Here is an 86293-nt window from a genome sequence, read left to right as displayed (position 1 = left end):
GCGTCGGCTGCGCCTCCTCGCAGTGACGGGGGTGGGTAAGCCCGGCGCGTCCACACAGCCGTCATCGCGAGCCGAGCGAAGCGATCTCCCAACGCTGGCACCGACGTTGGGGCTGACTCGGCAGGCTGCCGCGTCGGCTGCGCCTCCTCGCAGTGACGGGGGATCGCGGACGACGCGATGGTGGTACTTGAGGGAACCTCGGCCCCTGTGTTCCAGTCTTCCGGGACACCCCCCTTTAGCCGATACAAGGACGCACCATGAGCGACAATCCCACCGCAGGCTTTCGCTTGAACCACACCATGCTGCGCGTGAAGGATCCGCAGAAGGCGCTGGACTTCTACCAGCGGGTGTTCGGCATGCAGCTGATCAAGACGCTGGACTTCCCGGAGTTCGAGTTCACGCTCTACTTCCTGGCGCAAATCGGCGAGGACGAGCCGCACCCGCCCAAGGATGGCGGGGAGGCCACCCGCTGGATGTTCAGCCAGCGCGGCATCCTGGAGCTGACCTACAACTACGGCACCGAAAAGGACGCCGACTTCCACTACCACGACGGCAACGAGGAGCCGCAGGGCTTCGGCCACATCTGCTTCTCGGTACCCGACCTGGACGCGGCCGTGCACTGGTTCGACGAGAACGATGTCGAGTTCGTGAAGCGCCCGGACGAAGGCGGGCTGAAGGACATCGCCTTCGTGAAGGACGTGGACGGCTACTGGATCGAGATCCTGGAGCCGGCGCGACTGACCGGGCTGGGGAAGTAGCAGACCCCAAGCCCTCGTAATGCCCGCGTTTGTTCGCGGGCAAGAGTTTTATTGCATATGCGCAGACGTATTTCGTTTCGCAATTCGTGTATGATGCGCGCTGAGTAGATTCATCCGATTTTCGCCGGGCCTTGTTCCGGCCCGCCCGAGTACCCCCTGAAATGTCCGAATCCCCCTCCTTCGCCGAACTCGGCCTTTCCGAGTCGTTGGCCCGTGCCCTGTTGCAACTGGGCTTTACCACCCCGACCCCGGTCCAGGCCGCGTGTATCCCGGCCCTGCTGGCCGGCGACGACGTGCTGGGCGAGGCCCAGACCGGCACCGGCAAGACCGGCGCCTTCGGCCTGCCGCTGATCGACTCGATCGATCCCGCGCAGCGTCGCGTGCAGGCGCTGATCCTGGCGCCGACCCGCGAGCTGGCCGGCCAGGTCGCCACCGCCCTGGAGGGCTTCGCGGCCAGTATCGACGGGCTCGAGATCCTGCCGGTCTACGGCGGCCAGCCCATGGGCGTGCAGATCCGCGCCCTGCGCGATGGTGCGCAGGTCGTGGTCGGAACGCCCGGCCGCGTGGTCGACCACATCAAGCGCGGCACGCTGACACTGGATGCGCTGCGCATGGTGGTGCTGGACGAGGCCGACGAGATGCTGCGCATGGGCTTTGTCGAGGAGATCGAATGGATCCTCGAACAGACCCCGGCCGAACGCCAGACCACGCTGTTCTCCGCGACCATGCCGGCGCCGATTCGCCGCATCGCGCACCGCCACATGCGCGAGCCGCAGGAGATCCGCATTGGCGCGGGCAACGAGGCCGGCACCGACATCGATCAGAGCTACTGCCTGGTGGACCAGCGCCACAAGACCGAGGCCCTGGGCCGGATGATCGAGGTGGAGCCGGAACTGGACGCGGCGATCGTATTCGCCCGTACCAAGGCCGCCACCGCCGAGATCGCCGAGGCCCTGAACGCACAGGGCGTGCAGTCCTCCCCGCTCAATGGCGACATGGAACAGGGCGAACGCGAGCGCGTGGTCGCCGACCTGCGCGATGGTCATCTGGACGTGATCGTTGCCACCGACGTGGCCGCCCGCGGCATCGACGTCCCGCGCATCACCCATGTCTTCAACTACGACGCCCCGGGCGATGCCGAGGTGTACGTGCACCGCATCGGCCGTACCGGCCGCGCCGGGCGCAAGGGCCGCGCGATCCTGTTCCTGGAGCCGCGCAAGCGGCGCATGCTGCGCGATATCGAGCGCCTGACCGGCAAGCCCGTGCGCGAGCAGAAGGTCCCGGATCGCGCCGCCGCGATCGCCCGCCGCGAGGAGCGCCTGGCCGAGCGTCTGCAGGCCGAGCTGGCCGGCGAAGCGTCGCCGCAGCTCGACGCCCTGCTGGACCGGCTGCTGGCCAACGGCCAGATGGGCGAACGCGATCTCGCCCGCGCCCTGCTCGCCCTGGCGACCCAGGGCACGCCGCTGGATGGCACGCCCAACGCGCACGATCCCGTGACGGCGGCCGCCAGCCGCCCCGAACGCGACAGTCATCGTGCGGATCGCAACCGTGACCGCGCCCCCCGCCCCAGCCGCGGCAAGGACCGCGGGCCGGAAGCGGACATGGTGCGCTACTACATGCCGGTCGGGCGTAACCACGGCATCGCCCCCGGCGCCATTGTCGGGGCGCTGGCCAACGAGGGTGGCCTGAACGGCCGCGACATCGGCCGGATCGGCCTGCAGGACGACCACAGCCATGTGGACCTGCCGGCCGCGCTGGACGAGGCCGCGGTGCGCCGCCTGGGCAATATCCATATCGCCAACCGTCGCCTGGAAATGGCGCGCTCTGTCCCGACTCGCGACTCGCGTGCGACCGAGCGCCACGCCCCGGCTGCGCGCAAGCCCCACGGCCCGGGCAAGACGGCCGCCAAGCGGCGTGGCCCGGCTCCGGCCAACGGCAAGCGCCCGGCCTATGCGGCCGCCGGAAAGCCGCGCAAGGCGCCGGGCCGCAAGGCCAACGCCAGCCGCGGTGACGGCACCCTGTCGGTCAAGCGCCGCTCCGCCTGATCAAGGCCAGGACCCGCGCGCCGGTCATTGACGGCCGGCGCGCGGTTACCTCAACCCAATAAAGCATCCACGATGTCGGCCAGGCGATCCGCCAGGCCGGCACCGCGGTGTTGTGCCCGCTGTTCGTCGCCGTCCTGATACTTGCCGGTGCGCACCAGACAGGCGGTCAGACCCGCGGCGCGTGCGCCGTCCACATCCCCCGACACATCGTCGCCCACCATCAGCACCTGCTCCGGTGGCAGATCCAGATCCGCAATCGCCGCATGGAACAGCCGGGCATCCGGCTTGCCGAAGTTCTCGGCCTTCAGATCGGCGGCGTACTCCAGCGCACGCACGAACGGGCCGATATCCAGCGACAGGCCATCCGCCTCGCGAAAATAGCGGTTGGTCCCCATCACCCACAGCGGTGCTCCCTCCATCAACACGCGAAACGCGCGGTTGAGCACGGCGTAGTCGAACGCGGCGCCCATGTCGCCCAGTACGACCACATCCGGCTCGCCCGTGGGCACGCCCTCGAACTCGGGTTCCAGCGCCGGGTGTACCAGGAGCAGCGGGGTGCGGGACTCGGACGCGAGCCGCTCGCGGATCGCGGAGGGGGCCGTCGTCAACTGCGCGGACTCGAACGCGAAGCCAAGGCCGGCCAGCTTGTCGATGATGGCCGCGCGTGGCTCGCGTGTCGTGTTGGTGATCAGACGGACCGGGAGCCCGGCGGCCTGTGCCCGCTGCACGGCCTCGATGGCGCCCGGGAGGGCCTCGCCGCCCACGTACAGCACACCGGAGAGGTCCAGCAACAGCGCGCGAACCTGCTCCATTCCCTCCGGCATAGAGTTAAGCATGAGTATCCCCCTTGCCGCGGCACTTCACGCGGTATCCGGCCGGAACCCATGGGTCCCGACTCGGGGCACGGGTGTGCCCTTTACCCGATTCAACGCCGAATCAGGCGATGAAGCAACTCGAACTTGCCATTGGTGTGTTCGGTCCGCCCGGCGTCGTTGCGCCACTCCCAGCGACTGTCCGGGAACAACGCCCGCATGTCCGCCATCTCGCAGTGAAACGGCGGCCCGCCCTCGCGCCCGGTCTGCATGAAGCACGCGAACAGCTCGCCGTCCGGACGCAGCCAGGCATGCAGCTGCTGCTCGTAGGCGGGCCACTGCTCGGGCGGGATCGCGCACAGGGAGGTCTGCTCGTAGACGCCATCCACCGGCGTCTCCGGCTGCCATGCCAGCATGTCGGCCTGGACGACCTCCGCCTCCAGCCCCTCCCGCTCCAGCTGTTCGCGCAGATGCCGCACTGGCGTGGGCGCCACATCCAGACCGATCGGGTAATATCCGTGGCGGGCCAGGGCCGGGACCTCGTGCCCGAAACCGCAGCCCGGCACCACGATCCGCGCGCCTTTCGCCAGGTCAGTGATCGCCAGCCAGGCCTCCAGCGACGGGCTTGGGCCACCCCGATCCCAGCGCGTGGAGCCTTCCTGATAGCGGGACTCCCAGTCGGCCTCCGCATCCAGGGCGGCATTAACGGCCGACGACTCTTCGGAATTTTGCATCTCTCTCCTTCCCTGCGGACGATGGAACCAGTAATGAACGGACCCTACCAAACTGGAAACGACTCAATGGAGGCCGCAATGGACCGCAACGACCTGCCCTACCGCATCCACCGCCAGGAACTCGGGCCGATGGAGAACTTCGTCTACCTGATCGAGGACATGGCGAGCCGCCGCGCGGCGGTGGTGGACCCGGCCTGGGAGCCGGACGCGATCCTCAACCAGGCGCGCGAGCAGGACGTGACCATCTCCGACATCCTGCTGACCCACAGCCACCACGACCACATCAACGGCGTCGAGGCGATCCTGGAGCAGTACCCCAATGCCCGACTGCATATCCTCAAGCCCGAGGCCGAGTTCTGGGGCAAGGAGCTGGAGCGCCCGGAACTCCACCACGGCGGCGACACGATGAAGCTGGGCGACACCGAGATCCGCTTCCTGCACACGCCCGGCCACACCCCCGGCTCCGCCTGCTTCCACATGCCGGCCGGCGACGACCTGATTACCGGTGACACGCTCTTCGTGTTCGGTTGCGGCCGCTGCGACCTGTCCGGGGGCGACCCGGAGCAGATGTTCCATACGCTGAACGGCCTGCGCGACGGGCTCCCGGCGCATACCTGCATCCACCCGGGACACAACTACGCGGAGAAAGTCGAATCTACGCTGGCGGAACAGGACGAGGGCAACCCGTTCCTGCACTTCCACGACAAGGACGAATTCGTCCACTACCGCATGCACGAACACGACCGGGTGCGCTCCACGCCCTACCATCCCATCCCGCGCGGCTGAGGCAAATCGCTCATGGCGCTTGCATCCCTCGGGACCAATCGCGATAATGCGCGCCTTCAGTCGATGCGCCCGTAGCTCAGCTGGATAGAGTACCTGGCTACGAACCAGGTGGTCGGAGGTTCGAATCCTTCCGGGCGCGCCATATTCCAGAGAAAGGGATCAGTGACTTACAGTCGCTGGTCCCTTTTTTCGTTTGTGGCTTCGGAAGTCCTGTGACCAATTCTGTGACCAACCTGTGCCGCTACGCGCCATGGGTCCCTCGGACGAGGCAACGGGATGACCTCCTGGCGCTGTGTCCAACTCCCTACCCTACTCCGGCGCCTCGCCACCCTCAGGTACATGCTCAAAGAGGTCACCCACCTGGCAGTTGAAGTAGGTGCAGAGGGCATCTACAGCTGGGAGCTCCACTCGTGTCGCCGTTTCCTGATAGAGCAGCGTAACCGTGTTGCGGTTTAGTCCAGTAGCTCGAGCGACATCGGCGATCTTCAGCTTCTGCTCGCCCATCATCCTCGATAGATGGCAACGAATCATATTCTCCCCGCCGTAATTCGATCCTGAATCATATTTTTAGTTGACGAACGACATTCTGCGTCCTAGGATTTCATTCAGGATGGCAAAAACAGCTACTGCGCGCTGTTACGCGATCCTGAAAACAACATTGTCCACTAGGAGCAGAAGATGGCACAAGAACGTACATACCTCACCACCGAAGGGCTCGCCGAACGGATTCACTACGACGCGCGAACCATCCGCGAGCGCCTCAAAGACAGCGTCCTGATTGAAGGCATTCACTATTTCCGGCCCTTCGGCGGCCGCAAGATCCTGTTCATCTGGGAAACAATCGAACGGGACATGCTCGGCTCCACCGATGACGAAATCGCCATCCCCATGGCGTCGGGGGGCACCTGCCATGGTTAACGTTCGACGTAGAAGGGAAACCGGAAAACTCGTCTTTGATTTTCGCTATCGAGGACAGCGGTGTCGTGAAACAACGAAGCTGGATGACACCCCGGCCAACCGGCGAAGCATGGAGAAAGTCGCGAAGAAGATCGAGGCCGAGATCACTCTTGGCACCTTCGAGTACAGCCGGTACTTCCCGAAGAGCAGCCGAGTAGCCAAGTTCGCTACGGAGGCGGCAGAACCCACTACCACCGACGCAATCGACCAACCAAGCATCACTCCCATGTTCCGTGATTTCGCGGAACAGTGGCTGCAAGAAAACGAGGTCGCCTGGCGCTTCAAGACGCTGGAGACCAACCGCGGCTCCCTGCGACGGCACCTGCTGCCCTACTTCGGTGATCAAAGGGTCAGCGACATCAGCAAAGCGGACATTCTTGCCTTCCGGTCCGAGCTCGCCAAAGTTCCAGGCCGGAAAGGCAACGCGACCCTGTCCCCAAAGACCATCAACCACACCCTCGGGGTGCTCTCGATGATCCTGGCCGAAGCCGCTGACCGCTTCCAGTTTACGTTCCCGATGAACAATCTGAAACGGCTCAAGCAACCACGTAAGGAGATCATGCCGTTCACGTGGGAGGAAACGCAGAAGATCATCAATACCGTTCGAGCCGACTACCGCGACTACTTCATCGTGCGACTTTTCACCGGGCTGAGAACCGGGGAAGTGCACGGCTTGAAATGGAAGTACGTGGACTTCGAGAAGGGCCAGATTCTGATTCGCGAGACATACAACCAGGGCCGAACGGAATACACCAAGAACGACGGCTCACAACGCGAGGTGGCCATGTCTTCCGTGGTCGCTGATGCCCTGCAGCGACAGTTCCGAGCCACTGGCAAACAGGAATACGTCTTCGTCACGAAGTTCGGCCGGCCACTGGACACCAAGAACGTCACTCAGCGGGTCTGGTACCCATTACTCCGCCATCTCGGGCTTGAGCCTCGCCAGCCCTACCAGTGCCGGCATACCGCCGCCACACTTTGGTTGGCGTCTGGAGAGAACCCGGAGTGGATCGCCAGGCAGCTGGGCCATACCACGACCGAGATGTTGTTCCGCGTGTATTCGCGGTACGTCCCGAACCTGACACGCCAGGATGGTTCCGCGATGGATCGTCTCCTGCGTTCTCTCCAAGGGAACGCCGAAGAGCATACGGAGGTGCGCAATGAAGGCTAAGGACGTTCAAGAACTGCAGCGAATGGTCGGGATGGATGACATCGCATGCTATGAGCCCGTCATTTTCGCCGCACGGGTCGAAATCCAGTGCGAAGGCCGAGCTCCTAGCGGAGAACCCTACTACCGACTTCGGGTCTACGATTCGACCGGTTATTTCACGGCCTTCGCAAGAATTCGAGACTGGGAGGGCCATCCCTTGGGAGGAGGTCAGTTCCAATCCCTGGCCCTCCACACCATCGAAACAGAGCGTGGACAGCGACACGTTGTGGCTTATCCAGAAGTCGGGTCGGCACTGCCCGAGAAGGGGCCGCTGGATCTTCTCCCCGTCCACCGCGCACCCGACCCTGGCAGCCTGCAGCGCCTGGTCAATGTGGTGCAGAACCTTTCCGTTGAGCCCTACCGAGAATTCGTCAGTGAGACCTTCTCGGATCAGGAATTCGCCATCCAGTACCTCACGCTCCCGGCCTCCAAGCGATGCCACCATGCCAAGACTGGCGGGCTGATCGCCCACAGCCTCGAACTGGCAGAAGCGGTACATGCGGTGGGTCGGGCCATGGCATTGCCAACGCTGCAAACGGAAGCCGGCATGCTCCTGGCCCTGATGCATGACATCGGCAAGATCGTCCTTGCTTCGGAATTTGCCGAACGGGTACCCACTCGCTCGCATGAAGAGCTCATCGAATACGCTCTCCAGCAACCGCTGCTTTCCCTAAAACAGATGGACTCAGACGCCTATCACACGCTGTGGGCGCTCATCGTGGCCTACCGCAACGGCGACAGCTATTCAGCACCAATGGCAACGGTTGTGCGTGGCCTGGATGGCTGCAGCGCACAAACGGATGCGACCTTGCAGAGCTCATCACAAACGCCGATGCACCGGTACTGGCAATCCCCTTGCGGAGGTCGAAAAGTCTGGATTCCGCCCCTCTTCAGCCAGGACACCCGTCGCCGCGCCGAATAACGTTCACAACTGGCCCCCGGAGACCCCTGCTCCATCTATGCGGGGATCTGGGGCCTCTCCTGGCCCCCATCCAGCTGGTTGGCCTGCAAAACGGGAAGACAGCCACCACATACCGGCCGATTACTAACCATGTCGGTGATTCGAGCGGATCCCGGGGGCCTAATAATCCACGACGTAGGCCAACCTCTCGGTTGGCCTATTTCGTTTGTGTACCCAGATTTGTTTGTACCACTCGGTGTTATTGTGGCCCTTAACCCCGTTCTGGGCGTTTCAGATGCCCTCCACCTCGATCCCGTGCTCCGCCAACCAGCGCTTGCGCTGTTCGTAGTCGGGCATAGCGCGTTCGAGGCGGCGCCAGAACTCGGGGGTGTGGTGGGGCTCGTGCAGGTGAATCAGCTCGTGGACCGCGACGTATTCGGCGATGTTGCGGGGCAGCAGGATGGTCTTCCAGTGGAAGTAGAGCCAGTCGCCCCGACCGCAGGAGCCCCAGCGGAAACCAAGATCCTGCACCTTGACGCCCGCGGGCGACAGGCCGAGGCGCTGCGCGTGGGCATCCACCTGGTGGCCCAGCCAATCGTTCGCGCGTGCGGTGTACCACTGGATGAAATGCTGCCGGGCGTCGTTCAGGGCATCCTGGCGGATGTGGAAACGCCCACCATCGAGCTTCAGTGGAACGGCCTGCTCAGTCGTGTGGACCGTCTTCAGGCGATGGCTGCGCCCGAGGTACAGGAACCCTTCGCCGTCCACGTATTTTTTCTTCGGTAGTGGCCGGTGGCGCCGGGCCTTTTCTGCCAGTTTGCGGTAGATCCAGCCGCGTTTCTCGACCACGAAGGTTCGCATTTGCTCGGGGTCGGTGCCCGCGGGGGCCGCGATGGCCAGTTCGCCCTCTCGGTCCACGGTGATCTCCAGCGTCTTGCGGCGCCGGCTCTCGCGCACCTGGAAGGTCAGGTCTTCTACTCGCAGCTCTGTCATGCGTTGACCAGGCGGTCGTGGTTGGCCCGCGCCAGATCGAACAGGCGTTCCACCAGCGGCTCGACTTCGTCCACCGGCACCACGTCCCGCTGCACCAGGTGCTGGAAGAGCTGGCCCTTCAGCCGCTCCTGATCCGGAATGTGGGAAGGCTTCCAGAAATCAGGCACGTCGATCTCGTCCTGGATCACCCCGAGCAGCTCTTCGGTGACTTCGATCAGGCGGCCCGCTTCGGTCTCCCCGGTCGGCTCGTCGTCCGCAGCGGTGCTCTGCACCAGTTCACGCCAGAACGGGACGGCGTGTGCCGGCAGGTCGGGCAGCGCCTCGCCGTCCACGGGCTCATCGTCTCGCAGCTGCTGGATCAGCCCTTCCAGCGCATCGACCTGCTCTGCCCACTGGCCATCCAGTTGCTGCAGTAGTTCCTCCAGCCGCTCGCTCAGCCGCTCGTACTTTACCGGGTCTTCGTCGAGGTGCTTGCGGATGTGGGAACGGACGGCGTGTTCCATCTCGGAGGCTTTGGCGCGATCGCCCACCTGCCGGTTCAGGTGCCGCTCGAATTCGGCATCGGTGAGCTGCACCGGCGGAATACGCGGGTCCACGCCGAGCGAGATCACATAATCGTCGATCAGCTTGCGCACCTTGTTGCCCACGTCCTTCCCCAGCGACGGCACGTCTTTGTAGCGGTTGCGGGCCAGGGCGTGGATGTGGGCCAGCTGCTTGGCATCGTTGACGAACTCCAGTCCTTCCGGTCGTGGCAGCACGTCATCCAGGCTCTGGCTGAACTCCTTGAGCTTGACCGTAAACTCGGCCCGCACCCGCTCGTCCGCCAGGGCCTGCACGGCCTCTTCCACGTCCTCCAGGCGCTCCACGCCCTGCTGGCGCAGCACGTCCACCGCGCGCAGATGACGATCGCGCAGCAACGGGATCTCGTCCTTCAGGCTCTGCAGGGCGCCCTCGATGTCCTCCTCGCTGTAGGCCGCCAGGGCCTCCTTGAGGTGATTGGCGACGCCGAAGTAGTCCACCACGATGCCGTGGGTCTTGCGGTGGCCGGTACGGTTCACGCGGGCGATGGCCTGCAGCAGCTCCGCCTCGCGGATCGAGCGATCCAGGTACATCACCCCCTCGATGGGCGCATCGAAGCCGGTGAGCAGCATGGATTTGACGATCAGGAAGGCCAGCGGATCGGCCTTCTCGGGGTCGTCGTGCGTCAGCGGCTTCTTGAAGCGCTGGATATGGTTCTCCACCGCGCCGCGGTCGGTCCAGCGCGCCCAGGCCGCATCGTCGTTGTTGCCGCCGCTGATCACCACGGCAAACTCCAGACGCCGGAGAAGATCCCGATAGCGCCAGGCCTGGATCGCCGCCTTCACTCGCTCGGGCCGGGCTACCAGCTGCGCATCGTCGAGCTGCTTGTCCTCGACCGACAGCGCCTTCGCCTCCTGCAGCAGCTCGTCCCGGGCCTCGTTCAGTGCCTCGAAATAGCGCACGGCCGCGCGCCGGCTGTAGGCGACCAGCTGGGCCTTGTAGCCATTCGGCAGGATATGGGTCACGTAGTGGCGCAGCATGTCCGCGGCCTTCTCGCGGATCAGCTGCGGCGCCTCGAAGATCTGCCCCTTGGTGGCGTATTTCTTCTTGATCGCCTCCAGCTCTTCCTTGCTGTAACTGCGGAACAGGTCCTCGAACAGGCCGTCCAGGCTGGCCCCGTCCTTGATCGCGCCCTTCACCGTGCGCCCCTCGTACAGGATCGGCACGGTGGCGCCGTCCTGCTCTGCCTCCTTGATGGTGTAGCGGTCGATGTAGTCGCCGAAGATGTCGTGCGTGCGCTTCTTCTCGCCCATGATGATGGGCGTACCGGTGAAGCCGATGCGGGCCGCGTTGGGCAGCGCGCGCATCATGTTCGCGTGCAGGTCGCCGGCCTGGGTCCGGTGCGCCTCGTCCACCAGCACCAGGATGTCCTCGCTGGTGTTCAGCACCTCGAAGGGCTCGCTGCGCTTCGGGGCCGCCGGGGTCGCGTACGAGCCGGGCGGATCCGCCACCTCGCGCAGGTCGTCCTGCGCCGCGTCCCCCGGCGCCTCGCCAGCGCCGCCCTCCCCCTCCGTGTCGGGGTCGCGATATTTCTGGATGGTGCCGAACACCAGCCCCGGCCCCTCCCGGGCCAGCAGCTGTTTCAGGCGCGTGGTATTCGGCGCGGTCGCCACCGTCTCACCGGTCAGCGCGGCCGTCTCCGAGAGCTGGGCCTGGAGATCCTTTCGGTCGGTGATCACCACCACCTTGAAGCGGCGCAGTTCCGGGTCGGTGCGCAGCTTGCGCACCAGAAACACCATCGACAGGCTCTTGCCGCTGCCCTGGGTGTGCCAGATGATCCCGCCGCGCCGGTCCACCTCGCCGTCTTCGCGCCGGGTCGCCCCGGTCTTCAGCCGTTCGATCGCGCGGGTCACCCCGCGATACTGCTGGTAGCGACAGACCAGCTTGATGGTCTGCCCGCCCGCGTTCATGAACAGCGTGTAATGGCGCACAATATCCAGCAGCGTATCCGGCGCCAGCATCCCTGCCGCCAGGCGCTGCTGGGCGGAGAGCTCCGCCACGCCCAGCGCCTCGGCCACCTCCGACTCGCGCCGCGGCACCACCGTCTTCCAGCTCAGGTAATGGGCAAACGCGGCCCCCACGGTGCCCGCGCGCGCCTCGTCGAAGTTGCTGGCAACCAGCAGCTGACTGGTCGCGAACAGCGCCGGCGCGCCCTCGTGCTCCTCGACCTCGAAATCCTGGAAGCGCTGGTCGTGATACCGCCGCAGCTGGTCCACCGCCTGGCTGATGCCCTCCGGCACCGTGCGGCTCTTGCACTCCACCACCACCAGCGGAATGCCGTTCACGAACAGCACCAGATCCGGGATGATGTGCCCCTTGCCGACATCGAACCCGGGCGGGCACTTCACCTTGAACTGGTTCACCACCACAAAGTGGTTGTTCGCCGGCTCCTCCCAGTCGATCAACCGGATGGTCTGGCCCCGGCCTCCGTCCCAGTCCGGCAGGCCCTCCACGGTCAGGCCACCCAGCAACAGCTCGGTCGCCTGCCGGTTCGCCTCCATCACCTTGCTGGCCGGGATGCGCGTAACCGCCGACACCGCCTGGTCCAGGCGTTTATCGTCCAGCCAGGGCTCGCCCGCGCGCAGGTTGATCGCCCGCACCCGGTCGCGCAGCACCGGCTCCATTACCACCTGCGCGAAGCTCTCGCGGTGGGCGACGCCCGGATCTTCGACCGAGCCGGCCAGGTGCGTCCACCCTAGCCCGACCAGCTGATCGATCAGCGGCTTCTCAACGTCCGTGTATTCCGGCGCGGCCATACCACGCTCCAGCGATCTGTGGGGTCAGGATAGCAATTCTCCCGGTCGGCCTAGCGCGAACACAGCAGCGAGGGCGCGTTGAGCGCATAATGGAGGGCGAACGGCAGGAGCGCATGATGAAACCACCGTCCTACAAGAAGAGCCGCAAGCCCGTAAGCCGCGAAGCCATCATCCGGGCGGTCGCAACGTCCACGGCCCTGGAAACCGTAGAATCCAGCAAGGCCATCGAGGCACGCCTGCGCACACCCAGCCGCCGCCTCCGCTCGCTAACACTCGGCTGAACTCCTCGATCATTGGACGGTAATCGCCGCCCACACCGCCGTGGACCGTTTTAATCTACCCAGCGCAAAGGCGACTATCCCCGTCACTCCCATGGATTCCTTCCGTAGAAGTGCCCTTTTCTCGACAAAATGGCCCGAATCAGCCCGAATTACGCGTAGATTTGCCGAACTTTTAGTTATTTCCGATAGTTACCGTCGCCCGACCCCGTTACCCCCATAAAACTTTCATATATCGATTTGATGCCTATCACCGGCTTGATTGGCTCATCAGGCGACTCCAAACAACTAAAAAGTCGTTGATGTCCTCTCCCCTCGGATATCGGCAGCAAGTAGCGCTGCTCTATTCGGTTTGTGTCAAAGCGCGCCGTCCGCATCTATCTCGCATGCCATAGTTAACGATATAGCTCAGCCGACGCGAAACCGAGAAGCGGTTTAGAGGCCGGTTGGAGCACCTGGTTGGGCGAGCTCAGCATGACCTTATGAAAACAACGAGTCAAGCTGCTTTTGAAGGTCCCCAGGACTATCCTGCCAAGCTAGGCTGATGTCTTGGCTACCCAACCGCCGCCGCACTCCGCTTGACATAATTTCTCGAGCAAAACCCGATTGGGATCGTGAGGTTACGCGTTGATTTCTCCGCTTCGCCGGGTTCATACGCAGAGACAATCTCCTCGTTCGGTCTCCCGGTAGGACATTGAAAGTATTCAAATAGTCTTCTCCCCTCAGGTCCCCACGGCAGTACAAAAATGATGTCTTGCCCGTTGCAGACTGATTGAAGGCTCGCAGTAGCGATACCAGGTACAGGCGGAATTCTTCCCACTTGCTGGATGGCCGCAGGTCTTGTACTAGGTCGATGAGATAAATGCAGAACTGCGCCACACAAAGAAGCTGGCCATCCAGTTTTCCCGAGGGCAGCTCAAAATTCAGTAGTTGTCTAGAAGCTTCTGCGCTGCTATACAAATCATCATCATCCTCGAGGGATTTGACAAATTGAAAAAAATCAACATCACGGATCTCACGAGATTCGGCTAAACTCAGAACCTTTGAGCCGATTAACTGCTGTCCTTCCGTCTGGAGCGGGAAGGACGCGGCGTATAGATTGCCTTTGAGCGGTATTCTCGCCTTATTATTCGCAAAAAATCGTAGATTCGCGATCTTTGAAAGTGCTCGCTCATCAGCGACATGCTGCTCGAGGTGCGTCGATGCGGCAAAAAAATGCATTAGACGCCAGATTGTACTCAGCTCTTTAGACGGGTTAAACGGTTCGTCCTGTTTTCTTTCCAGCTCGCCATCGAGCTGAAGCTCTCGGCGCCGGACGATTATGTCGAAAAGCCTCGCAATCAATTCATCAGCGGCATTAATTACGGGCATCCCGACTCGCTGCCAAGTCTGCTCCTCATCACGGATTCGCTCTAGCCTGCGGTTATAGTAGTACCCTCCCAATAGGAACAGGCCGGCGACAAACGCAGCAACAAAGGCGGAAAGAATTACCTGTTCAGCCATTCCCATCTTCATTCTCCATCAAACAGCAGATGCATTGTTCCATTTGGCCACTACACTCCCTTATGACGCCCAATGCTGCCGCTGAACCGCGCGCCGTCGGTTCCAGGGGGTGGTTGGGCTACTGCTTACGACAGTTACCGTGGTCCCACCACGTTATCCGTCTGGTCGCATCGCTGTGATCCACCCAGCGAAAAAGGCGACTATCCCCGTCACTCCCGTGGATTCCTTCCGTAGAAATCCCCTTTTCTCGACAAAATGGCCCCATTAAGCCCGCATTATCCGACCTTTTTCCGAATTTCTATCGATCTTTCCGCGAGTCACCGTGGTACGACCCCTTTATCCATCTATCAATATTGCCGATAGCTACTACGGTCAAGCGCTATCCGTTCACCGTTCTCCCTTTCAATCCAGGCCTTCCAGAACACGCCATACGTTACGATAAACAACTGCGTCAGCACCTCCACAAACCGCCTTCCATTCCTCCTCCCCTAGCCTTGCGAGCCGCGAGCGGACGATGGTGATCGGCCCTGACGCTAGATCCGGTTTATTACGCGCGATGCTCAAGGCAGCCCTACGGGGGATACCAAGGAGTCGGAGGGTGATAGCCTCATCACTATTCACTCCATAGAAAACCTGGGACGGTAGATTGCGGGCCTCATGCAGGCGATCTTCTGGCAATTCACTTCCGGTGATCGCGAGGAGTGCGCCGAGCCCCCAAGAAGTGGTTTGCGTCAGCTTGCTGGACAGGTTCTGTCCGCACTGGGTCACCGCGTCTACATAGTCATTCCCATCCATGAAATACCTTCGCGCAATTGATTCCACGGATGCGCCACTGACCCAGTCCTTGAGTATACGCGCAAGCTTATCCCCATCCGTCCTCTTCTTCCCAAGCACATCTTTGAGGTTCTCTCTCAATTCAGGTACGCGTAGGAGCACCCCCATCATTGCCTGCAGGCTAGTATCGCCTTCGACGAACAACGTCGCGCGGTTCCAAGAGTCTGCACTGATCCCAGATTCTCGTGATTGGGCCATTGCTCTCCGTATGCTTTGTAACGAGAAGCCAGTACTGTCAACCAAGCCAAGCGGTTGATTTGGTTCGCGAAGGTACTCAGCGTAGGCACGGACACCAACGAGGAGCGAACGAGCCTGTTCGGGTTTATGAGCACGCAACTTTGCAAAGCCGTAGGTATTGCGGAGAACCTGTTCAATTTCGTCGATAAACGTGGAAGGTTTACCCATCTGTTGGTAGGTGTGCGCCAGATATTGCACGAATGACGACCATTCCGGATGGTGGTAAACGATACCTTCCAGATCTGAAAGCCAATCTTCTGCCTCCGCAGCCATCTGAATAAGTGCAGAATTCAGATCACCTGTCTTCCGGTTTATAAAAGTCCGGAGATCATTCGCGCGTTCCTCTGATGCCGAGGCTAACGCCACCACGCCGAGGTCGCCTTGCCCAACACGACCGGCACGCCCGGCAATGTTCCAAAAGTCCTCGGCCGACATGTCGACCATGCCGTTTTTCCCGTAATATTTCGTGCTGGCCATCACCACGCCAGAGACCGGAAAGTTGACCCCTTGAGCGATCGTGGTTGTAGCAACCAGGAAGCGCAATTCTTGGTTTTCGAAGAGCCACTCCATGAGCGCACGCACGTCGTCGGACAAGCCAGAGTGATGCACACCGACACCATAATTGATCATATTGATCAGCGGAAATTCCTCGCCATACTCGAGCCGAAGGAAGTCTTGCACCAGCCGAATGCGATCACTTGCACGGCGATGATTGGCTTCCAACACGAGCGTCTCAGCTAAACTCCAAACCCAACGGGGCTGGGCATGCATTACAATGACGGGACCTCGATGCTGCATTCCTTGGGCGGCAATAGCCGCAACCATCTTCGGGGTCGACGCCTGGCGGTAGGTACTAGCAATATCATGATTACTGCCTAAGTGGACCGGTTCATCCACCGCCACGGTCCGGCGTGTAGTGTGGACGGATTCCAATTCCACCGTATAGTCGCTGCTTCGCGCATTGATAGCCTCCCCCTTTTTGAGGTTGGCAATACCAATGAGACGATCATTCGGCTGCCATTCCACACTGAAGCTGATGTCATCCGAGTTTTGGTCGCCAAGCCAGCGGGCGACTTCGCTAGCGTTGTTAATAAACGGAGTGAGCAGCAAGAACTGTGCATTCTCACATTCACTGTTAATGGTAGCTAACAGAAGCTCGAGCTTGAGCCCTCGGTCTGAGCTTTGAAGGTTATGCGCTTCATCAACGACGACGAGCGTCAATGGACGTTCAATTTTCGTTTCCCAGCCTTGGCGAAGCATGAGATCCAGCTTCTCGGGCGTCGTCACGAGCACCCGAAACTCCTTATCATCATCACGCTGCGTGAGCAGTTCCACTTCCACGTTGTCGACTTCGAGGGCCGGGCTAACTTGTTCAACGACGACACCGAGAGGCTCGAAGTCGCGTCGAAGTTGGCGTGCCACCTGACTAACCAGCGTGCGCGTGGGAGCGAGGTACGCGACCCAACCCCTCTCGTGGTCAAATTGATTGATGGCTTGCAACATGCGGAATTGAGCAATCAATGTTTTTCCGCTGGAGGTGGGCAGACTGACAACCACCGCACGACGACTGGATCCCAAAAGGCCTTCTTCCGCCAAAGCTCTACGCTGTGGCGGGAGCACGTCAAAGATCGCTCTATCACCACGTCCTCTATCAACGAGGGTCTCTACGAATCTCGTAACTCGAGAATTGACAGCCCGAGTGACCGTCCAGATGGAGTTTCGTGCCATCTGGGCTGCACAAACTTCCAGCAGACGAGCAACAGGCTCAAGGTCAAGCAGCCTTGCTTCTTCGCAAACAGCAAAGACACGATCAAAGTGCATATCCAACAACTGCTGGAACTGAAAGCGACCGTCCGCCTTTCCGGTAGTGATGAATTCCGCGAAAATCTCCGCAGCCTTAGCCAAGTGGTACAAGCCAATCAGTTCAAAGGCATTAGCCTTGCCGGTTCCGCTTGGCCGGCTAGCAAGATACTCTTCTTCGAAGTCGGCTTGCGCTGCGCGCAGATCACTAATGCGTTGCAGTACAGCGTCACGATCATCCCAACCCTTCTTGCGGATGAGGCGAAGCCAGATGTCTATGATGGTGCTCCAGGCGCGGGTGCGCCAATCGTCGGAGTCCAAGTCGGTCTCCGGCCACTCAACGGTTCCGAGCCAGCGGCTGGCATCGGCTCCTCGCTCGCCTACCACAGCCAGACAGGCTGCCCGCAAAATGATACGGGCATCATTGACATCATCCCAACGCAGAAGGTGCCTCCAGAAGAGGAACCCATCAGCAGCGGCGCTCCGCAAGTCGCTGACATTCTCCTCGTTTTCCCAATCGAAGGGTCTGGTCCCGATGATATCAATGACCACGAGCTCCATCGATTCGGCGCCCCGCTTGAGGAGCCCCGAATCGCATTCCTGCCTAGGTTGCTTCAACTGCGATTGAACATGGATAGCCGAAGCTAAATTACGACAGTCTTCGCGCAGGCCTGCGAGTGAATCAAGCAACCAATGGCTCATAATTCGTCCCCATTGATACGCGCGGGGAGATCACTAATCGGAAAAGGAAGGTGCAAGGCCTTCAAGCGGCAAGAAGTCGGCGGTTGAATTCGACCGGCGAGATGATGGCCCCGGGAACAAAAGTCTTGGGAGTTAGGCTCTGTGTCGCGAATAAGGATTCCGAATAGTACAATAGCCTTGTTGCCGGAATCCAGAAGGCGCTGCACCGCATTATTAAAATTCGATTCATGTACGGTGCCTTTGCAGCGCGGAAATAGCCATCGAAGCAGTGTGTTAAGCAGGCCTAAGTCATCGGCCAATCTATCGATCTGATTGGCCATGCCGCTGCGGCCAGTCATAACCTTTGGAGGAGTCTTGGTTTCGCTGGAGCACTTGACCTCGCCGAGCGCGAGGAGGACGCCGTCACTGTCGGTCAACAAACCCACGAGGTCAGCCCCCGGAAGGCTCGCCATTGGTGTGCGCTTGTCTCGTTCGGAATTCCAAGGCCATTCAACGCCATGTTCTTGGCTTAGATAAACCTCGGCAAGCGCTTCACCAACAGCCCAGTCACGCTCTTCCTCCGGCGCAGCATCCAACATAGCCTCTAGGCTTTCCTGCTGGAACCCAGTCGTCGCTAGCCCGCGAAGATGGGCTTCAAACTCGGTTGAACTCTGCTCATCATGAACCCGGGAGGCTACTTTTGTCGTCAAGAACTGAGTGAATGCGGCTCCATCATTCATCTGGAGGCCGTCCCAAGAGACCTCACCGTCCTGAGCTGCGTAACATTCTGAGATGAACGGTTGGTTGGTCATCCTTTCTCTAGCTCGCGCGGGATTTAAGGGTTCCGGCTTGCGCTCATAACGGAAGTTTAGTTGCTGATGCAAGGTGCGCTAATTATATGTCTGCGAACAGTGGGCTAGACGCGGGCTGTTATATTGATGAGATACGGAATCTCCGTAGTACGTGGTTCTCCGTCCTGCGCGCCTCGTGCCAGCGTGGGTCACTCGTGCAGCATAACGCCTGCCTAGGTCAGGGAGAAACACGGAGGTGGACCCGAAGGGACCGGTGAGCGTTTCGAAAGGGACCCTAGCCTCTGGGAACGAGAGCGAGAAGTTCCGGGCTATCAAAGGGTTAAGTCGATGGCCGGGCATTGCTACTTGCTTCGGGCGGGGCAACCTTGTGCAGCGTTTCCCGGTCGTCGTCGGGGAGGGATCGTGAGGTTGAAAACATTGCTCCTTTGCTGACCGGCGAGCAGGCAAAAGTCCTCGCCTGTGTCCCGGCACCTCCGGCAGCGGTCGGTTCGATGAGGATTCGGGATACCGTCGGGAAGCCAGAAAGGGGCGTCTGGCGGGATTCGACGCGCGCCCTCGATACGCTGCATGTCACCATTGCACCTGAGTTTGGGCCGGCGACGGCGTCAGGACGATTCCGCGGGAAGGGCGTCTCGGTGCGTTTCGAGGCCTTCGTCGGAGCCGGCCAGAACCTTCTTGCCCATCGCCTTTTCGATGATCTCCAGCAGCCGGCGCTTGCGCTGCTGGTAGAAGGCGTCGAAGTCGTCCGCGCGCAGGGCCTCCACCGGGATGCGGTGGCCTTCGAGGATGGCGTCCATCTCGGCGTTGCCGAGCTGGACCTGTTCGTGGTTTTGCAGGCGGTGCAGATACTCCGAGGGCGCGTCGCCGCCGATCATGCGGTTGGCCTTGTACGAGATCGGGGTCTTGTTGACGATCGAGTCGTACACCCGGGGCGGGATGTCCCGGGCGTCGCACCAGGCGCGAGGGAAGATGTGGTGGATATCCAGCTCGACGCCCTGCTGGTCGAAGGCCTGGATATCCCCCTTCCAGAAGAAGTCCCTGGCCCCTTCGCGCAGGATCAGCACGTTGATGCCCTTGTAGGCCGCACTCAGGCGGGTACGCAGGGTATCGAGGCGCGCCGGGTCGAACGAGGCATCCACCACGGTGCGGGGCAGCGCGTCGTCGTCCTCGAACCAGTGCATCAGCTCGTCCAGGTCCAGGGCGATGCGGGTCTCCACGGCACCGCCGTAGAGTTCGCCCAGCACGCCGCTCCAGAACCAGCGGGAGAGCTTGTTGTGGATGCGCGGCTCGCGCCAGCGGTTCCCCAGCAGGGTCATGACTGCGGCCAGCGGCACGAGCTGCGTGGCGTAGGGCAGCTCGCGCCGGCTGTAGAAGCACTCGCCCTTGAGGAAGTACGCCGCCTCCACGAAGCCCTGCTCCACCGCGTCGGCCCAGCGCTGGTAGGCCTCCAGTGGCAGGTCCAGCACCGAGGCGCGCTTCGCGCTCACCGGCCGCACCTGCTTGCCCTGCTTTCCGGCGGCGATGTCCTCCTGCTTGCGCTCGCGCGTGTGCAGCAGGGTGACCGCCTGCAGCAGGTCCGTGTTCTCCACGTCGGCCAGCAGTTCGTGCTGCGCCAGGCGCGCCTGCCGCGAGGGAACGTCGCGAATGTCGGAGCCGTACCAGTCGTCGCGCAGGTTGTAGCCCTCGGCGGCGTAGCTGGCGGTGATCAGCTCGAACACCGAAAGCTGCACCCCGCCGGTGTTCACCTTCTCGAACACCAGGCAGACCGCTTCCTTGGAGGTCTCCTTCTTCAGCTCGATCACCGGGAGCTGGTAGGCGGAGAACGCCGTGAGGATCTTCTTCTGGAACTCCAGGTACTCGCCCATGGCGTCCTGGTTATAGCGGAACAGATCCTGCAGCCAGCCGGAGTCGTCAAGAATCCGGTCACAGGGGAAGCACAGCCGCTCGCATTCCAGCTGCCGCGTGGACAGATCGATTTCCACGTCGCGCCCGAAGTTGGTGCGCGTCTGGCGGTTCTCGTCCACCGCGAACACCGCGTCTTCCAGCCGATCCTCCCCTTCCAGCGCCATCCGCACATCAAAGTAGTAATGGCGCTTGATCGGCTTGCCCTTGGAGGTCCGGGTATCCACCGGGGTCTCCAGCCCCACCGCCTGGGTCAGGCTGGTCAACCGCTGCTGACCGTCCAGGATCAACTGGTCGGGTTCAGCCCCCACCCTTCTTCGGATCGATCCCTTCCACCGGGCGCGTCTGGAACTGCACCTCGCCGCCGGTCTCCATCAGCATCACCGCGCCCACCGGGAAGGAGCGAGCGATGCTGACCAGCAGGCTCTGCACGTGGTCCTCATCCCACACCCAGCCGCGCTGGAAGTCGGGGAGCTGGATCTTGCCGGTGGTGATGTCCTTGAGCAGCTCGGGCAGCGAGCGCTTAGTGCTGTCGAAGGTGCTCATGGCGGTTCCCTGTGCACTTTGGTGCCGATGTTGTGGTGACTCCGGGCTATGCCGGCGTGGCGGCCTCGGCCTGGTCGAGAAGCGGAGTGACGCGGACGCGGCCGGTGAGGAGGTCGTCCATGAGACCCGCCTTATGAGCAGCAAGTTTAGATAGGTGCGATTTCTCGTGCTCAATTCTGTCAGCCATCACCTGCAGCTTATCCACGATCACACCCTGCTCCTCAATCGAGGGTAGCGGAACCTCGAATGCTTTCAGCTGTGTAGAGTTGATCGAGGCCAGATTGGTACTTTGTTTTGATGATTTTACGAAATAACGCTTCCCCGAAAATGATGCAGAAAAAGAAGCCAGAAAATAGGGGTCGAGCACGCGGCCATCAGTTCGCACGCGGAATACGTGATTCTGATGAACACAAAGCTCTATTTCGCCTCGCCACAGAGTCCCACGACCCAGCTTGTCAAAATCTCCGCCTTCATTCATGAGCACATCACCGGGATGAAGGCGATATTTCTCAATGTGATCGGGGTTGACCCTGATGAGCTTGACTTCGGAAAGGTCGAGATATCCGTCCTGCACGTTTGCCACACGAAGGTAAGGCACGAGCGGCCACGCGCTATTCCCGGACTTACTACCAAGCGTGACGCCGCTGACAATTTCCGAAACATTCCCAAGAGGCGCAACACTCCACTCTCTCGGAATCCGCCCCAACGGCGACTCCTTGTAGAGCTCCGGTGCCTGCTCAGGGCTGGGGCGGAGCTGGCCGTTCTCGTCGATGCCGCGGGTCAGCAGGTCGTGGAGCAGGCCCTCCTTGACCTTCTCCAGTTTGGCGATCAGCGCCTCGGTCTTCTGGATCTGGGTGTCGAGGGTGTCGAGGATGCGGGCGATGAGCCTCCTTTCTGGCCACGACGGCAGTTCTATTCTCTGCCGAAAAAGTTCTTTAGGGCTGAATCTCTTGTGACTATTGGTCGATCCAATAGCGAGGCGATCAAGGCTATCCGAGAAACTTTTATTCGAGAACAGGTGATTCCAGAAGCTAAGGGGCTCCTCAGATTTCGGTTCAAGGCAGACAAACTCTGTTGAGGCGCAGTGCCGCTCTTCATCCGGGACTTGTTTAACAATAGATACCCGAGGCTTTCTCGGATTTAACTTTGAAACCAATACGCAAGGCTTCGCCACCTTAGTCTTATTGCTTTCTATGGATGATCCCTTTTCGACCACCGGGCCTCCAAACTGATCCCAGGCGGGCAAGCTATGGTGGTAAAACTCGGTGTTGGGAGACGAATTCGGCACGACGCCATCAGTGTTGATGGTGAAAAGCTCTTCCAAACCGATCACGGGCCAAGATTGGTCAGACATACCCCAACCCCTCCAGATACTGCTCCAGCTCCCAGGCAGCAGCATCGCGCTCGGTTTCGATATCGGCCAGCGTCACCCGGTACTTGTCCCACCAGGTCTCGAAGGCGGCGATCACCTGCTGGCGCTGCTGGTGGATGTGGCGTTCGAGGATGCCCTTGAGTTCGTTGTGCAGGATGGTCCCGACCAGCTCGGCGGCGGCGGGCTCGTCGAGGGCATCCACGGCGGTGTCCAAGTGCGTCTCGAAGCTGGCCACCTTGGCCTTGTGCTGCTTCTTCACCTGGGTGCGTTCGCTCTTCCACGCCTTGATCTCGGCCGGGGTCGGGGCATCGTCGTCCTCGCTGGTGGCTTCGCCCTCGCCTTCGTCGTCGCCATCGGGTTTGGCCTCGGCGGCCTTGATGCGGGCGTCCAGCTCGGCCTTGCGGGCGGCCAGCTCTTCGAGTTCGGCCACGTAGTCCTGTAGCAGGAAGTGCACCAGGCGGTGGTCCAGCGGGTTGGCCTTGTTCTGGTCGTCCTCGAGCTGGCTGATGATGGTGGTGCGCCAGGCGTCCACCACGCCGCGGCAGCCACGGGTCTGCAGGGTGCGGAACTCGTTCTTGTTGTCGAACCAGAAGCCGGCAATGATCCCGCGCACCGCAAAGCGGTCGAGCATGCCGGTGGGCTCCAGTGCGGCGGAGAAGCTGCCCAGCAGCTCGTCGCGCAGCCGGGTCAGGCGGCCGCCGTTGCCGGAAAGCGCGGTGATGCTGGCGCCGTGCTCCGCCCACCAGGCCTCGAAGGCGGCCAGCACGCGGGCCTCGCGTTCCTGCAGGCCGGTGTCGGCCTCGATGGCCGGCTTGAGGTCGCGCTTCTCGCTCAGGTGCTCGGGGAAGTCCACGTAGTCGGGATCGTCCGCCCGGGGCGTGAACAGGTGCATCGGGTCGAGGCCCTGTGCGTCGAACAGCGGGCGCCGGGCCTCGATCTCCTTCACCGGCACGCCACCCTTGAGGTGGGCGCGCACGTCCTGGGGCTCGGGCGGTGGGGTGTTGTCGGCGTAGCGGCGGATGTTCAGGTTGTAGTCGTTCTCGCGCAGCTCCTCCAGCGGCACCACGCGGGCAAAGCCGGGCACGTCCTCGAAGGAATCCCAGGTGCTGACGATCTTCTCAATGTGCTCGGGCAGCAGGTGGTTCTGGGCGCGGCCCTCGTAGTATTCGCGGTCGGCGTTGATGAACAGCACGCGGCCCCGGCGCTCCTCGGGCTTGGCGCCCTTGGCGCGCAGCACGAGTATGCTGGCCGGGATGCCGGTGCCGTAGAACAGGTTGGGCGCCAGGCCGATTACCGCCTCCACCAGGTCGTCTTCCAGCAGGCCGGCGCGGATGCGCTTCTCGTCGCCGCCGCGGAACAGCACGCCATGGGGCATGACGGTGGCCAGGCGGCCGTTGGCGTTCAGGCTGGCGACCATGTGCTGCAGGAACATCAGGTCGGCCTTCTTAGCGCCCTCGGGCACGCTGCCGTAGGCGAAGCGCTCGGGGAAATGCTCGGTCGAGGTGTAGCCGATGGAGAACGGTGGATTGGTGAGGATGCGATCGAAGCGCTTGAGCTCGCCGCCCTCGACGAGCTGCGGGTCGGTGAGGGTGTCCTCGTTGCGCAGGTCGGCACTGCTGATGCCGTGCAGCAGCATGTTCATCTTTGCGATGGCCCAGACGGAGCCGGAGGCCTCCTGCCCGAACAGGTTGAGCCTGCGCGGATTACCGCCCTGCTCTTCCAGGTACTCCTTGGACATCACCAGCATCCCGCCCGACCCCATGCACGGGTCGTACACGCTTTGGCACTCCTGCGGATCCATCAGCCGCACCATCATGCGCACCACCGGGCGCGGGGTGTAGAACTCGCCGCCCTTCTTGCCGGCGGAGTCGGCGAAGTCGCGGATCAGGTACTCGTAGGCGGCCCCCAGCAGATCGGGGAACTCGAAGTCCTCGTTGCGCAGGCGGTACTCGCTGAAGTGGACGATCAGGTCGCGCAACTTTTTGTCCGGCAGCGTGGTGGAGCCCACCTTGCGGGTGAAGTCGATGTGCTCCAGCACCCCGGCCAGGCTGGGGTTGTGCTCCTCCAGTCCGGCCAGGGCCTTGTTCAGCTCGTTGCCCACGCCCTGGTGGGCCTCGTTCAGCAGGTACTCCCAGCGCGCCTTGGGCGGCACGTAGAAGTCCGACTTGTACCAGCTCGGCATCTCGACGAGCTTCGCGATCTCTTCCTCACTCTTGCCGCTCGCGCGCAGGTTGTCACGCACCTCGTCCCTCCGCTGCTCGAACACGTCCGAGCAGCGCTTCAGGAACAGCATGCCGAAGATGTACTCCTTGAACTCCGAGGCGTCCATGCGCCCCCGTAGGATGTCCGCCGCCGCGAACAGGTGGCGCTCAAGCTGGTTCAGAGTCAGGATCATGGAGGGAATCGGTCCTTCGATCGGGTCAGGTACGGAGCAGTTTGGGCATTCGCTGCGACGACAGCCGTCGCGCGCGCCGTGCCTCATGCTAACGAGCCCGGACCCAGCCCGCCACGACGAAGCTCCACAGCCGGTTAGCGGCAAAGTCGCAGCCCCACTCCTTGCGGAACATCCTTGAATCTTCAATTCATAAGGGACGAGGGATGCCATCATGGCCGCACCGATCGATCTGTACCTGGACCCATTGCCGGACATGGGAGAACTCGGCCCACGCAATCTTCGTATCACGCACGCTCCCTGCCACGTTCGCATGCGGTTCTATACCCACCCTGTCACTGGAACCCAACAACTTGTCTGCCCCAAATGTGGTCGCTACATCGACCTATCGCACGCAATGCTGGACAGCATAGAACACGCGGCGATACTGGAGCTTCCCAGCTTGGTTCGCGGCTATCTCCCTGGACAGGGCCCTGAAGTTATTCGGATCCTGTGCAACTGAAACCGACGACTCTGCGGAAACCCTGGGGGCTCCCTCGCGAGCGCTGGCACTCGGCGCGGGTGATACGCTCGATTCATGGCATTGCTGAAGGTTGGCGAAAAGGACCGCGACGGTCGCCAGAAGCGCATCGAACACACCGGGCGCTATCTGCGCGCCAGTCGCACGGGTGGCCTTGCCCTGCGGGCGCAGACCCGTGCCGCCGGCATCAACCTGACGGGCAACACCAACCGAGGGGTGCGCGTTTCCACCCGTCTGGCCAAAAATACGCAGGTGGCCTTCCAGAACGGTCGCTTCATACTGCGCGGGCGGTACGGCTCGGATGCCGCGAAGTTCAACCTGTCCAAAACCGGCGTCACCGTCTCCACCAAAACCCCCATCGGCTCGTTCAACTGGATCCGGCCCGGGCGTTCGTCGGCAAAGATCGCGGGCGTGCAGCTTCGCGGGCACAACGCAGCGGCCATTCAGGGGATCTTCGCGCTCGTCGCCAGTGTTTTCTGGCTGGTCCGGGGCATTCTTCGCCTGTTCACCGGGATCATCGGCGGGATGGTCCGGTTGGCCGGCGCCGCCCGGGCCCGACGCGAACTCGCACAAGAGGAAGCCGCACGCCCGACGTTTGAACGGGAAGCTGTCGAGGCGCTTGGCGAACAGATCCTTGCTGAGCATGGCGACGACCCTTCCACCTGGGCGGCACGAGATCAGCTCGCCGCCGTGGCCTTTGCTTTTCTGGTGATGGGTCGCGGTGCGGCGAACGCCCCGCCAACAACGGCCGCCGAAGGCTCCACATCCGCTGCCGAAACCGCCCTGCTCGAAGATCTCCAGACCGCCGGTGAGCGCTGGAAGACCTGGCTGGGCCCGCTGCCACCAGAAGATATCGAACCGGCCATGGGCATCCTGGTGGTTCTGGCCCGGCATCTGGCCAGCGCCGAGTCTCCCGAGTGGCGAGGCGAGACGCTGCTGGCACTGGATGATGCCTGCCTGCGCGATGGCCCCAAGACCCTACTGCAGGAAGCGATGATCGACCTCACCGCCGAGGCCATGGGCGTAGAGCTGATCCTGGAGGGCGAGTGATGAGCGCGGCACGCCCCGGCACGCTCGATGCGCTGATCCAAGTGCATCAACACCTGATCCGGAACCCTGGATCCACCGAGACCTGTGCCGCGTGGCGAGCCTACTGCCGCGAGCACGGCTGCGAATGGGTAACGACCTGGGATTCGCAGCCCTACCGGAAAACGAACCCAGACGACCTCTCGCTGCCCGGGCATGGCCGGTTCGACGACATCCCACAGGAGGCGCTGGACGAGGCGGTGCTGCAGATTGTCGATACCGAAGGACCAATCCACCTGTTCATCCTGACCCGACGGTTGCTGGACGCGGCGGGCTTTTCAAGGGCGGGTTCCCGAATCCAGGCGCGCATCCACGAGGCTCGGGCCCGGCTGGGAGCGCAGGGTTTGATCCGTCTGGATGGTGAATTCTCCGGGCGCCCGGAACAGTTCGCGGTGCCCTGCCTGCGGGACTGGAGCAACCTGCCGGATGCGTTGCGCCAGCTCGACCACGTCCACGACTCGGAACTGATGCTGTCGCTGGTTCGTACTGTGACCGAGACCGGCACGCTCGAACGGGACACCGCCATGAACGATGCCCTGCACCGGATGGGCTTCATCCGGCTGACGGACAATGCCCGGGACCGGCTCCAGGCACCACTGGAACGCGCGCTGGAAATGGCTCTGGTTGTAAACCGAAACGGGGATCTCGAAGCCGGGCCAAAGGCCTTTCACCGGCCTCGGTCTCCTGCGGACCCGATAACGTCCCTGGGGTAATCCCAGGGTCCCAAGAGCCGCAGCAGCAACCGGGCCATTCCCGCACAGCCGCTACGCGACGGCCCGGCCCAAATAGCCCCTGATGCGCAACAGGCCCTGCAATCCCTCACGACTGACGACTTCGACCGGGGTGCAGCCACCGAACGCACGGTTGTGCGTCTTCATCCAGCGATAGGCCCTGTCCCGCTCATGTGGAAACAACAGGCGCAGGTCCTTGTGGATCCCCAGGATGTGGCCCGCACGATCCAGAGCATCGCGCTCATCCGGCAGTGGCTCTCCTCCGCGATAGTCCGAAAGCGCGTCCAAGTCGCCCGGCGCATGGCCCAGCATCGCGAGGGCTTCGTCCGTTTCAAGGCCCCAGTGATCGAACGCCTGCATCACCATTCGCGCCAGGGCGCTTCGGTCATGGGCCGATACCTCTGAGTATGCTGAATCCGTCATGCAGCCTCCGACTCCTTCTGCAGCCCATCTCGCCTGTTACGAAAACACCCCGTGCTCGATCCGGTGGAGAACCGTTTCGACCCTCTCCGCACCCTCATCCGAGTCCAGCAGATCGATTGGCGCCGACTCAAGAACCCGATTCCTCGCCCGCATCCAACGTTCCGCTTTTTCCGGATCCTCAAAGATCACAGCTGCCTTCTCCCGAATACGGGCGACACGTGCCTCAAACTCGCTTTTCTCTGCCACAGCTCCGTTCCTATGCTCGTGCTGACTCGGGTTTCCTTGAAGGTAGCACCAACCAGTAGGCATACGCTCCCAATGATCCGCCCATCGGAGCCACCTGGCGCCTCCGCCGCGGCTTGGCTCCGATGCCTCCACGTGCACCTTCTCCTTTACGAATACACGCCATGCTCGATCCGGCCCAGGATGGCCTCGACCCTGTCGGCGCCCTCCTCCGTCTCCAGAAGATTGATCGGTGCATCGCCGAGCACAAGGTTCTCTGTGCACATCCAGTCATCGACGATTTCCTGGGTGTCGAAAACCGATGCGGCTTTCTCGCGGATCCGGGTGCTGCGCGCTTCAACTTCGCTCTGCTTGGCCATCGCTACCACCTGCCTGAGTGCCCGTTCCGGGCTTATTCACCAAGGTAGCACTACCCCACGGCCTGAAGCCCTTCAGGCGATCGCTTCGATCAATCCGGGGTCGTCTTCGGTTGGGCGGTTCACGCGCGTTGAAACGGAGTGATAGACCAAGGCATCCCGGTTCAGACGGACGGTCCCGGCTCGGATCGCCTCACGCTCCGTCCGTTCGGGATCGAGCCAGTCCCAGCGACACTCGGCATCCAGTACCAGCGGCATGCGGTCGTGAATGTGCGCCAGACGCTCGGATGCGGGTTCGGTGATGATCGCGCAGCAGGCGCCGCCCTCGGCGGTGGGCTCCCAAATGCCCGCCATCATCAGGATGTCCTGCGGCGCGTCCGCGGCCAGGGTGATGTAGTACGGCTGCTTGCCATCATCGGTCTTGCGCCACTCGTACCAACCATCGGCCAGCACAATGCATCGGCGGTGGGCAAATGCAGACCTGAAGTACGGACTGCTGGCGACCTTTTCGGCCCGGGCGTTGATCGGGCGAGGACTGTCCTCCACCCGCTTCGGCCGAAAGCCCCAGAACATCGCCAGGAAGGCAGCGGGTGTTTCGTCGCCGGAGCGGAATGCTTCGAGGTCCGTGCCGGGTGCAACGTTGTACCGAGGCGCGTCAAGGGTCTCGTCGACCGGCACCTGGAAGTACCGCATGCCGAGTTCACTCGTCGCGCTGTAGCGAGTCATACGTCCGCACATACCGTCGCTTCCTATCGAAAGGGCATGCCCTTTGGCATCGCCTCTATGCACCCGACCGTGTTCCTTAATGCCGCTATTCGTTCAAATTGACCGGCACTAGGAACAGTTTTCCGTGAAGCGGAGAACATTCACTTAGGGCATTTGATCTCGTACGCAAGCGTAACCCTCACCGGCCGAGGGACTTCGCGGCTTTGGGCATCCCAAGCGTTTCCTTGACTAGACTCGCCCTTGACGGCAAGCCGTGTCCCCACCTCGCTCGCCTCAAGCATGACCGCGTGGAGGCAGCCCCATTGTCATTACTACATCAGGATGTTTGATGCCCGCCTCAACTACGAGTGCGGCTAACGCTGCCCGAGGAAGAGCGGCTCGACGACATCGTTTGGGGGGCACTGCGGCAAAACGGCAGGACAGCACTGGTGTCCGCGACGAACGTCAGTAGCGTTCGGAATCCCGCGCTGTACGAACCGGAACAACGGCGGCTTCACGCATGGCCGGCAAGCCCTGTCGCAAGTCGGCACGGGAACGAAATCTCGGGGGATCCCCGGCAGGTTGAACCACGCGAGCGACGGGCCGACCTCGACGCAGAATGCATACCTCCTCGCCCCGCTCCACTTCTTTCAGGATGCTGGACAGCTGTTCTCGCGCGTCGCGGACGTCAATCTCTTTCATGTGGCCCCAGACCCTAGGTGTTAGGTAACGGATGATTCTATATCGCACAAGCAGGTTCCCCTGTTTCGTGCCCGGGAGTAGCTGAATACCGTGTACGGTGGCCCCACGCAGGACGAATAGCATGGCGAGTACGATCCATTCGAACGCGTGCACCACACCCCAGATCCAGCGAGCGCTGCAGAAGCGCGGCCGAGCGTGAACGATCCCGAACTGGCCCGGCGCTACGGGATTACCCGCATAACCGAGCGTAAGCGGCGCTACCGCCGGGACGTGGAAGCCGGTCCCATTGCCCGAAGCGACTGCATACCACTCTGATGATCCGGCCCAAACGGCCCCAGACCAACGGTATGGCCGAACGCTCCAACGGGCGCATCGCCGACCTGCTGCGCACCCGCCACTTCGACTCCGGTCTGCACCTGGACGACGCCCTGCGGCACTACCAGAGGCTGTACAACCATCACATCGGGTAGAAGGCGCTTGGGCCTCGGACACCGGTGGAAACCCTCAAGGCCTGGCAGCATGAACGGCCCGGTTTATTTCCAATAACGTGTATATGACCACGCGAGACCTGACACTTACTCCTCCCCAACAGCAAATTGCACTCCGAAAATGCCGAGGGGATGATCGAAGCACCGAGGCATGAACCGATGGTCGTTCCGCTTGCGCACGAAGCGCTCCAGCCTTCGAAATCTCGTTCCACTCCCGCGCCTAAAACGACCTGTGACATCCAAGTCCCGATCCGCTAACGTCCGTCAGTGAGCAATGCATGGAATCCCGAAGGCTCGATATCATCGTGCCCCAAGCCATCCCGTAACAGAGAGGACGCATGGACGCGCCTTTTCCTAGCAGCGACTTTAGGCCACCAACTCATCAAGCCTATCTTGGGGCGTACCTACCCGGCACAGGAGGCGATCACACCATCCCGGGAGGATCCCGTTGATTTCGTCTCCAGACCCGTGGGCTCAGTACCGAGCCATCGAATCGCCCCCCGAGCACATCGACGGCAGGGCCCAGTTGGCCGGGTATGTACTCTTCCCAATCCCAGCCACCGCCACCGGCCAAGTCGCTCACGGGGCGATTGTCGCTCGTACCATCGAGCGCATACTCCAGCAATACGGGCATCGTTTCACGGTCGAACACACGCACCTATTGACCTGTTTGTGCGATGAAATTCGTCAACTCCATGAGCACTACGTCGCTCATGATCCGCACCGGCCCTACTACGGTCTGGGTACATCGGGGAACATATTCTCTGCTCTCCATGATCACGACGCTCAACATCGCGACGTGGATGCCCTGAGATGCTGGCTCCTATCAGCGCTCTACACCTATGGTGCATCACCGGAACAGCGCGGCGTCCCGCAGTTCATCAAGCGTCTGGCAGCACACATATCCGCTACCAAGGAATCTACATCCACTACTCGCCAGCTCCACGCTGCACTCGCAGCACACGGTGCGATTCCGCGAGCCGATGCCAACATCTTGGCCGATACGTTGAGTTTCCAAAAGAATCCTGCCCGAACCCTTGCCTTGCAGTCCCTGGAGGCCATCCCGTCAAGAACTCCCATCGAGCCACAGGCCCTTCGTTCGATCGAAGCCGTGCAGACGCCGGACCATGCCCGACAGGATCAACCCAACGACTTGGCGCATCCTGCTGAACGGCTGGAAGACAACATACTGCAGGAGTTGCCCGCCCCCGACAGTCGTCTGCGATTTGGTGCGCACTTGATACCCGACACAGACGCCAGCCTCTCCGCCGAGGAGGCTAGGCTGCTCTACCACGCCCTCACCCAAGGGCTCAAACGTCGATTGCATACCCGCGAAGGGGTCATCGACTTCGTTCTCGCCCTGATACTGACCACCTCGCGCTGTGCGTCAACGGTCATCGGCGCACTGAAAGCATTCCACGCAGACCCTCTGGACGGAACACCCGCCCCCGGCACCACCCTTAAACTCACGGACACGTACTGGGAATCCCTAAGAGATAGTGAAGTTGTCTACCCGACCGTCGAAAGCGTTGTCGAGTGGCAGGCAGACCACTACCCCAATCTCCGGCTTCCATATCCCAGCGACATATCTCGGTTGTTTTCGCTATTTTTGAAGTCGGACTACGACCTCGACAAAATTAGCAAACCTGCTCTCGAATCCCGAATTCGGGAACACTCCTCAACCGTCGCAAGAATTAGCCAAGTCCGAATCCGGAGAACGCTCCCTGTGCTTCTCTATCAAGCCTGCGGCCACCCACGAATCAGCCAACTGGTTGCAGGGACGAATGGTTTTATTTCCGCGGCACCACTTAGCTACTATGCCCCTTTGCATGAGACTATCATCAAACAGTACGCGGCCGCCCTGGACTTTGCAGATATACCGGTGCACACAAACGTAAACTATGCTGCGTTCCGCACCGGAGCTCCCCGTGCGGCCATCAATATCGAGTTTCTCCGCGATCGATTGCATCAGACGCAAGAACGCGTCCAGGCAAGCCGTCCAAAACGCCGTACTCTCGCGAGCGCTATTACGTGGCTTACTGAACTGATGCGCCATACAGCTCTGATGTTCGCAGCCGCCACAGCCCATCGAATGGGGTTCGGCTTATCCCAATTCCGGATCAGCCATATCGTGGCATTTTCCGGTCAATCACCCGGGATTGCCTATGTCGCAGACAAGCGCATTAAGGGTGATGACCGAATCGCAGTGCTCCCTCGACCTGTTCTCCACCAGATCGACCACTTGGTCTCATTGCTCGAATGGATTCGGGACGAACTTCGGATTTTCCCGACGGAACGGGAAAAGAAGGCCGTGCACTTCATCGACCAGTCCCTAAAAGGTGAGGCTCCCCTGTTTTTTACGCTCGAACCCAGCGACCTTAGTCCGCAGATTCTGGGCTCAAAGGATCTTGAGAAGCACGTACAGATCCCTATTGAAATCGGACGACTTCGCCACCTATTCGCGACCCGGATGGAGGAGCTTGACGCGCCGCCCTGTGACATACAACAGCACATGGGACACCGCCACCTCGGTGAACCCTATGATGTAATCGACCCCGACGCACCTTACTCGTTCGCGGTGCGATTCGCGCCGTTCATCGAACGCTACTTGACAGACCTTCGGCTCGAGGTCGTGTCGACCAGCCACAAATTGGAGGAAACCCGATCGACGTGTGACAACCTTACGGTCAGGGCGTTCTTTCAGACGTCGAACCTTGGTCGATCAGGGACCGCATCGCCCGGCCCCAAAGCCGATGACGATGACGATGACGATGAGAATAATTTCCCCATCTCGAACATCCAGCCAGACCACTTACGTGCATACCGGATCACACGGGCGCTTGAAATGGTGCTCATTGGACTGCTCGAAAGCAGCGATCCGGAACAGTTGGAGTCGCCCCAGGCCCAACAAGCTGCGGTCTTGCTCTGCGTTATTTGGGGGCTCACCACGGACCCCGAAATGCTCAGCCGATTGCTTGATGAGGGCCATTTACGGCGAGTACCAGGGGCGCCGCACGTCGCAGCTCTGATGCTTCCCCGTCTCGATGCAATCCAGGGGGTCCAGCTGCTTTCCGCGAAGCAGGCAACCGTATTTCGACTCGCCCAGACCGGAGACCACAGGCACTTAGCGAGTGATACCGGTCTCAAGGCCCTCCTCAGCCACGCGCCCGCTCGTGAAATACTCGGGCGAGGGGTCCGCCTAAAACAGATATGCTGGACCGCGAGCATGGCGCGCAGACTTACGGCTCCCGGAAATCGTGCCGCTTGGGAACGCGGAGCTCTGAAGGTGACCGGCCCACGAAGCGACCGACTCCTCGCCATGATCACGGGCCTACGAGTCACCCCTCCGGTCGAACCAGATCTGCCAACCGCCGGGCGCACGCCCTCCCGGGTCCGGACGGGCGCGGGTCCATTCGATGACTTCGTCTCCATGCGCATAGCCATCCGTCGATGGCGCGACGACCAAGTACCCCACCGCGTCCAAGCCGTGATCAAAGCCGCGGACCAACTGACCTCAATATCGCCCGCCGGCTCCATTCCGCTGCTCCTGGCCCGGGCAATCCGTCATCACATGACGACCGCCAAGCGTGCTCGAAAAATTCGCGCCTCTACCACCTATCAGTATGTCACCCAACTCAGTAACGCCGTCGAACTCGCGTTTGTTAGCGACCCGAGTGAAGATCCCCGGGACTCTACCGAGCTGATCCTCACTCACGTCTGCAGCGACCTGCGGAAGATGAAACCGGTCGCTTGGGTCCTGCGCCATAACCGCGATCACCCAGAGGACATCCCACGCGAAGTCCAGGCACTCCTGGCGGACGCTGGGGAGCTTGGGATAACCAATGCTCGCGCCGGCGATCCCATCACAGGGCCGGAGTCGGAGTGGATACTCGAGTTTCTAACTCCCGCGCCCTCACTGCAGTTGCCGGAGCGAATGAATCCCGCTCCACGGGTCATCCACTATGCAGCAACGCTACAGGCTACGTATATGCTCCGCACCGGCGAGCTAACAACTCTAACCACTGACGCCCATCTCATCACTCCCCATCGGTCTTGCTTATGGGTCCATCCACGTCGCCATCAAAAACTCAAATCCGTCGCATCGAAACGCCTTGTTACAAACTCTTTAGACATCGAAAAACGACGGGAAATGGACGATTTGTATACCCGCATGACAGGGCCAGAAGCGAAACCCAGCGCTGCACGCGATTTGCTCCCAATCCCTCAGAATCGCACGCCGCTAGACTGGCAACGGCACTACCATTCGACGTTCTCACACGTCGGAGCTCAGCTGTTCGAATCTGATGGACCGCCACCCTTTCGCTGCCACAGCTATCGACATTCGTATGCGACCCACGCCGGATACGCGATCCTACCTTCACATTTTCCGGGGCTAGAGCTACATCTACCGCGCGACTCCTCTCCCACGGCTACCGTCTCTCGACTATCACTGCGCGCACAATATCGATACATCTCGCGGCAGTTGGGTCACGGGCATCCTTGCACAACCCTCGAACACTACGATCACTCCATCCCTCTGATGACAGATGTATCACATGGCTGGTCCGAGCCCAGCAACCGATTACTCGCAGCGTTGGGAGGGAGAAGCCCCGGGGCTTTATCGCAGGCCATGTTGCGCAAGACGCGCGCCAAGCAGCCTGAACATGCTGCAGTCATTGACGCACTCCTCCTAGATTCCCTCAATTCCGACTGGACCGTCCGTGACTTTCCGCTAGTGGCAGGCTATGAACTTCAGGCCGCCAACGACTATTACCCACCTTCGCCCATGGGCAATAGCGCCAGGCACCGCCTGATGCAATTTCTTTACACAGCCATCAGCCTACGGGAGGGCCGCTCGGATGTCGAAATCGCCAGCGCTCAGGACAGGACGGTCGGTCAAGTCTCGGCGGACCGGTCCACCCTACATTCGATCGATCAAACCCTGCGCCTCAATGTGCTTAGCGGTAGCGTTCCTGAAAGGCGGAAAAGCCGCACAGAATCCCTCACTACGCTTTTTCCGGACCTATGCCAATTGCCACGAGACAAGCTCGCCTCGCTGAGCTTGGAACTCATGACTTCAAAGCCGGACGCTGACCATATCGTTAGACGATTCCTTCCACAGACTTCAGTGATCCCAAAAATTGGACAAGTCCGCCGCAATCTTCTTATCCTAGCGACACAGTCGTATCTCACCACCACCCCATAATCCGGAGGAAGAAGTACATGGATGTACGAGAAAACCGAAATTCGATCGAGGTAAGGATTGAAGCAATCGAACGTCGAACTGCCCACTCCCTTGCCGTGCAATTTCTGCATGATATTCAGCCTATGCGCCTGAGTGCCGACGAAGAGCCACAGGAGACATTAATCAGGCGAGATGATGTGCACGTGACCCTCATATTCGTGTTCCGGGATCGCGCTCATATAGAGCCTTTTCGGAATGCGCTATCCGCGCAAGTCGGAATGCTGCGGAATAAGCTTGCATCGGCGAGCGCACGCGACAAGAAACAGCTCCGAAGATCGATAGAGAAAATGACTGTCGATGGTCTGCCCGCGAACGATAATTACGTCCTAGAGCGACCATTCATACCGAAGCCCGAGGGAGAACCCGCCACTCTAAAGGTTGAGGAACCGAAAGTACGATTCAAGATCACTGCTAATCTTTTCCCCAGGCGAGCACTCCCCCTCCCAAATACTCGCAGGATCGACACAGAAGTAAAAGGATGGGCGGCAGAACTACCTCTCGGCTTTACACACGGTGGAGGAAAAAAGCTGGATTGGCTACAGCCGAGAGATGAGGTGCAGGTGCTAGAGGCTCTTTTGGCGGCGCTTGAGCTGCGTCTGCAGGAACTTAGGCGTGATCTCGCAACAGCTGGTTTTGAAGACGACGGATAACCATGTAGGGATCGGCGATTACGTCATTCTTGCGGGAGACGGGTGGACCTTCATCAAAATGGTTTACCGCGATGCCGTGGTTGAGAGCGGACAGCATTGCTTAACAGCTCGGCGCCCTGATCGGGGTCATGCAAGCGTTTCTGGCAAAGAGTAACTCGTGCTGCGTCCACTGCCCGGGTTCTTCTTCAACGCGCCCCGGCCCACCAGGTCCGCAATATCCCGCTGTGCCGTGTCCTGCGAACACTTGGCCATCCGGGCCCAACGCGAAGAGGTCATCCCGCCTTCGAACCCATCCAGCAAGCGATTGAGTACCTTGATCTGTCGGGCATTGAGCGGCTCGGTGGCGAACCGCTCCCAGAATTGTGCCTTGAACAGCACGTGCTCGAGTGCATCCTGAGCGCTGTCCAGCGAACGCTGCAGGCAGCCCAGGAACCATTCCAGCCACAGGGTGATATCCAGGTCTTCCTGTTTCTGGGTCCGCTCCAGGATCGCGTAATAATCGCTGCGTTCCCGAAGGATCTGCCCGGACATGCTGTAGAAACGTTCCGCCGAACCATCCGCTCGTGCCAGCGCCATATCGGCGATCGCCCGCGCGATACGCCCGTTTCCATCCTCGAACGGGTGAATCGTCACGAACCAGAGGTGAGCCAGCCCCGCCACCAATAGCGGATCCAGCGGTCCAGGTGTCTTGAACCAGGAGAGGAAAGCGTTGACCTCCCCCGGGATTCGTTCGGCCGGTGGCGCGGAGAAGTGCACCGTCTCCCGGCCAACGGGACCCGACACCACATCCATCGGCCCTTCTTCGTCATCCCGCCAGCGCGCGACCGGAATCCGCGTCATTCCGCTACGCCCCGTCGGAAACAGCGCCGCGTGCCAGTCGAACAGCCGATCCACTGTCAGTTCACGGTCAAAGGCCTTCGTGGCATCCAGCATCAGTTCGACCATGCCGTCGACATCCCGCCCTGAAGCGACCAGTCCCCCGGCCTTCAGCCCGAGGCGACGTGCCAGGGAAGAGCGCACCTGATCGAGGGGGAGCCGTTCGCCCTCGATCGCGCCGGAATCCACGATATCCTCCGACAGCATCCGAAGCGACGCTTCCTCGCGCAGCGCGAAACCCAACCCCTGCATCCGCCCGAGCAGCCGACCCTGCTCGCGCGCGGCCGCGGCCAGCATCGGCGCGATATGTTCCGCGTCCCACTGCCAGTGGGGCCAACCGGTCAACTCCCAGATATATAGCACGCCAATCTCCGCATAATATGCGGAGATTATGCGGATCTTTCTCCGCATTTCCAAGCGTATGCGGAGTGCGGCGGATGCCGAGCGCATCTGACGCTGTAGGTCTTCTTGGACGGCCAGAGTAATTGTCGTTAGATAGATGCCCGCGTCCAATGGGCACCGCACGGCGAGTGATCAGGGCACAACGAGTGCCATGCGCCTTTGCAGCTCGAGGGCGTTTTCGGATGCAATCCTGCGAAACGTGGAACGGATGCGGGTGTCATCCGACACGGTTTGCCAGTACCCGATCGCGGCGTGACAAGTGGCGACCCACGCACCATGTTCACGGGGCAATGGCAGGGCGGGCTCGAACGTCACGCGCGGCAACTCGCCACCCGGGAGCGGCGCGTAGGCCATCGGGAGCATGTCGTAGACCGGGCACAGGACAAGCCGACCGCCCTCCGGTCGAAAGGCGAGATTGCCCAGGTGCATGTCGTTATTGGCAATCAGTCTTCCGAACCAGGTGATGTGACGGATGGCTGCAACCGCCTCCGGCGCCAGCAGACGCTTGTCGGCGAGTCCCTGGGCGAGGGCGTCCCATGCCAAAGGCGCATGGCCAAGCAAGGCCGCGTTCACGGTCTCCAGCGTCACCACCGGGCTGCGGCCGAACAGTCCGTTACGATCGAAGCGCTCGATCTCCAGGAACGTGCGACCCTGTTGCTGGAGGATTCGGCTGGGCGGACTCTGCACGCCGGGGAGCGCCGCGACCGCCTCCAGAGCCAGATGCTCCGCCACCAGCAGATCGGACCAGCGCTGCACGGTCGCGGACTCGTCCGCACCCGAAAACTTCACGATGACGTGCGGACTATGACTGCCCTGCAGGTCCCGAAGGGCGGTGAACTTCGGGAACTCACCCGCAGCACTGGAGCCCGCAAGACCCAGCGAGATGGCCTCCTCCGCCGCCTTCACATACATCCCTTCGATTTCATCCGCCCCGAGAATCGGAGGGGGATCCAGGCGGGCCTTCTGCCAGCCCTTGAATGCGACATCACCAACGACCAGGTTGCCCGGGAGATCGGACCCCACACGACTCAGAACCCAGAGGATATCGTCGTCACTCCAGGCATCTGGATTGGGTGACACCCCGAGCGTGTCTTGCAAGCGATGCGCCAGCTGGCGCCCGAGGTAGCCCTGGGGGCGCATATCGTACAAAGGGTATGGCAGACCGGCCCACCATCCTTCGGGGGTCTCGTCGTCATCTTCCAAAGGCCAATCCGAGCCACCGAAGTCGGCATGGCAGCCCTGTGGCTGGATGGGCGAGAGCTCCGTGAGCTCGTGCGGCTGGCCGGCTTCATCAATCACACGGATGGGAGTGGGCGCGAAGTCGCCTCGCAGCGCTCTGCGCAGAGCGTAGCGAGTACGCCGGGCCCGCCCGGCCGCAAGCACGGGCTCGGGCGTCTCCTGCAGCAGTCGGTGAAGGGTGGGGACCGACAGCCCCAGCTCGCGGGCAAGATCGGCTGCACGCACCGGGGCGAGTCTGGCAAGCGCCAAGCCGAGCTGCTGATGCGCTGCCTCTCGCTTGCTCCTCATCCGAACCTTCCAATTGAAATGATTATTGAGAAGATACTACATCATTAAAGGTCTGATATATAACCCTTCGATTTCTCTCCCAAGCATTTGGTGAAACGATTCTATGGACGAACCCGATCCTGGACGGGACAGGTCTCGGCTCGCCCAGTTTGTGACCGGATTTGTGACAAAAACGGGGCGATACAATCTCGGGACTCAAGACTCGATCCCGGAAACGCACCATGACCGACTCCCCCACCCTGTCGATGTACTCCGCCCTGCAGCGGGCCTTCGATCATTTCAACGAACGGCTGTTCGACAACGAATTGCCGCCCTGCCTAATCACGCTGCGCAGCTCCCGTCGGCAGCGAGGCTACCACCACGCCGAGCGCTTCATCTCCGGCGACGGCACGATCATCCACGAGCTGGGTGTTCATCCGGGGTACTTCACCCTGAATCCGCTGGAGGTCGCGCTGTCCACGCTGGTGCATGAGATGGTGCATCACTGGCAGGAGTGCTTCGGCCGCCCGAGCCGTTCGAACCACCACAATCGGGAGTGGGCCGGCAAGATGGAAGCAATCGGTCTGGTGCCGAGCGATACCGGCCTGCCGGATGGCAAACAGACCGGGCGTCGGGTCACGCACTACATCCAGCCCAACGGTCCGTTCACCCGAGCCTGCTCGGACCTGCTGGCCACCGGGTTCGAACTACCCTGGTTCGACCGGCATGCCCCCACCGATCCCGAATCGGTTGCCCAGGTGCAGGAGGCCCTGGCCGAACAGGGTCTGGCCGTCGCCAGCGCCCCCGCACCGGCCGAGACGATCGCGATACCCGACGATACCGAAAAACCAGCGGTGTTCGCGCCGCCCGCGCCACGCCCGGATCCCCGTGTGCGCATGAACTGCCCGACCTGCGAGGCGCGGGTCTGGGCCCGACCGGAAACCGAGGTTATCTGTGGGTCGTGCATGGAGCCGATGAGCCATCTCTCCGACGAAGCAGGCTGACCCGGCCGGCGCCTGATCAGCGAACAGGCATGCCGAGAATGGCCGCGACTACCCGCTCCTCCGCGGAACTGTGAAGCGGGAGGGTGGCAAACGCCTCCAGCACCTCGGGTCCCAGTTCGGCTTCCGCCTCAATGAGCTCCTTGCGCAGATCCCGCAGGCGGAGAAAACCCCGGCGCTGCTGGGTCAGGCGGCGATACCAGTAGGGACGGATGAGCTCCAGCCAGCGATTGGCGAGTGCCTCCCAATCCGGCTCGCCGCCCGTCAACGTCTCCGGCTTTTGCGCCAGCAGATTGCGCAGATCGAGGTAGGCGTCGAGTCGTGTCTGCTCCCTCTGGCGAGCCGCCTCCTCGCAAAAGCCCTTGAGGACCTCGGCCATCTCCTGCAGGGCACGTTGCTTGCGCAGCGGCAACTGCGCCCGCTCGGCCTCCGGGAGGCGCTCGGAAAAGTGCGCCAGCCATCTCGCGGCCGGCTCGTCGATTTCACCATTGGGTGGATCGGGCGCCAGTCGCTCGCGAAGCGCGGCGGCCACTTTGTCCAGTGAAGTCGCGGCTTCGGCATCCGGGCCGGAGAAGAAGAACCAGCGCGGTGCGCGGTCCGCACTGCCGGCCAGGCAGAAGAAGGCCCATACCGTGTCGCTGGCCACCACGCTGACCCGCGAAAGGACCCGCACGGAGCGCTGACGGTAATACTCGTAGATTTCGGATTCGACCAGCGCACCCGCGCCTTCCACCAGTCCGCGCACTGCGGCAAAGGCATCATGCGGTTCGGCTTCCTCGATGGAGCGAGCGGTACGCTCGTATTCGCGGATCAGGGTGTCAGCGTCAACGCTATCCCGTGACCGCTGTTCCAGGTCTTCCGGCAACGGGAGATTGGTCCCAAGAAGTTCCGTCACCGCATCGGCCCGGTCCAGGAAGCGAGCATCGGCACTGAGAGCGAACTCCTCGGCATCCCGAGGCCACCAGACCTCGACCTCGGCATGGGGACTGTCGAGGCGATCGACGCGCCCAGTTCGCTGTTCGGCCACGCGTATCACCGAGGGCATGTCGAGATGGACCAGCGCCGAGGCCGCCTGCAGGTTCACCCCCTCGGACAGACTATCCGAACACAGCGCCACGCCGGCCTGCTCGTCGTCACCCGGCCGAAATGCACGGAGCACCGCCTGGCGGCTTCGCTCGTCGCTGCCCGTGGCCTGCCAGATCTCGACGCCCGGCAGCCGCTCTTCGAGCTGGGCGCTCAGGGCCGCGATGGTAATCAGACGGCTGTCGAAAGCCAGCACCCGTTCGTGGCGCGCCGCCAGTCTGGCCAGATGGGCGACCTTGGCGTGCTCCCGCGCCGGACTCATGGCGCGCACCTCGTCCAAGACCTGCGAGAGGATCCGGTGATCGTGCGCGTGGGCTGATGCCCAGGCGTCCGCATCGGTAAGCCAAGCAGGCAAGGGCACGCCCAGCCGGTTCTCGGGCACACGCCCGGGTTGCTTGAGCTTGCCCAGGACATCTCCTGTATCGGCGGACTTGGCGTAATGCTCCAACCCGAACTCGGCCCGAGCCACCGTCGTTCCGCACAGGTGCTCGACCAATGCCGCACGCGAAGACCGCAGGGCCGCCATGACCCGGTAGCGGACCAGCTTGTGCGCCCCGAGCAGCAGGTTGTCACGATACTGATCCTCGGTGAGCCCCTGCTGCCGTTGTACGGCGCTCAGCTCCAGGACCACCGGAATCTGGACCACGCCAAAGAGCTGATCGAGAAGCCCCCGGATCCGACTGGCGCGTTCACGGTCGGTAGCCGGTTCCCCCAGGGAATAGCTGTACGAGCGGTGCTCCGGATACCGGCAGGGCCGCCCCGAGTGATCCCGATAGACCTCGGGCTCGCGATCAATCAGCGCATTGAACATGCGCTTGGTACGGCGAATGGTGAATGTACGGATCTCGTCCCGCAGCCGGGCGGCCTCATCGTCGCCCAGTCCGTGCCAGCGACCGGGACGATTGACCCTTTCCAGGGCTTTCAGCGTGCTCGGCTGCAGGTTGTCGGCGCCGAGGAGATCCGCGATCCGGACCAGGTCATCGACATTCCGGTTGATCGGCGTAGCGGTAAACAGCAGCACGTCATCGGCAAGATGGTTGGTAAACAGCCGCCGTGTCCGGCGCGAGCGGCGATTGTGGAAGTTGTGGCACTCGTCCACGGCCAGCAGGCGCGCCCGCCTCAGGGCATCATCCAGCTGCCATGCCTTGCGGCTGCCGTGACTGAGCAGGCCAACCGAAAAGACATCCAGCGCGGTGTCGGCCCGGGAGGCCTCCCGCTCCCACTCCTCCACGACCGTCGATGGTGCAATCATGACCGAGCGGGGCATCCCGCCCGCCCCCTGGATCCGCGCCTGCTGCGCCCGCAGGAGATGCGCACCCATGCGCGTCTTGCCGGAACCCGTCGCATCCGCAATCAGCACCGCACCCTGACGATCCAGCAGATACAGCGCCTGTGCGATCCCCTGACGCTGGGCCGGCCACAGCGCACGGAAGGCCTCGCGGTCGACCTGCTGCAGAAAACCCTTCGCCCAGTCACCCTCCAGCAGCTCCCCGCAGGCGCGGGCTAGCGCATCACGCCACCCGACGACATGCAGCAGACGCTCGAGCAGCGCCAGAAGCGCATCGGTGTAGTCATGCCCAAGCGACCAGAACTGCTCGGCCAGCGCCGCCGCCTCGCGGTAACGCCTCGGTTCACCCGTTGCAGTGAACCGCGCATTCGCCTCGTGCTGACGCTCCAGCCCATTCTTGCTGAAATTGCTCGAACCGAGCGTTACAGCCCCCTCCCCGAGATAGATCTTGGCGTGCAGCGGCCGCTGCGTGTCGGGCCAGTACCGCGCCTCGACGGCGCCCTCCCGGAGCCGCTCCCGAAAATGAATCAGCCGGGCTGACAGGCGCAGGGAGATCCCTCGATCCAGCCAGTACTGCTCGACCTCTTCGGGAAAACTCGACGCCTTAAGACTGCGGTGACCACCCTCCCCTGCACTCGGCTCGTTACCAAAAAGAACGCGAAGCGGCCGAACCTCCCCCAGATCCGCCTCCAGACGGATGAGCTCTTCCAGTGCCCCGTAGCCCGCCACCACCAATGGCGAATCCGCAGACACCAGGTCCGCAATCACCCGCTCGCGCACCGTCCGCCCGTCGACATTGAGCGGGAAACGATCCGGCGGTGGCCAAAGGACCTCCACATCCACCTCTCGCGACTGATCCGGGAAGTCGCTGAAGAGGTCAGCGGTGCTACTGGCAACGGGGAAGGGATCTTTTGCGCTCATGACCACCTCGGGGACAACTCCAAGACTAGCGCACGTGACACGCATCAGGCATGCGCTAGAAGGCCACTCAGACGCGCCAAGCCTGTGCCAGCTTCCGTGACAGTAAAAGCCCTTGCCCCCTCGTCTGTGACACTCCCATTCGCGACAAAAGCGGGGCGATACAATCCCGGAACTCAGCGCTCGATCCGAGAACACGCAATGACCGACTCCCCCACCCTGTCGATGTATTCCGTCCTGCAGCGGCCTTCGATCATTTCAACGAACAGCTGCCTGTCTGATCACGCTGCGCGGCCCCCGCCGGCAGCGGGGCTACTGTACACATCCCCGGATTAGATCCACGCCACAGACCCGCGCCGTGGCCCGAACAGTCTGGCCATGGTCGACCACCAAACGGATCCTCCGCTCTCGACCACGGGGGCCCATTAAGGCATTTTGATGAAGGTTCACGGGGCGTCCTCCTTGGAATCGCTCAGTCGGCAAACTCAGCATCCTTCGGAGTCGTCCCGTAGACCACCTATTGGGAGATCACATCTAGTTCCAGCCGCTAGCGGGCACTCGTACCCCCCCTGTCGGCTCCCCAGCAGGGGACTTATTTTTGGTGCCTCGCGGCCTCCCAGACCCGCTTATCCACCACGAACGTCCGCCACATCCGAAAATCGAGTTGACAGTTCTACGCCCGAGCCTCACGCAAAATGTCGCGCGCAGTCGCGATGAAGTCGAGATTGTGAGGACGCTCCCGGTCTGCACGGCGCATCGTGATGGCAAGGTTGCTCCACAGACCGTCGTGACCAAGCCGGACACGACGGGTCGCGACACGCTCACTCTCTCCCCCGTTGAGCCCCGCCTCCAGCTCGGGCAGGGCCCAATCCGGCAAAACCGCCACACCACGGCGGCTCGCTACCAGTTGCAGCAGCATCGCACTAACCTCGGTCGTCCGGCGCGGGACCGTCACCCCGGCCGGGTGCAGAAAGCGCCGATAGATATCCAGACGCTCCTCGCTGACCGGGTAGGTGATCAGCGTCTCCCCGCGCAGATCCTCAGGCAACACGCAGGGCCGCTCGGCCAACCGGTGGCCGGCCGGCACCACGAGCAGGTTCTCGTACTCCATCAGGTGTACCGACTCGAGTTCGGGATCATCCACAGGGTCGACCGCAACGGCGACATCCACGTCACCGTTGCGCAGGGCGTCCAGTGCCGTGAATCCATGGCTAAGGGTAAGATCCAGCTCCACCTCCGGCCAGTGCCGTCGAAAGGCACCTACCGCCGGCATCAGCCACTGAAAGCAGCTGTGGCACTCCAGCACCAGAAACAGTCGGCCACGTCCGCCGTCGCGGATCTGCACGACATCACGCTGCGCGGCGGTGACTTCGGGCAACACCCGATCAGCCGCCTGCAGTAGCCGTTCTCCGGCAGCCGATAACCGCACCGGACGCGTTCGGCGTTCGAAGAGGGTCACACCCAGTCGGTCTTCAAGCTGGCGCAACTGATGCGACAGTGCCGACTGAGTTACGCAAAGGCTATCAGCTGCGGCAGTCACACTCCCCAACCGCACGATCTCGCAAACCGCCCGCAGATGCCGGAGCTCGAGTACTCCCGACAGATCATGAGTGGCATTCATGGTGTCCGTGAAGAAATATCGTTTTACTCATGCATCAAGCATGACGAGACTGGACGCCGTGTTCAACCCGGAGTCTATAGATCCATGATCACCACCCATAATCTTGGCTTTCCCCGCATTGGCGCCCGCCGCGAGCTGAAGACGGCTCTTGAGCGTTACTGGAGCGGCAACATCAGCCGCGATCAACTGGAAACCTCGGGCCGCGAGTTACGGCAGCGTCATTGGGCCTGGCAACGCGAAGCTGGCATCCAACAGGTCCCGGTCGGCGACTTCAGTTTCTACGACCACGTGCTCGACATGATGCTGACGCTGGGCGTTCTGCCGGAGCGCTTTCATGCCGCAGCGGCCGAGCACCCGCTGGACCTAGCTTTCTACATGGCTCGCGGTCGTTCCCACAACGATGCGTTGCCCGATGTGCCGGCGCTGGAGATGACCAAGTGGTTCGACACCAACTACCACTACCTGGTCCCGGAGCTGACCCTCGAACAAACCTTTGCGGCCATTCCGGACAGACTACGAACGGAGATCCGGGAGGCGCGCGAGATGGGTCTGCAGCCCAAGCCTGTCCTGCTGGGGCCGGTCAGCTTTCTGTACCTGGCGAAGATGAAGGATGACGGGGAGCCACTGGAACTGCTTGACCGGCTCCTCCCGGCCTATCAGGAACTCCTGGAGTGGATCAGCGCAGAGGGAGCTTCTTGGGTTCAGATCGACGAGCCCATCCTCACACTGGATCTGCCCGTCGAGTGGCAGTCGGCGCTAAGGGCGGCTTACGACCGTCTCCACCGCGGCGGGCCACGCCTCTTGCTCACGACCTATTTCGGTGGCCTTGGCAGCCAGCGCGACCTGGCACTGGAACTACCGGTAGCGGGGCTCCACGTGGATGCCGTGCGCGGCGCGATGGAGGTCTCGACCCTCGTGGCCCGGCTGCCGCAGGACAAGATTCTGTCGTTGGGAATCATCGACGGACGCAACATATGGGCCACCAATCTGGAGGCCGGCCTGGACACTCTGGAGCCCGCCGTCAGCAGCCTCGGCATTTCTCGCCTGTGGCTCGCGCCCTCCTGCTCGATGCTGCACGTGCCCGTTGACGTGGAACAGGAAACCGGCATGGACACGGAGGTACGCAGCTGGCTGGCCTTCGCGCGCCAGAAACTGGCGGAGCTGGCGATCCTCCAGCGCGGCTTGACCGAGGGACGCGCGGCCGTCGCCAAAGAGCTGAAACACAGTCGGCGCGTGCACAGCAACCGCCAGAACGCCGTTCGTACTTGCATTCCGCAGGTTCGGGAACGGGTGGCGGGACTGTCCCCGGATGACGCCCGCCGTGCCCTGGCCTATGAACAGCGTGCACCGTTGCAACAACGCTCACTCGACCTCCCATTATTCCCGACCACCAGCATCGGTTCGTTCCCACAAACGCAGACCATTCGCCGGGTGCGCCGTGACTACCGCCGGGGTGAGCTAACCCGGGATGATTACCTGCGCACCATGCACCAGGAGATCGCTCGCGTAATCCGCTTCCAGGAAGACATCGGCATGGACGTGCTGGTGCACGGCGAGCCCGAACGCAACGACATGGTCGAGTATTTCGGCGAGCAACTCGACGGGTATGCCTTTACCCGGCACGGCTGGGTTCAGAGCTACGGATCGCGCTGCGTGAAACCCCCCATCATCTACGGCGATGTGCAGCGGCCCAGTCCGATGACCGTCGACTGGACACGTTACGCCCAGTCCCTCACAAGCAAGCCGGTCAAGGCCATGCTCACGGGGCCGGTGACCATGCTGCAATGGGCCTTCGAGCGCGATGACCAGTCACGCGAGGCCACTGCCCTGCAGATCGCCCTGGCGCTGCGCGACGAGATCGCCGACCTCGAGGCCGCTGGCATTGGCGTGATCCAGGTCGACGAACCCGCGTTCCGGGAGGGCCTGCCGCTGCGTCGAGGCGAATGGAATCACTACCTGGAATGGGCTGCGCGCGCCTTTCGCGTCGCCACCTCCGGTGTAGCCGACGTGACTCAGATCCACACCCACATGTGCTACTCGGAGTTCAACGACATCATTGAGGCCATCGCATCCCTGGATGCCGATGTCATCACCATCGAGACCGCCCGCTCGGACATGGAACTGCTGGATGCCTTCGAGCGATCCATCTACCCCAACGAGATCGGGCCGGGTGTCTATGACATCCACTCTCCGCGCCTCCCCACGGTACAGGAGATGGTGACCCTTCTCGAAAAGGCGGCTCGCGGGATCCCGGTCGAGCGGCTGTGGGTCAATCCCGACTGCGGACTCAAGACCCGCAGCTGGGACGAGGTCCGTCCAGCGCTGGAGGCAATGGTTGAGGCCGCGCGCGCCATGCGTGACCAGCAGCCCGCAACCGAGAAGAAGTCACAGGCCAAGGCTTGACATGTAAATGCACTTGCGTATGATTCGCATTTAGATACGCAGCCCGGACAGCTGTGTGTCGCCGGGACGAAAGGTGACTTCCTGCCTTTGGTCTCTCCAACCTCCGTTAACATTGCCGCCGGATGGGTCATCCGGCGGTTTTTTTATGCCACTCTGGCACGAATGCATCCCAAACTCGCTCGACGATCGTCCCGACTATGCGTCGCACGGCGTGCATTCCCTAGGTGTGATCTCTCAATAGGTTGTCGCGCACGGTGTTGGTCCACTGGAACTCGGGCATTTGCCGGGGCTTTCGGCCACCGATGACCGTGGCTACGTGGTGGCACCGAAGCAACCCAAGCCGTCGAATTGCACAGTGCTGCCTGGCGTCCGCTAGGTGCGGTCCCACTTGCCCATGACCTCCGCGCTGAAGGTGACTACCGGGGTCACAGCTTGACCCGTAGTGGATGCCCGGCGACCTTTAGCAATACCGCCGCTACGAGTGCACCTTCTTCTCAGAACCCGCGTGCCGCCCTGCCAGCGCTGCGTTCACCACACAGATAGCCATCATCCACCTGTGCGATCCGGTCGAGCATATTGCGTCCACCCTCGCGACATGTGACGCACCCTGACCTGGGATCGCGGCAGCGAGATGGCCAGCCATAAGGTCTTCATCGCCGAAACGGATGTGAAGGTGTACTTCTATGACCCGCAGAGTCCTTGGCAACGCGGTACCAACGAGAATTCCAACCGCCTGCAGCGCGAGTACTTCCCCAAGGAGACGGAACTGGCCGGCTTCTCACAGACCGGCCTGGATGAACTCGCCCTCCGTCTGAATCGGCGACCGCGGAAAACCTTGGGCTTTATCTCCCCGGCGGATAAACTCACGGTCACTGTTGCGTCGGCCGGCTGAGCGCACCTCCGCCTTGTTGGCCCGGGAACTGAAGTGATGCATCGCTGCATCAGGGTCCTGACGGAGAAGGCTTCGGTGCAGCGGGTCTGCGATCTGCTGGAGGTAAACCGGGCCGGCTATTACGCGACGCGGGCACGGGCCGAACGCCCAAGCGTGCCCTGCGCCGCTGGCGCTCACCTCGAGCGGGTGTTCGCGGCTTCCGGGCGAACCTACGGCAGCCGGCGTCTGGCAAAAGCCTTACAGGCGGATGGCACAGCCGTGGGCCGTTACCGGGTGCGGACGCTGATGCGCGAGCGCGGCCTGCGGCCCGTCTGGCGGCGGCGCTTCGTGGCCACTACGCAACGCGACGACCGGGTCCCGGTCGCCGAGAACCATCTCAACCGCAAGTTCACCTCGGCCGGACCGAACCAGGCGTGGGTGTCCGACATTACCTATATCCCGACCGCCACCGGCTGGAGCTACCTGGCGGTCATCCTCGACCTGTACTCGCGCAAGGTCATCGGTTGGGCCCTCGATCGGCAGATGCCGGCGAGCCTGACCTGCGAGGCGCTGCGGATGGCGCTGGAGCAGCGCCAACCGGAGCCGGGACTGCTGCTGCACTCCAACCAGGGTTGCCAATACACCAGCGCCGCCTGGCGGCGGCTACTGGCCCAGCACCAGATCCAGGCGAGCATGAGCCGCCGGGGTAACTGCTGGGAAAATGCCGTCGTCGAGTGCTTCTTCCTGAGCCTCAAGAGGGAACGCGTCTGGCAGCGCCGCTACGCGAACCACGGCGAGGCGCGGCGGGATTTCGCGGACGACATCGCTCGGTTCTACAACACCGTTCGCATCCACTCGACGCTGGGCTACCTGCCTTCCAGCGACTATGAGCATCCAACGGCAGCAAATCCACCTAACGCGGTATCCGGAATGACTTAACCACCAAATCCAACACCGGGGCTGCCCCTGATGCGACTCGCAACGCTCATCGAGATCCTACCTACGTCCCCCCGATTGTTTCCCAAGGTCGCCTCTTCTTCCTTGATTCCTCCGATATACGTCTATGGTTTCAAGAAAGTGTATCCTTTTCGTTGCAGATACGAAATATGAGCATTACCGCTGACTACGACGTCCTCTTCCGAAGCGTCGTACAGGTCATCATGCAGGCTAATTTGTCTACCTTCCAAGGTATTATTGCAAACCAAGAATCGGACATTCTGCATCTTTAGATTATCGATGTTCGCTCGAAGATCATCGTCATCTTTCGCCTTGTTAAGGAGGCTTAGTCCGTCTCCACTCAAAACGACTTTTACCTGAATATTGTCGACACCTAATGCATTGACGTGGTTCTGTATGTTCCGCAGAACCATCGTATGCCGGTCACTGTCATCATAGTTCACGTCGTAGACCGCCTTATCTTCTCCATAGTCGTAAGTAACGGCAGACGCATTCCCCGACAATATCAACGCAGTAGTAATCAACAGCAACGGAATAAAGAATATTGTTCTCATGCCTGTCTCCTAACTTATTTAGGTGTAAACGGAACTGGAGGTTCCCATTGTCGCCACTAAACGGCCACTCCTCACTAGCTGGGGGACCGTTAGAAGAATAGACTGGAACTGGAGGATGTTTATTCCGGCTTATGAGTACCGACATCATTCGATAAGCGTAGGCTTTGTGGCCGCACCCCTGCTCCCGCATCAGGCGCCAGACCCGGTAGCGGCCCACGGTCACGCCTTCCGAGCGCAGCGAAAGACCCCATGCCAACGCCGGGGCAACCCTGATGCGATTCGCTGCGCTCACCCGCATCCTACGATGGGAGCTGGCGCCCGCTGGCGGGCGCGGCACGCCAGGGCCGAGGCCGCGCGCGCCAAGTGTAGTGGTCAAGTGATTTCTGACACCTCGATGGGTGTTTCGGCTGTCCCTTTTTTCGCTCGTAGGCGTTGGGCGACAGGTATCCCAAAGTCGAGTACCTTCGGCGCTCGTTGTACCGGTCTCCGGTCGGCGTTCGGAAGACGTAGAGGTCCAGCACGCCGCGGCGGTAGCCGCCGTTGAACCGTTCGATGAAGCCGTTCTGCATGGGCTGGCCTGGCTGGATGAAGCTCAGTTCCACGCTCCTCTGCTCGGCCCAGTCGGCGATCGCGGCCGAAACGAACTCGGGACCATTGTCGAGCCGGAGTTACTGCGGATAGCCCCGCCAGGCCGCAATACGCTCCAGCACCCGGATCACACGGGGTGCGGGCAGATTCAGATCGGTCTCCACCGCCAGCGCTTCCCGGTTGAAGTCATCTACGACGTTGAAGGTGCGAAAGCGCTGTCCGTCCCACAGCGCATCCGACATAAAGTCCGCTGACCAGCACGCGTTCGGAGCTTCGGTCGATGCCAGAGGTCGTGGCTCCCGTGGTGGCAAGCGGCGCTTGCCCTTACGCCGCAGGTTCAGCTTCAGGGCGCAGTACACGCGCCAGACCCGCTTGTGGTTCCAGGGCATGCCCCGACGTCGGATCAGCTTGAACAGCTTGCCAAAGCCCCGCTCCGGATCGCGTTCCACCCGCTCCTGCAGTAGCGCGACCACCGCATCGTCCCGGTCCGGTTGCTTGCGATACCACACCACCGACCGCGCAACCCCGGCCACCTGACAGGCCCGGCGCTGACTCTGCCCATGCTCCCGCGTCAACGCAGTGACCACACAGCGCTTCTCGTCCGGGCTCGGAGCTTTTTTGGGCAATCACGTCCTTCAGGGCCGTGTTCTCCAGGGCCAGCTCGGCGTACATCCGCTTGAGCCGGTTGTTCTCGTCCTCCAGCTCCTTCAGCCGTCGAACGTCGGCCGCTTCCATGCCCCCGTATTTCGACTTCCACTGGTAGTAGCTCGCTTCCGAGACCCCGATCTCCCGACAGACGTCCTTCACCTTCCGGCCGCCTTCGACCTGCTTCAGCGTCTGGACAATATGGCTTTCCGTAAACCGACTCTCGCGCATCTCGGCCTCCTTGGGCTCTAGTGTGCCCGGAGACCCCCAGTTTTCAATGGGCCAAATTTACGGGAGGGCGACAATCAGCGGGCCGTGTCCTGCCCCATCAGATACTCGGCCAAGACCCGGTAGGCCGGCAGCGAGGTTGCATCGTTAGCCGCGTTGGTCGCCAACGGGTGGGAGGCCAAGCGCACAATTACCATCTCTGCGGACGGGTCGATCCAGATCGTCTGGCCGTGTACGCCGCGAGCGGCAAAGACGCCATGGTCGTCGTGACCTATCCACCACATGCTACGATAACTCCAACCATCAAGGCCTCCGAAGCCGGCCTTAGAGAAGGCTGCCTTGTCACCGCCCTCGCGGATGCGTTTTATGGCCTCCTCGGGCAGCACCTGCTCGTCTCCGAGGCGCCCCCCATCGAGAATAAGCTGGCCCAAACGGCCCAAGTCTCGCAGGGTGGCGTTGAAGCCACCGCCTGCGAACGGCGTACCGATCGAATCTACGGTGAAAAAGGCCTCTCGCTCCGCCCCTATCCGCGACCAAACCCGCTCAGCCAGCCAATCGGCGACACTCTTTCCGGTGGCCCGAGAGATGATCCATCCCAAAGCATCGGAGTTGATGGTGCGATAGCCGAAGGCCTCTCCGTGCTCACCAGCCTTCTCTACAGTCTCAAGGAACGCGAAGTAACCGCGAGGCCCATCGTAATCTGCTGGCGGCGGCAGCGGGCTGCCAGCTTGAGCATAAGCCCATACGTCGGCCTCGGGGTCAGAGTAATCCTCTGAAAAGTCGAGCGCGGTGGTCATATCAAGCACCTGGCGCAGAGTGGCGTCGCCAAAGGCGCTGTCAGCGAGCTCCGGCACCAGTTCACCAACGCGAGCCTGTTCATCCAGGGTGCCCTCAGCCACTAGCGTCTCGCCAATCAACCCTGTGAGCGACTTGGTAACCGACATCACCCCATGCAGGGTGTGTTCATCCAGACAGCCGGCGTAGCGCTCGTACACCACCCGACCTTGGTGAAGCACTAGCAGACCGTCGGCGTGATTCACGTCGAAGGCTTCACTCCACGTCATCAACTCTGAACCGTCGGAGGGCTGGAATGTCAGGTCATCAATCGCGGGGTCGGATGCATAGGGCAAGGCCCGAGCACCCTCGGGCCCAGACCGCACACCGACGGTGGGCATCAACTCACGGAAGTGGCAGACCGTCCACTTGAGCTTATCGCCGACGAAGTAATCGTCATCGGTGAAACGGATAGTGCGATCCTCCGGTGGCGGGAAGCCCTGCATCCAATCCATTGGTGCTACCGTTTCGACACCGGCGGCTGAAGTCGGTGGCGCCAAGGCTGCCCCGATCACGAGCAGGGTCGGGATAAGTGCTGCGTTCGTGGTTCTGATCATGATGTGCTCCGATTGGCGTTGGATGGCCACGGCGCACCGGCAATCGCCCGTCCGATCAGTTGCCAGGTAGGCGCGCGGAAGGGACACCGTGCAGTATGATGGCTTCGCAACGCAGATTGTGACGGATACCACGCCAATTTCATCGGGTTAATCCAGTTCCTGTACCCCTCCACCCGAAACGGTAAGGATCTGACCGCTGATCCAGCTGGAAGCCCGAGAGCACAGGAATAGTGCCGCATTGGCAATATCCTCAGGCTCGCCGAGTCGTTTTAGGGGAGTACGGGCAAGCATGCGCTGCTCAATCTCGTCGTTGAGCACCGACATCAGCGCCCTGGTGAGAGTGGCTCCCGGCGCGATGCCGTTGATGCGGATGTTTTTTGGGCCAAGATCAAAGGCGATGTTACGCACCAAGTGGCTGGCGGCGGCCTTCGAGGAGCCGTACGCTGCCATGTGTTGGTTCCTATTCTCGGCCGACATCGAGGTAATGGCGAGAATCGCGCCACCGCCGACCCTCTCCATCTCAGGCGCGGCCAGCTGGGCAAGGCGAAACAGCGGAAACACGTTCAGGTCATAGGCGCGACGAAAGTCCTCCATAGGCATGTCGAAGGGCTTGGGTCCACCGCCGCCGGCGTTGCTGACCAAGAGCGTTAGCTTGCCGAAGGCCTCTACCGGTTTGGCCACCGCTGCGGCAAGATCCTCTTCTCGGGTAACGTCACATGCCATGCTGGTCGCACGACCACCTTCGGCCTCGATACCTTCGGCTACCGCAGCGGCCGCAGCGGCATCCAGATCGCTGACGACTACTGCAGCTCCGGCCCGGGCGAAACTTTCGGCTATGGCTCGGCCGATTCCGGCGCCGGCCCCTGTAACAAGGGCGGCTTGACCGCTCAACGCGAAAAGCTGGGGATCGTACATAAAAACCTCCGATATAGCGATGAGGGGGAAGTTGCCAAGTCAAGCTTGCTTGGCTCTGGCTCATCATCTACCCCTCTCTACGAGTCGAATCTGAGAGCAGATTAACTTCTTGTAGTGGTCGGGTGATTTCCTGCTCTCAAGAATTGTTGGGGCTGCCCACTTACGCTCGTATGCGTTGAGCGACAGTTAGCTCAGGGTCGCGCGCCTTCGGCGCTCGTTGTAGTAGCCAACGATGTAGACCGTGATGCTTCGGTGAGGCTCTCCCTGGTTTGCCTGATACTTCCTTCAAGCCCGCGCGGGTCCGTATGTAGGTGATGTCCGCCACACAGGCCGCGTGCGGGCACGCGGCTGGACTGCTTGTCCAGGTATTTCGCCACCACATCCTCCGGCTCGTCCCGCTGCGCCGTGACCCCGAACCCCCGCTTTCAGACCCGGCACAGCCCATCCTCCCCCATCAGATGGCGGACCCGATAGCAGCCGACCTCAACATCGCCCATCCGCAGCTCCGACTGCACACGGCTTCTGCCAACGGGCCACCCACACTGTTCGAACGTCTCTTTGCCCCAGTGCAAGGCCGGCGCGGTCGCCGGCCGCACGTCTGCAATGCCCAGTAGCCCGACCGGTTCATCTCCAGCAAACCGCAGAACCGCTGCTCCGAGGCCTTTTTTGGAATGACCTTGCCCTCACAGCCGGCGGTTCTCTTCCTCCAACTCCCGGATCCGGCGCTGCACCGGCGTCAGGGGCCGGCCATCGCCGGCCTCCGCGGGCCTTCCAAGTCCGATGGTAGGACTCAACTGCCCTAGGGCCCAGCCTCAACGACCCGTTCCGCCTTACGACCCTCCGTGTGGATGACGACCACCGGACGGACAGGCAAGTCGGCTAATAAACGGTAAAGCCGGATACGCAACCGCTCGGCTCTCCGCATGTCCCTTGCGGGCAACCGAATCTCCAGAAGGAGGTACGGCCCAACCTTCGTATAGCGTGCCTGCCGGGCCGGCACTGCCGCCTCATTCAGAGCCGTGATCACCCGGGCTCTCAGCTCAGCCGGCGGGGCAGCCAGAACCAGCTCGCGTACAGCTTCCAAGGTCATCTTCAGCGGTACACCAATGAAGTATCCAGCCACCAGGAGCACCATGACCGGATCCGCATAGACGGCATACTCCGAAAATGCGGTGCGCTCCAGCAACACCGCCAGGCCGAAGCCCGCAAGGACGGCCGCACTCAAAAGCGTATCCATCAGCCACTGGCGGCGCTCGGCAGAGACCAACCCGCCGGGGGTACGAACCTGCACCCAGCGCAGATAACCCCACACGACCACACAGGCCACTGCGCTAATGGCCGCGAATAACATGGCCATGCCCGTCTCCACTACGCGACCGCCGGTCAACAGCGCGTGCAAGGCCAATGCAATCGACAACAGGGAAACCAGCGCAATAGTCAGCCCCTTCACGGTAATAACCAGTGGTTCAATCGCGGCACGACCGAAGGGGAAACGCTGGTTTGCTGGCCGCCGCACAACCCGTGCGGCGTACACCGAGAGCAACGACAGCACCAGACTTACAAGGGAGTACGCCCCGTCGAACAGGATCACCAGGGAGTTAACCCACAAGCCCCAAACGATACCCCCAAGGGCAAACATGCCGGCCATGGTGGCAGACAGATACAGCGCCGTTTTTTCCCGCGCCCAGAACGAACTCATGATGACCTCCCATTGAATTGCTGGCTATTCTAGGGAGCCCAATTCAATAACGTGAGTCGCTGAGCGACGGGTTTTCCGTCACCATGAGGCTATGAAAGACAGCCAGATCGAAACGTTTCTCGCCGTGGTGAAACAGGGCAGCGTCGCGGCCGCCGCACGCACCCTCGGCCGCAGCCGCACCACGGTGAGCACCGCCTTAAGCGCGTTGGAAGACGAACTGGGGGTGGTGCTGTTCGAACGCAGCGGCAATCAACTCCACCTCACCCCGGTGGGCGGCAGCATCGTGACCGACTGCCAGCGCCTGCAGCAAGTGGCCGGGCAGATCCACGCCCGTTGCCGGCACCACATGAGCGGTGCCGAATCGGCGTTGCGCATCGCCCGCGACGACGCCATCCCTGAGGCTACGTGGCGGGACCTGCTACGTCGCCTGAAGCACGCATTTCCGCATACCAGCGTATCCGTTTATCTGGCTCCACCCCGGGAGCTGCCGGAGCTTGTGGAACGCCAGGCCGTGGATGTGGCCTACGGCTTGATGCCCCAGTTGCTCACCGTGGGCTACCAGTGGTTTCGAGAGCTTGCAGACGTGCGCATGCTTACGGTCACCGCCACCGACCATCCACTGGCAGTCCTCCCCCGGGTCACGCAGGACGACCTCGTCGGACATACGGAGATTGTCATGGCCTATTTGGACAGGGACGGCCTGATCCCAGAGTCTCCCGACACTGACAACTACCTCGCCTTCACGCAGTACGAATTAATCCGCGACGCAGTGATCGAAGGTTCCGGCTGGGCCGATTTACCCTTTCCGCTCATCAGCAGCGCCCTGCGCCAGGAACAACTTCGCACAATCCCTCATCCGGCCGCTAAGTGGTGGAAGACCTTCTGCGTACTGGAATCCGAACAGGCCCACGGAGGTCCCGTGGTGACCTGGCTGGCCAATGAGCTGGAATCCTACCTGACCCGAATCAACTGAGAGCACGAATTCAACGGTGTCGTATTCCCCTGATCTTCTCCTGCGCCCCTGTGGCTCCGGCGCCTGTCCGATCAGCTCCGTTCTCACGTTGATGAAGAGGCGGTCGGCCACCGCATAGCCCCAGCAGTAAATTCGCCGGCTCGAAATGCAACGGACGCCATAATGCGACAGAAGATGCCGCCAGACGTCGCTGGGACACTGACCGGGTCGGTCGGCTTGCACCTAGAGCCCCGGCTCGTATTCCTGACTGTGCAGCCCCATCCCACAGCAGCGCCGCCTGGACGCGGCGCCTGCGTACCGTGATGCGCCATAAACTCCGGAACGATACGCTTCGCTGAAACTGGACCCGATTCTGCGCCATGACGTCTCCCTCAGCTGGATATGTGCTCCCAGCGTTCGACCGGCGGTGGCTCACCCAGGGAGCCTGGCTAAGTCTTCTTCCTCATCGGGAAAGAGTTGAATGGGGTTCATGAACCGCACTCAGCGCATTCTTGCGAACGTACACGCGATCCATTAACCTCCAGCGCCTTGCTTCAGGTGCCAGTCGGTTTAACCCGACTGGTTAAACGGGAAGCCGGTACGTTTGCCCCACCGAGCAAACCAGTCCGGCGCTGCCCCCGCAACGGTAGGCGAGACGGGGGTGCCGCAGAACCAAGCGGTACCCCGGGCACGGCGAAGACCACTGCGCGCAAGCGTGGGAAGGTGCCCTGCCCCCGGTCCAGGAAGGACCCGTCCGCGAGCCCGGAGACCGGCCTGAAGCATCCACGCGGCATTGCGGAGGGCTTTGCGCGGCTCGTTCTTCGGGTCCTTTCCGACGACGGACCCTGCGCCCCGGGCTGATCCACGCCCGGGGCGCAGGGTCCGTGCGTTCGCTCTCCGAGTGCCGCACCTGGCCCACAGCAGGGTGCGCGGGCGGCGCGCCGGAGAGGAAACCATGAACCATCGAAACAGCCGGCCGAATAGCCAGCCGGCAGCCCTTCCCGTTTTTCCCCGAACCCGAAAACCCATCGCGGCGCTGGCAGCACTGGGGCTGATTCCCGGGGTGTTCGCGTCGGTGGCAGCGGACACACTGGACACCTCCGGGGCCGAGACACCACGACTGGACGACGTGGTTGTCACGTCCTCACGCACCGGGAGCGCCGTGAGCGACGAACCTCAGGCGATTCAGGTCATCTCCGAGGAAGAGATCGAAAAGACGGCCGCGAACGATCTGACCGATCTGCTCAAGAAACGCGCCGGCGTCGATGTCGTGCAGTACCCAGGAATGCTCTCGGGCATCGGCATGCGCGGCTTCCGCCCCCAATTTTCCGGGATCAATCAACGCACGCTGCTGCTCTACGATGACCGGCCCGCCGGAGCGACTAACCTGTCCCTTATCAGTCCCTCCGGGATCGAGCGCATCGAGGTCCTGCGTGGTCCGGCGTCCTCGGTTTATGGCTCGTCCGCGATGGCGGGCGTAGTTAATGTCATCCCTAGGCGGAAAACCGGTCCGTGGGAGAGCCGCATCGCGCTCGGTTACGGAAGCTTCGACACCCGCGAGGCCGAGCTGGTCACCGGGGGAAGCGCAAATGAGCGCACGGACATCACTCTGGGACTAGGCGCCCGCGAGCAGCGGGACGACTTCCGCATGGGGAGTGGCGACCGACGCGATAATACTTCCTTCTCGAAGTACGATGCCAGCCTCCACGCGGGCACCATGTTGACCGACGGCTGGTGGCTGGACATGTCCCTAGAAGGCGTACTCGCGCGCGATGTCGAATCTCCGGGCGATATTGCGTATGGCACCGACCAACAAGGACAGAAGGATGTAGACCGCTACAGTGGCGAGACCCGTCTGACCGGCTATATGGGCGATCACGAGATCAGCCTGCTGATCTACGGGGCCCGCGAGGATTCCACGAATATGGAGGTGGTGGATGGCGCCCCCGAATACCGTTCCTCGAGAAACGTGGTCGACTGGCGCGGGGTGCAGATCAAGGACACCTGGCAGTGGGGTAATGCACACCGCCTGACCTTCGGCATGGATCATGAGCGGGCAGAACAGCGCGCACTTCGCTGGGACGCGGACGGCAACCGCATCGAGCCCAACTCCGCAGACAGCCGACGCGAAACCACGGGGCTGTTCGCACGGCAACAATCCCGGCTTCCCACGGATACTGTCCTAACCGTCGGCGCACGCCACGACTGGATCAAGCTGGAAATGCTCGACACGCCACACGGCACGGACTTCGAGCCCGACAGGTCACGTTTTACCAGCTTCAATCCGAGCATTGGCGCTAGTCATCCCTTGGGACAAGACTGGTACCTCCGCGGATCAGCGGGTACGGCCTTCATCGTTCCTGACGCCGGAGCCATAACGGGCCAGAGCGAACGCCAGACCCCGGCCGGCCAGACCGAGATCACTCGGGGCAACCCGGACCTGGACCCGGAAAAGAGCTTTACCTGGGACATTGGGGTCGACTATTTCGGCGGCCCGATGTCGCTTCACGCAACCTACTACAACACCCGCGTGCGTGACCGCGTGGTACGAGTCACCAGGGAGGATCCCGCCGATCCCTCGGAGCCCCGGATCTTCAGCTTTGAAAACGCCGACCGGGCGCGGTTCGAGGGGCTCGAACTCGAGACCCGCTATAGACACAACGAGATGCTCACCCTGTTCGGCAATGTCAATCACATCCTCACGGCATGGGAAGAGGCCGACGGCGAAAAACGCGACAGCCTCAATGTGGCCACCTGGAACGTGAATGCGGGCATCGACCTGGACTTCGGCCAGGTGGACGGACAGATCCTCGCGCGCTATGTCGGACCGCGCAAGGATGAGGACTGGGTCCACAACCCCGGTGAAATCGTCGAGGACGGCGGCTTCACCCTCGTCGACCTATCGGCCGGATGGGAGCCCACCCCCGACCAGCGCCTGTCAATCACGATCGAAAACGCCCTTGATCGGGATTACTTCGAGAAGCGTGGATTCCCACTTGCAGGCCGGACCATTACGGCACGGTACCGTTATGAGTTCTGATGTGCTGCATGCCAGCGCCGTGGTGCTTCGTATTTGCACCGCGGTGTTCGGCGGCTACCTGCTGGCCGTATCGCTAGGGGCCACCATGGTGCATACCCTGCCACTGCACCGGGCGGAGGCGGTCGATCTTTCAATTGCGCTGAGCTTCCTCGTCCACGCCGCCGCGGCCCTGTGGGCCTTCGCGGCGGGAACCGCAATGCGAGCCGCTGTCGGCGTCCTCGGCCCCGGCGTATTGCTGGGGCTGCTGGCACTCTTTCTCGCACCCACCGGCAGCTGATGCCCCGGAGGATCCCATGAAAGATACGTTTCGTCAGAGCATGGCCTGGCTGCATACCTGGACGGGCATCAGCCTAGGCTGGCTGCTCTACTTCATCTTTGTCACGGGCAGCATCGGCTATTTTGCCGTGGAAATCGACCAGTGGATGACACCCGAACGTTCACTGAATGGCCCCGGTGCGTCAGCTGCGGAATCAGTAGCCGTCGCCCAGGAGTATCTGCAGGAGACCGTTCCCAGTTCCGGCCGTTGGAACATCGACCCACCGGGCATCCGCGAGAACCCGGACCTGGAAATCGCCTGGCAGGACTCGAACGGCAGCCGCCAGAACCGCCTGCTGGCACCGGACACCGGCGACCCGGTCGAATATCGAGATACCGGTGGAGGCATGACCCTCTATCGGATGCATTACCAGCTGCATTATCTGCCACGTACGACTGCGTTCTGGATCGTCGGAATTGCCTCCATGGCAATGCTCGTTACACTGATCGCCGGCATCGTGATCCATCGGCGGATCATCCGGGATCTCTTCACCTTTCGGACCGGCAAGGGACAGCGTTCGTGGCTGGATGCACACAACCTGTTCAGCGTCCTGCCGCTCCCATTTCACCTGATGATTACCTGGTCCGGTCTGGTATTTCTCGGATTTACCTATATGTCCGTGATCATCTCTGCAGGTTACGGTGCCGAATCGGCGCCACAGCAAACCTTCTTCAGCGAACGCTTCCCCGGAGTGTTCCATGCCGAGGCTCATGACCAGCCGGCCGATCTGATCGAAATAAAGGGACTAGTACACCGGGCAGAAACGAAATGGGGCGACCGTTCAGTACGCCATGTCACCATTCAGAACCCGGGCGATAGTGGAGCCAGGATCGGCATCGCAAGAGACAACCACACGGTTTTCCGATCCTCGGAGCAGCTCGTTTTTGACGGCGTGACGGGCGAACTACTCGAACATTACGAGCCCCCCCTGGGCAGCGCAGGAGTCGTGCGAGATTCGCTGCTTGGGCTGCACGAAGGCCGCTTCGCCGATGCTCCTCTTCGCTGGCTGTATTTTCTGTCGGGCCTGGCCGGCGCCGCCATGATTGCCACAGGGCTGGTCCTGTGGAGCGTCAAACGCCGGTTGGCAAGGGAAACAAGACCGGACTCGACGATGGGGCCGGCCCTCGTCGAACGACTCAATGTCGCCGTCATCGTCGGCCTCCTCGTCGCTATCCTAGCCTATTTCCTGGCCAACCGGCTGCTGCCTGTCCATCTCGAGAACCGCAGTGACTGGGAAGTCCACGCGATGTTCATTACATGGGCTGCATTGATCCTGCATTCCCTTGCGCGTCCCGCGCGGCGTCTCTGGCGGGAGCAGCTGGCACTACTGGTGCTCGTCGCACTGGCCCTCCCCGTAGTCAATCTCCTTGTTACCGACCGGCACCTGGGCGTCACCCTGACCCAGGCCTCGTGGGTCATGGCCGGAACGGACCTGGCCGCACTCACTGTGGCGGGGTTGGCCGTTTACGCCTGGTACCGCGTCGGTAATGTCCGTGCTGGCTCCGAGAACACGAACATGGGCCACGCCTCTCGGGCGTCCGCGAACGAGGAGACGTCCCAATGACCAGCATCCTGACGGGCATCGCCATGACTGGCCTGGGTCACGGGGGACTGTGGTGCCTCGCGGTCGCCATGAAGCGCCATCATCAACAGGTATGGGGAGTTGACGGCCGGCTTTCCCGCAAACGGCTGTTCGCCATCGTCGGGTCACTGACGCTGCTCACGGCGGCCGTGACTAGCGTGATCGTCTGGGGCTTCGGTCTCGGTCTGGTGACCTACTTCGGAGTGCTGACCCTGGCCGGCCTCGTGGTGTCGATGGCCCTTCGGTCTCTGCCGGCATGGACACCCCCTCTTGCCGCCGCGGCACTGGCCGGCGGTGCGCTAGCCGCATTCGCAGTACTGACAGCTTAGGGCAACGCATCCCTAGCCGCTGCTTCTCGGTACAGACACCCGGGCCGCACGTCCCTTTTCTTTGTCACACAATCAGGAGACAACCCGCATGCAACGCATCCCATTGACCAGGCTTTCCCGCACGACCGCGACAGTGCTCGTGTTATCGCTCACCCCGCTGCCCCCGGCCATGGCGGACAGCGGCCCCCTGCTTTACGTCGCGGATTCGGAAAACCCCGAGTTCCATGCCGTCGCTCCTTCGGACATGCAGGTCATCAAATCCTTCGAGACGGACGCGCCACCCCGTGTGACGAAGGCCGCCGATACCGGGTTTGTCGTTGTTACCGAGCGAGACTCGGACCGTGTGACCTTCATTCGAGGAAGCTCGGCAACCGTCGCAGGCGAATACGAGATGGAACGCCCGTCGCACGTGGAATCATCCGCCGACGCGATCGGCGTATTCGCCGATGGTGAGGGCGCATTCTACGGTTTCGTGCCCGACGACCTGAAGGACGGCGAGGTTGCGCCTCGCCGCATCGACGGCGGAGCACCTCATCATGGCAGCGGCCGGTTTATCGGCGCCGATGCGGTCACTTCCTACATGCCGGAACCACAGGAAGGACTAGCCGAGTCATTGCGGGTGCATCGCGAACAGGGCGAAGACTCGGTACACGCCTGCAACAGCCTGCACGGCAGCACCCTCGGCCCGGGCTGGGTGACATTCTTCTGCGAAGACCACATGAAGGTCTTGGACCTCGAAGATGATTTTGCACCCTACCGGGTGACATACCCTGACGCTCTAGGCGACGGCCGACTCTGGGGGGCTGAGATCATCACGGGAACCGACTGGATGCTTGGAGTCAGCGGCGACGTCGTGATGGCCATGGAACCGCTCGGCTCCGGACACAAGAGTCTGACGTTACCGGCGCCCTCGGTGGGCGGCGCTGTGTCACGGGACGGCCTCGGACTGAGCGTGACCGAGGACGGTGCCGTACATCTGGTCAACATCCTGGAAGAGAACCTGCTGGACTCGATGCCAGCTGGCACCCTGCCCGTGTTCGCCGACGGGGAGAATCGGCCGACATTCCAACAAGTGATAATGCTTCCCGAGCAGGAGAAAGCCTTCGTCGGATCCCCGCTCAGCGGCGTGGTACATGAATTCACTTATGCGAACGACCGGCTCGAACGGGTTCAACAGCACGAGCTGGTCGATGGAGTATCCTCGCTGGCCATCATCGGGGCCGGTCAAGAATGACCTGGGGAGACGCCGGGGATAAACCATTGTCGAGTGAGACGCTATTGAGATGGCAGGGCCATCGTTGCCGAAACGTCGCTTTGTCCACTTCCCCGAATTAGATCCACGCATAACTAGAGCGTTTCTGTGTGGTGTAGCTGCCCGTACTCGACCGGCGTGAGGTTCCCCAGTGAGTCGGGAGGGATGATTTCGTTGTAGTCCTGCAGCCACTGCTCGGTGTGTTCCCGGGCGTCGGTCAGCGTTCAGAAGACGTGGAGGTCCAGGACCCCACGGCGGTAGCTGCCGTTGAACCGTTCGATGAAGGCGTTCTGCATGGGCCTACCCGGCTGGATGAAGCTCAGTTCCACGCGCCGCTGCTCGGCCCAGTCGGCGATCGCGGCCGAGACGAACTCGGGGCCATTGTCGAGGCGGAGTTGCTGCGGATAGCCCCGCCAGGCGGCGATACGCTCCAGCACCCGGATCACACGGGGTGCGGGCAGGTTCAGATCGATCTCCACCGCCAGCGCTTCACGGTTGAAGTCATCCACGACGTTGAAGGTGCGAAAGCGCCGTCCGTCCCACAGCGCATCCGACATGAAGTCCGCTGACCAGCACGCGTTCGGGGCCTCGGTCGACGCCAGGGGCCGGGGCTCCCGTGGTGGCAAGCGGCGCTTACCCTTGCGCCGCAGGTTCAGCTTCAGGGCGCAGTACACGCGCCAGACCCGCTTGTGGTTCCAGAGCAGGCCCCGACGCCGGATCAGCTTGAACAGCTTGCCAAAGCCCCGCTCCGGATAGTGTTCCACCAACTCCTGCAGTAGCGCGATCACCGCATCATCCCGGTCCGGTTGCTTGCGATACCGCACCACCGACCGCGCAACCCCGGCCGCCTGACAGGCCCGGCGCTGACTCAGCCCGTGGTCCTGCGTCAACGAGGTGACCACACGGCGCTTCTCGTCCGGGCTCAGAGTTTTTTTGGCAATCACGTCCTTCAGGGCCGTGTTCTCCAGGGCCAACTCGGCATACATCCGTTTGAGCCGGTTGTTCTCGTCCTCCAACTCCTTCAGCCGTCGGACGTCGGCCGCCTCCATGCCGCCGTATTTCGACTTCCACTGGTAGTAGGTCGCTTCCGAGACCCCGATCTCCCGACAGACGTCCTTCACCTTCCGGCCTCCTTCGACCTGCTTCAGCGTCTGAACGATCTGGCTCTCCGTAAACCGACTTTTTCGAATCTCGTCTTCGTTTCAATAGACCGAATTTAAGGGAAGGCGACAGCCCAACCTAGCGCAGCGGAATCCTTGTCTGTCGGCAACGCGATTGGGCTCGCCTCGGCTCGTTAACGGATCAACCTGAATGGTCGTATCGATCCTTCCCCCAATGCGGTTGCAGTGATTCAGGATACTGAGTGGAGACGGATTCACCGCAGTGCGGACACGCAATCCATTCAACTCCAGGCGACGGGTGCTCAGCTATGGAGAATGGGATCCGACAGCCGCTGCAGAAGAACCAGCTTGACTGCAGCGTTTGGCTGCTCCAAGAACGAGCAACCGACGATGCATATCGGGCCTGGGGCGGAACCTTATCCGCCTGAGAATGAGGCACGAGGTTCCGCGGCTGCGTTGGAAGGAAGGAGTCTCGCTGGCCGGCTAAGCGCTGCTGCGCGTTCGCTTCCCGAATGCGGGTACATAATCTGGCACGAGCCCGCCCACGCGCATCGGCCTCACCATGGTGGAGGATCCACCGGGATCGCGGACCCGCACCGCCCCCAAGCAGGATTTCACAAAGCTCGGCTCGCTCAAGGTCATAAGGCAGACCTGACAGGTCGATCTCAACGGTATCCAAGCCGGTCCTGCGCAAGGCCTCGATCTTCTCGTCGGAACAGAAATGGGTACAGGCCAATTCCACGAGCAGGGGGTAGTCTGCCAGAGAAGTGTGCAGATCCGGGATAACGCTACCCTCTCGACGCTCGTGAAGAATGGCCCCGGAAAGGGAATACTGACCGGACTCGACAACCAATTCACTTTCGACGTGTTCGCTTCCCATCGAATCGTGGTCTCTTACCTCCACGCGATATTCTGGAAGCCAGAGACGGCCAACCTCAGCGATGACCTCCTTCGCGAGGCGGTGTAGTGCGGACTCACCAGTGAAGCCGCAAGGCTCATATCCCACGTCATGCGCGAAATGATGGGCGTTCTTCCCGCCCTTCTTAGCGACCAGAGGGCTTCCACAGCCTTCGCATCGGCAACGACACGCTCGACCGCGCGCCACTTCTGAGATGTAGCGGCGCTCTCCCGTCGTCACGTCTAGACCCCACGGCAAGTCACCCTGATATCGTTCCATCGCTCTTCCCTCATCAATACGCCTCGATATCCCGTATGCGCTACGCTCACGGCCACATGGGGGGCACGTCGTAGCTGCTTCGGTTGGGGGAAACATGGCGGTTCAATGCGAGGGGGAACACGGTCAAAACCCGTTTTTGGAGGGTTTCGACCTTGGGGTTGCAGCCGGGCTTCTAGGAGAAGAGATCGCCCGCTGGGGTGAGCGCGATAGCCGCCCACTGGTTCTGCTACGAGGGATTTGTTCGCTCGCGAGGAAGGCCGGATCAGGCGAAGCCGCCTGCACGACCTTCGAAGCCCAAGAGATCGCCCAGGCAATCGATCCAGCAACCGGTTTTTGGGGGCACAGCGCTAGTGCACGAGTCTCCACACCAAGCGACATGGAAGAAATTTCTCGGGCGATTCGCATTGCCTGGAAAAAACTGGAGGGCCACCACCGGGATGCGATCCACGATGCGTTCCAACGTCTGGGAGCAAAGCGATCTCTGGCGCTGGAGAAAATCAGCAGCGCAGGTGGGCGACACAAACGAGCCCGATATGGACTTAAGTTCACAGACCTTCCGCAGGGCGGTACGCAGTATCGAGCCCCGACTGGGGGCATGCGCTACAGGCTCGAGGAGCAGGCACCCGCAATTAGGCTACTTGGTCCAGTGGCAGACGGACTGGGATTGAACGGTTGGAGGATCTTCCTCCTTGCCGTTCCACTGACCCTTGTCGCAGCCTACGCAGTTATCGCGGCGACAGTAGCCCTAGTAGCGCTTTGGACTGGACCATTCACTGGTCAGCACGTAGCAACCATCGCCATAACCGCCATTACCGTCATATGGCTGGGAAGGCGCTTCTGGAACCTAGCTCACAACCGCATTACAAGAGCTCCTTGGTGGATGCAGTCCCTGAAGATTGATGAGCCAGACGATCACGTACTGGAAATCATCGCTGAGAAGCCGGGCGCGCCGAACACGCTTCGGATGTCACGGTACCGAGGTGACTGCCCAGTTTGCGGGGGTACGGTTCAACTAGACTCCGGACGCCGCGAGTTCTTCCATCGCCAAGTAGGCCGCTGTCGCCGGTCACCGAATGAACATGTGTTTTCGTTCGACCCCGTTACTCGGACCGGGGCGCCTCTTCGCACTCATGCGGAACGAATCGACGTCCCCTAAACAAATTGGCCAGTGCGAACTTTCCGACTGGAAGCGTCACAAGCTTCTCCGAAGCGGGCGAAAGAGCTTCGAGATCACCCGAAATGGATAAGACGCCCTACCGCCATTGGCCTTGACCACGCCTTTCCTATCGCGCACGACCCAGAACGCTTTTGGCCCTGGTCCCCGAAACCGCACTCGCGCTCGCACACCACCTAAAGATCCATCACGCCCGCGGGAATCCCGCGGTTCGAACCTGCCGAGCCCGGGGACACCGCGAAGGAGAGCCCTACGCCAGGAAGTCATCCGGGAGGCCAAGGCCTGTGCCAGTCCCCGTGACGGCGATCGCCTGATTCGTGGTCGGCGTAACACGCCTCGTCGGCCCCTGTCGGTCTGTGGCGTTATGCTTCGGGGACAGCGATCCCCTGTAGTATCCGACACTTATGGATTTCTTGTGCCATTTGACGCCGCTCTAAAACCCCCTTAGCCTACGCTCACCATTTACCCTTATTCTGGCTACGAACCAGGTGGTCGGAGGTTCGAATCCTTCCGGGCGCGCCATATTCCCGAGAAAGGGCCCCCACATCGGGTGGCCCTTTTTCATTTGTCCGATCTCAAAGGACTCGAACCTCCGATAAATTCGTTGGTTCGATCCCGAGCGCAGCGAGGAACGTGTCGGACACGGGCCGACACCCGGAAGGGCCAGGCGCGCAGCGCCGCCGCTATCCTTCCGGGCGCGCCATACTTCAGAGAGAGGGCATCCAGATCCGGGTGCCCTTTTTCATTTGCAGGAAGCCCCAAGAAACCGAACCGCCGGATGAACGCGGCGGCCCGGCCGACCAAGCAAACAGCCCCTCATGTACCAGACCACTGCCCCCGCTCCCGACTCCATCCCCGGCCTCCGTCCCTGCTGGATGGATGCGCTGATCACACCAAAGGCCTCTACCCACCTGCGGCACGTCGCCCTGGGCCTGGTGCTGGCGATCGCCCTGCTGGCCGCGGAGCTTGAAGCCGCGGCGGCGGGCTGGATCCTGCTCGGCCTGCTGGGCTCGGTCGCGGTGCTGGCCCTCTCGGTCGATCCGCGCTGGCTCTACCGCATGGCCTATCCGGGCGTGGTCGTACTGGCGGTGGCCGTCGCCGTACCCACCGCCTATGCCGCCTACATCCTGGGTTTGGCCGGGGCCGTCGCACCGGCGACCGTGTTCGCCCTGATCGCCCTGGCGGCCACACTGTTAGGCCCCGAGGAAGGCAGCCGCTGGCTGGAGCGCTGCAGCCGCGAAGAGGACCGCCTGCGCCGCACCTGATCAGCACGGGCACCTTTCCCGCCCCACCAGGCCAGCCAGCAGCCAGTCACGTGACGAGCTCCCCTGGAACCATCTGGCACGGTTCAAAGCACCGAAATTGGCGGGTCGACCTCCGGACGCCCCTGGAGCTGGAGCTGAAGATCCCCTGGCGAACGCGTAGCCGAAACCGCAAGCACAAAAAAGCCGGACACCCCGTCAAGGGGATGCCCGGCGCAATCCAACAGCCGAGGCGGACTAGCCCCAGATGTCGTAGGTGATGCCCTTGTACCAACCTCGGGTGTATTCGGCTTCCCGCTTCCTGAAATCCGCGCTCTCGCCGGAGGGACTCACGCCCCCTGAACCGTCCACACCCGCCTGAGCTCCATCCTTGTATTGATACACGGCCGCAACACTGACCCCATGATCGGGCGTAATCAAGCTGTAGCAGGTGTTGGCGGACGAGGGATCGAAGGGCTCCTGATCCATCAGTTCGCGCACGATCGCCGCGGCGACGATCTTGCCCTGGTTGTTGGCCGAATGACCGGACTTCGGCATGGCACCGGCCACGCTCGAATCCCCCAGTACGTAGATGTTGTCGTCCATGTCCGACTTGAAGGTGCGCTGATCCACCGGGACCCAGCCCTCGTCATTGGTCAGGCCGACATCGTGGGCAATCTTCGCCGCATGCTGATGCGGTATGAAGTTCATCACGTCGGCCTTCACCCGCTCGAAGCCCTCTTCGGTGATCGCCATCTTCTCGCCAACGTCGATCTCCTGGACGTTGCCACCGTCGGACGCACCACGCCACTCGATCATGTCGCCGTAGTGCTCTTCCCAGCCTTCCTCGAACAGGCCCTGCTTGGAGAAGTTGTCCTTGGCGTCGAGCACGATGATCTTGGATTTGGGCTTTTCCTGTTTGAAGTAATGCGCGATGAGCGAGACACGTTCGTACGGCCCCGGCGGGCAGCGGAACGGGTTTGGTGGGGCGACCATCACGAACACGCCGCCATCCGGCATGTCGGTCAGTTGCGAACGCAAGATGCGGGTCTGCTCCCCGGCCTTCCAGGCGTGCGGGATCGCCTCGGCGTCGTCTTCGGAAATCCCTTCGACCGCGTCATAGCGAAAGTCGATACCCGGCGACATCACCAGCTTGTCGTACTTGACCTCGTCGCCTCCGGCCAAGTGGACGCGGCGCTTGTCCGCATCCACGGCCGTCACCGAATCGGCCACGACCTTGATCCCGTGCCGGTCACGCAGGGCGTCGTACGTCTGGGCGATATTGTCCATGTCCTCGAACCCCGCGATCACCCAGTTACTGCCGTAACAGGTGTGGTAGGTCGAATTGGGCTCGATAAGGGTCACGTCCAGCCCCGGAGAAAACGTCTTCAGGTACTTGGCGGCCGTTGCCCCACCCGAACCGCCGCCGACCACGACGATACGTGCGCCATTGGAATAACCACCGGCGATCGCGCCACTGACCCCTGTGACGGAAGCCAGACTCGTAATGCCGAACGCCTGCAAGAAGCGGCGTCGATTGAACTGTTGCATGATGGACCCCCTGTTCAGAATCGGGCGAAGTACGACGCCATGGCGTCGATTTCTTCGTCGGTGTAACCCTTGGCGTGACGATCCATGATCGTCGCGTCACGATCGCCATCACGGAATGCCCGCATCTGATTGGCAATCAACTCCGGTGACAGACGAGCGAGATCCGGTACGCCTTCTTCGGCACCCGCGGCGTTGTGACATGCCTTGCACGACGCCGCCATTAGCTGCCCTCGAGTCACTTCGTCGTTATCCGCCAGCGCGGTGCCACACACCGCGGCGGTCATCAGCAACGAGGCTGCAAGCCCCGCCAGATAGATATGTGCCTTCATTGAACAAACTCCTCCACTTTGCGTGAATACATTCATCTCGACAGCCCTCTGTAGCTGCCTTCCTCCTCGATCCCGGTGTTGGTCCCGGGTTGAATGGTTTGGTATTCCGTATCCGGCCTCGTGTCATGCCCACCTGTGTGCCGGAAGACCCCTGGCAACCCGCCAAAAAAGGGTCGGGCTTACATACCCGACCCAAGCGACGGAGAACAATCATGTTGCCGGTTCGCAGCGGAACCGCCGGCATCCTGGCCGGACAACATGCTTCCTTCCGACAGCCGGCTTGTCCGCAAAACTCAAGCCGGCCACTGACCCTTGTTTCCGCACGAACGCTGCACGCCCCTCTCCAGGAGGGAGGGTGCCACCAACGCTTCAATGGCAGGGGGTCCATTCGCGGTGATGAATTCGCGGGCCAAGGGTCTCGGCCTTGTCCTTGGGGCCGACAGCAAACTTCACGCCAGCTTAATAAACAACTCTTAATCCGTGAGTTACAGGTTATGTGGAAGCGGACAGGCGTTGCAGATCGCATCGTTGTTGCAACGCTTTTGCAACAGCACTCCCAAACGTTCGAATATATACATCCATTACTTCTTCAGAATGAAAGACGATGTTTCCGCGGGAGATTGTCATATGAACAGGCAGATATCGGAGTCCCCGGCGAACTCAAAAAAAGCCGCCGCACCCGCGTATTCCAGTCCGTCGATGAACTCGTCGGTGTCCATGTCGAAGAGGTCTACGGTCATCTGGCACGCGATCATGCGCACGTCGGCCTCCAGACACATCTCGCGCAGGTCCTCGAGATCGGAGACCCCCTTCGCGGCCATCTTCTTTTTCATCATGGTCGTCATCATGCGCTGCATGCCCGGCAGCCCCTGGAGCATCACCGGCATGGGCATGGGCATCGGCATCCCCGGGTTGCCCAGCGACGTGACCTGCAGGTCCATCTTCTTGCGCAGCAGCTGCAGCCCGTAAAAGGTGAAGAACACTTCCACTTCGTAGCCGAGCGCGGCCGCCGTCGAGGCCAGGATGAACGGGGGATAACCCCAGTCCAGACTGCCCTTGGTGGCGATAATCGCCAGCTTCTTCTGCTCGCTCATAAGAGACTTCCTTTGATTTCGTAAAAAGCAGACCCTCGCCTACATGGGTCCTCGGTTGCCCCCGTCCGCTTTCGCGCGGCGCGTTCGATTCCAGTCGCGGATCATGGTGCAGCCCACGCACAAGCCGAGGGCCGCCAGCGTGCCCCAGATGGATATGGGGACCATCACCATCGCCAGTACAAAAAGAACCCAGGCCATCACGGTCATTGTTTTCTCCTCGGCTCCCTGGAAGCCGGTCGGTCAGTGGGGCATCCAGGGCCCCGGGGGCCCGCCACCCTGAAACGGGTTGAACATGTTCATCGTGCCCATCGGTCCGCCCACGTTTCGGTTCAGGTTCCACATGTCCCGCTGCATGCCGGACGTGGAGGCGGCCATCAGCTCGGTATCGCGCGTCATCGAGGCAATGCTGAGCTGCATCGCCGCGGTGTCCTCGCTGATGGTCCCGACATGGCTGTCCACCCGTTCCATGCTGGCGGCGATCTGCTGCATTCGTTCGTCTACATCCGACATGTGCCCCGCGATCACGGAGAGATCGCGATCGACCACACGCGTCATCTTGCTAATCTCCTCGGTCAGCCGGCTGACGTCGTTGGTGAGACTGGTGATCAGCCAGAACCCGTAAATCGCCAGGATGATGAAGGCCGTCAGGGCCGAGTACACGACAAGCTCCAGTCGTCGGGCCCTCAGATAGGCCTCATCCGCCTCCTCCGCAATACGTTCGTACTCCGGCGGATCAACGCCGGGCCCATGGGACGTTCTCGCATAGGGGTCCTCAGTCGACATCAGAACTCACCCCGTGCGGCGCGATCGATGATGGTCTCGAGCGACTCTTGGACAAACAGCGCCTGTTCGTAGAGTTCTTCCGGCAACGGCCGGCCACCGTGGATCATCGGATCGAGGTTCAGCGTCATCAGCCAGAGCTGGCCCTGTTCGTCTTCCTGGAGCACGATGCGGCAGGGGAGATAGGCCGCCATGGCCTGGCTGTGCCGCACCATCTGCGCGGCGATTCTCGCGTCGCAGAACATGTAGATCTTCAGGAACGGGAAGTCTTCACCAGTAACGTTACGCACCTCCTCGCTCATCGGCATTTCGCCAACGTTGGCAATATTCAGTTCGTTGGCGACCATCCTCAGCGTGTCTTCCACCTCGCCAACGTCCAGGCCTTCTTCGACCTTTCTCTTGTATACCGTGGCCTCGGCCATATCGCCGGTTTCCAGCACCGTGCGCGCCATGCGCGCGTAGACCGTCGTGGCCTGTGAATCGAGGGCCCGAGCGCCCCCGGCGTAGGGTTGAAGAACGTAGATCGCATAGCCGACAGCGATCACGGCCAGCAGGCCGATAATGGCCAGTACATTCCAGATCACTCGCATGCCTCTATCCTCCTTTGGTGCCTTGTCAGGCTTGTTGTGAGAGCGGCGCGTCTTGTTGTTCGTATTCGCGGTCTCGCTTGCACTGTTGGTCGTCCGGCTCTACTTCCGGCGCCGCCGCCCGGGCTTGCCGAATAACGCGATCGCCAGGGCCTCCAGTTCCCGTGAAGCCTTGCCACGGGGTTCCAATTCGCGCACGGACAGTCCTTCGCTGAACGAACGACGAAACGCCATGCGTTGTTTCAATCGGGGAGCGAGTCGTTTCACGCCCGGGATCTGCCCCAGTGCGTCAAAGGTCTCGTCGGTTTCACGGACCGCCTGGTGCGTATCCGCTCGGTTAATGAACACCAGGATTTGCGGACGTCCGTCCGTCTGGTGTGACTCCTGTACCCGGCGCACGAAACGCTGGGTGGACCAGACATCGGCCTGACTCGGGGGGACGGGGATCAACAAGCGATCCGCACTCTCCAAAGCCTCGAACAAGGACCCCATGTCGGATGCACCCACATCGACGAGGATCTCCTGCCAAGCCTGCTGACCCTGTTCCGCAACCGCCTTGAGCGACGTTGCATGCTCCAGCGCAGGTATGTAGCCCTCTTCCTCGCGAACCTCCAGGACATCGGTAAGGGTCCCCTGGGGATCCAGATCAACCGTGCATACCGAGCGCCCCTGCTCGAGCAGCCAGAGTGCGAGATTGAAGGTAACGGTGCTCTTGCCCGTACCGCCTTTCAGATTGGCTACGACGGTGCGCATGCATACTCCCGCGGTTCAGCGTGTTGCCTGGGGAAAAATGGGCCCGCCCCTGGTGGACGGGCCCCACGGATGACCGGCAACCTCAGTTGCGGTCACCCTCGCCCTGCGGCATCTGCTGCTGCGGCATCTGCTGCTGCATCGGGCCGCCATAGCCCGGGCCCCAGCCGTAGCCAGGATGGCCGTAGTAACCCGGGCCATAACCATGCCCGTGACCATAGCCATGACCGCGGCCGTGACCGTGACCATAGCCATGGCCGTGACCGCGACCGCGGGCGGAGAAGTCAAAGTCGCCCATCATGTCGCTCATCATGTCGCCCATGCCCCAGCCACGGCCGTAGCCCGGGCCGCCGAAGAACGGCGTGCCGTAACCCGGGCCGTAGTGCCCCGGGCCGTAGTGCCCCGGGCCGAAATGCCCAGGACCAGGACCATAGCCGTAACCCGGGCCATAACCGGGCCCGCCCCACTGGGCAGATGCCATCATCGGAACGGCCAGGCCGCCCATGGAAACCGCAAGAACGGCTGCTTTAATGAAAGTCTTCATGGTGTTCCCTCCATTTGGAGTGTGTTGCCCTCGATATTCGTGACGCCGGGACGAAGAGGGCGGTCCCGCACCGGCGCTTTACTTATGCCCTCAGGGTGTGAACGGAAACCCGCCCATACCCCACGGCATCATCCAGGGGAATGGCCCACCAGCTGGGCCTCCCCATCCACCGGGCCCGAAAGGTCCGGGGTACGCCCCGTAAGGGCCCGGATACCCGGAATACGGACCTCCATGTCCGTGGTAACCCCATTGGGGTTGACCGGGGTGAGTCCGTGGTGCCAGCACGTCGGCACGCTCCCGAGTTCTGGTGGGGTCGTAGTCCGGGTCCGGGAACTGCAACCTGGGCTGCGCCGCCTCCGCGGCTGGGAACTCCGGCGCCGGCGCCACGCCGGCCCAGGGGTTCACACGCTCGCGCGCCTCGACACTGGCACCGGAGACCCCCCAGGCCAGAACGACGGCCACGAGCAGCCCGAGGACAGGCTTGCCCCTTCCGGCTGCCAGCCCGCGAGCGCATGAACCGATGTGCACGGCGTTCACCATCGGTCGCTCAGTAGCCGCCCTGCTCTTCCATAGCCTCGCGGCGCTCGCGCATGGCCTCCATGCGTTTTTCGCGCTGGCGTTCCATCTCTTCCATGTACGCCTCGCGGCCCTTTTCCATGGCTTTCATTCGGGCTTCGTGCATGGCCTGCATCTCTTCCATGTACTCCTGGCGCTCGGCGTGCTGCTTCTTGATGCGCTCGCGCATTTCTTCCGGCATGTCCTCGGGCAGGTCATCCGGATCGAACTCGGGCATGGAGCCATATCCCGGCCCGTGCATCGGGCCCGGCATGCCGTATTGCGGCTGCGGGCCGTAGCCGTGTCCGTAGCCGTGTCCGTATCCCGGCCCGTAGCCCGGATAGCCCTGGCCGTAGCCGTGGCCATAACCCTGTCCATGACCCTGGCCGTAGCCGCGGCCATAGCCGTGACCATGACTGCGACCGGACATGCCGAAGCCCATGTCGCCGGAGAACTGCCGCTGCTGCATCATCCCGCCGCCGGGATGACCGCCCCAGCCGTGTCCGCCCTGAGGCCCGTGGCCATAGGGACCCATGGGTGCGCCCTGCTGGGCCATCTGGCCACTGGCGCCGTCCTGGTCATTGGCATAGTCGTCGGCCTGGGCCGCACCCAACGCCAGGGCCGTGGCCATGGCGAGTCCGGTCAGCCCCGTGATCAACGGTTTTTCAAATGTTTTCTTCATTGCGTACCTCCAGATTGAATAGAGAATCGAGATCGTTCATTTCAGGCGGATCCCGCGTCGCCCGCGGCCTTTGGCGGATCCGCCACTGCTGCCCCCTGTACCCTTGCGCGCACCGCTCGAACGGCCCGCCGTACTGGAGGTCTTGCCTCCTTCTGATGCGGACGACTGGCTGGTCGCCTTCTTCTTGCTGGACTCGGAACTGGATGGGGTCTTGCCCGCCGGCTGGCCGGAGGCCGTAGTACCGGACCGGCTGGACGAGGACCTGGAAGAGGTCTTTGCAGACCGGCCACCGCTCTTCCCCGCTTGCGTCGGTTTCGTACTGGTCTTGCGCACTGTTTTCTGCTTTGTGGCCGGCGCGGCGCTCGTACGCCGGGAAGAACCCTGCCCGGAACCTGACTGCGCTTTCGCAGCGGGGGAGGTGTCCTCGTTCTTCGACTTCGTGCGACTGGATTTCGGCGGTGGTTCCGCGGGGGCCTCGGGGTGTTCCGGACCGACGGAGGAATCGGCCCCATTGGGGGCTTCGGCGGTCGACCCACCCGATGTGCGGGCCGGGCCCGAGCCCTGCGGGCCAGAACCGGAACCACCCGGTTGCGGACCCGCGCCGCCACTCGGCCCCCCCGGCCCACCGCCCCCGCGCCACCAGTTACGCAGCAGGCGGAAGATCGCCAGCGCCAGGTCCCGCATCCCTTCGAGGAATGCCAGCACGAGGCTCTTCAGATACAGGCCGGCCAACTGGACCGCCTGAGTAACCGGACCACCATCGCGCGGACCAAACAGGTCCTTCTGCTGACCCGAACCCAGGGGCGCCTGCCCAGGGCCGGCGGAATACGCGGCGTTACCACCGTCGGCATCGACCGTTGAGGGACAGAAAGCCCGCCGACCGGATATACAGCCCAGCGGGATCACTAGCAGGGTCAGCAGCGTGGCCACCACGGTGCCGAACATCAGCGAGATCGCCATGCCCTGGAAGATGGGATCGAACAAGATCACGCTGGACCCGGCCAGAAGCGCGAAGGCGGTGATGATGATCGGGCGCGTACGGGCCTGGCAGGCCATGATCATGGCCTCGCGCACGTCATGGCCCTGATCGACGGCCTGACGGCCGAAGTCCACCAGCAGTATGGAGTTGCGCACGATGATCCCCGCGAGGGCGATAAACCCGATCATCGAGGTCGCCGTGAACTCAGCGTTGAGCAGCCAATGGCCGGGGATGATCCCGATCAGCGTCAACGGGATCGGCGCCATGATGATGCCCGGCAAAACAAAGTTGCCGAACTCCCAGACGACCAGCATGTAGATCAGGATCAGCGCGATCGCGAAGGCGATGCCCATATCGCGGAAAGTCTCGTAGGTGACCGTCCACTCGCCGCCCCACTCGAATGCCACCGATCCGTCGTTGGCTGGCGGCCCGATCCAGTGCGGCTGCACTTCGCTGCCGTCCGGTGCCGTGTAGTCCGCGAGCTGCTGCTGGACCTCGAGCATGCCGTACACCGGCGCAGCCAGGCGCCCCACGACCTCGCCCGTCACATACTCCACCGGGCGCAGGTTCTTGTGGTAGATCGGCTCGTCCTGCGGGCGCTGGACGAAGCCACCCAGCTCGACCAGCGGGATCAGATCACCATTGCGCGACGCTACCGGGAGCAGCTCCATCTGCCGCACGTCTACCCGCTGTTCGTGTGGCAGCCGCAGCTGGATCAGGTGTGGCTCGACCAGGGACTGGGCTTTCACGTCGCCCACGAGCCGACCGTCGAGCGCGGTCTGCAGGGTGCGGTTGACCGCCTCCACCGTGACACCGCGACGCAGCGCCTTGTCTCGGTCGACTTCGAAGTGCCAAACGTTGTGCGGCGCCTGCAGGAAGGTGTCCACGTCGTCGATGTGCTCGGCACCGGCGAACATCTGCTCCAGATCGCGGGCAACCGTCCGCCGCGTACTGGCATCCGGCCCGTAGACCTCGGCGACCACCGACTGGAGCACCGGGGGGCCCGGCGGCATCTCGACCACCTGGATGCGAGCACCCGCGGCTGCCGCGAGCGGTGCGAGCCGCTCGCGCGCCTCCGTGGCGATCTCGTGGCTGGAGCGGCGGCGATCTCCTTTGTCCACCAGCTGCACCTGCAGATCGCCCTGCCAGGGCTTGTCCCTCAGGTAGTAGTGCCGCACAAGACCGTTAAAGTTGAACGGCGAAGCAGTCCCGACGTAGCTTTGCACGCCGGTGACTTCGTCGAAGCCGCGCAGCACACCGGCCATTTCCTCGCTCAGCGTGGCGGTCTCGGTCAGCGCCGTCCCCTCCGGGAAGTTGACCATCACCTGGAACTCGGGCTTGTTGTCCAGCGGCAGCATCTTCACGCGCACGTCAGTGGTGAAGAACAGGCTGACGACCAGGAAAAACACCAACACAATCCCGATCAGAAACGCGTAGCCGCGCCAGCGGTGATCGGCCAGCCCGGGTATCGCCCAGCGAAAGAACCCACCCAGTCGTTCGGCCTGGCGGTGCTCCTTCTCCGTCGCCTTGGCGAGATAGCCCATGCTGGGTCGCAGCCGTTGAGTCAGCCAGGGGGTAAAGACAAACGCGGCCACCAGAGAGAACAGCATCGCCACCGACCCCAGCACCGGGATCGGCTGCATGTACGGGCCCATCATTCCGGACACGAAGCCCATGGGCAGAAGCGCCGCGATTACGGTAAACGTGGCCAGAATCGTGGGATTGCCCACCTCGCGGACCGCATCAACCGAGGTCTCGGCATCGATCCCGCGTTTCATCAGCCAGCGGCGATAGATGTTTTCCACCACCACGATGGCATCGTCGACCAGGATCCCGATGGCAAAGATCAGGGCAAACAGGCTTACGCGGTCGATGGTGTATCCCAGCACCCATGCACTGAAGACCGTGAAAAGGATGACCACGGGGATGACCACCAGCACCACGATGGCCGCACGCACCCCGAGGAACAGCCCCACCAGGATGGTCACCGCAAACGTCGCGATGAAGAGCTTGAAGATCAGCTCGTTGACCTTGTCGTTGGCGGTCTTGCCGTAATCGCGCGAGACGGCGACCTCGACGTTGTCGGGGATGGTGTCGCCCTTGAGCTGCTCGAGGCGCTCCAGTACGCCGTTCGCCACCGTTACCCCGTTACTGCCTGGCTTCTTCGCAATCGCGAGCGTCACAGCGGCAGCACCATTCGCCGCTGCATCCGGGTCCGCGGCGGCGGCGCCGGAGTAGTGGCGCACGAACTGATCAACCTCGCCCGGGCCGTAGATCACCTCGGCCACGTCGCGCAGGTAGACCGGCTGCCCGTCGTCCACCGCCACCAGCAGTCTTTCCAGGTCCTGTGCCCCGGTGAAAAAGCGCCCCGTATACACCGGCGTGCTGAGGCCGCCGCTCTCGATGCGTCCAGCGGTGTCTTCCAGATTGGCCGCCTGGATCGCTTGCTCGACCTGATCCAGGCTCACCCCGAACCCGGTCAGGCGATCGGGCTGCACCTCTACCCGAAGCGTCTCTTTGCGACCGCTGACGACAAAGCTCTGGCTGGTATCGGGGACCTCATTCAGCTGCTGTTTGGCCTCCAGCGCAATCTGCCGCAGCAATGCATCGTCCACCTCGTGCGACCAGAAGGTCAGGTTCACGATCGGCACGTCATCCGCACCCTTGGCCCGAACCAGTGGCTCGCTGGCCCCGGGAGGGGTCAGATCGCGATGGGCCAGCAGCTTGTCATGCACCTTGACGATCGACGATTCCATATCCTCGCCGACGTCGAACTGCACGGTGACCATCGCCTCGCCCCGGTGAGAGACGGAGTACACGTTGTCCACGCCCGAAAGCTCGCTCATCAGGCGCTCCAGCGGCCGGGCGACCAGGCTGGCTACCTGCTCCGACGGCACGCCGGGATAGGTCACCATGATGTCGACCATCGGCACCGAGATCTGCGGGTCTTCCTGTCGCGGCGTGACGATGAGCCCGAGGATCCCGATCGCGATACTGGCCAGCAGCAGCAATGGCGACAGCGGCGAATGGATAAACGCGGCCGCCATGCGACCGGCGATGCCGGGCTGATGGTGGTGGTTGTCACCACCGTCTTCCGGCGACGATCCGGAGGGATTGTTGGTGTGTTCAGACATGCGTCGGTGTCGGTTCCTTCCTCACCTACATCTGCGCCCCGGGCGCGAGGCCCGGAGTAGCGGGAGGGTGGTGGTAGCCGGAGGCGCCAGGCGTCGCAGGGGCATGAGAAGGCCGCTGACGCTCGCCCTGCAGCAGGACGTACTCGCCAGGCTCCAAACCCGAGGTCACGACCACCTCGCCATCCCGCACCGCACCGAGCCGGACGGCCCGGATCCGGGACTGGCCTTCGCCGTCGACCACCGCGACGCGCGGCAGCGCCCCGCCCGGAATCAGCGCGCTCTGAGGGATCAGCGCATGGCCGGGTGCGCTGTCGGCTGATGGCAGACCGACCGAAACGTGCATACCCGGGCCTCCGGAGACGCCTCGTGGCAGATCGAACTGCACGGTCACGGTATGCCGACGCGGGTCAGCCATGGGGAAGATCCGGGACACCCGTGCCTGGACCGTGCCCCCGGCATCCAGGCGGGCGGGCACCACATCGCCCTCGGAAAAGGCGGCAACCAGGCGCACCGGTACCTGCGCTTCAATCCGCAGGTAATCGACATAGCCAAACGTGACCAGCGGCTGCCCGGGCTGAACGGTGTCGCCCGGTTCCACATGCTTGCGCATCAGCAATCCGTCGAACGGGGCCTCCGAACGCGTCTCGCGAATGGCCGCATCCAGTTCCTCCACTCGCGCCCGCGCCTGCTCCCAGCGGGCCTGGGCCTGATCGACGCCGACGTAACGGGAGTACAGGTCGGTATGCCGATCCAGCGAAGGATCACCGAACCCCATGAACTGCCCCATGGGCCGGGTGAACATCTGGTCGAACATCGAGGGCATACCCATGCCGGGCATCTGCCCCAGGCTGCGCGACTGAGGCGAGATCATCTCGCGCCCGTACTGCATGCGCGCTTCGTTGATCGCGGCCTCGGCCACCCGCATCTCGGACATGGCCGCGCGCCGCTGGGCCAGCAGACGGTCGTCGGAAATACGTGCCAGGAGCTCGTCCTGCTCGAAGCGATCGCCTTCGGCACCGGTGAGTTCCACGACCCGCCCCGCGGTCTGGGCGCTCAGGGTGACCTCGCGAAACGGAATAACGGTGCCACTGACCGTGCGGTATTCAGGAGCCGCCGCCCGGACCTCGACCATTTGACTGCTGGCGGCAGCCGTACCATAGGCACTCGCCAATATCGTGGCGAGCAGGGACAGGACCACAAGAGCAGCCCTCGATGACCTTGTCACGTTCTCCCTCCTACGCCGGACCCCGGGGCTCCGGCGAGCTCGACGTTCTTTATAAATAGCCCAATTTCGAAGAAACGGGCCTTTTGGCGGCCTGGACGCCTGGAGAGACAGGGAGAGATGACACCGCACCAGTTCGACAGCAGGCCCGCTTCATGCCGGGCGGAGGAAGCAGAGTCTATGCCAATATACGAAACTACTTATTTATCAATAAGTTCATCGATATTTTCTTATTTTTTAAACATGGTGTTGCAACAGGAATGCAACGATCCTGCAACGTACGCGCAACGTTCTGCTGCAATCAGAAAAGGCCTTGCATTTGCTGCCGGGACCATTGCCACCTTTACTTCACTGGCCGTATGCTCGAGACAAGACCTCGCACAAACAAAGCGGGGCGGGAGGAGACATGACCGGTACGGAGTTGGCGAAGATCTGCATACGGCACAGCCGCGATCCCCACCTGATCGTCGACCATCAGAATCAGGTCCTTTACGGAAATCCCGCCTTCTTCCAGCTATTCCGACTATCCGAAGACATACCCCTTTCCCTGGAGCATTTGGGCCCCGTCAACCTGCTTGCCGAATTGCATGCGGCTTCGCCCATGACCGCCACCGAAGTCCCGCCTCACCTCGACTTCAGCACCCGACTCGAACTGCACGGCGAAACCCTGCCGGTGCGCGTGATCACGCAGTCGATCCGCATGCAACGGGACGAACGCCTCCGCCTGTTGACCCTTCAGCCGCTGCGCAGGCGCCCCGACGAGAACTGCGAACCCCTGACCTCCAGAGAGGAGGCCCCGGAGGCTGCGTCGGCGGTTGTGGATCCAGTGCATCCGCTGGTTTCCCGGGACCCCGAATGCCGCAAAGCCCTGCACTTCGCCCGCAAGGTGGCGTCGAGTGACGTGCGGGTCGTGTTGCTGGGCGAATCGGGTACGGGCAAGACGCACGTCGCGCGGGCGATGCATGCCCACAGCCCGAGGGCATCCGAACCGTTCATCGAGGTGAACTGTGCGGCCATCCCCGAGGAACTCCTGGAGTCCGAGCTCTTCGGTCACATTCGGGGGGCATTCTCCGGCGCCATCAGCGACCGGGTGGGGCGTTTCGAAGCCGCAGACGGGGGCACGCTTTTTCTCGACGAAATCGGCGAGATGAGCCCGAAGCTGCAAGCCAAGCTTCTGCGCGCGGTGCAGGACGGTACGTTCGAACGTGTGGGGGAGAATCAGCCGCGTTCGGTAAACGTCAGGGTCATATCCGCATCCAATCGCGACCTGACGGCCATGGCCGCGAACAACCAGTTCCGCACCGACCTGTTCTATCGCCTGGCGGTGGCCAGTGTGTACCTGCCGCCACTACGGGAACGCCCGCTCGATCTCGCCGAAGCCATTTCCCAGTTCGAGCAGAGGCACCAGGTGGTTGTGGCCGACGCGTTGCGCAACAAGCTGCTGAACTATTCCTGGCCCGGCAACTTCCGCGAGATGGAAAATGTCTTCCAGTGCATGTGCTTGCGCGCCAAAAATGGGGTCATACATGACTTCCCACTCTCCGACCCTCTGGCCCCCGGCCTGGCCGGAATGCGGGAGGCCACCTCCAACCTGAACGCAGCGGCACAGGACTATGCCCCTGCCCCCTCGTCCCGGATGGAACACCCCGAAGCGCGACGGCTGCGCGAAGCCCTGGTTGCGAATTCCGGAAACCGCACCCGGGCCGCTCGCGCCCTGGGGATCGACCGCACCACACTCTGGCGCAAGATGCATCGTTACAATATGACCTAGCCACAATCTGATCGAGCCGCCGGACCTGGTCTGGGTCCCGAACCGACCGCCCCGATCGTCCGGGGCGGGGCTTTTCATGTCACACGCAACACACTAGACGGTCAATCGTATGCGCCAGATGTCCCCCCGGGAATTGCAGGATCACCTTGCCGAGACGGACCAGCCGCCGGTCCTGCTGGATGTACGCGAGCCCTGGGAATACCAGCGCTGTCGCATCGACGGCTCGAAGCTGCTCCCGATGGGCGAGATTCCGGCGGCGTACCAGGAGCTGAACCCGGACGACGAGATCGTGGTGATCTGTCACCACGGAGTTCGCAGCCAGCAGGTGTGCTGGTTTCTTCAGCGGGCCGGCTTCAGCAAGGTGATCAATCTGTCCGGCGGCATCGACGCCTGGGCGCGTGACGTCGACCCGCATATGGCGACCTACTGATACCCCGTGCGCGGGCTCCCGGCGCTGTCGGTCATCGTCCCGGCCTGGAACGAGGCACAGTGGCTTCCGCACACCCTGGCAGCCCTGCAGCAAGCCCTCGCGGACGTGGATCGACGAACCGAGATCATCGTAGTCGACAACGCCTCCACGGATTCCACCCCGCAGATCGCACAGCAAGCCGGCTGTCGCGTCGTGTTCGAGCCGGAGCGGCGCATAAGCCGCGCCCGCAACGCGGGTGCCCGGGCCGCCTGCGGCGATTACCTGCTGTTCGTTGATGCCGATACCTGGCCGGACGCCGATCTGATCCGCACGACACTCGACGCCCTGGACAGCGGCAAGGTCTGCGGCGGCGGCGCACGCGTCGCGTTCGATCACCTGACCCATCGCATCTACCGCTGGGGTGCGGCGGCCTGGAACACCCTGTCGGCGCGGCTGGGACTCGCCGCCGGCTGCTACGTCTTCTGCACCCGCGAGGCCTTCGAGGCAGTCGGGGGGTTCAGCGAGCGGGTTTATGCGGGCGAGGAGGTGTTCCTGTCGCGCGCGATGGCGCGCTGGGGCCGCCACCACGGGCAGCGGTTCCGGATGCTGGAGACACCCGTGTTGACCTCGGGACGCAAGGCGGACTGGTTCAGCCCCGCCCAGCACATCCTGGTGGTGCTGCAGGCCCTGCTACTGCCCTGGAGCCTGCGCTCGCGCCGGCTGGCCTGGTTCTGGTACACGCGCCCGAAGGGATGATGAGCGCCCGTTGAGCGCTACTGGCGACGGGCGGCGTCGAGACGCGCCATTAACGTGAGCAGGCGCATGATGTCCGGCGGTGCGGTATCGCCGCGATACTCGCGGTACAGCGTGTCCACGTTGACCGCGATCCGCTCGGCATCCCCCCAGTTGGCGTAGTCGCCCAGCGCGATGTCGAACGCGGCCTCCTCCGCCGGCATTCCGGCTTCGAAACGCGCCCGCGCCTGCGCATCGATGTACACCAGATAGTCACGCACGCGTCGGGCACCGGCCTTGTCGGTGATGGGCCCGTGGCCGGGCACAATCAGCTCGACATCCATCGCCAGGATCCGGTCGATCGCGGCGATCCAGTTGCCCACCGGGCCAGCCCACATGATGGGTGTCCCTTCGATGAACAGGATATCGCCGGTGTAGACGACCCGGTCAGCCGGCACATGCACCAGCACATCCCCCTGGGTGTGAGCGGGACCCACCTCGATCAGCTCCACGGCCTTGTCGCCTACCGTCAGATCGAGCCGCCCGGAAAAGGTGCGGGTCGGGAGTGTCAACTCCACTCCACCGAAATCGAACGCACCGAACGAGCGCTGCAGGTACTGCCCTACCTCGCCCATCGCGCCGCTTTGCGCCATCAGGCCGGCCAGCATCGCCGGCGGCAGCTCCGGCATCTCGTCGGCACTGGCCTGTGAAGCAATGATCTCGGCCTGGTGCACCAGGCGGTTGCCAAAGGTGTGGTCACCATTGGCATGCGTATTGACCAGGAGATTGATATCCCCCGCGGCGATCCCGGTCGCGGCATCCATTTGCGCGAGCATCTCGGCCGTCAGGCGCTCGTCGAACAAGGTGTCGACCAGCAGCGCCTCTTCGCCATCGCGGACCAACCCGGCATTGCTCCAGCCCCAGCCGCCATCGGGTTGCAGATAGGCCCAGGCGCCGTTCCCCAAGTCATGCAATCCCTTACGGTAGGCACTTGGGCCCCGCTTCCCCTGCGTCGTGTGGTCGTGGCTGCACGCCATGCATCGCTCCCGATCGGAAACGGCCAAGCCTGCCGCATGGCCAGCGCGAGAGCAAAACCAGTGCATCCACACTGGCCGCACAGGAAGCGAGTGGATCTCCCATTGGTGTTTGGCTCCGGTATACTGCGCGGTCTTTCGTTTCCCTCGAACACGACGCCCGAGCCGCCATGAACCCGCGCCTGGACCGGCTACAGCCCTATCCGTTTGAACGCCTGCGCCGGCTGTTCGCGGATCTGCAACAACCCGCCGACCGGGAGCCGATCGCCCTGTCGATCGGCGAGCCGCGTCATGCGCTGCCGGGGTTTGTCGAACCGGTGCTGCGCGACACCCTCCAGGGCTACAACCACTACCCCACCACCCGCGGCGAGCCCGCGCTGCGCGAGACCATCGCCGCGTGGCTGCAACGGCGGTTCCAGCTGGACGGAGTGGACGCCAACCGGCAGGTACTACCCGTCAGCGGTACCCGCGAGGCCCTGTTCGCGATCGCCCAGGCCGTCGTCGCAGAGAAGCCCAGGGCGCGCGTGCTGATGCCGAACCCCTTCTATCAGATCTACGAAGGTGCGGCCCTGCTGGCCGGGGCGGAGCCGGCCTTCTACGACCTGGCGCCGGAGAACGGCTATCTGCCCGATTTCTCCGCGGTCGATGCCGCGACCTGGGATGCGGTGCAACTGGTCTATATCTGCAACCCGGGCAATCCGGCCGGGGCCTGCATGTCCGAGTCGGCAATGCAGGAGCTGATCGGCCTCGCCGACCGGCACGACTTCGTGATTGCGGCGGACGAGTGCTACTCCGAGATCTACCACCCGGATGCCGAACCCCCGGGCGGACTACTCGGCGCGGCGGCCCGCATGGGCCGTACCGGCTTCGAGCGCTGTATCGTGTTCCACAGCCTGTCCAAGCGCTCCAACCTGCCGGGCCTGCGCTCGGGGTTCGTCGCCGGCGATGCCGAGCTGCTCGACCGCTTCGCGCTGTACCGCACCTATCACGGCTGCACCCTGCCGCCGCCCACGCAGGCGGTCAGTCGGGCGGCCTGGGCGGACGAGGCCCATGTCGCCGATAATCGCGCGCTGTACGCCGAAAAATTCGCCGCGGTCGTGCCGATCCTGCAGGAGGTCCTGGACGTGGAACCGCCCGCCGCGGGCTTCTATCTCTGGCCACGCGTGCCGGATGGCGACGACGAGGCCTTCGCCCGTCGCCTGTATGCCGAAGCCGGCGTCACGGTGCTGGCCGGACGTTACCTCTCCCGCAGCGACCCCGAGACCGGGCACAATCCCGGGGCCGGACACGTGCGCATGGCGCTGGTCGCCGAACCGGCGGCCTGCATCGAGGCGGCCGAACGCATCGCCGAACTATACAAATAACGAATTTTTAAACACTTAAAAGGACTGTTTCATGTCGGACATCAAGAGCATCATCGAGACCGCCTTCGAAAGCCGCGCCGAGATCAATCCGCGCAACGTGGAAACCAACGTGCGTGACGCCGTGAACGAGGCCATGGAGATGCTGGACAGCGGCCAGGCCCGCGTTGCCGAGAAAAAGGGTGGCGACTGGGTCGTCAACGAGTGGCTGAAGAAGGCCGTGCTGCTGTCGTTCCGCATTGCCGAGAACGAGTTCATCAAGGGCGGCTTCACCAACTACTACGACAAGGTACCGTCCAAGTACGCCGACACCTCCAGCCGCGACTTCCGCGAGGGCGGCGTGCGCGTCGTGCCGCCGGCCACCGCCCGTCGCGGCAGCTACATCGCTCCCAACGTGGTGCTGATGCCCTCCTACGTGAACATCGGCGCCTACGTCGACGAAGGCACGATGGTCGATACCTGGGCCACCGTCGGCTCCTGCGCGCAGATCGGCAAGAACGTGCACCTGTCCGGCGGCGTCGGCATCGGTGGCGTGCTGGAGCCACTGCAGGCCGCCCCGACCATCATCGAAGACAACTGCTTTATCGGTGCGCGCTCCGAGGTGGTCGAGGGCGTGATCGTCGAGGAAGGCGCCGTGATCTCGATGGGCGTGTACCTCGGCCAGTCGACCCGCATCTACGACCGCGAAAACGACGAGATCCTGTACGGCCGCGTGCCGGCAGGCGCGGTGGTGGTGCCGGGCAACCTGCCCTCGAAGGATGGCAAGTACTCGCTGTACTGCGCGGTGATCGTGAAGCGCGTAGACGAGAAGACCAAGGCCAAGGTCGGGCTGAACGCCCTGCTGCGCGATGTCTGATCTCGTCCTCTACGGGATCGCCAACTGCGACACCGTGCGCAAGGCACGCCGGGCGCTGGATGCGGCCGGCGTGGACTTCCGCTTTGTGGACTTTCGCAAGGACGGGCTCGAGGAGGCGCAGTTGCGCCACTGGGTGGATGCCGTTGGCTGGGAGACCCTGGTGAACCGGCGCGGTACTACCTGGCGCCAGCTCCCCGAGGATACGCGTGAGGCCATCGACCAGGAGCGTGCAATCGCCCTGATGCTCGAACATCCGACGCTGATCAAGCGCCCGGTCGTCGAGCGTGGCGACGACGTCTACGTTGGCTGGAATGCGGCGACCGCGCGTGAGCTTGGGGCTGGCTAACCGTTTCTAGCGGGCTCCGGCGCTCGTGGCTCTCGCCCGTTTCGTTTTGGCTGGGCCTCGTTCGGCATCTGGAGTTTACGGTGCCTTCGGCCGGCCGCCTGCCAGGCGCTGTCTCGCCAGCGCGCCGCGCCCGTTTTTGATCAACAACTGGCTTCTTTGCTCGTGCAAAGAAGTACCCAAGAAACACGCCCGACTGCCGCGACCCCGGCCCGCTGTGCGGGCCGGGGTTTCCCTCGCTCCGAGGGTTTTCGCGGGCGGCGCTGAAACTCGCTGCGCCTTCGGCTTCGCTCAAACAGTCAGCGCCCCCGTTTCTATTTTGAATCGTCCCGCGAAAACCCTCTCCACTCGGCGCGACGACAACGGGGGGAAGGTCAAGACAACAGCTGTCCCGACGATTGTGCTCACGGATG

General features: G+C 62.4%; 65 protein-coding genes, 1 tRNA gene, 3 pseudogenes and 1 riboswitch. Of the genes and pseudogenes, 30 read left to right on the top strand and 39 right to left on the bottom strand.

Annotation, left to right across the window (positions count from 1 at the left end):
* Positions 1–257 precede the first annotated feature (257 nt).
* The gene (gloA, locus tag G015_RS0109755; RefSeq protein WP_018137723.1) at positions 258–758 is read left to right on the top strand and encodes a lactoylglutathione lyase; all 501 of its coding nucleotides are present in this window, start codon (positions 258–260) and stop codon (positions 756–758) included.
* A 161-nt stretch (positions 759–919) separates the two neighbouring features.
* Positions 920–2803, top strand: a complete 1884-nt coding sequence (locus tag G015_RS0109750) for a DEAD/DEAH box helicase (RefSeq protein ID WP_020146618.1) — start codon at positions 920–922, stop codon at positions 2801–2803.
* 50 nt (positions 2804–2853) lie between these two features.
* On the opposite strand, the gene G015_RS0109745 is transcribed toward G015_RS0109750, so the two are convergent.
* Positions 2854–3615, bottom strand: coding sequence for a TIGR01458 family HAD-type hydrolase (locus G015_RS0109745; RefSeq protein WP_018174058.1), 762 nt, complete (start codon positions 3613–3615; stop codon positions 2854–2856).
* A 113-nt stretch (positions 3616–3728) separates the two neighbouring features.
* Complete coding sequence (locus tag G015_RS0109740) at positions 3729–4349, bottom strand: methyltransferase domain-containing protein (RefSeq protein WP_020146617.1); 621 nt, start codon at positions 4347–4349, stop codon at positions 3729–3731.
* 78 nt (positions 4350–4427) lie between these two features.
* Here G015_RS0109740 and G015_RS0109735 point away from each other — a divergent pair, with 78 nt between their 5' ends.
* Together G015_RS0109735 and G015_RS0109730 are read left to right on the top strand one after the other, a co-directional pair.
* The gene (locus G015_RS0109735; protein WP_028490918.1) at positions 4428–5135 is read left to right on the top strand and encodes an MBL fold metallo-hydrolase; all 708 of its coding nucleotides are present in this window, start codon (positions 4428–4430) and stop codon (positions 5133–5135) included.
* Positions 5136–5200: 65 nt separating this feature from the next.
* Positions 5201–5277: transfer RNA gene (locus G015_RS0109730), tRNA-Arg, on the top strand.
* Between the two features lie 167 nt (positions 5278–5444).
* Here the strand turns inward: G015_RS0109730 and G015_RS0109725 are convergent.
* Complete coding sequence (locus G015_RS0109725; RefSeq protein ID WP_020146615.1) at positions 5445–5666, bottom strand: helix-turn-helix transcriptional regulator; 222 nt, start codon at positions 5664–5666, stop codon at positions 5445–5447.
* Positions 5667–5813: 147 nt separating this feature from the next.
* Here G015_RS0109725 and G015_RS0109720 point away from each other — a divergent pair, with 147 nt between their 5' ends.
* Genes G015_RS0109720 through G015_RS0109710 form a run of 3 tightly spaced genes read left to right on the top strand, consistent with a single transcriptional unit; the run spans position 5814 to position 8224 of the window.
* On the top strand, positions 5814–6053 hold the full coding sequence (locus G015_RS0109720) for a hypothetical protein (protein WP_018877780.1): 240 nt from the start codon (positions 5814–5816) through the stop codon (positions 6051–6053).
* Positions 6046–7263 (top strand): site-specific integrase, encoded by a 1218-nt coding sequence (locus G015_RS0109715; RefSeq protein WP_028490917.1) that lies wholly within the window; start codon positions 6046–6048, stop codon positions 7261–7263. Before G015_RS0109720 ends, G015_RS0109715 begins: the two co-directional genes overlap by 8 nt.
* Positions 7253–8224 carry a TraI domain-containing protein gene (locus G015_RS0109710; RefSeq protein ID WP_020146613.1) on the top strand — a complete coding sequence of 324 codons (972 nt, stop codon included), beginning with the start codon at positions 7253–7255 and terminating at the stop codon, positions 8222–8224. Before G015_RS0109715 ends, G015_RS0109710 begins: the two co-directional genes overlap by 11 nt.
* A 270-nt stretch (positions 8225–8494) precedes the next feature.
* Here the strand turns inward: G015_RS0109710 and G015_RS0109705 are convergent, their stop codons facing one another.
* The gene (locus G015_RS0109705) at positions 8495–9196 is read right to left on the bottom strand and encodes a M48 family metallopeptidase (RefSeq protein ID WP_020146612.1); all 702 of its coding nucleotides are present in this window, start codon (positions 9194–9196) and stop codon (positions 8495–8497) included.
* Entirely contained in the window at positions 9193–12531 is a 3339-nt protein-coding gene (locus G015_RS0109700; protein ID WP_020146611.1) for a type I restriction endonuclease subunit R, read from the bottom strand. The genes G015_RS0109705 and G015_RS0109700 overlap by 4 nt, the downstream gene beginning before the upstream one ends.
* 116 nt (positions 12532–12647) lie before the next feature.
* Here G015_RS0109700 and G015_RS14325 point away from each other — a divergent pair, with 116 nt between their 5' ends.
* A complete protein-coding gene (locus tag G015_RS14325; protein WP_198011982.1) occupies positions 12648–12812 on the top strand; it encodes a hypothetical protein in 165 nt (54 codons plus the stop codon).
* Positions 12813–13289: 477 nt separating this feature from the next.
* On the opposite strand, the gene G015_RS0109690 is transcribed toward G015_RS14325, so the two are convergent.
* From G015_RS0109690 to G015_RS0109665, 7 genes are all read right to left on the bottom strand, one after another.
* Positions 13290–14312: a hypothetical protein gene (locus G015_RS0109690; RefSeq protein ID WP_156824694.1), complete on the bottom strand. Its 1023-nt coding sequence runs from the start codon at positions 14310–14312 to the stop codon at positions 13290–13292.
* 402 nt (positions 14313–14714) lie between these two features.
* Positions 14715–17885 (bottom strand): DEAD/DEAH box helicase, encoded by a 3171-nt coding sequence (locus G015_RS0109685; RefSeq protein ID WP_020146608.1) that lies wholly within the window; start codon positions 17883–17885, stop codon positions 14715–14717.
* Positions 17882–18676, bottom strand: coding sequence for a hypothetical protein (locus G015_RS0109680; protein WP_020146607.1), 795 nt, complete (start codon positions 18674–18676; stop codon positions 17882–17884). Before G015_RS0109680 ends, G015_RS0109685 begins: the two co-directional genes overlap by 4 nt.
* 605 nt (positions 18677–19281) lie before the next feature.
* Positions 19282–20889 carry a DUF262 domain-containing protein gene (locus tag G015_RS13695; protein ID WP_255349409.1) on the bottom strand — a complete coding sequence of 536 codons (1608 nt, stop codon included), beginning with the start codon at positions 20887–20889 and terminating at the stop codon, positions 19282–19284.
* The gene (locus tag G015_RS14435) at positions 20879–21124 is read right to left on the bottom strand and encodes a DUF262 domain-containing protein (RefSeq protein WP_255349408.1); all 246 of its coding nucleotides are present in this window, start codon (positions 21122–21124) and stop codon (positions 20879–20881) included. The genes G015_RS13695 and G015_RS14435 overlap by 11 nt, the downstream gene beginning before the upstream one ends.
* 46 nt (positions 21125–21170) lie before the next feature.
* Positions 21171–22478 carry a restriction endonuclease subunit S gene (locus G015_RS0109670; RefSeq protein WP_020146606.1) on the bottom strand — a complete coding sequence of 436 codons (1308 nt, stop codon included), beginning with the start codon at positions 22476–22478 and terminating at the stop codon, positions 21171–21173.
* Positions 22471–24891, bottom strand: coding sequence for a class I SAM-dependent DNA methyltransferase (locus tag G015_RS0109665; RefSeq protein WP_020146605.1), 2421 nt, complete (start codon positions 24889–24891; stop codon positions 22471–22473). The genes G015_RS0109670 and G015_RS0109665 overlap by 8 nt, the downstream gene beginning before the upstream one ends.
* Before the next feature lie 574 nt (positions 24892–25465).
* Here G015_RS0109665 and G015_RS0109660 point away from each other — a divergent pair.
* Both G015_RS0109660 and G015_RS0109655 read left to right on the top strand, forming a co-directional pair.
* A complete protein-coding gene (locus G015_RS0109660) occupies positions 25466–26458 on the top strand; it encodes a hypothetical protein (protein ID WP_020146604.1) in 993 nt (330 codons plus the stop codon).
* Entirely contained in the window at positions 26458–27207 is a 750-nt protein-coding gene (locus G015_RS0109655; protein ID WP_020146603.1) for a DUF3320 domain-containing protein, read from the top strand. Before G015_RS0109660 ends, G015_RS0109655 begins: the two co-directional genes overlap by 1 nt.
* Positions 27208–27258: 51 nt before the next feature.
* Here the strand turns inward: G015_RS0109655 and G015_RS0109650 are convergent, their stop codons facing one another.
* The 5 genes from G015_RS0109650 to G015_RS0109630 form a co-directional block, all read right to left on the bottom strand.
* Positions 27259–27591 (bottom strand): MbcA/ParS/Xre antitoxin family protein, encoded by a 333-nt coding sequence (locus tag G015_RS0109650; protein ID WP_020146602.1) that lies wholly within the window; start codon positions 27589–27591, stop codon positions 27259–27261.
* 93 nt (positions 27592–27684) lie between these two features.
* Entirely contained in the window at positions 27685–27894 is a 210-nt protein-coding gene (locus G015_RS0109645) for an MbcA/ParS/Xre antitoxin family protein (RefSeq protein ID WP_020146601.1), read from the bottom strand.
* A gap of 146 nt (positions 27895–28040) precedes the next feature.
* Positions 28041–28250, bottom strand: a complete 210-nt coding sequence (locus G015_RS0109640; protein WP_020146600.1) for an MbcA/ParS/Xre antitoxin family protein — start codon at positions 28248–28250, stop codon at positions 28041–28043.
* A gap of 72 nt (positions 28251–28322) precedes the next feature.
* Entirely contained in the window at positions 28323–28973 is a 651-nt protein-coding gene (locus tag G015_RS0109635; protein ID WP_020146599.1) for an SOS response-associated peptidase, read from the bottom strand.
* A 444-nt stretch (positions 28974–29417) separates the two neighbouring features.
* Positions 29418–29654, bottom strand: a complete 237-nt coding sequence (locus G015_RS0109630) for a type II toxin-antitoxin system Phd/YefM family antitoxin (protein ID WP_028490916.1) — start codon at positions 29652–29654, stop codon at positions 29418–29420.
* A gap of 314 nt (positions 29655–29968) precedes the next feature.
* On the opposite strand from G015_RS0109630, the gene G015_RS14365 reads away from it, so the two are divergent.
* The 3 genes from G015_RS14365 (at position 29969) to G015_RS14245 (ending at position 36037) form a co-directional block, all read left to right on the top strand.
* Entirely contained in the window at positions 29969–30124 is a 156-nt protein-coding gene (locus G015_RS14365) for an integrase core domain-containing protein (protein ID WP_018875080.1), read from the top strand.
* 466 nt (positions 30125–30590) lie between these two features.
* Entirely contained in the window at positions 30591–35348 is a 4758-nt protein-coding gene (locus G015_RS14360; protein ID WP_028490915.1) for a hypothetical protein, read from the top strand.
* A gap of 17 nt (positions 35349–35365) precedes the next feature.
* A complete protein-coding gene (locus tag G015_RS14245) occupies positions 35366–36037 on the top strand; it encodes a hypothetical protein (protein WP_155996919.1) in 672 nt (223 codons plus the stop codon).
* Between the two features lie 126 nt (positions 36038–36163).
* Here the strand turns inward: G015_RS14245 and G015_RS0109615 are convergent, their stop codons facing one another.
* Positions 36164–37276, bottom strand: a complete 1113-nt coding sequence (locus G015_RS0109615; RefSeq protein ID WP_020146596.1) for a Fic family protein — start codon at positions 37274–37276, stop codon at positions 36164–36166.
* A gap of 171 nt (positions 37277–37447) precedes the next feature.
* The gene (gene yjjJ, locus G015_RS13685; RefSeq protein WP_083925128.1) at positions 37448–38842 is read right to left on the bottom strand and encodes a type II toxin-antitoxin system HipA family toxin YjjJ; all 1395 of its coding nucleotides are present in this window, start codon (positions 38840–38842) and stop codon (positions 37448–37450) included.
* 221 nt (positions 38843–39063) lie between these two features.
* Between yjjJ and G015_RS0109590 the strand changes: the two genes are divergently transcribed.
* Complete coding sequence (locus tag G015_RS0109590) at positions 39064–39825, top strand: SprT-like domain-containing protein (RefSeq protein ID WP_018873949.1); 762 nt, start codon at positions 39064–39066, stop codon at positions 39823–39825.
* A gap of 16 nt (positions 39826–39841) precedes the next feature.
* On the opposite strand, the gene G015_RS0109585 is transcribed toward G015_RS0109590, so the two are convergent.
* Complete coding sequence (locus G015_RS0109585; protein ID WP_020146594.1) at positions 39842–43114, bottom strand: helicase-related protein; 3273 nt, start codon at positions 43112–43114, stop codon at positions 39842–39844.
* 670 nt (positions 43115–43784) lie between these two features.
* On the bottom strand, positions 43785–44732 hold the full coding sequence (locus tag G015_RS0109580; protein ID WP_081622244.1) for a LysR family transcriptional regulator: 948 nt from the start codon (positions 44730–44732) through the stop codon (positions 43785–43787).
* Positions 44733–44816: 84 nt separating this feature from the next.
* Between G015_RS0109580 and metE the strand changes: the two genes are divergently transcribed.
* From metE to G015_RS13680, 3 genes and pseudogenes are all read left to right on the top strand, one after another.
* Positions 44817–47135 carry a 5-methyltetrahydropteroyltriglutamate--homocysteine S-methyltransferase gene (gene metE, locus G015_RS0109575; RefSeq protein ID WP_020146592.1) on the top strand — a complete coding sequence of 773 codons (2319 nt, stop codon included), beginning with the start codon at positions 44817–44819 and terminating at the stop codon, positions 47133–47135.
* Between the two features lie 601 nt (positions 47136–47736).
* A pseudogene (locus G015_RS0109570) lies at positions 47737–48027 on the top strand (IS30 family transposase); the annotation flags it as partial.
* A 36-nt stretch (positions 48028–48063) separates the two neighbouring features.
* On the top strand, positions 48064–48945 hold the full coding sequence (locus G015_RS13680; protein ID WP_020146591.1) for an IS3 family transposase: 882 nt from the start codon (positions 48064–48066) through the stop codon (positions 48943–48945).
* Between the two features lie 122 nt (positions 48946–49067).
* On the opposite strand, the gene G015_RS0109560 is transcribed toward G015_RS13680, so the two are convergent.
* From G015_RS0109560 to G015_RS0109535, 5 genes and pseudogenes are all read right to left on the bottom strand, one after another.
* Complete coding sequence (locus tag G015_RS0109560; protein WP_020146590.1) at positions 49068–49517, bottom strand: DsrE family protein; 450 nt, start codon at positions 49515–49517, stop codon at positions 49068–49070.
* A 407-nt stretch (positions 49518–49924) separates the two neighbouring features.
* A pseudogene (locus tag G015_RS13675) lies at positions 49925–50981 on the bottom strand (IS3 family transposase); the annotation flags it as partial.
* Between the two features lie 74 nt (positions 50982–51055).
* Positions 51056–52369: a serine hydrolase gene (locus tag G015_RS0109545; RefSeq protein ID WP_019592062.1), complete on the bottom strand. Its 1314-nt coding sequence runs from the start codon at positions 52367–52369 to the stop codon at positions 51056–51058.
* A gap of 147 nt (positions 52370–52516) precedes the next feature.
* Positions 52517–53284: a 7-alpha-hydroxysteroid dehydrogenase gene (gene hdhA, locus G015_RS0109540; protein WP_020146588.1), complete on the bottom strand. Its 768-nt coding sequence runs from the start codon at positions 53282–53284 to the stop codon at positions 52517–52519.
* Between the two features lie 799 nt (positions 53285–54083).
* A complete protein-coding gene (locus G015_RS0109535) occupies positions 54084–54983 on the bottom strand; it encodes a cation diffusion facilitator family transporter (RefSeq protein ID WP_018174399.1) in 900 nt (299 codons plus the stop codon).
* Between the two features lie 91 nt (positions 54984–55074).
* On the opposite strand from G015_RS0109535, the gene G015_RS0109530 reads away from it, so the two are divergent.
* From G015_RS0109530 to G015_RS0109505, 6 genes are all read left to right on the top strand, one after another.
* Positions 55075–55956 (top strand): LysR family transcriptional regulator, encoded by an 882-nt coding sequence (locus G015_RS0109530; RefSeq protein WP_020146587.1) that lies wholly within the window; start codon positions 55075–55077, stop codon positions 55954–55956.
* A 518-nt stretch (positions 55957–56474) separates the two neighbouring features.
* Positions 56475–56728, top strand: a riboswitch (cobalamin riboswitch).
* Positions 56729–56890: 162 nt separating this feature from the next.
* Positions 56891–58975 carry a TonB-dependent siderophore receptor gene (locus G015_RS0109525; protein ID WP_083925127.1) on the top strand — a complete coding sequence of 695 codons (2085 nt, stop codon included), beginning with the start codon at positions 56891–56893 and terminating at the stop codon, positions 58973–58975.
* Entirely contained in the window at positions 58965–59252 is a 288-nt protein-coding gene (locus G015_RS0109520; RefSeq protein ID WP_020146585.1) for a hypothetical protein, read from the top strand. Before G015_RS0109525 ends, G015_RS0109520 begins: the two co-directional genes overlap by 11 nt.
* A 16-nt stretch (positions 59253–59268) precedes the next feature.
* Positions 59269–60855 (top strand): PepSY domain-containing protein, encoded by a 1587-nt coding sequence (locus tag G015_RS13670; RefSeq protein WP_020146584.1) that lies wholly within the window; start codon positions 59269–59271, stop codon positions 60853–60855.
* The gene (locus G015_RS13775; protein WP_020146583.1) at positions 60852–61202 is read left to right on the top strand and encodes a DUF3325 domain-containing protein; all 351 of its coding nucleotides are present in this window, start codon (positions 60852–60854) and stop codon (positions 61200–61202) included. Before G015_RS13670 ends, G015_RS13775 begins: the two co-directional genes overlap by 4 nt.
* Positions 61203–61290: 88 nt before the next feature.
* A complete protein-coding gene (locus G015_RS0109505; RefSeq protein WP_020146582.1) occupies positions 61291–62436 on the top strand; it encodes a hypothetical protein in 1146 nt (381 codons plus the stop codon).
* Positions 62437–62533: 97 nt separating this feature from the next.
* On the opposite strand, the pseudogene G015_RS13660 reads toward G015_RS0109505, so the two are convergent.
* A pseudogene (locus G015_RS13660) lies at positions 62534–63644 on the bottom strand (IS3 family transposase).
* A 3157-nt stretch (positions 63645–66801) separates the two neighbouring features.
* Here G015_RS13660 and G015_RS0109490 point away from each other — a divergent pair.
* Complete coding sequence (locus tag G015_RS0109490) at positions 66802–67191, top strand: hypothetical protein (protein WP_020146579.1); 390 nt, start codon at positions 66802–66804, stop codon at positions 67189–67191.
* A gap of 234 nt (positions 67192–67425) precedes the next feature.
* Here G015_RS0109490 and G015_RS0109485 read toward each other — a convergent pair whose 3' ends face one another.
* The 11 genes from G015_RS0109485 to G015_RS0109435 form a co-directional block, all read right to left on the bottom strand.
* Complete coding sequence (locus G015_RS0109485) at positions 67426–68718, bottom strand: NAD(P)/FAD-dependent oxidoreductase (RefSeq protein ID WP_018137717.1); 1293 nt, start codon at positions 68716–68718, stop codon at positions 67426–67428.
* A gap of 14 nt (positions 68719–68732) precedes the next feature.
* Positions 68733–69047: a c-type cytochrome gene (locus G015_RS0109480; RefSeq protein WP_020146578.1), complete on the bottom strand. Its 315-nt coding sequence runs from the start codon at positions 69045–69047 to the stop codon at positions 68733–68735.
* 623 nt (positions 69048–69670) lie between these two features.
* On the bottom strand, positions 69671–70141 hold the full coding sequence (locus tag G015_RS0109475; RefSeq protein WP_018994867.1) for a DsrE/DsrF/DrsH-like family protein: 471 nt from the start codon (positions 70139–70141) through the stop codon (positions 69671–69673).
* Between the two features lie 39 nt (positions 70142–70180).
* On the bottom strand, positions 70181–70348 hold the full coding sequence (locus tag G015_RS14320; protein ID WP_018994866.1) for a hypothetical protein: 168 nt from the start codon (positions 70346–70348) through the stop codon (positions 70181–70183).
* 33 nt (positions 70349–70381) lie between these two features.
* A complete protein-coding gene (locus tag G015_RS0109465) occupies positions 70382–70924 on the bottom strand; it encodes a methyl-accepting chemotaxis protein (protein WP_020146577.1) in 543 nt (180 codons plus the stop codon).
* Positions 70924–71511 (bottom strand): DUF302 domain-containing protein, encoded by a 588-nt coding sequence (locus G015_RS0109460; protein WP_020146576.1) that lies wholly within the window; start codon positions 71509–71511, stop codon positions 70924–70926. The genes G015_RS0109465 and G015_RS0109460 overlap by 1 nt, the downstream gene beginning before the upstream one ends.
* Positions 71512–71610: 99 nt before the next feature.
* A complete protein-coding gene (locus tag G015_RS0109455; protein WP_018137711.1) occupies positions 71611–72261 on the bottom strand; it encodes a division plane positioning ATPase MipZ in 651 nt (216 codons plus the stop codon).
* An 82-nt stretch (positions 72262–72343) separates the two neighbouring features.
* Entirely contained in the window at positions 72344–72802 is a 459-nt protein-coding gene (locus tag G015_RS0109450) for a sulfur globule family protein (RefSeq protein WP_051088997.1), read from the bottom strand.
* Between the two features lie 547 nt (positions 72803–73349).
* Positions 73350–74039, bottom strand: coding sequence for a hypothetical protein (locus G015_RS0109445; protein WP_018137709.1), 690 nt, complete (start codon positions 74037–74039; stop codon positions 73350–73352).
* A 36-nt stretch (positions 74040–74075) separates the two neighbouring features.
* The gene (locus G015_RS0109440) at positions 74076–78152 is read right to left on the bottom strand and encodes an efflux RND transporter permease subunit (protein ID WP_020146574.1); all 4077 of its coding nucleotides are present in this window, start codon (positions 78150–78152) and stop codon (positions 74076–74078) included.
* 25 nt (positions 78153–78177) lie between these two features.
* Positions 78178–79284 (bottom strand): efflux RND transporter periplasmic adaptor subunit, encoded by a 1107-nt coding sequence (locus G015_RS0109435; protein ID WP_018175521.1) that lies wholly within the window; start codon positions 79282–79284, stop codon positions 78178–78180.
* 496 nt (positions 79285–79780) lie between these two features.
* Here G015_RS0109435 and G015_RS0109430 point away from each other — a divergent pair, with 496 nt between their 5' ends.
* The 3 genes from G015_RS0109430 to G015_RS0109420 all read left to right on the top strand — a co-directional run bounded on the left by G015_RS0109430 (position 79781) and on the right by G015_RS0109420 (position 82310).
* Positions 79781–81145, top strand: a complete 1365-nt coding sequence (locus G015_RS0109430; protein WP_018137706.1) for a sigma-54-dependent Fis family transcriptional regulator — start codon at positions 79781–79783, stop codon at positions 81143–81145.
* 109 nt (positions 81146–81254) lie between these two features.
* The gene (locus G015_RS0109425; RefSeq protein ID WP_018137705.1) at positions 81255–81575 is read left to right on the top strand and encodes a rhodanese-like domain-containing protein; all 321 of its coding nucleotides are present in this window, start codon (positions 81255–81257) and stop codon (positions 81573–81575) included.
* Positions 81576–81581: 6 nt separating this feature from the next.
* Positions 81582–82310, top strand: a complete 729-nt coding sequence (locus tag G015_RS0109420) for a glycosyltransferase (protein ID WP_018137704.1) — start codon at positions 81582–81584, stop codon at positions 82308–82310.
* A 17-nt stretch (positions 82311–82327) separates the two neighbouring features.
* On the opposite strand, the gene G015_RS0109415 is transcribed toward G015_RS0109420, so the two are convergent.
* Positions 82328–83251 carry an MBL fold metallo-hydrolase gene (locus tag G015_RS0109415; RefSeq protein WP_018993552.1) on the bottom strand — a complete coding sequence of 308 codons (924 nt, stop codon included), beginning with the start codon at positions 83249–83251 and terminating at the stop codon, positions 82328–82330.
* A 239-nt stretch (positions 83252–83490) separates the two neighbouring features.
* On the opposite strand from G015_RS0109415, the gene dapC reads away from it, so the two are divergent.
* From dapC to G015_RS0109400, 3 genes are read left to right on the top strand one after another with little or no spacing between them, the layout of a single operon-like run.
* The gene (dapC, locus tag G015_RS0109410; protein WP_018137702.1) at positions 83491–84684 is read left to right on the top strand and encodes a succinyldiaminopimelate transaminase; all 1194 of its coding nucleotides are present in this window, start codon (positions 83491–83493) and stop codon (positions 84682–84684) included.
* Between the two features lie 31 nt (positions 84685–84715).
* The gene (dapD, locus tag G015_RS0109405; protein WP_017925459.1) at positions 84716–85537 is read left to right on the top strand and encodes a 2,3,4,5-tetrahydropyridine-2,6-dicarboxylate N-succinyltransferase; all 822 of its coding nucleotides are present in this window, start codon (positions 84716–84718) and stop codon (positions 85535–85537) included.
* Positions 85530–85883, top strand: a complete 354-nt coding sequence (locus G015_RS0109400; RefSeq protein WP_020146573.1) for an ArsC family reductase — start codon at positions 85530–85532, stop codon at positions 85881–85883. Before dapD ends, G015_RS0109400 begins: the two co-directional genes overlap by 8 nt.
* The last annotated feature ends 410 nt before the right edge of the window (positions 85884–86293 follow it).

Source organism: Thioalkalivibrio sp. ALJ15, from assembly GCF_000383695.1.
Classification (GTDB): Bacteria; Pseudomonadota; Gammaproteobacteria; order Ectothiorhodospirales; family Ectothiorhodospiraceae; genus Thioalkalivibrio.
Note: the sequence above shows the minus strand (reverse complement) of the source record. Positions and strands in the feature narration are given on the sequence as shown.

Coding starts and splice junctions, on each gene's coding strand:
- G015_RS0109630 (WP_028490916.1), bottom strand. CDS start 29,654: ATGAAAGAGATTGACGTCCGCGACGCGCGAGAACAGCTGTCCAGCATC.
- G015_RS14245 (WP_155996919.1), top strand. CDS start 35,366: ATGGATGTACGAGAAAACCGAAATTCGATCGAGGTAAGGATTGAAGCA.
- G015_RS0109700 (WP_020146611.1), bottom strand. CDS start 12,531: ATGGCCGCGCCGGAATACACGGACGTTGAGAAGCCGCTGATCGATCAG.
- G015_RS0109480 (WP_020146578.1), bottom strand. CDS start 69,047: ATGAAGGCACATATCTATCTGGCGGGGCTTGCAGCCTCGTTGCTGATG.
- G015_RS0109535 (WP_018174399.1), bottom strand. CDS start 54,983: ATGAGTTCGTTCTGGGCGCGGGAAAAAACGGCGCTGTATCTGTCTGCC.
- G015_RS0109655 (WP_020146603.1), top strand. CDS start 26,458: ATGAGCGCGGCACGCCCCGGCACGCTCGATGCGCTGATCCAAGTGCAT.
- G015_RS0109665 (WP_020146605.1), bottom strand. CDS start 24,891: ATGATCCTGACTCTGAACCAGCTTGAGCGCCACCTGTTCGCGGCGGCG.
- G015_RS0109660 (WP_020146604.1), top strand. CDS start 25,466: ATGGCATTGCTGAAGGTTGGCGAAAAGGACCGCGACGGTCGCCAGAAG.
- G015_RS0109680 (WP_020146607.1), bottom strand. CDS start 18,676: ATGACCAACCAACCGTTCATCTCAGAATGTTACGCAGCTCAGGACGGT.
- hdhA (WP_020146588.1), bottom strand. CDS start 53,284: ATGTACGATCCCCAGCTTTTCGCGTTGAGCGGTCAAGCCGCCCTTGTT.
- G015_RS0109435 (WP_018175521.1), bottom strand. CDS start 79,284: ATGGTCGAGGTCCGGGCGGCGGCTCCTGAATACCGCACGGTCAGTGGC.
- G015_RS0109640 (WP_020146600.1), bottom strand. CDS start 28,250: ATGGCCAAGCAGAGCGAAGTTGAAGCGCGCAGCACCCGGATCCGCGAG.
- G015_RS13680 (WP_020146591.1), top strand. CDS start 48,064: ATGCATCGCTGCATCAGGGTCCTGACGGAGAAGGCTTCGGTGCAGCGG.
- G015_RS0109635 (WP_020146599.1), bottom strand. CDS start 28,973: ATGACTCGCTACAGCGCGACGAGTGAACTCGGCATGCGGTACTTCCAG.
- G015_RS0109580 (WP_081622244.1), bottom strand. CDS start 44,732: ATGAATGCCACTCATGATCTGTCGGGAGTACTCGAGCTCCGGCATCTG.
- metE (WP_020146592.1), top strand. CDS start 44,817: ATGATCACCACCCATAATCTTGGCTTTCCCCGCATTGGCGCCCGCCGC.
- G015_RS14435 (WP_255349408.1), bottom strand. CDS start 21,124: ATGAGCACCTTCGACAGCACTAAGCGCTCGCTGCCCGAGCTGCTCAAG.
- dapD (WP_017925459.1), top strand. CDS start 84,716: ATGTCGGACATCAAGAGCATCATCGAGACCGCCTTCGAAAGCCGCGCC.
- G015_RS0109520 (WP_020146585.1), top strand. CDS start 58,965: ATGAGTTCTGATGTGCTGCATGCCAGCGCCGTGGTGCTTCGTATTTGC.
- G015_RS14325 (WP_198011982.1), top strand. CDS start 12,648: ATGAAACCACCGTCCTACAAGAAGAGCCGCAAGCCCGTAAGCCGCGAA.
- G015_RS0109725 (WP_020146615.1), bottom strand. CDS start 5,666: ATGATTCGTTGCCATCTATCGAGGATGATGGGCGAGCAGAAGCTGAAG.
- G015_RS0109430 (WP_018137706.1), top strand. CDS start 79,781: ATGACCGGTACGGAGTTGGCGAAGATCTGCATACGGCACAGCCGCGAT.
- G015_RS0109490 (WP_020146579.1), top strand. CDS start 66,802: ATGGATGCGCTGATCACACCAAAGGCCTCTACCCACCTGCGGCACGTC.
- G015_RS0109475 (WP_018994867.1), bottom strand. CDS start 70,141: ATGAGCGAGCAGAAGAAGCTGGCGATTATCGCCACCAAGGGCAGTCTG.
- dapC (WP_018137702.1), top strand. CDS start 83,491: ATGAACCCGCGCCTGGACCGGCTACAGCCCTATCCGTTTGAACGCCTG.
- G015_RS0109530 (WP_020146587.1), top strand. CDS start 55,075: ATGAAAGACAGCCAGATCGAAACGTTTCTCGCCGTGGTGAAACAGGGC.
- G015_RS0109400 (WP_020146573.1), top strand. CDS start 85,530: ATGTCTGATCTCGTCCTCTACGGGATCGCCAACTGCGACACCGTGCGC.
- G015_RS0109465 (WP_020146577.1), bottom strand. CDS start 70,924: ATGTCGACTGAGGACCCCTATGCGAGAACGTCCCATGGGCCCGGCGTT.
- G015_RS0109545 (WP_019592062.1), bottom strand. CDS start 52,369: ATGATCAGAACCACGAACGCAGCACTTATCCCGACCCTGCTCGTGATC.
- G015_RS13670 (WP_020146584.1), top strand. CDS start 59,269: ATGAAAGATACGTTTCGTCAGAGCATGGCCTGGCTGCATACCTGGACG.
- G015_RS14365 (WP_018875080.1), top strand. CDS start 29,969: ATGATCCGGCCCAAACGGCCCCAGACCAACGGTATGGCCGAACGCTCC.
- G015_RS0109740 (WP_020146617.1), bottom strand. CDS start 4,349: ATGCAAAATTCCGAAGAGTCGTCGGCCGTTAATGCCGCCCTGGATGCG.
- G015_RS14320 (WP_018994866.1), bottom strand. CDS start 70,348: ATGACCGTGATGGCCTGGGTTCTTTTTGTACTGGCGATGGTGATGGTC.
- G015_RS0109705 (WP_020146612.1), bottom strand. CDS start 9,196: ATGACAGAGCTGCGAGTAGAAGACCTGACCTTCCAGGTGCGCGAGAGC.
- yjjJ (WP_083925128.1), bottom strand. CDS start 38,842: ATGAGGAGCAAGCGAGAGGCAGCGCATCAGCAGCTCGGCTTGGCGCTT.
- G015_RS0109505 (WP_020146582.1), top strand. CDS start 61,291: ATGCAACGCATCCCATTGACCAGGCTTTCCCGCACGACCGCGACAGTG.
- G015_RS0109735 (WP_028490918.1), top strand. CDS start 4,428: ATGGACCGCAACGACCTGCCCTACCGCATCCACCGCCAGGAACTCGGG.
- G015_RS0109560 (WP_020146590.1), bottom strand. CDS start 49,517: ATGAGAACAATATTCTTTATTCCGTTGCTGTTGATTACTACTGCGTTG.
- G015_RS0109445 (WP_018137709.1), bottom strand. CDS start 74,039: ATGAAGAAAACATTTGAAAAACCGTTGATCACGGGGCTGACCGGACTC.
- G015_RS13775 (WP_020146583.1), top strand. CDS start 60,852: ATGACCAGCATCCTGACGGGCATCGCCATGACTGGCCTGGGTCACGGG.
- G015_RS0109745 (WP_018174058.1), bottom strand. CDS start 3,615: ATGGAGCAGGTTCGCGCGCTGTTGCTGGACCTCTCCGGTGTGCTGTAC.
- G015_RS0109685 (WP_020146608.1), bottom strand. CDS start 17,885: ATGAGCCATTGGTTGCTTGATTCACTCGCAGGCCTGCGCGAAGACTGT.
- G015_RS0109710 (WP_020146613.1), top strand. CDS start 7,253: ATGAAGGCTAAGGACGTTCAAGAACTGCAGCGAATGGTCGGGATGGAT.
- G015_RS0109440 (WP_020146574.1), bottom strand. CDS start 78,152: ATGTCTGAACACACCAACAATCCCTCCGGATCGTCGCCGGAAGACGGT.
- G015_RS0109715 (WP_028490917.1), top strand. CDS start 6,046: ATGGTTAACGTTCGACGTAGAAGGGAAACCGGAAAACTCGTCTTTGAT.
- G015_RS0109455 (WP_018137711.1), bottom strand. CDS start 72,261: ATGCGCACCGTCGTAGCCAATCTGAAAGGCGGTACGGGCAAGAGCACC.
- G015_RS0109750 (WP_020146618.1), top strand. CDS start 920: ATGTCCGAATCCCCCTCCTTCGCCGAACTCGGCCTTTCCGAGTCGTTG.
- G015_RS0109585 (WP_020146594.1), bottom strand. CDS start 43,114: ATGAGCGCAAAAGATCCCTTCCCCGTTGCCAGTAGCACCGCTGACCTC.
- G015_RS0109460 (WP_020146576.1), bottom strand. CDS start 71,511: ATGCGAGTGATCTGGAATGTACTGGCCATTATCGGCCTGCTGGCCGTG.
- G015_RS0109425 (WP_018137705.1), top strand. CDS start 81,255: ATGCGCCAGATGTCCCCCCGGGAATTGCAGGATCACCTTGCCGAGACG.
- G015_RS0109525 (WP_083925127.1), top strand. CDS start 56,891: ATGAACCATCGAAACAGCCGGCCGAATAGCCAGCCGGCAGCCCTTCCC.
- G015_RS0109670 (WP_020146606.1), bottom strand. CDS start 22,478: ATGTCTGACCAATCTTGGCCCGTGATCGGTTTGGAAGAGCTTTTCACC.
- G015_RS0109690 (WP_156824694.1), bottom strand. CDS start 14,312: ATGGCTGAACAGGTAATTCTTTCCGCCTTTGTTGCTGCGTTTGTCGCC.
- G015_RS0109590 (WP_018873949.1), top strand. CDS start 39,064: ATGACCGACTCCCCCACCCTGTCGATGTACTCCGCCCTGCAGCGGGCC.
- G015_RS0109450 (WP_051088997.1), bottom strand. CDS start 72,802: ATGAAGACTTTCATTAAAGCAGCCGTTCTTGCGGTTTCCATGGGCGGC.
- G015_RS0109650 (WP_020146602.1), bottom strand. CDS start 27,591: ATGGTGATGCAGGCGTTCGATCACTGGGGCCTTGAAACGGACGAAGCC.
- G015_RS0109485 (WP_018137717.1), bottom strand. CDS start 68,718: ATGCAACAGTTCAATCGACGCCGCTTCTTGCAGGCGTTCGGCATTACG.
- gloA (WP_018137723.1), top strand. CDS start 258: ATGAGCGACAATCCCACCGCAGGCTTTCGCTTGAACCACACCATGCTG.
- G015_RS0109720 (WP_018877780.1), top strand. CDS start 5,814: ATGGCACAAGAACGTACATACCTCACCACCGAAGGGCTCGCCGAACGG.